This is a genomic window from Olivibacter sp. 47 (assembly GCF_030372825.1).
GTDB classification, from domain to species: domain Bacteria; phylum Bacteroidota; class Bacteroidia; order Sphingobacteriales; family Sphingobacteriaceae; genus Olivibacter; species Olivibacter oleidegradans.
Genome location: NZ_JAUCNR010000001.1, coordinates 2800510 through 2915852 on the forward strand (window position 1 = coordinate 2800510; position 115343 = coordinate 2915852).

General features: G+C 40.6%; 104 protein-coding genes and 1 pseudogene (1 of these 105 running past the window's edge). 52 read left to right on the forward strand and 53 right to left on the reverse strand.

All coding sequences use genetic code 11. The features are described 5' to 3' along the window. Positions 1-468 precede the first annotated feature (468 nt). From QT327_RS12095 to QT327_RS12105, 3 genes are all read left to right on the forward strand, one after another. Positions 469-1521 (forward strand): BamA/TamA family outer membrane protein, encoded by a 1053-nt coding sequence (locus QT327_RS12095; RefSeq protein WP_242627372.1) that lies wholly within the window; start codon positions 469-471, stop codon positions 1519-1521. Between the two features lie 73 nt (positions 1522-1594). Beyond that, the gene (locus tag QT327_RS12100; protein ID WP_130857871.1) at positions 1595-1891 is read left to right on the forward strand and encodes a hypothetical protein; all 297 of its coding nucleotides are present in this window, start codon (positions 1595-1597) and stop codon (positions 1889-1891) included. Positions 1892-2100: 209 nt separating this feature from the next. After that, positions 2101-2850, forward strand: coding sequence for a rhomboid family intramembrane serine protease (locus QT327_RS12105; RefSeq protein WP_130857870.1), 750 nt, complete (start codon positions 2101-2103; stop codon positions 2848-2850). Here the strand turns inward: QT327_RS12105 and QT327_RS12110 are convergent. The 4 genes from QT327_RS12110 to QT327_RS12125 all read right to left on the reverse strand — a co-directional run bounded on the left by QT327_RS12110 (position 2834) and on the right by QT327_RS12125 (position 6761). After that, a complete protein-coding gene (locus tag QT327_RS12110; protein WP_289552988.1) occupies positions 2834-3136 on the reverse strand; it encodes a hypothetical protein in 303 nt (100 codons plus the stop codon). The two genes, QT327_RS12105 and QT327_RS12110, sit on opposite strands and share 17 nt — an antisense overlap. Beyond that, positions 3112-5193, reverse strand: coding sequence for a poly(ethylene terephthalate) hydrolase family protein (locus QT327_RS12115; RefSeq protein WP_289552989.1), 2082 nt, complete (start codon positions 5191-5193; stop codon positions 3112-3114). The genes QT327_RS12110 and QT327_RS12115 overlap by 25 nt, the downstream gene beginning before the upstream one ends. A gap of 108 nt (positions 5194-5301) precedes the next feature. Further along, positions 5302-6108, reverse strand: coding sequence for a helix-turn-helix domain-containing protein (locus QT327_RS12120; protein ID WP_130857868.1), 807 nt, complete (start codon positions 6106-6108; stop codon positions 5302-5304). 185 nt (positions 6109-6293) lie between these two features. Beyond that, a complete protein-coding gene (locus tag QT327_RS12125; protein ID WP_013666496.1) occupies positions 6294-6761 on the reverse strand; it encodes a hypothetical protein in 468 nt (155 codons plus the stop codon). 209 nt (positions 6762-6970) lie between these two features. Between QT327_RS12125 and QT327_RS12130 the strand changes: the two genes are divergently transcribed. The 4 genes and pseudogenes from QT327_RS12130 to QT327_RS12145 all read left to right on the forward strand — a co-directional run bounded on the left by QT327_RS12130 (position 6971) and on the right by QT327_RS12145 (position 10499). Continuing rightward, entirely contained in the window at positions 6971-7657 is a 687-nt protein-coding gene (locus QT327_RS12130) for a Crp/Fnr family transcriptional regulator (protein ID WP_168204563.1), read from the forward strand. A gap of 407 nt (positions 7658-8064) precedes the next feature. Beyond that, positions 8065-9008: pseudogene (locus QT327_RS12135) on the forward strand (chloride channel protein); the annotation flags it as partial. A 171-nt stretch (positions 9009-9179) separates the two neighbouring features. Beyond that, positions 9180-9626: a CBS domain-containing protein gene (locus QT327_RS28225; RefSeq protein WP_354004816.1), complete on the forward strand. Its 447-nt coding sequence runs from the start codon at positions 9180-9182 to the stop codon at positions 9624-9626. 96 nt (positions 9627-9722) lie between these two features. Further along, on the forward strand, positions 9723-10499 hold the full coding sequence (locus QT327_RS12145; RefSeq protein ID WP_130857865.1) for an Fpg/Nei family DNA glycosylase: 777 nt from the start codon (positions 9723-9725) through the stop codon (positions 10497-10499). Positions 10500-10603: 104 nt separating this feature from the next. Here the strand turns inward: QT327_RS12145 and QT327_RS12150 are convergent, their stop codons facing one another. From QT327_RS12150 to QT327_RS12170, 5 genes are all read right to left on the reverse strand, one after another. Next, positions 10604-11086, reverse strand: a complete 483-nt coding sequence (locus QT327_RS12150; protein WP_013666500.1) for a nucleoside deaminase — start codon at positions 11084-11086, stop codon at positions 10604-10606. Between the two features lie 73 nt (positions 11087-11159). Then, on the reverse strand, positions 11160-12260 hold the full coding sequence (locus QT327_RS12155; protein ID WP_502910549.1) for an amylo-alpha-1,6-glucosidase: 1101 nt from the start codon (positions 12258-12260) through the stop codon (positions 11160-11162). After that, on the reverse strand, positions 12203-13294 hold the full coding sequence (locus QT327_RS12160; RefSeq protein WP_289552992.1) for a glycogen debranching N-terminal domain-containing protein: 1092 nt from the start codon (positions 13292-13294) through the stop codon (positions 12203-12205). Before QT327_RS12160 ends, QT327_RS12155 begins: the two co-directional genes overlap by 58 nt. Before the next feature lie 10 nt (positions 13295-13304). Next, entirely contained in the window at positions 13305-14393 is a 1089-nt protein-coding gene (locus QT327_RS12165) for a glycosyltransferase family 4 protein (RefSeq protein ID WP_149105650.1), read from the reverse strand. Positions 14394-14488: 95 nt separating this feature from the next. Further along, entirely contained in the window at positions 14489-14938 is a 450-nt protein-coding gene (locus QT327_RS12170) for an Hsp20/alpha crystallin family protein (protein ID WP_013666503.1), read from the reverse strand. A gap of 228 nt (positions 14939-15166) precedes the next feature. On the opposite strand from QT327_RS12170, the gene QT327_RS12175 reads away from it, so the two are divergent. After that, positions 15167-15616, forward strand: a complete 450-nt coding sequence (locus QT327_RS12175; protein ID WP_130857862.1) for a hypothetical protein — start codon at positions 15167-15169, stop codon at positions 15614-15616. 86 nt (positions 15617-15702) lie between these two features. On the opposite strand, the gene QT327_RS12180 is transcribed toward QT327_RS12175, so the two are convergent. Beyond that, positions 15703-15897: a hypothetical protein gene (locus QT327_RS12180; protein ID WP_149105651.1), complete on the reverse strand. Its 195-nt coding sequence runs from the start codon at positions 15895-15897 to the stop codon at positions 15703-15705. Between the two features lie 290 nt (positions 15898-16187). Between QT327_RS12180 and bla the strand changes: the two genes are divergently transcribed. The 9 genes from bla (at position 16188) to QT327_RS12225 (ending at position 26050) form a co-directional block, all read left to right on the forward strand. After that, positions 16188-16919, forward strand: a complete 732-nt coding sequence (gene bla / locus QT327_RS12185) for a subclass B1 metallo-beta-lactamase (protein ID WP_149105652.1) — start codon at positions 16188-16190, stop codon at positions 16917-16919. A gap of 150 nt (positions 16920-17069) precedes the next feature. Beyond that, entirely contained in the window at positions 17070-17810 is a 741-nt protein-coding gene (locus QT327_RS12190) for an ImuA family protein (RefSeq protein ID WP_246860285.1), read from the forward strand. Between the two features lies 1 nt (position 17811). After that, positions 17812-19314, forward strand: coding sequence for a Y-family DNA polymerase (locus QT327_RS12195; protein WP_289552993.1), 1503 nt, complete (start codon positions 17812-17814; stop codon positions 19312-19314). 12 nt (positions 19315-19326) lie between these two features. Next, positions 19327-20079, forward strand: a complete 753-nt coding sequence (locus QT327_RS12200; RefSeq protein WP_289552994.1) for a PHP domain-containing protein — start codon at positions 19327-19329, stop codon at positions 20077-20079. Next, a complete protein-coding gene (locus tag QT327_RS12205) occupies positions 20076-22526 on the forward strand; it encodes an error-prone DNA polymerase (RefSeq protein ID WP_289554428.1) in 2451 nt (816 codons plus the stop codon). The genes QT327_RS12200 and QT327_RS12205 overlap by 4 nt, the downstream gene beginning before the upstream one ends. 366 nt (positions 22527-22892) lie before the next feature. Next, on the forward strand, positions 22893-23132 hold the full coding sequence (locus QT327_RS12210; RefSeq protein ID WP_149105656.1) for a hypothetical protein: 240 nt from the start codon (positions 22893-22895) through the stop codon (positions 23130-23132). 28 nt (positions 23133-23160) lie between these two features. Next, a complete protein-coding gene (locus tag QT327_RS12215; protein ID WP_013666510.1) occupies positions 23161-23385 on the forward strand; it encodes a dodecin family protein in 225 nt (74 codons plus the stop codon). Between the two features lie 189 nt (positions 23386-23574). Continuing rightward, complete coding sequence (locus QT327_RS12220; protein WP_149105657.1) at positions 23575-25170, forward strand: BCCT family transporter; 1596 nt, start codon at positions 23575-23577, stop codon at positions 25168-25170. 172 nt (positions 25171-25342) lie between these two features. Continuing rightward, positions 25343-26050: a universal stress protein gene (locus tag QT327_RS12225; RefSeq protein ID WP_289552995.1), complete on the forward strand. Its 708-nt coding sequence runs from the start codon at positions 25343-25345 to the stop codon at positions 26048-26050. Between the two features lie 34 nt (positions 26051-26084). Here QT327_RS12225 and QT327_RS12230 read toward each other — a convergent pair whose 3' ends face one another. Together QT327_RS12230 and QT327_RS12235 are read right to left on the reverse strand one after the other, a co-directional pair. After that, complete coding sequence (locus tag QT327_RS12230; protein WP_149105659.1) at positions 26085-27353, reverse strand: DUF819 family protein; 1269 nt, start codon at positions 27351-27353, stop codon at positions 26085-26087. A gap of 18 nt (positions 27354-27371) precedes the next feature. After that, the gene (locus QT327_RS12235) at positions 27372-28382 is read right to left on the reverse strand and encodes a dipeptide epimerase (protein ID WP_198140270.1); all 1011 of its coding nucleotides are present in this window, start codon (positions 28380-28382) and stop codon (positions 27372-27374) included. A gap of 470 nt (positions 28383-28852) precedes the next feature. On the opposite strand from QT327_RS12235, the gene QT327_RS12240 reads away from it, so the two are divergent. Together QT327_RS12240 and htpG are read left to right on the forward strand one after the other, a co-directional pair. Further along, positions 28853-29410 (forward strand): hypothetical protein, encoded by a 558-nt coding sequence (locus QT327_RS12240; protein ID WP_013666515.1) that lies wholly within the window; start codon positions 28853-28855, stop codon positions 29408-29410. 161 nt (positions 29411-29571) lie between these two features. After that, positions 29572-31458 carry a molecular chaperone HtpG gene (gene htpG / locus QT327_RS12245; protein WP_013666516.1) on the forward strand — a complete coding sequence of 629 codons (1887 nt, stop codon included), beginning with the start codon at positions 29572-29574 and terminating at the stop codon, positions 31456-31458. Positions 31459-31522: 64 nt separating this feature from the next. Here the strand turns inward: htpG and QT327_RS12250 are convergent, their stop codons facing one another. Both QT327_RS12250 and QT327_RS12255 read right to left on the reverse strand, forming a co-directional pair. Next, positions 31523-32971, reverse strand: coding sequence for a glyceraldehyde-3-phosphate dehydrogenase (locus QT327_RS12250; RefSeq protein WP_149105660.1), 1449 nt, complete (start codon positions 32969-32971; stop codon positions 31523-31525). A 211-nt stretch (positions 32972-33182) separates the two neighbouring features. Next, entirely contained in the window at positions 33183-34043 is an 861-nt protein-coding gene (locus tag QT327_RS12255; protein ID WP_013666518.1) for a sigma-70 family RNA polymerase sigma factor, read from the reverse strand. Positions 34044-34491: 448 nt separating this feature from the next. Between QT327_RS12255 and QT327_RS12260 the strand changes: the two genes are divergently transcribed. After that, entirely contained in the window at positions 34492-35649 is a 1158-nt protein-coding gene (locus QT327_RS12260; RefSeq protein WP_289552996.1) for an acyltransferase family protein, read from the forward strand. Positions 35650-35705: 56 nt separating this feature from the next. On the opposite strand, the gene QT327_RS12265 is transcribed toward QT327_RS12260, so the two are convergent. From QT327_RS12265 to QT327_RS12325, 13 genes are all read right to left on the reverse strand, one after another. Continuing rightward, complete coding sequence (locus tag QT327_RS12265) at positions 35706-37172, reverse strand: sodium:solute symporter (protein WP_130857849.1); 1467 nt, start codon at positions 37170-37172, stop codon at positions 35706-35708. Between the two features lie 57 nt (positions 37173-37229). Beyond that, the gene (gene murQ / locus QT327_RS12270) at positions 37230-38039 is read right to left on the reverse strand and encodes an N-acetylmuramic acid 6-phosphate etherase (protein ID WP_149105662.1); all 810 of its coding nucleotides are present in this window, start codon (positions 38037-38039) and stop codon (positions 37230-37232) included. Positions 38040-38134: 95 nt separating this feature from the next. Then, entirely contained in the window at positions 38135-38833 is a 699-nt protein-coding gene (locus QT327_RS12275; protein ID WP_242627369.1) for a polysaccharide deacetylase family protein, read from the reverse strand. Between the two features lie 2 nt (positions 38834-38835). Continuing rightward, positions 38836-39822 carry a glycoside hydrolase family 9 protein gene (locus tag QT327_RS12280; protein ID WP_289554430.1) on the reverse strand — a complete coding sequence of 329 codons (987 nt, stop codon included), beginning with the start codon at positions 39820-39822 and terminating at the stop codon, positions 38836-38838. After that, entirely contained in the window at positions 39786-40646 is an 861-nt protein-coding gene (locus tag QT327_RS12285; protein WP_289552997.1) for a glycoside hydrolase family 9 protein, read from the reverse strand. The genes QT327_RS12280 and QT327_RS12285 overlap by 37 nt, the downstream gene beginning before the upstream one ends. Then, complete coding sequence (locus QT327_RS12290) at positions 40643-42484, reverse strand: outer membrane protein assembly factor BamB family protein (RefSeq protein ID WP_149105663.1); 1842 nt, start codon at positions 42482-42484, stop codon at positions 40643-40645. Before QT327_RS12290 ends, QT327_RS12285 begins: the two co-directional genes overlap by 4 nt. Positions 42485-42547: 63 nt before the next feature. Next, positions 42548-43795 carry an exo-beta-N-acetylmuramidase NamZ family protein gene (locus QT327_RS12295; RefSeq protein ID WP_149105664.1) on the reverse strand — a complete coding sequence of 416 codons (1248 nt, stop codon included), beginning with the start codon at positions 43793-43795 and terminating at the stop codon, positions 42548-42550. Between the two features lie 105 nt (positions 43796-43900). Continuing rightward, the gene (locus QT327_RS12300; protein WP_149105665.1) at positions 43901-45619 is read right to left on the reverse strand and encodes a RagB/SusD family nutrient uptake outer membrane protein; all 1719 of its coding nucleotides are present in this window, start codon (positions 45617-45619) and stop codon (positions 43901-43903) included. Positions 45620-45630: 11 nt separating this feature from the next. Then, complete coding sequence (locus QT327_RS12305; protein WP_149105666.1) at positions 45631-48930, reverse strand: SusC/RagA family TonB-linked outer membrane protein; 3300 nt, start codon at positions 48928-48930, stop codon at positions 45631-45633. A gap of 432 nt (positions 48931-49362) precedes the next feature. Further along, on the reverse strand, positions 49363-50997 hold the full coding sequence (locus QT327_RS12310; RefSeq protein WP_149105667.1) for a SusD/RagB family nutrient-binding outer membrane lipoprotein: 1635 nt from the start codon (positions 50995-50997) through the stop codon (positions 49363-49365). Between the two features lie 11 nt (positions 50998-51008). Further along, positions 51009-54092 (reverse strand): SusC/RagA family TonB-linked outer membrane protein, encoded by a 3084-nt coding sequence (locus QT327_RS12315; RefSeq protein ID WP_289553000.1) that lies wholly within the window; start codon positions 54090-54092, stop codon positions 51009-51011. 370 nt (positions 54093-54462) lie between these two features. Continuing rightward, on the reverse strand, positions 54463-55752 hold the full coding sequence (locus QT327_RS12320; protein WP_289553001.1) for a RagB/SusD family nutrient uptake outer membrane protein: 1290 nt from the start codon (positions 55750-55752) through the stop codon (positions 54463-54465). Between the two features lie 65 nt (positions 55753-55817). Then, positions 55818-58805: a SusC/RagA family TonB-linked outer membrane protein gene (locus tag QT327_RS12325; RefSeq protein WP_289553002.1), complete on the reverse strand. Its 2988-nt coding sequence runs from the start codon at positions 58803-58805 to the stop codon at positions 55818-55820. A gap of 647 nt (positions 58806-59452) precedes the next feature. Between QT327_RS12325 and QT327_RS12330 the strand changes: the two genes are divergently transcribed. The 3 genes from QT327_RS12330 to QT327_RS12340 all read left to right on the forward strand — a co-directional run bounded on the left by QT327_RS12330 (position 59453) and on the right by QT327_RS12340 (position 62447). Further along, positions 59453-60196, forward strand: a complete 744-nt coding sequence (locus tag QT327_RS12330) for a DeoR/GlpR family DNA-binding transcription regulator (protein WP_130857841.1) — start codon at positions 59453-59455, stop codon at positions 60194-60196. Between the two features lie 152 nt (positions 60197-60348). Next, positions 60349-60624: a hypothetical protein gene (locus QT327_RS12335; protein WP_013666531.1), complete on the forward strand. Its 276-nt coding sequence runs from the start codon at positions 60349-60351 to the stop codon at positions 60622-60624. A 203-nt stretch (positions 60625-60827) separates the two neighbouring features. Beyond that, complete coding sequence (locus QT327_RS12340; RefSeq protein ID WP_130857840.1) at positions 60828-62447, forward strand: S41 family peptidase; 1620 nt, start codon at positions 60828-60830, stop codon at positions 62445-62447. Positions 62448-62484: 37 nt separating this feature from the next. Here QT327_RS12340 and QT327_RS12345 read toward each other — a convergent pair whose 3' ends face one another. Both QT327_RS12345 and smc read right to left on the reverse strand, forming a co-directional pair. After that, complete coding sequence (locus QT327_RS12345) at positions 62485-63435, reverse strand: M20/M25/M40 family metallo-hydrolase (RefSeq protein WP_130857839.1); 951 nt, start codon at positions 63433-63435, stop codon at positions 62485-62487. Positions 63436-63622: 187 nt separating this feature from the next. Continuing rightward, positions 63623-67168 carry a chromosome segregation protein SMC gene (gene smc, locus QT327_RS12350; protein ID WP_130857838.1) on the reverse strand — a complete coding sequence of 1182 codons (3546 nt, stop codon included), beginning with the start codon at positions 67166-67168 and terminating at the stop codon, positions 63623-63625. Positions 67169-67297: 129 nt separating this feature from the next. Here smc and QT327_RS12355 point away from each other — a divergent pair, with 129 nt between their 5' ends. Further along, positions 67298-67753, forward strand: a complete 456-nt coding sequence (locus tag QT327_RS12355) for a hypothetical protein (RefSeq protein ID WP_289553004.1) — start codon at positions 67298-67300, stop codon at positions 67751-67753. A 112-nt stretch (positions 67754-67865) separates the two neighbouring features. Here the strand turns inward: QT327_RS12355 and QT327_RS12360 are convergent, their stop codons facing one another. Then, positions 67866-68648, reverse strand: coding sequence for an amidohydrolase (locus QT327_RS12360; protein WP_013666537.1), 783 nt, complete (start codon positions 68646-68648; stop codon positions 67866-67868). Between the two features lie 205 nt (positions 68649-68853). After that, on the reverse strand, positions 68854-70002 hold the full coding sequence (locus QT327_RS12365; RefSeq protein WP_013666538.1) for a methionine aminotransferase: 1149 nt from the start codon (positions 70000-70002) through the stop codon (positions 68854-68856). Positions 70003-70326: 324 nt separating this feature from the next. Here QT327_RS12365 and QT327_RS12370 point away from each other — a divergent pair, with 324 nt between their 5' ends. From QT327_RS12370 to trxB, 10 genes are all read left to right on the forward strand, one after another. Then, on the forward strand, positions 70327-70821 hold the full coding sequence (locus QT327_RS12370) for an ABC transporter substrate binding protein (RefSeq protein ID WP_289553005.1): 495 nt from the start codon (positions 70327-70329) through the stop codon (positions 70819-70821). 13 nt (positions 70822-70834) lie between these two features. Next, the gene (locus tag QT327_RS12375) at positions 70835-71299 is read left to right on the forward strand and encodes an ABC transporter substrate-binding protein (protein ID WP_289553006.1); all 465 of its coding nucleotides are present in this window, start codon (positions 70835-70837) and stop codon (positions 71297-71299) included. A 15-nt stretch (positions 71300-71314) separates the two neighbouring features. Next, a complete protein-coding gene (locus QT327_RS12380; protein ID WP_130857835.1) occupies positions 71315-72190 on the forward strand; it encodes an ABC transporter permease in 876 nt (291 codons plus the stop codon). A gap of 2 nt (positions 72191-72192) precedes the next feature. Continuing rightward, entirely contained in the window at positions 72193-72948 is a 756-nt protein-coding gene (locus QT327_RS12385) for an ABC transporter ATP-binding protein (protein ID WP_013666541.1), read from the forward strand. A 22-nt stretch (positions 72949-72970) separates the two neighbouring features. Further along, positions 72971-73621: an ABC transporter ATP-binding protein gene (locus QT327_RS12390; protein WP_013666542.1), complete on the forward strand. Its 651-nt coding sequence runs from the start codon at positions 72971-72973 to the stop codon at positions 73619-73621. A gap of 49 nt (positions 73622-73670) precedes the next feature. Further along, positions 73671-74150, forward strand: coding sequence for an ATP-grasp domain-containing protein (locus QT327_RS12395; protein ID WP_130857834.1), 480 nt, complete (start codon positions 73671-73673; stop codon positions 74148-74150). Between the two features lie 29 nt (positions 74151-74179). Then, positions 74180-74809 (forward strand): HAD family hydrolase, encoded by a 630-nt coding sequence (locus QT327_RS12400; protein WP_130857833.1) that lies wholly within the window; start codon positions 74180-74182, stop codon positions 74807-74809. Between the two features lie 94 nt (positions 74810-74903). Continuing rightward, positions 74904-75941, forward strand: a complete 1038-nt coding sequence (locus QT327_RS12405) for a LacI family DNA-binding transcriptional regulator (RefSeq protein WP_149105671.1) — start codon at positions 74904-74906, stop codon at positions 75939-75941. 112 nt (positions 75942-76053) lie between these two features. Beyond that, entirely contained in the window at positions 76054-77682 is a 1629-nt protein-coding gene (locus tag QT327_RS12410; protein WP_149105672.1) for an acyl-CoA carboxylase subunit beta, read from the forward strand. Between the two features lie 163 nt (positions 77683-77845). Next, positions 77846-78811, forward strand: a complete 966-nt coding sequence (gene trxB / locus QT327_RS12415) for a thioredoxin-disulfide reductase (RefSeq protein WP_013666547.1) — start codon at positions 77846-77848, stop codon at positions 78809-78811. A gap of 65 nt (positions 78812-78876) precedes the next feature. Here the strand turns inward: trxB and QT327_RS12420 are convergent, their stop codons facing one another. From QT327_RS12420 to QT327_RS12445, 6 genes are all read right to left on the reverse strand, one after another. Further along, positions 78877-79194 carry a DMT family transporter gene (locus QT327_RS12420; protein ID WP_013666548.1) on the reverse strand — a complete coding sequence of 106 codons (318 nt, stop codon included), beginning with the start codon at positions 79192-79194 and terminating at the stop codon, positions 78877-78879. A gap of 85 nt (positions 79195-79279) precedes the next feature. Next, the gene (locus tag QT327_RS12425; RefSeq protein WP_149105673.1) at positions 79280-79855 is read right to left on the reverse strand and encodes a Crp/Fnr family transcriptional regulator; all 576 of its coding nucleotides are present in this window, start codon (positions 79853-79855) and stop codon (positions 79280-79282) included. Next, positions 79845-81053 (reverse strand): OmpA family protein, encoded by a 1209-nt coding sequence (locus QT327_RS12430; protein WP_289553010.1) that lies wholly within the window; start codon positions 81051-81053, stop codon positions 79845-79847. The genes QT327_RS12425 and QT327_RS12430 overlap by 11 nt, the downstream gene beginning before the upstream one ends. A 91-nt stretch (positions 81054-81144) precedes the next feature. After that, a complete protein-coding gene (locus tag QT327_RS12435) occupies positions 81145-81645 on the reverse strand; it encodes a tetratricopeptide repeat protein (RefSeq protein WP_289553012.1) in 501 nt (166 codons plus the stop codon). Positions 81646-81849: 204 nt separating this feature from the next. Next, positions 81850-82473, reverse strand: coding sequence for a 7-carboxy-7-deazaguanine synthase QueE (locus QT327_RS12440; protein ID WP_041387475.1), 624 nt, complete (start codon positions 82471-82473; stop codon positions 81850-81852). Positions 82474-82750: 277 nt separating this feature from the next. Further along, complete coding sequence (locus QT327_RS12445; protein WP_013666552.1) at positions 82751-84100, reverse strand: Gfo/Idh/MocA family protein; 1350 nt, start codon at positions 84098-84100, stop codon at positions 82751-82753. Between the two features lie 265 nt (positions 84101-84365). Between QT327_RS12445 and QT327_RS12450 the strand changes: the two genes are divergently transcribed. The 3 genes from QT327_RS12450 to QT327_RS12460 are packed head-to-tail and all read left to right on the forward strand — an operon-like array spanning position 84366 to position 86135. Continuing rightward, positions 84366-84983, forward strand: a complete 618-nt coding sequence (locus tag QT327_RS12450; protein WP_289553013.1) for a hypothetical protein — start codon at positions 84366-84368, stop codon at positions 84981-84983. A gap of 2 nt (positions 84984-84985) precedes the next feature. Beyond that, positions 84986-85486 (forward strand): phosphotransferase, encoded by a 501-nt coding sequence (locus tag QT327_RS12455; protein ID WP_289553014.1) that lies wholly within the window; start codon positions 84986-84988, stop codon positions 85484-85486. 13 nt (positions 85487-85499) lie between these two features. Beyond that, on the forward strand, positions 85500-86135 hold the full coding sequence (locus QT327_RS12460; RefSeq protein ID WP_130857827.1) for a carbohydrate-binding family 9-like protein: 636 nt from the start codon (positions 85500-85502) through the stop codon (positions 86133-86135). A 12-nt stretch (positions 86136-86147) separates the two neighbouring features. On the opposite strand, the gene rnhA is transcribed toward QT327_RS12460, so the two are convergent. The 4 genes from rnhA to QT327_RS12480 form a co-directional block, all read right to left on the reverse strand. Then, entirely contained in the window at positions 86148-86612 is a 465-nt protein-coding gene (gene rnhA, locus QT327_RS12465) for a ribonuclease HI (RefSeq protein WP_130857826.1), read from the reverse strand. A gap of 31 nt (positions 86613-86643) precedes the next feature. After that, the gene (locus tag QT327_RS12470; protein WP_013666556.1) at positions 86644-87087 is read right to left on the reverse strand and encodes a MarR family winged helix-turn-helix transcriptional regulator; all 444 of its coding nucleotides are present in this window, start codon (positions 87085-87087) and stop codon (positions 86644-86646) included. A gap of 101 nt (positions 87088-87188) precedes the next feature. Then, positions 87189-87785: a hypothetical protein gene (locus tag QT327_RS12475; RefSeq protein WP_130857825.1), complete on the reverse strand. Its 597-nt coding sequence runs from the start codon at positions 87783-87785 to the stop codon at positions 87189-87191. Continuing rightward, entirely contained in the window at positions 87772-88269 is a 498-nt protein-coding gene (locus QT327_RS12480) for an RNA polymerase sigma factor (protein ID WP_013666558.1), read from the reverse strand. Before QT327_RS12480 ends, QT327_RS12475 begins: the two co-directional genes overlap by 14 nt. Positions 88270-88445: 176 nt before the next feature. Between QT327_RS12480 and QT327_RS12485 the strand changes: the two genes are divergently transcribed. Both QT327_RS12485 and QT327_RS12490 read left to right on the forward strand, forming a co-directional pair. Beyond that, positions 88446-89852, forward strand: coding sequence for a dicarboxylate/amino acid:cation symporter (locus QT327_RS12485; RefSeq protein WP_149105675.1), 1407 nt, complete (start codon positions 88446-88448; stop codon positions 89850-89852). 49 nt (positions 89853-89901) lie between these two features. Further along, positions 89902-90405, forward strand: coding sequence for a hypothetical protein (locus QT327_RS12490; protein WP_013666560.1), 504 nt, complete (start codon positions 89902-89904; stop codon positions 90403-90405). Here the strand turns inward: QT327_RS12490 and hutG are convergent. The 5 genes from hutG to QT327_RS12515 are packed head-to-tail and all read right to left on the reverse strand — an operon-like array spanning position 90402 to position 96338. Then, positions 90402-91400 (reverse strand): formimidoylglutamase, encoded by a 999-nt coding sequence (gene hutG, locus QT327_RS12495; protein ID WP_149105676.1) that lies wholly within the window; start codon positions 91398-91400, stop codon positions 90402-90404. The two genes, QT327_RS12490 and hutG, sit on opposite strands and share 4 nt — an antisense overlap. Beyond that, positions 91378-92607, reverse strand: coding sequence for an imidazolonepropionase (gene hutI, locus QT327_RS12500; RefSeq protein WP_130857823.1), 1230 nt, complete (start codon positions 92605-92607; stop codon positions 91378-91380). The genes hutG and hutI overlap by 23 nt, the downstream gene beginning before the upstream one ends. A gap of 14 nt (positions 92608-92621) precedes the next feature. Next, entirely contained in the window at positions 92622-94295 is a 1674-nt protein-coding gene (gene hutU / locus QT327_RS12505) for a urocanate hydratase (protein ID WP_168204564.1), read from the reverse strand. Then, positions 94273-95835, reverse strand: a complete 1563-nt coding sequence (gene hutH / locus QT327_RS12510) for a histidine ammonia-lyase (RefSeq protein WP_013666564.1) — start codon at positions 95833-95835, stop codon at positions 94273-94275. Before hutH ends, hutU begins: the two co-directional genes overlap by 23 nt. Positions 95836-95846: 11 nt before the next feature. After that, positions 95847-96338, reverse strand: a complete 492-nt coding sequence (locus tag QT327_RS12515) for a MarR family winged helix-turn-helix transcriptional regulator (RefSeq protein WP_130857821.1) — start codon at positions 96336-96338, stop codon at positions 95847-95849. 402 nt (positions 96339-96740) lie between these two features. On the opposite strand from QT327_RS12515, the gene rplU reads away from it, so the two are divergent. The 3 genes from rplU to asnB all read left to right on the forward strand — a co-directional run bounded on the left by rplU (position 96741) and on the right by asnB (position 99462). Continuing rightward, positions 96741-97052 carry a 50S ribosomal protein L21 gene (gene rplU, locus QT327_RS12520; protein ID WP_013666566.1) on the forward strand — a complete coding sequence of 104 codons (312 nt, stop codon included), beginning with the start codon at positions 96741-96743 and terminating at the stop codon, positions 97050-97052. 46 nt (positions 97053-97098) lie between these two features. Beyond that, on the forward strand, positions 97099-97371 hold the full coding sequence (gene rpmA, locus QT327_RS12525; protein ID WP_013666567.1) for a 50S ribosomal protein L27: 273 nt from the start codon (positions 97099-97101) through the stop codon (positions 97369-97371). A 405-nt stretch (positions 97372-97776) separates the two neighbouring features. Beyond that, positions 97777-99462 (forward strand): asparagine synthase B, encoded by a 1686-nt coding sequence (gene asnB / locus QT327_RS12530; RefSeq protein ID WP_013666568.1) that lies wholly within the window; start codon positions 97777-97779, stop codon positions 99460-99462. Positions 99463-99582: 120 nt separating this feature from the next. On the opposite strand, the gene QT327_RS12535 is transcribed toward asnB, so the two are convergent. After that, positions 99583-101484, reverse strand: coding sequence for an AMP-dependent synthetase/ligase (locus QT327_RS12535; protein WP_149105678.1), 1902 nt, complete (start codon positions 101482-101484; stop codon positions 99583-99585). Positions 101485-101611: 127 nt separating this feature from the next. After that, on the reverse strand, positions 101612-102118 hold the full coding sequence (locus tag QT327_RS12540; protein WP_013666570.1) for a hypothetical protein: 507 nt from the start codon (positions 102116-102118) through the stop codon (positions 101612-101614). Between the two features lie 135 nt (positions 102119-102253). Between QT327_RS12540 and QT327_RS12545 the strand changes: the two genes are divergently transcribed. Further along, the gene (locus QT327_RS12545) at positions 102254-103120 is read left to right on the forward strand and encodes an alpha/beta fold hydrolase (protein ID WP_149105679.1); all 867 of its coding nucleotides are present in this window, start codon (positions 102254-102256) and stop codon (positions 103118-103120) included. Here QT327_RS12545 and QT327_RS12550 read toward each other — a convergent pair. Then, positions 103115-104563, reverse strand: coding sequence for an aminotransferase-like domain-containing protein (locus QT327_RS12550; RefSeq protein WP_246860288.1), 1449 nt, complete (start codon positions 104561-104563; stop codon positions 103115-103117). The two genes, QT327_RS12545 and QT327_RS12550, sit on opposite strands and share 6 nt — an antisense overlap. A 104-nt stretch (positions 104564-104667) precedes the next feature. Here QT327_RS12550 and QT327_RS12555 point away from each other — a divergent pair, with 104 nt between their 5' ends. From QT327_RS12555 to QT327_RS12580, 6 genes are all read left to right on the forward strand, one after another. After that, entirely contained in the window at positions 104668-105291 is a 624-nt protein-coding gene (locus QT327_RS12555) for a hypothetical protein (protein WP_149105681.1), read from the forward strand. Continuing rightward, a complete protein-coding gene (locus QT327_RS12560) occupies positions 105263-106384 on the forward strand; it encodes an aminotransferase class I/II-fold pyridoxal phosphate-dependent enzyme (protein WP_149105682.1) in 1122 nt (373 codons plus the stop codon). The genes QT327_RS12555 and QT327_RS12560 overlap by 29 nt, the downstream gene beginning before the upstream one ends. A gap of 22 nt (positions 106385-106406) precedes the next feature. Next, positions 106407-107087 (forward strand): dethiobiotin synthase, encoded by a 681-nt coding sequence (gene bioD / locus QT327_RS12565; RefSeq protein WP_149105683.1) that lies wholly within the window; start codon positions 106407-106409, stop codon positions 107085-107087. After that, the gene (gene bioB, locus QT327_RS12570; RefSeq protein WP_149105684.1) at positions 107071-108066 is read left to right on the forward strand and encodes a biotin synthase BioB; all 996 of its coding nucleotides are present in this window, start codon (positions 107071-107073) and stop codon (positions 108064-108066) included. Before bioD ends, bioB begins: the two co-directional genes overlap by 17 nt. Before the next feature lie 3 nt (positions 108067-108069). Further along, positions 108070-109350, forward strand: a complete 1281-nt coding sequence (gene bioA / locus QT327_RS12575) for an adenosylmethionine--8-amino-7-oxononanoate transaminase (RefSeq protein ID WP_149105685.1) — start codon at positions 108070-108072, stop codon at positions 109348-109350. 69 nt (positions 109351-109419) lie between these two features. Further along, positions 109420-110016 carry a helix-turn-helix domain-containing protein gene (locus tag QT327_RS12580; RefSeq protein WP_341273594.1) on the forward strand — a complete coding sequence of 199 codons (597 nt, stop codon included), beginning with the start codon at positions 109420-109422 and terminating at the stop codon, positions 110014-110016. Positions 110017-110108: 92 nt separating this feature from the next. Here the strand turns inward: QT327_RS12580 and QT327_RS12585 are convergent, their stop codons facing one another. Further along, positions 110109-110372 carry a hypothetical protein gene (locus QT327_RS12585; RefSeq protein ID WP_013666579.1) on the reverse strand — a complete coding sequence of 88 codons (264 nt, stop codon included), beginning with the start codon at positions 110370-110372 and terminating at the stop codon, positions 110109-110111. Between the two features lie 143 nt (positions 110373-110515). Here QT327_RS12585 and QT327_RS12590 point away from each other — a divergent pair, with 143 nt between their 5' ends. Next, the gene (locus QT327_RS12590) at positions 110516-111262 is read left to right on the forward strand and encodes an EcsC family protein (RefSeq protein ID WP_130857812.1); all 747 of its coding nucleotides are present in this window, start codon (positions 110516-110518) and stop codon (positions 111260-111262) included. A gap of 263 nt (positions 111263-111525) precedes the next feature. Here QT327_RS12590 and surE read toward each other — a convergent pair whose 3' ends face one another. Beyond that, positions 111526-112278, reverse strand: a complete 753-nt coding sequence (surE, locus tag QT327_RS12595) for a 5'/3'-nucleotidase SurE (protein WP_013666582.1) — start codon at positions 112276-112278, stop codon at positions 111526-111528. 83 nt (positions 112279-112361) lie between these two features. On the opposite strand from surE, the gene QT327_RS12600 reads away from it, so the two are divergent. After that, positions 112362-113129, forward strand: a complete 768-nt coding sequence (locus QT327_RS12600) for a diacylglycerol/lipid kinase family protein (RefSeq protein WP_289553015.1) — start codon at positions 112362-112364, stop codon at positions 113127-113129. A 137-nt stretch (positions 113130-113266) separates the two neighbouring features. Here the strand turns inward: QT327_RS12600 and QT327_RS12605 are convergent, their stop codons facing one another. Beyond that, the gene (locus QT327_RS12605; protein ID WP_013666584.1) at positions 113267-113545 is read right to left on the reverse strand and encodes a hypothetical protein; all 279 of its coding nucleotides are present in this window, start codon (positions 113543-113545) and stop codon (positions 113267-113269) included. A gap of 287 nt (positions 113546-113832) precedes the next feature. Here QT327_RS12605 and QT327_RS12610 point away from each other — a divergent pair, with 287 nt between their 5' ends. Then, positions 113833-114750, forward strand: coding sequence for a helix-turn-helix transcriptional regulator (locus QT327_RS12610; protein WP_130857810.1), 918 nt, complete (start codon positions 113833-113835; stop codon positions 114748-114750). Between the two features lie 8 nt (positions 114751-114758). Here QT327_RS12610 and QT327_RS12615 read toward each other — a convergent pair whose 3' ends face one another. Next, positions 114759-115343: the 3' portion of a lipid II:glycine glycyltransferase FemX gene (locus QT327_RS12615; RefSeq protein ID WP_130857809.1), read on the reverse strand. It continues 543 nt past the right edge of the window; the window shows 585 of its 1128 coding nt (coding positions 544-1128); the start codon falls outside the window, past its right edge; the stop codon is at positions 114759-114761.

A 115343-nucleotide genomic window follows, 5' to 3' on the forward strand; every position in this document is an offset into this window, starting at 1 on the left:
GTCGGTGATTTGTTGTTGGTTAATTCCAAAAAAATGACTTTTTGATAAAAAATAATATGATGATGTTTTTATTGGTTTATGGCGGTTTTGTGAGGTATTTTATTCTTTAAATGTAATTGTATGGAAATATTTTTTTACTTCTTTTTGATTTTTGTTGCTTTTGTGCTGAAGTGTTCGTTGTTTTTTAATGTTTTTTGCTTATTTGCCTTTTTTTTTAAGATTAGATTGTTTGTTTTGGATAAATCTAGCAAGAAAGCCGAATTCACTATTGACTTGCATCTGTTGCCATTTATCCTTGCTCCGAAGTTTATAATGGCATTCTAATACTTGTAGCGTATCCTTGCTTTTAATCGCATGTGCTGCGATCGATCTACTATGAAAGCTGGTGCAAAAATTTTTGGGTCTCCTATAATCATATGCTTATTGCTAAATCCTAACCTACGGGCACAAGGTCTAAAAGATAGCTGGGTGGGACGCCAGGTCCACCGGATTTTTAATGACACAGCTTCTGCCGCGGAAAAAAGCTTTACGGTTTATCCCACTTTTGGCTATGCGCCCGAAACGGGGATAGAGCTGGGGGCTTCGGCCCTTCAGCTATTTCGTGCTAAGAACGATTCATTGAACAGGTTGAGCGAGCTGCAGGCGTTCGCTTTCTTTACTTTTAAGGCTCAGTATGGCTTATGGCTTGATAATGCGATATACGGCGACAAAGACAAGTGGTTTTTGCTGGGAAGAACGCGTATCCAGCGTTTTCCTCTGTTTTATTATGGTATCGGGCCTCGTACCGGAGAATCTAATCATGCGGTGGTGGACGCTTTTAGCATTGCCTTTAAGCAACGTGTTTTAAGGAAAATCAGTAAGGATTTTTTTGTTGGCCCTGAGGTTGATTTTCAACAACTCACCGATGTGTCTTTTAATCGACCTGCTTCAGGGGGGCCGATGCTTCCCTTGGGAGCGGATGGTTCGTTAAACCTCGGACTGGGTGCGGCTTTGGTTTATGACAATAGGCATAATGTGTTAAATGTAAGGAAAGGGTTCTTTGGGGAGCTTTCTTTTTTGAACTACAGCCCCTCGTTGGCCAGTGATTACCGCTTTAATAGTGTTAATTTAGATATACGGTCTTTTCATGTGCTAAACAAGCGCAATACCCTTGCTTGGCAGCTTTTTGGCAACTTTGTCCGTGGAGATGTACCCTTCAACCTGTTAGCCCTGATGGGGGGCGATATGCTGATGCGTGGCTATTACCAAGGTCGGTATCGAGATAAGAATATGTTAGCCTCACAGGTTGAGTTTAGAATGTTGCCGTTAGCGTTCAGTAAAAGGGTAGGAGCGGTTGTATTTGGATCAATGGCAACGGTAGGTCCGAGCATTGACGCGCTTAGCTTTTCCAATCTAAAATGGTCAGGTGGTTTTGGCCTTCGTTATTTACTCTTTCCAAAAAAGGATATTTATATCCGCTTGGACATCGGTTTCACACAAGAAGGCGCCGGTTTCTATATTTTCAATGGAGAGGCTTTTTAGGATTTTTTTTCATGCGGGTAAACAAAACGAATTTCCGGGCTGTTTTCTTTATACATCCGATAATAAACTGTATATGGAGCAAATGAGGATCCCTGAGGAAATGCTAGTTCATTTCAATTATGAAGCGAAAGATGTACCGCAAACGGTGCGGGAACTACGTCCCATCATATTCCAGGACGGAAATGATTTTTGTTGTGTGTTGGGACCTGATATGAAAAAAGGCATTTTTGCATGTGGTTTATCGCCGCAGGAGGCGTTGAAGAATTGGCAACGTAACTTAGACGAACGGATAAAGAACCATTCCGACAATGATGAAGTAGCTAATTATGTTGTAGATGCATTAAAGGCTTCAAACAAAAAGATTTGGTGACGATCTTTTTGAATGGCGGTAATACATAATGAACGCGTTTATAATAATAATAAAGGACATAACTACATGCTATTAATGTTGTATGTAAGATCGGATCTGCAGGCGATATGCACGGAACAATGCAAACAATTATAATAATAGCGGGTTTTTTCTTTGATTTGCAATGTCTTTAAAAAGATTCTCTTAAAGACGGCTAAAAAAAGAAAAAAATGCTTCTTCCAATTGGAGATGATAATCGGGATCGGAAGACGATCCCCTTTGTAAATTATACACTTATCGCTATTAATATATTCGTGTTCGTTTTTTGGCAACATTTCGGTAATAATATTTATTTCACTTTTGCTTATGCAACGATCCCCGCGGAAATATTAACAGGTAGGGATATTATCACTGAGAGTCAGCTGATTGCTGACCCCTTTACTGGAGATGTTTTCGAGCTGCCGGGATTACAAAAAACACCTGTACCGGTTTTTTTAACATTGATAACTTCCATGTTTATGCATGGCGGCTGGGCCCACTTGGGAGGGAATATGCTGTATCTCGGTATTTTCGGCGATAACCTGGAAGACCGTATGGGACATATCAACTATTTGCTCTTTTATCTGCTAACAGGAGCATTAGCCGGTTTGAGTCATGTGTTCAGTACTTTTATTCTTGGACAAGATCTACTGATTCCCAGTTTAGGTGCGTCGGGCGCCATTTCCGCTGTATTAGCAGGATATATGGTTTTGTTCCCGCGAAGAAGCGTTTACGTATGGATTTTATTCGTTGTGATCTCCGTGCCGGCTTTTCTGGCGGTGGGACTATGGTTTCTTTTCCAAGTATCAAATGGTCTTGGCGCGCTAGGTGGGCAGCAAGCGGGCGGCGTTGCCTATGCCGCCCATATTGGTGGTTTCCTTTTTGGCTTATTGTTGATAATGCGATTTGTAAAGAAAAAGAAATTTAGAAAGAGGGTATAAAACCAATATCATCCAAAGCAATCACACCGGAGGGCGACTGATCAAAAATAAAGGAGATGCTTTGCAGATTATTTAAATCGAATGAAGCGCTGTTTTTTTTCAACCTGCTTAGATCAAAGTAGAAGAAGTCGGGTATCGCTTCGGCATCTTCGTTTGCATTGAGAAAAGCATATTTTGTCAATTTTTTCTGTATCTGCGGTTGTAAAGGGAAACAGTTGCTCAACAAAAAATGAAGCCGATTTCCTGAACGGTCTACCAATTCTATTGTGAAATCAATGGGCGGCATTTCTTCGATATTTTGCTTTTGTTTTTTCTCTTTCCTACTTGCATCCTTTTCTTGTCTTTTCTCTCGGTTACTCTTTTTCCCTTTGTTAGGTGAAGCGAACTTTCGTCGCTTGTTGTAAGGTTGAAGACAAGCGCCTTATCTTCTGTTGCCAAATGGATGCTGTCATTAAAGTTAAATGTATATCTACCAATTAGCTTCTTGTCATCTTCCAAATTCCACCCTATATAGGCTACACGTGAGAGATGATCTCCCCACATTAGCTTATGTTGTGCTTCTCTCCACACACTTAAATTCGTTGCATTTATATTTACACCAGGTATGGTAGCTGTCGTCAGATTCAAGTCTTCTTCATAGCGTGCCAGGAATATGGACTTGCTTGATTCATACTGGTTAAAATAGATTTGTTCGGGAAGCCAATCACGACCAGATCGGTAGTCCATAAATAAAGGTGTATAGGCTGTCATACCTCTTAGATGTACGTCAAGGAAGGCGCTAATATAAACCTTGGCTATTTGTTCCTGATCTTTTGCCTCCATGACGTTGGTCATGTTAAACTGGTTGATGAAAGGTCGACTAGCGTCATATTTACCCCAGCTTGTATTGAACTGCCCATGGTTGGCATGATGAACATACAGGCCTGCCTTAAAACCTTGATAAGAGGGATTGTATTGAATACGCTTATATGTACTTAGTCCTCCATACGACTGCATATCCATATCGTGTGTTCCCTGTATTACAAGATAGTTGATGTCTTGAAGGGGGGCTAAGATGGATGCAGGTTTGTATTGACCATCTACGGGCGCTATCGCTACATAAGCTTTGATGGAGAAGTTAAAGTCGAACTTCTCATTTGCATTATCTGGAAAGCTGGGTAGACTATTGAACAAGGCGGCATGAGACATCGCTTCACCGCCACGTGAGTGGCCCACTAAGGCGATGTTATTCATATCAACGCGCCGATAAAATGGATTTGATGGATCTTCATTCCATTTTTTCCACAGTTCCAAGTGTTTTAACATTAACCATCCGCGTGTGCCATTTTCTTTTTCCAAACCACCTCGGGGCATATCAGTAAAACTCCCATTCAGAAAATTCTCGTCAACGGATGCAACGATATAGCCTTTGCTGGCAAGTAGTTCGCCTAAGTAATCATAGCCACTTTCTGACCAGTCTTGCGCCAGATGATTTCCATGTACAATCAAAACAAGGGGAGCAGGCCCTTGTAAGTTGTTTGGATACCAGACCATCGCGTTTAATGGAAGTGCCGTTTCATTAAAACCGAAATACCAAGTACGCAATTTACCTGAAATACCGGTCCAAGATTTTAACAAAAAGGATGCGTCTACAGTAGGGGATTTTATGGTAGCATCTTTGCCATATATTGTACGATGTTTATCGTTCCCCGATCCATAGCTTAAAAAGGAAACCTGCCATTTACCTCTCTGCGCTGGATTGGCTGCCTTTATGGTTGGGGGAAGTTTTGCCAGTAACTTGTAATTTTTGATGGACTCGACCCTTCTTCCGGGATATAGAAAAAGAAATAAACCAAGTCCCAAACCAACAAGTCCCAGACCAAAGACCATAATAGCCGGTAATTGCCTTTTTCTTGTATGTTGGCTTTCTTTATGTTGCCTCCAATAAGATAAGGCACCAAAAATCAAGGCAGGGAAAATAATAACGAAGCCGATAACGATCCAATTGTATGGCCAACTCAGTCGATCAAAAAATAAAATAAAGAAAATAACAAAGGCGATGGATTGTCGAAAATAGCGTGGGGTTTTTGCGGCAAGACCTATGGCAAAACTGATGATAACAGCAATGACATAAGATGCGATAACGTAACAAAATAGAGTGAGCAGATAATAACCGAATCCGACAGCCGATAGGAAACCATCAATTGTATTGAAAGCAAAAAAGAGCAATGAGACAAGGAAAATTCCTATCCCGCTGGCTTTGAGCGTTCGATTATTTGGCGTGAAAAATGCAATTGCTTTTTGGAACCAATTGCGGGTTCGTTTCCACCAACTATTAGGATGCTGTTGTATGTTTTGTTCCATTGTTTAAACCAACAAGTAAAAAATTACAAATCGCTTGATATTAAGGTGTAAACGAAGGTACAAAGCTTTTCCAATATAAAATTGTATGAAATTAGCCTCCCGTATTGCTTATAATTTTCTGTATTGATTGGGAGTGAATCCTGTTAGCTTTTTAAAAATTTTCGTGAAATGGGCTTGATCCGAAAAGCCGCAGCGGTAAGCAACTTCAGTAAGTGTGGCGTGCTGCGATTTCAGTAGGATAAGCGCTTTTTCGACTTTGATCTGGCGCAGATATTCACCGGCTGTACAGCCAAAATAACGAGCGAAATACCGAGAAATTGTTACCGGATGTACTTGTAGATAGTGAGCCAATGTATGAAGGGATAATGGCTTATCCCATTCGTCATACAGGATCGATTTAATTTTTTTTGTCCATTCAGGAAAAAGATGTTCCCTTTTGTTGGATTTACCGTTTAGTGTTAAACAAAGCTGTTGAAGCGACAGGGGAGTATCCGCATCATTTAAGTAAATTTCACGCATAATCTGCATGAGGCAAGCGGTATTGATTGATGGCTGCGCTTCGAACATAAATGATTCATCCGGTATCAAGATATCATAATTCTTGAAAAAGTCAGCGGTTAGTTCCATATTAAATATCCGCGTTCCCTGCACATAGTTCAGGTTTTGATGTGGTATTCCGGGATAATAGTACAGACTAGTACCAGCCATTTGTATTTGTGTCCCCTTTTCTCTCAATTCCCTGCTGCCTCCAGACAAAATATGTGAGAAATGTGGGTTACTATGGTAATGCCATTCGGATGACATGCCTGGCTTAAACGTTGTTTCACTTGCTATAATGCCGTCAAATATCAATTGTTTCACTTTTTCACCGACATAAGTGCCTATTTCAAATCGGACGGGAGGACAAGCCAGCATGTGGAATCGGAATTAATGTTTATTATAGTATAGACGGTGAAAGTGCTGTGTTGTTACGCCTAATTAACTTCATTTTATGAATCCTTTCATCTCTGTGCGATTGCAAATATTCATCATCACAACAGATATTCAATGCTTCTTATAAACCTTGAATCTCAGATGGCTAAGTGATAAAATCGTTAATTTTAATTATTCCGGCCAACTACATGATCGTTCTTCATATCCAACAGCTTAATAGCTGATGCTGCAACGATTCCACCTAGGGTGTACCAAGCTACCGTGAGAATTTTACTAACCATACTTTTATTGATTGGTGCGTCGTTTAATCCCAAAGGTTTTGTAAGACCGATTGCTCCAAGTCCGGCGGTTAATCCGTAACCTGCGCCTCTCCAGAACAAGCCCTGTGAATCGCCTTTCCCAATAGCACTGTAATACATGGTATTACTGGCAAGATCGCTTAAAAGCGTAGTTGCATACAATTTTTTTCCGGTTGGAGGTGTTATGCCAACAGTCCGACTGGTTTTCTTGATAGCTTCCTGACCGACCTTGTCGATTTCCGGCGCTTCTTTAAACAGTTTTTTAGCACTTTCGTGAATGATATTTAAAATAAGGGCTCCTGCTAACCCCCCTAACATGTTAATTGCGAACTTCATATCGTTTTCTCTTTTATCTTCGATGCATTATGACCAGCTACCGTCAACCGATCGCTTATCCCTAAAAGAACAAATGACGATAGATAATGTTGTAAATGCCTTAAATTTCATGCGTGAGAATGATGCTAGCCAAGCAAAATTCATCAATAGCTGCCTATTGGTTGAGTCGACTATTTCTTTATAGGCTTATTCCCTTTACATTTGCAAATATGGATTCAATTAAACGACTATGCGGTGCGTCAACCTGTTTTCTCTGTAATCAAGTTAGCGATGAAATATTTAGAGCGATTAAGGCCAAAGGCACCCAAGGTCAAATAGCTAAAGGCCAAATACTTTTTAAAGAAGGCGATAAAGCTGATACCATTTATTTTATTACAGAAGGTTGTATCAAGACCCATATGAAATGGAGCGAAGATCGGGAATTTATACTCCATTTTAATCGGCCAGGCGAAGTTCTGGGATATCGGGGAATGGGAGGCGACTTGAAATACCCAATTTCCGCAACTGCCCTCCAAAAAAGCTACGTATGTTCGCTTAGCCTCGATTCCTTTGACCGCTTGTTAGATGCTGACCCGGCTTTCGCCAGAAAATTTTTGAACTTTCATATTAATGAATTACGCGACGCCGAAAAAAGAATGCGTGATTTAGCATTAATGGAAGTGAAGGGAAGGGTAGCGAATACGGTTATTACCCTGGAAGCACAATTTGGCTGCGATAGCCTTGGATTTATTGCAATTGAACTAAAGAGGCAAGATTTGGCTTATTATGCAGGAACGGTCTATGAAACCTTCTTCAGAATGCTCAAACAGCTGGAGGAAGAGAATACGCTCGAATTAAATGGAAAGAAAATTAAGATTTTAGATAGGAAGCTATTACAAGCCTATTGTACCAATTAAACACTATCAGATTGATTCAAAGGTGATTCGGACTGTGATGTAACAAAAATTGATGGAAAGATTTTTTAAAATATGATATAAGTCATATTTTGCATCAAATTTATAACATGTCAACTAAGAAGTCCGGAATTCCTATTTCCGTTTCCTTGTCATCCACTTTGGAGTCGGAGGCCATTTATCCTCAGCAAGTAAGGAACAAGAAAAGATTAATCATGATATCTTGTTATGCCGTAGCTGTAGGAGCAGCCATCAGTTTAATTGCTCGTTTTTTAGTCTATTTAATCAGTCTAATAACCAACTTATCGTTCTATCAAAACTTATCATTTCATGAGGTTTCTCCTGCCCATAATCAATTGGGAATGATCGTCATCGCTATACCTGCGTTGGGCGGCATTATTGTAGGATTAATGGCTAAATATGGGTCAAAGGCAATTCGAGGTCATGGTATTCCCGAAGCCATGGAGCAAATTCTGACGAATGAGAGCAAGATACGTCCTACTATCACTTACCTAAAGCCAATTTCCTCAGCAATAGCGATAGGAACCGGTGGGCCTTTTGGTGCTGAAGGGCCGATTATTGCTACCGGTGGGGCTTTAGGTTCGACTTTAGGTCAGTTATTACGCATCACGCATACAGAACGGAAAATTTTGCTTTCAGCAGGAGCCGTGGCAGGAATGACAGCCATATTCGGGACACCGATAGCGGCCATTTTTCTAGCGATTGAGTTACTCCTTTTCGAATTTACACCTCGTTCCATTATTCCTGTAGCACTGGCCTGTATAACGGGTGCGGCAGGACATCACTTATTATTCAGCGCCGTTCCTGTGTTTTTCAGCGGTGCCAGCATCGATGTGGTTTCGAACGTATCGATTTTCTTTTATAGTTTAATGGGATTGCTGATCGGTTTTTGGCAATTTTAGTGACCAAGTCGGTTTATGCGGTTGAAGATTTGTTTGAAAAATTGCCAATACATTGGGTATGGTGGCCTGCAATTGGTGGAATTGCTGTAGGACTGATTGGTTATTTTTTTCCTCGCACACTGGGCGTTGGTTATGAAAATATTACGGATCTCCTTTCGGGTAAGATGCCGCTGTATTTTGTTCTGACGTTGTGTGTTTTTAAATATCTTTCCTGGGTTTTAGCCTTAGGTAGCGGTACGTCAGGCGGGACATTAGCTCCGTTGTTAACGATTGGAGCTGCTTTAGGCGTGCTAATTGCCATGGTCTTTAAACATTTAATGCCCGATTTGGATATTAACCTGGCCCTGGCTGCTCTGATTGGCATGTCAGCCATGTTTGCAGGTGCATCAAGAGCCTTGCTTACTTCTATCTTATTCGCATTGGAAACGACCGGTCATTTTAACGCCCTTATTCCCTTGCTTGCTGCCTGTGTTGCTTCTTATACGGTATCCTATCTATTTATGCGCAATACAATCATGACTGAAAAAATTAGTCGACGCGGTGTTTTAACCCCTGATGAATATGAACCGAATTTATTGGAAATGGTTAATGTTGGCCAAATCATGCAGCAGGTAGCTGTGACCGTGTTGGAGACAGTAAGTATCCTGGAAGCACAAGATTGGTTCAATAAATCGACGGAAAGACCCGATTATTTGATCATTGTTAATGAGGAACAACAATATGTGGGGCTTATCTCTACAAAAGAGCTATATAAATTTACCGGCAATGACAAAACACAAGTAAGTACGCTAATTGAAAAATCGGTTAAGCCCCTTTATACAGATAACAGCCTACGAGCTGCATTGAACGTTATGTTAACAGAAAATAAGCACTGCCTTCCGGTCATCGATAGAAAGCGTGAAATAGCTGGGCTTATTACCTATGATCGATTGCTCAACTCTTTTCAAGAAATATCGGCTAAAAGTGAACGACGGACAATTAACATTTCACTCCGAAGAAGAGGGCTTAAATTTATCGCTAATCGTAGACGACCAAATCATGTTCGATAAGTTGCTTTTCCGATTAAGATTGTAAAAAAATACAACTTTTTGTATTTATAACTGTTCCTAGATACAGTTATCGTTGATTTATAGTAGGGAGGAGTTATGCCGGAATTACCCGATTTAGAGGTTTTTAGTAGAAACCTTACGAGAATCCTTAAGGGGAAAAAACTGGAACGGATACATGTTCATGAGCATAAAAAAGTCAGTGTTCCGGAAAAAGAGCTCAAAGAAGCTTTGGAAAAACGTGAATTAAAGAAAGTATATCGCTTAGGAAAACAACTTTATTTCGATTTCGGAAAAAATACGTTATTATCTCTTCATTTAATGCTTCACGGTAAACTGGTATATACCAACGAAGAAAACCCTAAGTATGCCCTATTATCCTTGAAATTCGAAAAGGCTCAAACGCTCTTCATAACAGACTTTCAAAAGATGGCCCATATTCAGCTAAATCCGAAGCGGACAGCGTCGGTAGATGCTTTGTCGGATGATCTGCATGCGGAACGACTGTATATGATCCTTCAAAACAGCAAGGCAACTATAAAAACACTTCTAATGGATCAACATATAATCGGTGGTATTGGAAATGCCTATGCGGATGAAATTCTTTGGGAGGCAAAGATTGCACCGCAATCTATCGCCAATAAAATACCAAAAGAAAAAGTAAGCGAATTAGTGGAAAGTATTAAAGAAGTTTTATTGCAGGCGGAAAAAATGATATTAAAAGAACACCCCGATATCATAAGCGGTGAAATTCGCGATTTTATGAAGGTTCATCGTGTGAAGGCCAAAGAAGATCCACAAGGTAATCCGATCCGAACGGAAAAGATAGGCGGCAGAACTACTTATTTCACAGATCGCCAACATGTCTACGCTTAACTCAAGTGCATCGATTGATATTGTATAGAGCGGGCAACGCTTACTTAATTAATGACGCTTTTAATATTTTAACACAGTGAACTAGCTGAGGATTAACGAGTAGATTAATAAAGGTCTTTCGTTTCTTTTTGCTCCCAGCTTAAGAAAGGCGCCTGTGATTCGTTAATTTGTCGAAATTCGAAGGGAATTCTTCTTTCTGTTCCTGTTAAATTTATTTCTTCATAAATAAAAGCATCATCAAAGCCAGCTTGTGCTGCTACAAATCTTGTCGCCGCATAGACTACACGCGATGGCCGCGCCCAATAGATCGCGCCTAGGCACATAGGGCATGGTTCACAAGAAGCATAGAGTGTGCAGTCATCCAATTGATATTCACCAAGGTGTTTGCAGGCATCTCGTATAGCTACAATCTCCGCGTGTGCGGTAGGATCTATAGTAGATGTCACTGAATTGCATCCTTTGCCGATTATTTTGCCGTCCTTTACAATGATACACCCAAAAGGCCCTCCTTTGTTCTGTTTAACGCCTGTTACCGCTAAATCAATTGCCTTCTTTAAAAATATTATATCGTCTTTTGAAGCCATCATTAATCATTACCTCAGCTAATTTACAATTTTTTGTACGTCTTTCGATTATACCCTACGAATGATATATTGATCATTATTCCATGCTTACTTCCATTTTCCAATCTTTGGGTTGGTTGTTCCAGTATATGCTTACGTGCTCGTTGCTTTTATGCCTTAGAACCTCCAAGTTGATTCGTAAACTGTCTACTTGGATACCACTTAGTTTTATCCAGCTTAGAAAGCTTGGCAGGTAAGGTTTATTAAAACGAATAACTTTTTTGTCAGGAATAATTTCTAAACCAAGCAATGATTGTAGCAACAAGAATACCGAAGATACGGACCACGCCTGCGGGGAGCAGGCTACCGGATAAGCCGTTGGCCCTTCACCCTGACGTCTTTCAAAACCACAAAAAAGTTCAGGTAATCGTTGAAGAGGAATAAAGAGCGAAGCGTCAAACAACGCAGTTGTTAATCGGGCTACTTCAACGACAAAACCATATTTTGCAAATCCACTGGCTATCAGCGCTACATCGTGAGGCCAAATAGAGCCATTATGGTAAGACATCGGATTGTATCTCGCTTCATTTGCTGCTAATGTGCGGATACCCCAACCAGCAAATAGATCGGGATGGAGTAAGGTTTTTACAAGTTTTGATGCCAAATGTTCATAGGCAATCCCCGTAAACAGCGCATGCCCCGCATTCGAAGTGTTTATCATACATGGTTTTTTGTCGCCATCCAGCGCTAAAGCAAAGCACTGCTTCTCTTCGATCCAAAACTGTTCGTTGAATTTTTTTCTCAAGTCAAGGGCACTCTTTTTCAGTTTTTGTGCAACGGCTGTTTTACCTAAGTCGTAGGCTATATAGGATGCGGATTTCTTGGCAGCATATACATACCCCTGAACTTCACATAAGGCAATAGGGCTTTTGGCCAGTGTACCATCAGCATGTGATATGGCATCAAAGCTATCCTTCCATCCTTGATTAGTCAATCCTTTTTCCGCTTTATGTTGATACTCTACAAAACCATCACCGTCAAAATCACCATAGTTGTCGATCCAATTTAAAGCAGCTTCAATGTGGGGCCATAATTGCTGCATTGTAGAAAGATCGCCTGTGCGTTGATAGTAAGCGCCAGCTAACATAATGAAAAGTGGGGTAGCATCAATTGTTCCGTAATATTTTTTAAAGGTAATTCGTTTAACGCAACCATTTCGCCATTTCTCATCTCATGCAGTATTTTTCCTGGTTCAGCATCTGAAGCTTTGTCTTCTTGTTCGGCCTGATGTGCGGCAAGAAAGAGCAATACCTCTTTAGACAATTGTGGGGCGAGCCACAATGTCTGCCAAGCGGTGATGATGCCATCCCGTCCGAAAGCTGTATTGTACCAAGGGACACCGGCGTAAGGATATTTACCGTAAGGTGTTTCTGCCATTAAGGAGACTAAATCAGCCTGTGAACGATTCAGCCAATGTGTAAATTGCTCGTTGCTCGTTTCAATAATAGGGAAGTATGCATTTTTATGCTTTAACCTAGGTATCAGTTCGTCTTTTGCCATTTCATAGGCAATTTTCGGTTGCGATGCTCGTCCTGTTTGCTCAAAATGAATGGCGTATTCCAGTTGACCGAGACCTTTGGCTGCTAAGTCGAGTGGAAAATGAAGCAATTGATGCGCTAAATCTGCTTCAAATGGCTGCGAAAAGTATATAATCGCCTTCCGCCTAATATGGTCCAGTCCCTCATAGCTGATCACCAGCTGCCCATCCTCACTTTTGGTTAAGGGCATAAGTCGTCCTCTTGCTTTGCGTTTTACACCCCGTACTTCAAAAATATCGGCAAAATCGCCCTTAATAACTAAAGACAACTTAACAGAACAGGGATGATCCAGATAGTTTTGAATATCCAGTTTTTCATGAAAAACCTCATCTTTTAAAAATTGGCTTCGATGAATATGTAGCGAAGCAGCGGCGACCTTGATACCATTTAAAGATGTAAACCCGGGATTGCTCAAGTCGGTAGACAGTGTCTCGTTCTCTTCGGTAATGCTTGAGCTGAGTAAATCAAGGGGCATTCCGTTAAGTAACAGATGTAAGTGGTTAATGAAGCGTGTATCCCGATTATATATTCCTTGAATTTGGTTGCCGCCGGAATCTATATTGCCCCAACGGTTAAGTATAGCAAAGGTATCGCAATGATTTAAAACGTTAAACTTCTCCTCGTAACTTTCCATAGTTCCAATATTACGCTGTTAATTTGCTGTCTATTGAATCGAATTTTTTTGAATGATGACTTACAGATATACGATGTCTATTACATAATAGTTCGTAATTACGGACATAATCCTGGGCCATTCTATCTGAACTAAAGCGTTCTTCAAACAAACGTCTAATGATTCGTGGATCTAAAGCAGACGCTTTTCCAATGGCATGTGCAGCCTCTTCGACCGAGGAAACAAGATAGCCATTTTTTCCATGCTCAATAATTTCAGGAACAGACCCATGGGCATACGCTATGACCGGAGTGCCGCAAGCCATTGCCTCAATCATAACCATTCCGAAAGGTTCCGGCCAGTCGATCGGGAATAATAACGCTTTGGCTTTTCCAAGGAAATCATTCTTCTCAGATTCCCCGATCTCGCCGATATATTCTACAAAAGGCTTTTGGATCAAATGCTTTATATGATCATGAAAATAGGATAGATCCGCTTTATCGATTTTTGCTGCTATTTTTATTTTGCAGCCCGCTTTTTCTGCAATTTCGATAGCTCTATCAGGCCTTTTCTCCGGCGATATTCTGCCAATGAATGCCACGTAGTCGTCTTTTGTTTCAATTGCTTGATACAAATCTTTGGGAAGACCGTGATACACAGTATCCATCCATGCTGCCTGCGGTAAAGGGTTCCGCTGACTGTTTGAAATGGAGATGATAGCTTGCGTGTCGAATTTATCGTATAGTGGTTTTAACTCAGGTATATCTAAGCGGCCATGTAGTGTCGTAATACAGGGCCTTTGTAAAAGTTGTGAAGCGGGAAAGTGAAGATAATCTGTGTGAAAATGTATAATATCAAATTCATGTGCGCGTTCAATCACTTCTTGTAGCTGTAAGATATGAAAGGCTAAGGGATCGATTACTTTCGGGTTTAAACGCAGTGCTTCTTGCGTATGACTGACAAGTTTCGCACGAGTTACCGAATCACCGGATGCAAATAAAGTGACCTCATGGCCATGATCTACCAGGGCTTCTGTAAGATAGGAGACAACCCGTTCCGTACCGCCATATAGTTTAGGAGGCACAGACTCAAACAATGGGGATACTTGTGCAATCTTCATAGAACATATGAAATTAATAATGACAAGAATGCGTGTGTTTACTCTTTGTAAGAAGTGCAGATATAAGAAAGGCTTGTATTTACAAGCCTTTCTTACTAAGAAATTTCAATAAGGCGAGGTGCTTTTTTCTTTGCTTCCTCTTTTTTTGGAATGGTTAAACGTAACAAACCATTTTCGTATTGAGCACCTATTTTATCTTCATCAACGACGTCTTTGGGTAAAGTAAAACTGCGTTGGAATGACTGATAACTGAACTCCCTTCGGCTGTAGCCGTCCTGCTTATCTTCTTGCTCATGCTTTTTACTTGAAGAAATGGTCAGGGTATTGCCATCAAGCTCTACCTTAAAGTCATCCTTGCTCATGCCGGGAGCTGCCATTTCAACTTCAAAATTGTCATGGGTTTCCCGGATGTTTACCGATGGGATTGTTGTTTGCGTGGATGAATAATTGCTATTGTTCCAGTCAAAGAGATTGCTGGCAAAAAGATCATCAAAAAATGCCGGAAATGATGGAAAATTACTTCCGTTTCTTTTAATCAGTGACATAAATAACCTCCTTTTTTAAATTTAATTATTTATTTACCAAGAAAATGAAACTATTTCTACCTAAAGCTATCAAGTAATATACCAAATCGTTGTATAGGCGATCTTAGGTCAATTTGGCGGCTTTAGGTAGTAAGGCAATTACGTTGAAGGACAATTTGACATGTGGAACGGCTAATATCTGATAATGTTTATGTTGCGTTCATCCGTTCTTATTTATAATTTTATCAAATGGAAAAACTAAACTGGCCAATTATAACGCTTTTTGTAGGAATTTGCTCCTGCACAGGATCTGATCATTCGCTCGTACCTATAAAGGGTACGTGGAAATTGCTGTCTGCCACCGTCGTTACAGGCAAAGACAGCGTTACGACCGATTATAGCAAAGGGACAAGTATGATAAAAATTATTAACGATTCTCACTTCGCCTTTTTAAGACATGATGAAAATACACCTAAAGATTCGTCCCATCATTTTGACGCCGGCGGTGGTAGATATACGCTGAAAGGAAATGCTTATACCGAATATTTAGACTTTTATGCTAATCGAAATTGGGAAGGGAATACCTTTAATTTTCAAGTTACTATTCTTAATGATACACTCGTGCAGAAAGGAACGGAAAAGGTGGAAAGCGAAGGCATTAATCGTGAGATTATCGAGCGATATGTGCGTGTTCAGTAGAATCTTCCAAACAATTGCAATCACACAGTTAGGAACATTTTAGGCTAATTTGATTCGTATGTCTACACCGTTCTTATCGATCCAACTTATGGTGTTGTTGGTTGTTTCTGCTTAAGTTTAGTGATCAATGTAAGGGATAAATTAGTCTCCTTTGCGATTTCAGCATCGGAAAAGCCGTCTTTTTTCATTCCTCTGGCAATAGCTATTAGTGTTTTGATGAAAGGATGAGCGGGATGTACACTGTTGTTGGTTATAACAGATCCTATTGTTGAACTTACCATAACAAAATCTATTTGGTACGTTTCAAAGGTAAAGCTTTAGGATGAGAAACCTAAAATGGCATTTTGTATTTGTGTTTTTTTTGCGTAAAAATGTATATGTATGTGAAGATGAGTGAAATAACTGTGGAAAAGCAGTCCCTGAATCAATCATTACAATCAACACTTACGGTGATTTTTTAAAGGCTTATCGAATAGATTTGGAGCATAATAATCTATCTTTGTTCTCCTGGGCAATACGCTACATGGGGAATTACAGGTGATATTTAACCATTTTACTAATATAAAGCTGCATGAAACACTGTTTTTTTTACGGATTAGCCTTTCTTTTACTTAGCTGCAAATTGAGCGCGCAAACTGACAAAAGTTACGTCTCCGACGACTTTACCATTAAAAAGATAAAAGATAATGTTTATGAGCACACCAGTTATTTGTTAACAGACGATTTTGGGAAAGTGCCCTGCAATGGTATGATTGTTTATGATGGAGGAGAGGCCATTGTTTTTGATACACCAACCAATGATTCTATAGCCGACATTTTGATTGATTGGGTTAAAGATAGTTTGGATTGCACAATAGTAGCAGTTATTCCAACCCATTTTCATGATGATTGCTTAGGCGGTCTGGCGGCCTTTCATAAGAATCGAATTCCTTCTTATGCTAGCAATAAAACAATAGCTTTTGCCAAAGCAAAAAACCTGATCATGCCTCAACATGGTTTTCATAAAAAACTCGAACTAAAAGTAGGTGAAAGAAAAATTATTGCTGAATTCAATGGTGAAGGACATACGAAGGATAATATAATAGGTTATTTCCCAAGTCGAAGAGTTATGTTTGGAGGTTGTTTGATTAAAGAAATGAATGCTTCAAAGGGATATCTGGGAGATTCAAACGTGGAGAGCTGGTCTGAAACGGTTATGAAGATTAAACAAAAATATCCTGAAGCAGAGCTAATCATTCCGGGGCACGGAAAATCGGGAGGTCAGGAATTGCTCGATTATACCATAAATTTATTTAAGCAATAGGACGCATTCATCTATTTAAGAATCTTTCAACTTTTAGAACAGCCTTTTAGCTGTTGCAATGGACTCGGATTCCAAATAAAATCAAATTTGGTTTTACTAATAATATTAGTAACTTTGCTAAAGTTTTTGGTTTTATGGTTTAGAATCCTGATGCGTACATTATCAAATAGAGCAGCTATTATTGCCCAATTGCAAAAGGATATCCTTCTTTTAGAAGGGTTCAAGCCGGCATTAGACGATTCAGGTTTTCATGCCGGGCTTGAACCCATAAAAGAGGCCTTTCCCAACGCTCGTTTTCCCACGGGAGCGATACATGAGTTCATCAGTATGTCCGATGAGCAGGCTGCCGCAACCAGTGGATTTATATGTGGGATTTTAGGAAAACTTATGCAGCAAAGAGGCCTTTGTGTTTGGATTAGCTCTTCACCAACACTTTTCCCTCCGGCATGTAAACTATTCGACATCCTACCTCATCATCTTATATTTATTCACCTGAAGCGAGAACGTGACATTTTATGGGCGATGGAGGAAGCTTTAAAATGTAACCGACTAATTGCTGTTGTAGCAGAACTACAAGAGATTAATTTGGTGACCTCCAGGCGTTTGCAACTTGCTGTAGAACAAAGTCAGGTCACAGGGTTTGTTTTTCGTCATAAGCCTAAAAATTTAAATAATACAAGTTGCATTTCCCGATGGAGTATTTCTCCGCTGGCTAGTGGGATGGAGGAGGACGGTATACCGGGAATTGGATTTCCCCGTTGGAAGGTCGAGCTGCTTAAAATACGGAACGGACGACCGGGAAGTTGGCAGATGGAATGGAGCGCTAATTCCTTTAAATTAATAACAAAACCGAAATATTCTGTGCATGAGCGATTATTGAAAAGGGGGTGATATGCAACAACGTTTTGTTTTCATATGGCTTAAGTATTTAAAAACAGATTGGTTTAGCATTCACAAACCGGAATTGAGTGGAAAAGCATTTGTGCTAGCAACGCCTCAACGGGGACGTATGGCTATCACAGCTGTTAATCGTGAAGCGATGACACAGGGAATCAAAGTAGGGATGGTAGTGGCAGGCGCAAGAGCTATCTGCCCCACTTTACAAGTGTTGGACGACCGGCCTGATTTATCTGAAAAGTTATTGAAAAGCTTGGGTGAATGGTGCCTTCGTTACACGCCTGTAGTTGCTATTGATTCACCTGATGGTTTAGTTTTGGATATTAGTGGTTGTGCACATCTATGGGGAGGTGAGAGTACCTATCTCAAAGCCATTAAGATGAGCTTTAAAAAACAGGGTTATCACACACGGATGGCTATGGCAGACACAATAGGTGCGGCATGGGCCATAGCTCATTTTGGTTGGGAAAATGCAATTATACCTCCGGGGGAGCAGAATACAGCTTTGCTTAGGTTACCTCTTTCAGCCCTTCGTTTATCTTCAGATTTGCTTATTCTCCTTCAAAAACTTGGACTACATAAAATTGCCGATATTATCCATTTCCCCTCTGCTTCTTTAAGAAGACGCTTTGGAAATGAAATAGGCATTCGTCTTGACCAAGCGTTGGGTCATGCATTAGAAAATGTGCAGGCAATACAGTCTATTCAACCTTATCAGGAGCGTTTACCTTGCTTAGAACCCATTATAAACGTTAGAGGGATTGAGATAGCCTTGAAAAAGCTATTGGATGGATTATGTGATCGCTTGGAGCGAGAGGAAAAAGGATTACGTACCGCATGTTTTATGGGATATCGTGTCGATGGTAAAATCGAAAAAATTGAGATAGAAACTAGTGCAGCCTCTCGTCATAGTCAGCATCTTTTTAAGTTGTTTGAACTTAAAATAGCTACAATGGAGCCTGCGCTTGGCATTGAGTTGTTTACTTTGGAAGCTAAAAAAGTAGAACATCTAGTAGCCGAGCAAGAAGTGTTATGGATAGAACGGGCCGGGGTTGGGCATGTAGAAGTGGCAGAGTTACTTGATAAAATAAAGACTAAGTGGGGTGATCATTGCGTAAAGCGTTATATACCGGAAGCGCATTATTGGCCGGAGCGTTCGTTCAAAACAACAAGTTCCTTACAGGAAATGCCAGGGATGGAATGGAGTCTAATACGGCCACGCCCCATCAGAATACTCACTAAACCGGAAAAGATTGAAGTGACTGCCCCCGTTCCTGATTATCCGCCCATGCTTTTTCGCTATCGAGGAAAAGTACATACTGTTAAAAAGGCTGATGGCCCTGAACGTATCGCTCATGAATGGTGGCTGGAAGACAACGAACATCGGGATTATTATTGTGTTGAAGACGCAGAGGGGCAACGTTATTGGCTCTTTAGGGTTGGACATTATAATGAAGGTAAATTGAACATCTGGTACCTTCATGGTTTCTTCGCTTAAGTGCATAAGCAAATGGCTGATTATACAGAATTACAGGTTACTACAAATTTCAGCTTTTTACGTGGCGCATCGCATCCGGAAGAGCTGATTGAGCAGGCAGCCCTTTATGGTTATAAGACCTTAGCAATTACAGACAGAAATAGTTTGGCAGGTATTGTGCGAGGGCATGTGGCAGCAAAGGCAAAAGGTATACGGATCATTCCGGCTTGTCGGTTGGATTTATTGGATGGTCCGAGCTTATTGGCCTATCCCACCGATATGGCTGCTTACGGCCGTTTGTCAACATTGCTCAGTACAGGCAATTTAAGAGCAGAAAAGGGAGCGTGTCATTTGTGTAAAATGGACGTATATGCATTTAAAGAAGGTATAAAATTCGTCATTGTACCGCCTGATACGTTAAATGATGATCTGAATTTTGAACGGCTATTTATACAAAACGTGGAAGAGTACCGTATAAAATTAGGCAAGGATCTTTATTTGGCCATAACCAGATCTTATACAGGTGATGATATGAAAAAAATATATCGCCTTTCTCAACTTGCAAACCGATATGACATTCCCCTGATTGCAACTAATGACGTGTATTATCATAGCCCCGATCGCCGTGAGCTGCAAGATATTTTGACTTGCATACGGGAGAAATGTACTATTTATAACGCAGGATTTCGTTTACACCAGAATGCGGAGCGTCATCTCAAATCCTCGGAAGAAATGGAACGTATTTTAGGCAATACCCAGATGCTATTTTACGGACTCAGGAAATAGTTGAGGCTTGCCAATTTTCATTGGATACATTAAAATATGTTTATCCGGAAGAAATTACAGAGGAAGGACGTAGCCCACTGGAAGAATTAACCCATCTTGCATGGCTAGGCGCTAAAAAGCGCTATGGTGAAACAATTCCTGACAAGATTAAAAGAAATATAGCGCATGAATTGGGGTTTATTGAAGAGATGAATTATGCTGCTTATTTTTTAACTGTATATGATTTAGTCCGTTATGCGAATGAGCAAGGAATTTTGTGTCAAGGACGTGGTTCAGCTGCTAATTCTACCATTTGTTATTGTTTGGGAATTACGGCAATTAATCCTGAAAAATTCGATTTATTATTCGAACGCTTTATTTCTTCGGCTCGAAATGAGCCTCCGGATATCGATGTCGATTTTGAACATGAACGCAGAGAAGAAATTATACAATATATTTATCGCAAATATGGAAGAGATCGTGCGGCCATTGTGGCTACAGTCACCCAAGTACATGAAAAAGGTGCAATCAGAGACGTTGGTAAGGCCATGGGGCTGTCAGTTGATACCATTAACCGTCTCGCGAAGTCGATTTGGGAATTTACACCTGAATGGTTTGATGAAAGACATATAACCGAATACGGGTTTGATGCCAGGGATCCCCATCTTCGAAAAGTTTTACAGCTTACGCAACAATACGTTGGTTTTCCTCGTCAACTTGGGCAGCATACGGGCGGCTTTGTCATTACCCAGGGAAAACTTTCCCACTTATGTCCAATCTTGAATGCCCGTATGGAAGATCGTACTTGCATCGAATGGAATAAGGACGATATAGAAGCGTTGGGTTTTCTTAAGATCGATGTTCTGGCCTTAGGAATGCTTACCTGTATCCGGAAGGCTTTTAATTTAGTTAAGCAGCACAAAGGTATCGATCTTTCATTGGCGAATATTTCAATTGACGAGAAAAATCCTAAAGTCTATGCGATGATCAGTCGTGCGGATACAATTGGTGTATTTCAGATAGAAAGCCGTGCACAACAATCCATGTTGCCACGTCTCAGACCTGAAAATTTCTATGATTTAGTAATAGAGGTGGCGATTGTACGACCGGGGCCTATCCAGGGAGATATGGTACATCCCTTTTTGCGGCGCCGTAGAGAAGAAGAAGCGGTGGAGTATCCTTCTCCGGCGCTTGAAGAAATTTTAAAAAGAACGTTAGGTGTCCCGCTCTTTCAGGAGCAAGCCATGAAAATAGCCATGGTGGCAGCGGGTTTTACGGCGGCAGAGGCCGATGAATTACGTCGCAGTATGGCTACATTCAAGGCTAAGGGAACTGTCACAAATTTTGAAGAAAAGCTGATCCAAGGTATGGTAAGAAACGGATATACCTTGGATTTTGCTAAGCGGATTTTTAAACAATTGGAAGGCTTTGGAAGCTATGGTTTTCCTGAGAGCCATGCCGCCAGTTTTGCCCTGCTTGTCTATGTTTCTGCCTGGATAAAATGTTACCATCCGGAAGTTTTTGCTTGTGCACTGCTTAATAGCATGCCTATGGGGTTTTATCAACCCGCTCAAATTGTAATAGACGCAGAAAAGCATGGCGTTACTGTATTACCGGTTGATGTGAACTATTCTTATTGGGATAATAGCTTAGAGGAAAAAATAGGCGAGTTTCATGCAATGCGGCTCGGTTTCCGTCAGGTGAAAGGTTTGCGGGAGGATGAAGTCGCTGTTCTAATTGACGCTCGGAAAAAAACGACTTATACTTGTATTCACTCTATATGGAAAATTGGTGTGTTGCAGGTAACTTTGGAGAAACTGGCGGATGCTGATGCCTTTCAGTCGCTTGGCTTGGACCGTCGGCAAGCTTTGTGGCAGATATCGCTGCTGCGTCAAAGGCCAAAGGGATTGTTTATAGATCAAGGTCTTGAATACGAATCTAAAGTACAGATTGAATTGCCAAAAATGACCGCAGGCGAGCATGTATTACAAGACTATGCTTCCATGTCTTTGTCTTTAAAAGCGCATCCTGTAAGTTTTGTGAGGGAAAAACTACGCCTGCTTCATGTGTTGCCGGCTCAAGATTTAGCTGAGAGGAATGATGGTGTTACGGTAAAGGTTGCGGGTTTGGTGTTAGTACGGCAACGCCCGGGAACAGCAAGTGGGATCTGCTTTATAACATTGGAAGACGAGACTGGATGCAGCAACCTAGTGGTCTTTCAAAAATTATTTGAGAAATATAGAAAGGAAATCCTCAGAGCTAAATTACTGATGGTAGAAGGAAAGCTTCAACGCGAGGGCGAGGTGGTACACGTTATTGTAAGACGTTGTTTTGATCTTTCAAGATTTTTGGGTCTACTAACAGCTCATGAAACTAATAAAGAATTGGGCCCCATCCATGATAAAGAAAGTCAAATTCAGAATATTTCACAGAAAAAGATCTTTCCTGAAGGAAGGAATTTTAAATAGAAAAGCCCGGCTTTTGGGGATACCGGACTTTTCATTTTTTAATCAACCTAAACCTACTCTTTTAGAAACAAAGGCTATGCCAAAATTCTTATAGAAAGTCATATGTGAACCATCTTGGTAGCCAGCCCCGTCTACTCTAATATCTTACGGTTTATTTTCCAAGGCGATTACAATAGTAAACATTTTATGCTATTTTTAGGACACCTGCAAAATTTGCCAAATTATAACGTTTTTTACTTGTTGTCCATAATAGCGCGATACCCTTATCCTCAAATTCAGAACATAATAAAAATCCCTAAATCGGTTAAAAGGAAACATATTTGCTCTAATCAATAGTGATGTATTAATGTGTTAATATATAACCGTATGAAACTGCATAGATTTGATCGATATGCCCTAAAGGAGTGGAGAGATACAGGATATAAGCATGTGCATTTAACTCGGTCAGAAAATGTCGGTTTAACAGAGGGCTCCGAGAAACCTTTTATCTTATTGGAACCTTACTTAGACGACCGCGAAGCAAAGAAGTATGGAAGTGTAGTAGCCCTTACCTCAGCGGAAATAGAACAAATTATCCAAGATGATTCAGGAAAATATTATAAATAGATGTTTAACTATATAAATGGAGTAAGTTATGGCTTTAGTAAAAGTAATAGAAGTGATTGCTTCATCAGAAGTGAGTTTTGATGATGCTATAAAAAATGCAGTGAAAGAAGTCACAAAAACAATAAAAAATGTTGACTCTGTATATGTAAAGGATTTCAAGGTGCATGTGAAGGATGATCAGATAACAACATATGGCGCCGTTTGTAAAGTCTCCTTCAGAATTGACGAGGATAAGAGAAATCAGTCGCAATAAGCATTCATAAAATGGAGGTGTTATGCCAACTATTTGGAAAACTATGTGCAGAAGGGAAACGTCTTCCTTAAAAAATTGTTTACTTCGGTGGACGATTTTTGTATATAGGAGCAATATGTTCTGATTAGTAACCTTTTTTCTTTGATAAGTTCTTGTTTTTAGTTATACTTCCTGCTGAAGGAATGTACTATGGTGAAAAAAAGCATATTGAATTTTAAGATCAATCCGCCGGTTTTTTACTGCACCATCGGGTTCGTGTTCTTAAGCATCTTACTTTGTCTTATTTTTAAAGATTCGGTGGACGAATGGTTCACTAGAACGCAGTATATTATAACGGACAACCTCGGATGGTTTTTTATTATCACGGTGAATACTGTTTTAGGTTTCTGTTTATACTTGGCCTTCAGTAAGTTTGGAAATATAAGACTTGGTGGTGAAGAGGCAGAGCCTGAATTTAGCACGGTTTCATGGTTTGCCATGCTTTTCAGCGCAGGTATGGGAATCGGAATTATGTTCTTTAGTGTTGCTGAACCGGTCTCTCATTTTGCAAACCCTCCCAGGGAAGTATTAGACAGTTCTAGAAAGGCTATACAAGCGATGGAATACACAAGCTTGCACTGGGGTTTACATGCATGGGCAATCTATTCAATTGTTGGTTTGGCCCTCGCTTTTTTTTCATTCAATCACGGGTTGCCGTTAACGTTTAGATCCTTATTTTATCCCTTTTTAGGCGAAAAAATTCACGGTTGGTGGGGACATGCAATCGATATCTTTTCTGCCATTGCAACTTTGTTCGGCCTTTCTACTTCACTGGGTTTGGGCGTTCAACAAATGAATGCCGGCTTGCATTATTTATTTGATTGGAATATGGCGATATCCACGCAAGGGATACTAATTTTTGTCGTGACATCAATTGCTACATTATCGGTTGTTTCGGGCCTTGACAAAGGGGTTAAGCTCTTGAGTAATGGAAATATGGTTCTCGCTTTTTTACTTATGTTGCTCATTTTTTGTTTAGGACCAACTTTATCTATACTGAAGAGCTTTGTTCAAAATGTAGGTACTTATTTGGCAAATCTCGTGGAGATAAGTACTTGGAATGACGCTTATCAGGAAAGTGGATGGCAAAATAAATGGACAGTTTTCTACTGGGCGTGGTGGATTGCCTGGTCACCATTCGTCGGAAGTTTTATAGCGCGTATATCAAAAGGACGTACGATTAAGGAGTTCGTTTTAGGTGTTTTACTAATCCCCGCGTTATTAACACTTTTATGGATGACTATCTTTGGAGGTACCGCACTTCATATGATCTTGCATGGAGACCTATCCATGATAACGGCCGTAAATGATAATATTTCAACAGCCCTATTTGTTTTCCTGCAAAAAATACCGCTAACGGCTATTTTGTCAACTATTGCTGTTTGTTTAGTTGCTTTTTTCTTTATTACTTCCTCAGACTCGGGGTCCTTAGTTGTAGATAATATAACATCTGGAGGAAAGGAGCATACACCAGCTTTGCAAAGAGTGTTTTGGGCCTTCTTGCAAGGAGGTATCGCTATTGTACTACTCTGGGGTGGAGGATTGAATGCCTTACAAACTGCGGTAATCATAGCAGGGTTGCCTTTCGCTATGATTATTTTGTTGATGTGTTATAGTTTACTTAAAGGCTTAAGTGAAGCGCATAGAAAACAGTTGAAAAAACAAAGATTGCATCAAGAAAAAAGCTATAAGGAAATTGTACAGGGATTGTTGGACAGCAACGATCCAATTCATGATAGAGAATAATGATAACAAAAGACAAAAACAATGTGTTGATCGCAATGGATATGTCCGGGATGGACCAAGTGCTCGTCAATTATCTCTCCGGCCTTTTGGATGTGTTATCTATAAATAAGTTATTTTTTTACATAATATCCGTCTTCGTGAATTACCGAGCGAATTTAAACACCCATCTACTTTGTCCAAAATAAAGGAGCGCGTAAAGGAGCGAATAATGCGTCAGTTGAAAGATGTAAGGCTAGCTTCAATTAGCCATGAGATACGTGTAGAAACTGCGGAGTTCAGTGAAAATGCTTTTGACCAAATAGCTAAACATGAGCGGATCGATTTGGTGATTTTAGGAAACAAGCAACATTTAGAGGGAAGTGGGGCACTTTCACAAAAACTCACACGGTTATTATCTAGCGATATTCTTTTAGTTCCAGAGACCGTATTTATTCAACCAAAGCGTATTTTAGGTACAATCGATTTCTCGAAATATAGTAATAGAGTTTATACCTTAGGAGAGGCATTTAGTAAAGGAATACCGGACGGTCGGTTTTCCTGTATTCACGTAGCAAAAGCGCCCGTTCACTTTTTCCTTGGATTGAATCAATCCGAAATTAATAGGCTCTTGCAAGAAGAAACCGAAGCGAAAAAGTCAAAATGGTTAAGGCAGTATCAGATAGAAGGCAAGATAGAGACTGTGCGGGCAGATGGCAAACACATAGCTTCAGCCATCCTTGTCCACGCTCAAAACTACAAGATGGATATGATAATTATGGGTGTAAAAGGAAGTTCAAGCCTGACCAATCTTTTTGTTGGCGGCGTTACAAATGAAATCTTTCATCATGAAACAAATGCCGCTATTTTAATCTTAAAAGATTATAAAGTGGAACAGAACTAACATTGGTTTATTTCAGAACGCATGCCACGTTTGGTTAGGATATTGAATTTGAGATCGCCTGGAGTATAATTCCGCATATATAGGCTCCATAAGTTCCGACCGCATAGCCTAAAACCGCTAATAAAACACCTACCGGAGTCAAATAGCGACTAAAAGCCGCAGCGACAATGGGGGCGGATGCGGCACCACCAATATTGGCCTGGCTTCCTACGGCTACAAAAAAGAAAGGAGCACGGATAAGACGAGCAACCAGCAACATAATGGTGATATGACTCAAAATCCAGATAATTCCAACTAGAAAAAACTTTGGGTTATCAAGCAGTGCTTTTAAGTCCATGCTCATTCCGATAGTAGCAACTAGAATATATAGAAATAGCGAAGCGATGTTGGAAGCACCATCGTGTTCTAATTTACGTGCTTTTGTAAAAGATAAACCCATACCGAAGGTAGTAGCGATAATTACGAGCCAAAAAAAGCTGCTGGTTAGCGAATATTGAGCAGTTTGTGGGTAATGGACTTCAAACCATGGAGCAATATAATCGGCAAATAAATGGGAAAGGCCGGTGGCACCGAAGGCTACTCCTAATACGATGATCCAACTTGATATCCCCGAAGATGAGTTTGGTTGGCTAGCGTGTAACTCTTCCATTTTTTCTTCTAAATCGGTGATGGCTGAGTTATCGGCCCGTAGCCAGCGATCGATCTTTTCTTTCTTTTGAGCACCATATAACAATAGCCCCATCCAAATATTGGCCACCAGTACATCTACAGCGATCATTTGTGCAAAAAGAGTCTTGCTGGCCCCGAAAACTTCAAGCATAGCTGCTTGATTGGCACCGCCACCTATCCAGCTGCCGGCAATAGTAGCTAAACCGCGCCAGGTTTCTTCTTCTCCGAAATGTAATATGTCCGGAAAAATAAATCCCACTACCATGAAGGCTAATGGGCCGCCTAGCATAACGCCCAAAGTGCCGGCAAAAAACATAATAACCGCTTTGGAGCCTAAGCGTTTGAGACCTTTTATGTCGATGCCAATGGTAAATAAAACTAAACTGGCTGGCAGTAAATAACGAGATGCAACACTATATAAAGCAGACTTTTCTCCTGAAATTAAATTAAATGTATTGAATAAAGCAGGAACAAAGTAGCATAGTAGCACTGTGGGTATAATACTATAAAAGCGTTTCCAAAAAGGTGCTTGTAGTTTTGAAGTGTAAAAAACCAAAGCCAATACAGTCATTAATAGACCAAATACGACGGCATCGTTTGTTATTAAGGGGCTTGTACTCTGTGTTGTTTCCATCAATGGGAATAAGCTTTACTAGTTTTCAATATATGGTTCTATGGTGTCCCATGCCGGACTTTTTAATCCTAAACCTGGACTATTATCAACCTGGATTTCTCCATTAATGCATGGAAAAGCAACAAATGGATCGTTCGTGACACCTAAATTTCCGTCAAGATCAATAAATTCAGCCAAACTTCCTAATTGTGCGCCGGCAGCGGTTGCACATGATGTTTCAGACATGCAGCCAATCATCGTACGAAGCCCTTTTTTCCTAGCGGTTGTTAACATGGTATACGCCTCCCGGATTCCGGCCGATTTCATGAGTTTTACATTTACACCATGGTAAAATAACTCGGCATTGTCTATGTCCTTTAAGCGCTGAATCCCCTCGTCTCCAATAATTGGTAGGGCGCTTCGTCCTTTTAGCCATTCCATTGCGTCAAAGTTATTTTTAGGCATGGGTTGCTCCACAAAGATGACGCCCTGCGTACTCAACCAGTCAATTAATTTGGCCGCTTCTTCTTTATTTGCCCATCCCTGATTTGCGTCAATATATAAAGGTTTATCGGTTACATTTCGTATGGCTCGGATAATTGCTTGGTCGTCAGTTGTGCCTAGTTTGATTTTTAAATAATGAAAATCTTCCGCCTCGGTAACTCGCCTCGCCATAATTTCAGGGGTTTCAATACTAATTGTCTTTGCCGTATGGAGCTTACTGTTGGATAACCCGTATAATTCATGAATGGACTTACCTGTTATTTTTCCCCACAAGTCATGCAACGCCATATCCAATGCTGCCTTAACGGCAGGATTGCCTGTTTGCCTATTGTCTATATAGGATAAAATCGGGTCGATTGGTAAGGGAGAGCGAAATTGCGTCAATTCCAGCCGTTCTATGAAAGAAGTGGCGGTGTCTAAATTTTCACCGTAACGGGGAGGCATGGATGCTTCTCCGAAACCATCTATGCCATTATAGGAAATTTTGACAAGCATAATCGGAGTTCCTGTCCGGATGTTATCCGCAATTCGGAAAGGATATTCCATTTTTAAAAAATAAGGTTTGTAAGCTAGTTGGAGCATTTTTACAGTGAAAATACAGAGTTTAGTGAGTGTCTTTTGTGTTTTTTTAAGTCAAGATTGCTTGATTTGTTTTTTATTTAGGATTGCGTATAAATATCGATATTTTTTTTGGAAAAAAACAGCTTATGTTATCAAGAGAAATTTCGCTTTATTTTAAGTTTTCTTCGATTTGTGCGCTTGCGGCTCGTTTCGTGAGTAATCATTATGAAATACGCATTTGTTTTGAACGGAAATTCAAAACAAATGAGGTGTTTTCTTATAAATTACTTGAAGTGAAAAATTTAACAAACAGAACATAATTTCGATTCTAATTGGATTTTAATGTTTTAAATAGGTTTTTGGTGTAAAAATTGCTATATTTGATAAGTAGTGGCAGGGTGGGAGCTGCCCTATGTAAGATACAGAAACATTTGATAACGCTAAATTAAATTGAGATGGTAAATTTTGTTATGCTCTTATTTGCAGGGCTTTTTGCCGATGTGAAAGGACAAGAAAATACCGGGGGATTCATAACCGATCAAAATGGAAAGTACGTCGTTTATCATCAAGAGAAAGCAATAAAACTTGACGATAAGCAGGATTTTCAATCGTATGTTAGTGAATTTTTTGACAAGAAAGCAGTAAAGTTGAACGCAGAGGGTCAGGAACGTGTAACGGTGGAAGGCAAAACGGCTTTAAAGAGACATGCTACAATTGGAAACTATGTGGCAGGAGCGGTAAATTATAAGCTGGTTTTTGAGAAAACAGGGGATGGCTATCGGTATTGGTTTACCGATTTATCTTACCAACCCTATATCAAAGATCGTTATGGCAAAGTGGTTCCTGCCAAAGTGAAACCAATTCCGTTAGAGAAAGATATGACAGACATTAATCAGGGAAGCTGGAACAAACAACGTGAATATGCTTATCAAACCATAAGCACATTAGCTGAGAATTTTAATAAACATTTAAATCGGATTGATCAGCCTACCGTTGTGAATATTCCGCAGTAGCAGCAAGTATTATATTTTCAAATAATTGAAAAGCCAGATTCAGCGTACGAATCTGGCTTTTTGTCAGTATAGACTGTCATACTGACCGTGTATGCTTTTTGGAACATTGCTTGTTGATGACTTTTCGTTCACCATTCAGAAATTATTAATTCAGATATATTATGCAAGAAAAAGGAAACATCTCAATTCATACCGAGAATATATTTCCGGTGATTAAGAAGTTTTTATACTCCGATAATGAAATATTTTTGCGGGAGCTGGTGTCAAATGCTGTTGATGCTACACAAAAATTGAAAAGATTGGCTTCTTTGGGCCAATATGCCGGCGAAGTAGGCGATACGACGATCGAAATTTCATTTGACGAAACGGCGAAAACGATTACGATTTCTGATAAGGGAATCGGTATGACAGCCGAAGAGGTGAAGAAATATATTAATCAGATCGCCTTCTCCGGTGCTACCGAATTCATGGAAAAGTTCAAGGAGGCTAAGGATGCTAATGAAATTATAGGTCGCTTTGGTCTTGGCTTTTATTCAGCCTTTATGGTGGCTGATAAAGTAGAAATTCAGACCCTTTCATATCAGGATGGCGCACAGGCTGCTAAATGGGTCTGTGATGGTAGTACTTCTTATGAAATTAGCGAGGGCGAAAGAACGACCCGCGGCACTGACGTAATCTTATATATTAATAAGGAATCTGAAGAGTTTTTAAACAAGGCGAAGCTAGACGGCATTTTAAATAAGTATTGTAGATTTTTACCGGTTGCCATCAAGTTCGGAACAAAAACAACGTCGGAACCGGACGGTGAGGACGAAGAGGGCAAACCGAAATATAAATCTGTTGAAGTTGATAATATTATCAATAACACAAATCCGGCGTGGACTAAAGCCCCTTCTGAGTTAAAGGATGAAGATTACCTAAATTTCTATCGCGAACTATACCCATTCTCCGAAGAGCCTTTATTTTGGATTCATCTTAATGTAGACTATCCTTTTAATCTTACCGGAATCTTGTATTTTCCAAAGATTAAGAACGATTTCGACTTACAGCGAAATAAAATCAAATTATTTTCGCGTCAAGTCTTTATCACGGATGAGGTGAAAGATATCGTTCCTGAATTTTTAATGCTTTTGCACGGTGTTATTGATTCGCCTGATATCCCACTGAATGTTTCGCGAAGTTTCTTACAGGCTGATAGTAATGTAAAGCGTATCAGTAATTACATCACCAAGAAGGTTGCTGATAAACTGAGCGAATTATTTAAGACTGATCGCAAGGGCTTTGAGGAAAAATGGAAAGATATTGGCCTTTTCGTAAAATATGGTATGGTTAGCGAAGATAAATTTGCGGAGAAGGCTAATGATTTTGCATTGGTTCAAAATGTAGACAAGGAATTCTATACCTTAAAGGAATATGCCGAAAAGGTAAAGGATATTCAAAAGGATAAAAATGATCAGGTAATTTACTTGTATGCAAATGATGCCGCTAAACAAGATAGTTTTATTTCAGGAGCTAAAACGAAAGGCTATGACGTATTACTATTGGATTCTCCGATCGATGGACACTTTGTAAGTTATTTGGAGCAAAAAACAGAAAAAACACAGTTAAAACGCGTCGACTCAGATGTATTGGATAAACTAATCCAGAAGGATGAAACAAAAGAACTCGCCTTAAGTGAAGAAGAAAGCACAACGGTCAAAAGTCTTTTTGAAAAAGCAATTAAGAAAGATAACATGCAGGTTGAGGTTACTGCCCTAAGCGCCGATGAGATGCCTGTAACGGTTACGATGGATGAATTTATGCGAAGAATGAAGGATATGGCACAGAATGGCGGCGGTATGAGCTTCTATGGCAATTTACCTGACAACTATAAGGTTTCGGTTAACGGTAATCATCCGCTAATCAAGCGCATTTTAACGTCTTCAAACGACGAAGAGAAGGAGAATTTGGCAAAACAAGCTTTTGATTTAGCACTATTATCTAATGGCTTGTTGACAGGGCCTGAATTGACAAATTTTGTGAAAAGAAGCGTGAGTTTAATTGATTAGCTTGACAGTCTTATTTAAATACTAGGAAGGGCGCCGGTAAAATGGCGCCTTTTTTATGTTGGAATTAATAATAAGTTAAACGAACTACCTCTGCAATTTTTTTTGCTAATCGGATAACTTGTCTGCAATATCCATATTCGTTGTCGTACCAAACATAGATGACCAACGTTTTGCCATCGTCCGAAACGATAGTAGCCGGACCATCAATAACAGAGGTGTGGTTATTTCCTATGACATCACTACTTACCTGCTCTCTCGATATGGAATAATCAACTTGCTCCGATAAAGGACCAAATAAAGCTTCCGTTTTTAAGATGCTTTCAATCGTTTCTTTTACCACACTTTTTGATAACTGTAAATGTAAGATGGCCAAAGAGCCGCTTGGTACAGGTACGCGAACCGCATTGCCGGTCAGCTTTCCGTTCAGCGTTGGAATTACTTTGGAAATCGCTTTCGCAGATCCTGTTTCTGTAATTACCAGGTTGCTAGCTGCAGCTCGTCCGCGTCGTTCTTTCTTATGGAAATTGTCCAAGAGGTTTTGATCGTTTGTGTAGGCATGAATCGTTTCAATATGTGCCTTTTTGATCATGAAATGCTTGTTTATCATGAGCAGGACCGGCGCAACAGCATTTGTGGTGCAGGAAGCGCATGAAAAAACGCTTTCTTTTTTAAAGTCAATTTGGTGCTCATTGATGCCGGCAACGATATTCGGTATGTCGTCTTTCCCCGGCGCTGTCAAGAGCACTTTGGAAACCCCTTTGGCACGGAGATGTTTTTCAAGCCCTTCCCGGTCCCGAAAAGCGCCTGTATTATCGATTAATAATGCATTATCGATTCCATATTGCGTGTAATCAATGGTTTCCGGTTCGGTGCCGGTAATCAGTTGAATAAATTGGCCGTTGATGATTAGGGCTTTTTTTTCGCGATTAATACTGACAGTTCCTTTAAAATCTTTATAAATGGAGTCGTATTTAAACAAATCAGCCCTTTTCTGCAAATGGCCATCTTGAAGGCCGCGTATAACGATTGCGCGAAGACGTAGTTGTTCGCCCTTCCCGGTTTGTGATATGATCTCTCTGGCTAACACCCGACCTATCCGTCCGAAGCCAAATAAAATCACGTCTTTTGGTGTTAGTTTTACTTTATTTGAACCTATGTGCTTTGCCAGTTCCTTGGTAATGAAATCGTGTATGGAAGTGTATCGTTGATGTTGTTCGATCCACTTAAGCGTCAATATACCCAAATCGATTCGACTAGGAGCCAAATTGCTCGTTTTAATGGCCTTTGCGAGCTCTAATGTCTCATAAACGGAAATGTCTTTTTCTGTTATGTCGCGCGCGTATTGATGAATCGCAAGCGCTTCACTGCTTCCAATGTCGAATAATGGCCTTCTAAAAAGCATGAGTTCAATAGAACGTTCAAACGAAAGTTGTCCTACAGTAGTGATTAGCTGTAAAGCTGCTTTTTCTTTTTCAATCCAATTTTGAAATTCCGTTTGGTTTTGATTTGTCATTTTGAAATTTAATAAGGTTTATTTTTGACAAATCTATAAATTATTGTGATTTAAACCGATTGTTTTTGTCAGTTTGATAAATACTGTCGGGTAGGCGGAATTAATTTTCCGTAAGACCGGAGGTATGATATTTGACCATCTTTCAATTGTAAACAAAAAAAGCAGCCAAAACGGCTGCTTTTCATATTTTTTACGAATTAAATTGAAGTATTTATCCTAGATAAGACTTCAATATTTTACTCCGTGAGGTATGGCGTAAACGTTGTAAGGCTTTATCTTTGATTTGTCTTACGCGTTCTCTTGTAAGGTTAAAGGTCTCACCAATTTCCTCAAGAGAAAGTGGATGATTGGATCCTAAGCCAAAGAATAACACGATGATTTCGCGCTCACGTTCCGTTAAGGTTGCTAATGAGCGTTTGATTTCCTCAGAAAGTGATTCGTCTATCAAATTGCTGTCTGTATTTGGATCATGATTCTCCAATACATCCAATAAAGTGTTTTCTTCTCCCTGAACAAAAGGTGCGTCCATGGAAACATGGCGACCGGAATTGCTTAAGGTATCAGAGATTTTGTCCACCGTAGTTTCTAAAATATCCGCTAACTCTTCAGGTGAAGGCTCGCGTTCATATTCTTGTTCGAGGCGCGAAAAGGCCTTGCTGATTTTACTTAATGAACCTACCTGATTTAACGGTAAACGAACGATACGTGATTGCTCTGCAATTGCTTGTAAGATAGACTGACGGATCCACCAAACAGCGTAAGAAATAAATTTAAAACCTTTGGTTTCATCAAAGCGTTTAGCTGCCTTAATCAATCCTAAGTTTCCTTCGTTGATAAGATCTCCAAGTGTTAGTCCCTGATTTTGGTATTGTTTAGCTACCGAAACCACGAAACGTAAATTGGTCTTAGTTAAACGCTCTAAAGCAGCTTGATCGCCCTCCCTGATTTTTTGGGCAAGTATTACTTCTTCTTCTGCTGTAATTAGGTCAACTTTACCAATTTCATGCAAATACTTATCTAACGATTGCGATTCACGGTTAGTAATCGACTGGGTTATTTTGAGCTGTCTCATTAATTATTTATATGCCCCTTTCTTTAATAAAGTGTGCAAAAGTACAAAAATTATTTTTCTTATTAACGAATGAAAAGCAAAAAAGTTGTCTGATTTTTAGGGTTTTATCCAGTTTTTTTTGCAGTATTTCTATAGCAAAAAACGAGCCAAATCAAACGTCTGGCAGTCTTTGTCACGAGGGTTAAGAGCGCTGCTTAGATATTATGAATCAGCTGTGACAAAATAGCTTTTAATTAACTAAGTCGTTACATAAATCATAGCGCTCATGCCGTCGAAGGCGAAAAATTATTATATGCATCTGCTCGATCGTAAATAGCAAGTAGCGTTGTTTTTGCCTGCGTTTTTATGCTTGTTTTTATAATAATATTGCATATTCGATTACTTATCTGTATTTTTATTTCGCATGTAATTGTCGCCATATTGTATAGCCTGAACAAACTCAAATTAAATGAACCAACGCTACTATTCGCTGGATGTTTTTAGAGGAGCAACGGTCGCCCTCATGATTCTTGTTAATAACCCCGGAAGTTGGAGCTACGCTTTTTCGCCCTTAAAACACGCACCTTGGCATGGTTGTACACCAACAGACCTGGTATTTCCTTTTTTTTTATTCGCAGTAGGTAATGCGATGTCTTTTGTGATCCCAAGGTTACGAACGCAGGCAGGCAAGGTGTTTTGGAAAAAGGTATTAAAGCGAACCATTCTTATTTTTCTAATAGGTCTTTTACTTAATTGGTATCCTTTTGTACAGTGGAGTAACGACACTCTTTTGTTTAAATATTGGATAAACCCGATTAAATCCGATAGTGGTATACGAATACTAGGTGTATTGCAGCGAATAGCACTTTGCTATTGCTTCGCATCTATCTTAGTGTATTTCTTTAAAACTAAAACAGTCGTTCTCATAAGTATTTTTATACTGCTTTCTTATTGGTTGATATGTATACTTTTGGGCGATTCCGACCCTTATAGTTTGCAGGGCTGGTTTGGTACAAAAATCGATGTGTCTATATTGCAGATTGCCCATATGTACAAAGGGGAGGGCGTTCCATTTGAGCCCGAAGGTATTGCCAGCACGTTTACAGCGGTTATCCAGGTTGTTATCGGATTTTTAGTGGGACAATATATACAAACCGGCACGAAAGCCATTGAAGGACCAATGCCTATCTATCGTACAGTCAGCACCTTGATGGTTACGGCTGCCTTGTTAACACTTGGAGGAATGACATGGGGATTGGCTTTCCCTATTAATAAAAAAATATGGACGAGTTCCTATGTTCTTTATAGTAGCGGATTGGCGATTACAGCTTTGGGCGTATTAATCTGGTTTGTAGAAATTAAAGGGCATAAAAATTTCGTTACGAAATTCTTTGATGTGTTTGGCAAAAATCCATTGTTCATTTTTGTAATGAGTGCGCTAATACCTAAAACACTGTCGTTAATGCGAATTGAAAATGGGTTTGACGAAACAGGTAATCCCATTTATACCTCGCCATTACGGTGGTTTTATACAGAAATCTGCGCGAAATTTCCCGGGCCTCCGGAGATTGGATCTTTTGTGTATGCTATTTGTTTTTTTCCTTACTATGGGCTGTTTGTTACGTGATGGACAAGAAAGGAATTTATGTGAAGGTATAGCGTATTAGTCTCACACCCTCTGCCTTATGCCTTTCTTTTTTTGCTGGTAATTAACAGCATCAGTGCGGTTAGGCATCCATTTAGTAAAATCAGCTCAAATCCAACGGTATAACCAAGTGATTTTTTTAGCCAAGACTCAATGAGGTAGGAAAATACAGGGGAGATGAGGCAGATATAGGGAACTAATTTATCTTGTACCGATCGTTTAGATAGCATGCCAAAAGCAAAAAGTCCTAACAAAGGACCATAGGTATATCCTGCTGCAATGAAAATTGCGTTTACAACGGAGTCATTGTTGATTAGTCGAAAGAAGAGAATCACCACGAGCATGAGAAAAGAAAACACAAAGTGAACGATGTTCCTTGTTTTAACCAGTTTATGGTCGTTGGGATCTTCTTTTTTATTAAAGTTTAAAAAATCGACACAAAAGGACGTAGTAAGCGCTGTAAGGGCCGAGTCGGTTGTAGCAAAGGTAGCTGCTGTTAGTCCGAGCATAAAGATAATACCAGGTACAATAGCGAGGTGATTAAGGGCTATTTCCGGATATAGATGGTCCGGTGTTCTCAATTGGGCGATATCAATGTTGTTTTTGGCTGCATAGATGTATAGTAACGCACCGACAGACAAAAAAAACAGGTTAATAAATATGAAAATTGTTGTGAAGGTGAGCATATTCTTTTGCGCTTCGCCTATGGTTTTCATACTTAAGTTCTTCTGCATTAAATCCTGATCTAGACCGGTCATAGCGATGGTAACAAAAACACCGCCCAAAAATTGCTTCCAAAAATTCGCTTTACTTTCCATAAAGTCTTCCCAAAAGAAAATCTTTGAATAACTGCTATTCTTTACTGTTTCGATCGTTTCGAAAAAATTCAGATTTAAACTGTCGGCAATAAAATAAATCGATAAAACTACGGAAAGCAGTAAAAAGAAGGTTTGCAATAAATCTGTGATGATAATGGTTTTTAGCCCCCCCTTATGGGTGTACAGCCAGATGAGCAGTAGGCATATGATTATGGTAAGGGCGAAAGGAACATGCCAAGCGTCAAAAATAAAGCGTTGTAATACGATTGCTACGAGATAAAGCCTAAAAGCCGAACTGATCGTTCTCGAAATCAAAAAAATCATGGCGCCCGTTTTATAGCTATAAAATCCAAGTCGGTGTTCCAAGTATGAATAAATCGAAACGAGGTGCATTTTATAATAAAGAGGCAAAAGCACGAACGCTATCATGATAAAGCCGACCGCATTGCCCAATACAAATTGGAAATAACCGAAACTACCGTTTCCAACAGCTCCCGGGACCGATATGAATGTAACACCTGACAAAGCTGTACCTATCATTCCGAAAGCTACTACATACCATTTAGAGCTCTTGTTGGCGATAAAAAAGGTGGCATTGTCCGATGACTTTCTGGAAGTTAAATAAGCAATTAAGATTAAAACCCCAAAATAAATCAGAAGAAAACTAAGTAAGGTAATAGGCGACATAATTCGAAAGACGTTTTTGCATTTACATTATGTGATTTTAAATCGCTAGGACTGGTTTTATAGGTGCAGCATGTATTCTATAGCTTTCCTTACACTACCGTATTTTTCCAGTAATTCATTCGCTTTTTCCTGGTTAACGCCTGTTTCTTCCATTATAATACGAGTGCCTCTATTGAATAGTTTGGTGTTGGTTAGCTGCATATCCACCATTTTGTTTCCCTTTACTCTGCCCAGCTTAATCATCACCGAAGTACTTAACATGTTTAGCACGAGCTTCTGTGCCGTTCCGGCTTTCATGCGCGTTGAGCCCGTAACAAATTCAGGGCCTGTTATTACTTCAATCGGAAATTTGGCAATTTCTGCCATTGGTGTATTTGCGTTGCAGACTAGGCAACCGGTCGTAACTCCAGCTTCATTTGCAGCCTCTAACCCTCCAATTACGTAAGGTGTCGAACCGGATGCTGCGATGCCAAGCACTACATCTTTATTATTAATGCCATGTTCGCTCAAATCTTTCCATGCCTGTCGTTTGTCATCTTCTGCAAATTCTACCGCCTTTCTGATAGCGGTATCACCGCCAGCTATTAATCCTACAATCCAATCAAAAGGAACACCGAAAGTAGGCGGGCATTCAGATGCGTCTAATATACCTAAACGTCCACTGGTGCCTGCACCGATGTAAAAAAGACGGCCACCTTCTTCCATTCTTTCAACCGTAATTTTTACGAGTGCTTCGATCTGAGGGATCGATTTTTTTACCGCTTCCGGTACGGTTTGATCCTCTTGATTAATATTGGTTAATAACTCGTTAACCGACATCTTTTCCAGGTCGTTGTAGTAAGATTCTTTTTCAGTTGTATTCTCCATCGTTATTATTAACTATTACAGTCAAAAATCCACACAGCTAATATATGCATTTTTATGCGTTTTTATGTGTACAAAACTAAAAAACGTGCATACAGCTATTTCAACAGTTCATCTATTCTTTCGAAACGATATCCGTTATCTAATAATGTGTTTATTAAGCTAGGTAATCTATTGTAAAATTTGTCCTTCCTATGTGGCCCTACGCCTAAATGAATTAACATAATAAATCCCTTCAGTTCATGTATGTCTTGTTTCATAAAAGAAAGAACGGACTCATATATGACTTCTGACGAGCGATATCTTTTACCCATATCGGGCGTTGTATAGTCAGCTGTTGTCAGCGTTCCGGGCGTAAAGTTAATTAATTGTAATCCATGATTACTAGTCCATTCACTTATTTCTTTATTGTACCATTCGTATGGGGGTAAGAATAGGGGGGCTTTGGTTTTATCGATGCCAAATCTTTTTAATTTGTAATAAACCTTAGAAAGATCTTGATCGAAAGTGCGCCGATCGATTAATAAGCTGTCTCTGTTTGTCCAGTCGCAATAAAGCAAATGTTGGTCTGAATGGGCACCGATATAATGTTGATCTTCCAGCATTTTCAAAATCAATGGCTCGTTTATTGGATTGTCCAAAAATCTGCCCGTTAAAAAAAAAGAAGCTTTAATGTTCTGCTGTTGCAATTGGCGAAGGATAGTTGTTGCCCCTTCTGAGAATTCGTCGGCCGAGAATATTAAAGCTATCTCTTTGCGACTACAATCACCTCTGACTATAGCACCATAGCGATCCAAAACTACTTTTTTCCCGGAGTTCCTCCCTGTAACTCATGTTCTTTGGCTGCCAATAAATAAATGAGTGACGCACTTCCGTCCATGGTGGGCTCATTTGTACTATAATCACCATAATCGTCGTGGTAGACTGCTAAGTCGGATTGGAACGCTTCGTATTCATCCGGGTCTACCAATTCAATACCGATTAGGTTATTGAATATGTTGCTATATACCGGGCCATCTACCAGTCCGCCATCGATAGGGAAATTTTTTAAGTGAGTAAATGCCGAGTGTGGATCTGTTGGACTATCGCCATTGCGGGGTAAACCATATACCATACTTGTTCCCCAGGGATTGCATCCGAATAGCCAGTCGATATTTGACTGTTCAAGTTCTGTATAAGATTCGTCATCTGTCAAGTTTCGATACCATAAACATTGGATAGCAAAAGAAACCGTTAAGTTATTACTACACCATATAAAAGGGACTCCTCGAAAAAAAGCGTTTTGTTTTGCTCTCGTCCAAACTTTCTCGATACCTTGCCGATAATAGGAAATTAGCTCTTCCCGATCTTTTCCATTCAATTGTTTTGCCAGTTCATAATGGCCTAGATTGATAAATGGATACCATTGGTAATGTGAAGCTGTGTCGGTTTCAAGCCATGGCGTTATTTTCTCTTGCCTCGCGTATTGTAGCGCTTCGTTCTTAGATTTAATATCACCTGTTACTTGTAAATTACTTGCCGCAGCTAATTCCATATCATCTACCCAATTGTCTTCGGCATAAATATAGGGTGATTTTACAGAAACGGTCTGTGTTACTCCCGGCTTTATTTTTGCGAAATCATATGCGCTTTCGGCTTTATTTCTTAATTTATAAGCGTAGCTTTCATCTACATGTGTAAATAATAAACTGCCGAGATTGAAAGCACTCGTAAATTTAGCAGCCGTCGAGCTGGTGCCGGTTGTATTGTTTAGAAATTTTCCTCTTTGTTGGGCTTGTCCATCAATGAAATAAACGGGTCGCTCATAGCCACGGCCGTAAAAGGATCTTCAGCCGGCATCCGCATACCGGCATGGTCGCGATCATCTGCAATTTGGTTGAACATGAGATGTGGTTCGGGATGCATTTTGAGCAACCAATCTAATCCCCATTTTGCTTCATCCAATACATCTGCAATGCCATTGGGACCGCTGAGCCCGTTCGCTCGTTTTTCATCGATAAAAACACCCGGAAAATCCCGATATGCAGCTAACAAGTGATAGATCGCATTAGCTGACGTAGTGGAGTATTGTAGGTAGTCTGACGCGTCGTGCCAGCCCCCTCCAACGTCAATCTTCGTGCTATCAGGTAGACCCGCTTTGGCGGCATATAAGGTAAAGCCGTCATGTGTGTGGCAACTGTCTTTTAGAAATGGATTGAATAGCGTCCGCTGCTGACGCATATAGCGAAGCACAAAATCAGCCGTTCCTTTATATACATCGGGCGCTACCCGAAAGACCGGTGACTTTCCTGAACCTGCTACAATGTAAAAGCTTCCCGTATCCGCAAAGTTAGAGAAGTTTAGCCGATAGCTCTGCTTAAATGGACCGTATGCGCCATAGTCTCTGCCTACATCGGATGTGAATACGCTTCGTTTACTGCGGGCGTCTATCAAACTAAAAGAATCAATACTTTCTTGATTTAAAGAGCCCCAAACGGCTACTTTTATACTTTCTGGACCATATCCCAATTGATTGATGCGAATCACGGTATGCTGATTTTGCCGTATTTTTTTTGATGCGCAAGCAAAGCAAAAGCTAAAGATGGCGCAATAAAAGATAAGCTTTTTCATCTTCTAACGCTTAATTTTACAATTTTTCCGTCCATTGTACTGACTACGATATGTTTTTTGTCTAACGGCAACAAAGGATTTATCAAACAATTGGAAATTTTATGCTGCCAAATAAGTTTTCCATCTTGGCGTTTAATGGCCGTTAACAATCCGGAGTTGCTTGGAACCCAGACGATATTACTCGACTCCTCAATAGCTGTAGGGGCCAACTCGTAAGGTAATTGAAGGGACGATTGCCAAACGATTCGCATATCATTAGCCTTTGTCGATACACCGATGAGCTGCCCGTCCATTGTCTTGGCATATACCATTGAACGATCTGCCGAAAGTCCAATGCTTTCACGGACACGGTAATTATCCATTTTCTTTCTCCAGATTACTGTTCCCTTGGCTGCGTCGAGCGCTGTCATATAACGATCGGGAGCGACAATAAAGATGCGGTTATTGGCTCCTACGGGATAGCAGGCAGCTGGCGACAGCATTCTGTTTGAGGCTCCATTGCTCCAATGCCAGCACGTTTTTCCCGTTTTTAGATCCAATGCATAAAACTCATTTCCCCAAGTGCCGAAATAAATTTTGTTTTGATAAATCAGCGGTTTAGCAGATATATAGCCTTTTAATCCTTCAAATGACCACTTTATTTTACCCGAGCGGATATTGATGGCTCTGAAAGTGCCGTCCGACCCACCGATATAAGCAATGCCTTTGTGGACCACGGGAGATCCTAGCACGGCTTTACCTGTTTTGATTTTCCATTTTTGCACCCCGTTTCGTAAGTCGATACCGTAAATATAACTGTCGGATGAGGCAGCAATTACCATGTCTTTCCAAATGGTCGGTGTGGCGTATATTTTTCCCTGCGTTTGAAAAGACCAGAGCTTCTTTCCACTGTTTACGTCTAAGGCATATATTTCGCCAGATGTATTCCCGGTAATCAGCTTTTTTTTAGCCAAGGCAAGCCCTGAGCCTATATCGCTCCGGTCTTGGAAACCCCATACTTCCTGTATCTGTTTAAATTTCTCATTCACAGCATAGGAAGGTCGAGGATATACATCAATGTCCCTTTCAAAGTGGTGGTTTTTCAAGAGGATAGTTAACCAGGGTGATTGAGTAAGACTGTCTGGATTTCGTTCTTGGTAAATAGCTTTGCCGGATGATATGCGTACTATATTATAACCACCGGTGCTTCTTTTTGCCCGTAGGTTCGAACGTCCCATTACACCTGGAATACCTTCGAAATCATAAGCTTTATTGACGTGGCCGTGCCCACAAAGAAAAAGTTGTACATTATGTTTTTTGATACGGTCTATCGCCTCGTACCAGTTATTGAGGGAAGAATCCTGTGGATAATGATTGACGTAGATCAGTGGTAAATCGTCATTCAGTTTTAATACGGAATCTAGCCAGACTAGGTTTTCTCTAGGTATCTGCCCGGGTCCCATGCGCATATTTGGTCCCGAATTGGTGCCGGCAAATCGATAACCTCCATGGGTGAAATAAAAGGTTTCTGAACCGAAAACCTGCCTGAAGCTATTGCCGCCACTTTCTGACCAGTTCGCATCGTGATTGCCGGGAACAACGTAATAAGGAATATCTATGCTGTCCAGTATCTGTTTGGCAAGCTTAAGTTCATGATCCGCTCCGAATTCGGTAATATCACCCGAAACAATTACAAATTTTAAGTCTTTATTTTTATTGATATCTGCAACAGTTTTTCTTAAATCTTCCGCACCGGTTTCGCTCCCAACATGTGTGTCGGTAACATGTGCAAAATGAAAATCCTGTGCATAGGTCTTTTCAACAAAAAGGAGTAAAAGAAGGATGAGTATTTTTTTCATCACTTATAGTTGTTTTTGCACCCGGATGACGTCATCGGGTATGATGAGCGATTAATACAGGGGCTATTCGAAATCCGGATATAGCAGATATTTCTTTCTCATTTTTTTATAGATTTCAAGCTCCGGTTTCCAGCTTTCCTTGATCTCATCTTCCGTCATACCGGCCTTAATTTGTTGTATGAGTTTATCATTGCCTGCCAGTTTATTGAAGAATTCGGGGCGAGCGAAAAATTGGTCAGCAATACCTGCTTTTTTAAATAGCTTGTAAAAATCCAATACGTATTTAAGCGTAAAAGTTGAACTTTTGGGGTCTATATCGCGCAAATCAAGTCCATAGCATGTTTTATCCTGCTGTTCAACGTGGGCACTCATACCAGGCTTGGAGCCCGGAGTGAAAGTGAATTTGCCGAAGGAAGGATCCGGGTAACCCAATACCTGAAAGGGCCAATCTGTGCCTCTTCCTACACTCACGTCTGTAGCCTCAAAGAGGCAAAGAGACATATACAAACGAACCGAGACATCGTTCGGTAGACTGGGGGAGGGGATTATGGGTAATGAGTAAGGTGTTTTATGATCCCAGTTTTTCAAGGATATAACGGTCAAATCGCATTTTTTTCCTTTGTCCAACCATCCTTCGCCATTGATCATTTGAGCCAATTCACCGATCGTCAAGCCATGAATCATTGCTATTTTGTGAAAACTGATATTAGACTTAAATTTATCATCCTTTCTTACCGGGCCGTCTACTTGATCTCCATTTGGATTTGGACGATCCAAAATGATTATTTTCTTTCCATGGTTTGCACACAATTGCATAACCTGATGCATAGATGCAATATAGGTATAGAACCGAGCCCCCACATCTTGTAGATCGAATAACATGATATCGATGGAGTTAACGATGGAGTCAGCTTTTTTGTTTTTTCCGTATAAACTGTATAATGGCAAACCTGTTTTTTCGTCTACCTCATTGGAGACCTTCTCACCACGTTCAATACTGCCCCTAAAACCATGTTCCGGTGCAAATGCAAATCGAAGGTCGATCTTGTTTTCTAATAGCACATCTACCAGATGTTTTTTATCCGGCCCAACCACTGAGGTTTGATTGCCCATTAGTCCGACTTTTTTTCCTTTTAGCAATGGTAAATAAGCTCCAAGCTGATCAGCGCCGGTAAGAATTTTATCCTTCGTAATGGCTTGGCGACTTTCTTTTTGTCTAGTATCCCGCTTGCCTTGCGAACCTTGCGTGCAAGATGCATGTAAAAGAGCGAGGAAGGAGAATATAAAGGGGAGAAGTTGTATGCGTTTCATAGACGTTTTTCTTAATTAAGGACTGTTTATGGTATTTCGGCAAAAGATATAAATATTTTATCTTTTGCCGAAATGGTGCCTATATAAATGGAATCGGCTTAACGATTACCAGCCGGGATTTTGTTTAAGCTCCGATCCGTTTTCACGATATAAGGTAATTTGATCAATCGGTAAGGGCCATAAATAAACCCGCTCATTGTCAAATACTCGCTGAGATTCAGCTCTAAAGGCAGGTATAATGTATCCGATATCGCCACCGCCTTCCAGTACCAAATTCGCTACACGACTTTTTCCGTCATCATCTAAATAGTCATTTTTATTAATCCAAGCACCACGATTGATACTCATGTTGTTTCTCGTATCTGTATAGGCGAGTTTCTTCCAACGCCTCAGGTCGTTAAGCCGAAAGCCCTCCATCATTAGCTCAGCTCGACGTTCCCTTCTTATTTCCCATACAATAGAGGATACGTCCGGATCTTTTGTCGGATCGGAGTAGGTAACATTATTAACCATAGCTGAAGAACCGGAAACTTGCAAATCAGGTAGTCTATTGGCAAGCCCTCCTCTTTTGCGGAGTGCGTTAATAGACTTGTCCAGATCCTCTTGGCTAATGGTACCGAGTTCTGCGCAGGCTTCTGCATAATTGATTAGTACCTCACCGTATCTAATAATAGGAGCGTCAGTAGGATTTCCACTTAAGTTCCCTTCGGGAAGATCTTTAATAGATTCATTAAGGAACTTATGCACAGAATATCCTGAAGTCGAATAGTTCGTTACAATTCCTTGAAGCCTCAACTCGGGTATAACCGTGCCTGCCATTCGTGGATCCCTGTTAGCAAGTACGTCACCAATTGAGTGATCTCCTTTGTATACTTTGGATAAGGTTATAGGAAACCCATCGGTGCATAGGTAGTTTTCAATCGCATTTTTAGAGATACCCGCTTGAGATTCTTTGTTATTATTGCTATGCAACGCATGTGTTAAAATTCCTATTGCATATTTTCTATACATAATCATTTCCGGGTTCGAGCTTAAATCCAGTGAGTTGAAGAGGGATCGGTAGTCTTGACCAAGACTATACCGTCCTGAAATAATAAGCTCATTGGCTGCCCATTTCGCTGCTTCCAAATACGTTTTTGCTTTTTCCTGATCAATGTCATGATATTTAAGCCATGTTCCCTGAAATAAAAATACACGTGACATAAAAGCCAAAACAACATCTTTGTTAACAGTCAATCCTTTTTCACCATTCTGAAGACGTACATGTTCTGCTGCGAATTGAAAATCCTCGAGCATTTTGTCTGTAACAAATTGTCTTGGATCTCTTTTTTTATAAAGTAGCTCGGTATCTTGATCGTCAATAACCTGATCGTACCATGGCATATCGCCAAAACGACTCACGAGACGATGATATTCCATGGCTCTAAAAAAACGGGCAATACCTGTCCAATGATTTTTTGCCTCCTCATCCATCGGCACCTGAGGTATACCGGCAAGCATCACATTGGCTCGTCTAACCCATTCAAATGTCCAAAGAGCATCTGCGGCTGAGGAAGGGACAATCTGAACGAATTGAGCTGGGGCTGTATTAGCGAAATCATCGTTCAAACTCTCACCCGAAAAATAGTCTCCCCATGTATTACCTCTTCCATATCCGCGGAAATAACGCTCATAAAAACCATATGAAAAGGTTCTAACATTGTTTTCACTAGTCCAATAATCGTTGTTAGTAAGTTCGTCCAACGGGTCTCGTTCGAGAAAATCTTTTTTACAACCTGCTAGTAGGAGGACGGTTAGTACATATATTAAAGCTGTGCGTTTCATAAGAATATTTTTTATAGGGTTAGTTGAACACCTAATGAATAAGTTCTCCGATACGGATAAACTCTTCCGAAAGAGTTAGGATCATTTAATCCCAATGAGGTATAATCTGTTTCGGGGTCGATTGGGATGTCGACATTATCTATCAATTCGAATAAGTTTTCACCGCTGAAAAAGATTCGGAGATTTTGAATTTTTGCTTTGCTAATTAATTTTTGAGGCAATGAATATCCAAAAGTTAGATTTTTAACTCTTAAATAAGACATGTCGAGAAGATACTTCGTTTGAACAAGGAAGTTTTTATTGCTTCTATTCTGCTCATGATCCGTTGGACGCGGATAAAATGCATTCGGGTTTTCAGGTGTCCAATAATCTAGTTGATGCTGGTACCATCCTTCGGCTGCCCTAAAACCAGGGATTCCCATTGTGCCAGCGGCCCAAAGATCCCTTTTTCCTACGCCTTGTAAGAAAAATCCAAAATCAAAGCCTTTGTAACTAAAGTCCATTCGATATCCATATTGCCACCTCGGGGTGGAATTTCCTATGACTTTCTGATCGCCTGGATTGCCTACTGTGTTTTCGCCATCAGTGATAACTCCATCACCATTTAGATCTTTGTATTTGATGTCGCCCGGACCATAGAAGAACCAAGGACTGGTTCCTTCGAATCTCCTTTGAGAGGGGATGCCATCAATTAGTATATAGCGGCCCCGTTCATCTGTTAATAAATTGCCATTTGCATCTTGCTGAAAATCGTTTCTCGTGAAGAAACGGTCAGTAACATAACCCCAGATTTCACCACTTACTTGTCCTTTATAAACCGGTGAGGAGGCAATTGTCTGTGTGAAAATTTTGGTTGAGTTGCCTGGAAATTCGGTAACTTTTTCTGTAAAATCGCTCAGTTGACCCGTAGCACTTATATTCAGTCCATTACTGAAAGTATGGTTATAGCCGATTGTGAGTTCCCAACCTTTGGTTTGCATTTTTCCCGCGTTTAGCACCGGTGCCGTCGCTCCAAAAGAAGAAGGAAGGGTAAGGCCTGCGCTTAACATGTCGCTAACCGTACGGTTATACCAATCAAAGCTTAAATTAACTTTATCATTGAAAAAATTGGCATCAAGCCCAAAATCCGTTGTAGTAACTCGTTCCCAAGTTAAGGTTTCAGAGACGGCTCTTGGATTCTGAAAAGTTGGCATAAATGCATCACCTATTAGCCACTGGCCGGCAAGATCGCCGGTTGAATAAGCGGGCATAACCGGTAAAAAGACATTTTCTCCTACATTTTGGTTTCCAACACTTCCATAAGATCCTCTTATCTTTAAGAAACTTAAATAAGGTTTGGCAAATTCCATGAATTTCTCCTGAGATAGAATATATCCGGCAGATAACGAAGAGAAGAAAGCCCATTTGTCGTTTACCGGAAATCTGGAAGAACCGTCATATCTACCATTTAGTTCTAATAAGAATTTGTTTTGAAAAGAATAATTGATGCGTCCGAAATAACCTAATGTTGACCAATGTCTAACCCTTCCGCCTACGGTTTGCGCACCGGTAGCCAATCCGAATTCTCCTTTCGACGGATCCATTAAACCCATTTGCTGGGAGAAATGGTTTCCGTTTTGAAATACTTCCAAGTTTGTCCCCAGCAAGGCCTTAAATGCATGATCCCCATACTCTTTAGCGTAGTTTCCATACGCATTAAAAACATGTCGATCTTCCCAGCTTGAGTTCTTTCTAACCCGGTCATGGGCTGGAGTCGTATAAGTTTCGAGAGTCATGGGATTTCCGTTCCAATAGTTCCATCCCTTTGCCGAGCCACCGACAATATGTTCTAAATCATTTAATTTAGTGTAGGTGTAATCTGCATCCATTGTTAATCCGGGAAGGATTTTTGCGGTACCACCGATCGTCAATCGTGTCATATTTGACTTGGTACTTGTCATATTTGCCTGCTCTACATCGGTTATGGCATTCCGAAATGGCTGCCCCTGATAGGTGCCATACGGAAATGTTTTAGGCCATCGATAGAGATAGAACCATGGATCGTAGGTGTCTCCATTATAGGAATAAGGCTTTGTTAACGTAGAGTTTGAATAAAGTACTTTTGTACGAACGTCAAGCCACTTGTTCACAGAGGCATTTACTGCTAAATTCAAATTGTATCGGTCGTATTGATCCGGATTGACTTTAAGTATTCCATCCTGGTTTAAATACCCGAATCCCATGTTATAGTTAATTTTGTCGCTCCCACCATTGATACTTAAATTATGGTTTTGTTGGGGCGTAAAATCTTTCATATACATACCGGGGGCATCCCAGGGTCTATAAAAAAATAAGGCACCGTCCCTCACCTCAAAATCGCGACCTTCAACCATTTCAGGCCCTAAATCTTGTCCGCCATATTGATTTTCCCATTCTTGCATTTTTTGAATCGCCAACTCATCGAAGCGTACTCCCAAACTTGAATAGAAGGGTTGCGAAGGATTTCTACGTAGTGCCGCATCAAGAGCCATTCGAGCGCCAGCTGCTGCGTCGGCAATTTTCGGAGTTTTTGTCGGTTTCTGCAAGGCAATATTGTTGGTATAGGTGATACGGCTAGGTGTATCTCTACTTCCTGATTTGGTTGTGATTAATATCACTCCCCATGCCGCTCTAGTTCCATAAATCGATGTTGAGGCTGCGTCTTTAAGAACAGATACACTTGCAATATCGTTTGGATTAATCATCTGAAGAGAGGGCACTTCTACGTTATCTACAAGTATAAGCGGTTGCGCTCCGGTTGATCCGGTATTAATTGATCCCCGGGCTCCTCGTAAACGAATGGTTGGATTAGTCCCTAAATCTCCACTCGGAGTTGTGATCGTTAATCCCGGGACAGTGCCTTGTAAAGCTCTAACGGGATCTGTTATAGGACGCGTCTCAAAAGTTTTTTGCACATCTACAGTCGAAACCGCTCCTGTTAGATTCGCCCTCTTTTGTTTTCCGAAACCAACTACTACTACCTCATTCAAGGTGGTCTCGTTTAATTCCAGCTGAACATTGATAACGTTTTCTTGCCCAACAATCAACTCTTTCGTATTCGACCCAATATAAGAGAAAACGAGTGTTTGTCCTATTTGCGCGCTAATGGAGTAGGAGCCGATATCATTTGTAGTCACTCCTTGGTTCGTTTCTTTGATCTTGACGGATACTCCCGGCAGAGGCGACTTGTCGGTCTCCGCTGTAACTCGACCCGTGATGGTTTTTTCCTGTGCCAAGAGGAGGGCTGGCACAAAGAATAGCCCTACGAAAAATAAAAGTAGTTTTCGTTTCATTTTGGTTGTTTTTAATGGTCAATTATGTTGATTATTTGAGTTTTTTCAAGCTATACTGGTTTGGTTTACACATTATTTCAATCTTCCGATTCAGCTTAATTGGTTCTGCTAAGGAGTAATAGGTTCGTCCTCCCTTTTGGTTAACATTACAAGATTACAAAATAAAAATAACATATGCAACATTATGCGTATTCTTTAATAATTTGTACATAAAAGTGCATTTATATACGTGTTTCATGCAATGATGAGCTTTTTTTATTTTGTTTATGTGTCTTTAAGGTTATTGAAGTGTTAACATTTGCGGATTTGTGCATTATTTTGGAATTGGCAGAATAGAGAGGTTCCAAAAAGCTTTTCAATAATAGAAAGACAGGAAGCATATCAACAAAAAAGGCATGCTATTGCATGCCCTTTATCATTATTTGAAACAACCTATGGTTGATCCCACCAAACCGGTTCGTTTAGATAAGTGGGGCTTTCCGCATTTGGATTTGCTTTTCTTACTTGCTCAATGTTAAAGTTGATCTCATAACTTGGCACGGCAAATCGTCGCGGCCAGTCGGTAGGACTAGGGTAGGCTTCTATAAATACATGGGAAGGTCTTTTGAAGCCTTTATAGATACCAACTGTTTCGTTATAACTTCCTGATGCATCTGTACAATAATTCATTCGTCTCAAATCACACCATACCTCCGGAGAGTAAGATAAGGCAATATATTTTTGAATCATAATGTGGCTCATGGTAAGGTCGCCGGCATTTTGGATAACTGATGAACTACTTAAAAATTGTTCAATAACTGTTGGCGTAATTCCCATGATTGACATGTGGGAACGAATACCTGCTTTGTAAGCCGTAAGGGCTTCCGTCGATTGGCCTAGCCGAAGTCGTACTTCGGCTTCAATGAAACGCATTTCAGCATTAGTCAAAAGAAGCCCTTTACCTCCTCGTTGGGTATACCATGAACCAGTTGACAGTATACGTTGTCCCGCTTGCGGCTTAGTAGGATCCATCCGAAGTTGAACGTATACTGAATCTTTGTTGGAAAACCTGTCACTTGATGCGGAGTAATTATAGCTCGAAGGACCGGCTTTTGGCAGATCAGATGACATGTCGACGAATTGAGTACGTACTAATTGGCCTTCTCGGTTTTCCATTCGAGGGATGAGCAGATCCATTCGCGGATCCTCCATGTTATTGTTGCCTGTAGGCGCTCCTGTATAGTTGTTTGAAAGATAGTCATAGTAAAGCTTTGTTATGCGGCCGGTAGAACCAATATTTACATATTGTAAAGCTGCTTTGCTATTGTCTGCAACACCCTCTTCGTCTACATACTGCATAATAGAACTCTGCTCATCCGACTGGGGAGCGGAGGCTAAAGCATCTAGAACTGCTTGCGGATTGTAGTCCGCTTTTTTTGTGAGATGGTTTAAAAAGCGAGCTTTCAAGCCATAAGCTAAGCGAATCCAATTCTCCACTTTGCCGCCATTTAATATATCTCCTTCAGCTAAATCAGGAGCCGTAATTTCCTGTGATTTTTGAAGATCTGCTATCGCTTCGTCTAGCAGAGCGATTACTTTCCCTTGCACATAGGCACCATCATCAAACCTCGGGGTTAAATTGCCTGGTATGTCGAATTCATCATAGGGTAACATGCCGTAAAAATCGGCTAAGTATCCAAAGCCCCAAGCTTTCATGATTTTGGCGGCACCTATATAATGATAAGCGCCTACTTTCTCTGATGCTTCAATGAGCGGTTGTATATTCACCGCTGTGTTTACGTACCACGATTGCCAAGGCCAATTAGCACTGGAGACGTTCGAGTACCATCTCGTCAGATTCCAGTTATTGTTGTTTGCGTAGGTAACAGCCAGCTGCTGTGCTAAAAATGCAACCCGTGTACCGGCGCTCTCGTAACCATCAGCGAATTGTGCAATGATGGGTGGTAACCGTTGTTCCGGAGCGGGTACGGTGGAATTAGGGCTACTTGGATTTTCATTTATATCCAACCATTTCTTACAGGAGGTAAAAACGATTGACAAAAGCAGAATATATACAGACTTTTTCATTTTTTTTGATTTTAAAATCTTACGTTCAAACCGAGTGCAAATCCCGCGGTGGCAGGAACTCCGGCATAATCAATTCCTACCGAGCCCGAGCCTACCACTCCTGCGCCTGCAGCGCTTGTTTCCGGGTCCATACCTGAATAATTGGTAAATAATAAGAGATTCGTTCCCGTAGCTGTAATTGTTGCACCTTTTATCCATGATGCTTTTTTCAAAAGGGTTGCAGGTAAAGAATATGCCAGCGCAATAGAGCGGAGACGAAGCCAGTTCACGTTTTCTATGAAAAAGGGTACGTTATTGGCATAAATGTCCCGGTAATATTTTTCGTTTGCAACAACTTCTCGCGTTACGGCTTCATATTGCCCGGTTTCCGGATTTAGCGATTGACCGGTAAAAGTGACCGTATTACCACGATTTTCGGTCAGTTTGCTCATGCCGTTTACTGTTAATAAGTACTCGGTAGCATTGTAAATATCTCCACCTTTACGGAAATCAAATAGGAAAGAGAAACTCCAGTTTCTGAAGGTAAAACTATTATTAAAACCTCCAATAAAATCGGGTTCACGATTGCCGATATACGTAGTGGTAGAATTACTAGTTAGTGGATATCCTGTGTTCCAGTCGAGTAATAGGTTGCCGTTAGCGTCTGTTTGCCATTTAGAACCACTTATCCCCATGAAATCACCATTTCCGAAAGAAGCCGCTTTGCCGTTTCCTACCTGTACATCAGTTACATATAAAATAGGTAGCGAACCGGGCAGTTCTTTTACAACACCATTGTTGTGTGAGAAGTTAATGGTAGCATCCCATTTGAAGTTTTCTCGCTTTATTGGTGTAGCGTTTAACATGATTTCGATCCCCTTATTTTCTAAAATACCGGTATTCACTGAACTTAAGATATACCCGGTTGCATTACTCACACGCGGCGTTAAGATCTGATCAACACTTTTGTTTTTATAATACGTGAAGTCGAAGCCGAGTCGATCGCCCAGAAATCGTAAATCCGTCCCAAATTCGACTGACTTGGTTGTTTCTGGTTTTAACAAATCGTTTCCTCGAGACCAATAATTTCTATAACCACCTCCTATTGTTAATTCAGGTCCGAAGAGATACGTTGCGGTTTGATAAGCAGCAGCGTCTTTGCCCACTTGTGCATAAGAAGCACGTACTTTTCCAAAAGATAAAAAACGATTTTGTGGGAGTAACTCTGTGAAAACAAAGCTTCCACTTATAGCAGGATAAAAGAATGATCTGTTTTGTAAAGGAAGAGTTGATGACCAATCGTTCCTGCCTGTGAAGCCCAAATAAACCATATTCTTATAAGACAGCCTGAAATCACCATAAACACCAACCAATCGCTTTCGATTGATACTTTGAGTATAATATTTGTTTTCGTTGGAAGCGTTATTGATATCCACGAAGCTTGGAATTTCGAATTGTTCCGCTCTCCTTGAATTGGAGGTAAGCTTGGTGTCTTCTGTAGTCGTTCCTAAAACCAAACTCGCGTCCCAGTTTTCAAAGAAGGTCTTATGAAAGTTCAACATCAAATTCGAGTTGATATAATTATAGGCTCGATCTGTTTCCGACAGCATCCCGTCTTGCCAAGCAAGTTTTACACTAGATCCGGGAGCAATAAGGCTTCTAAAGTTAGTAGTGTAATTGTCAATCCCCAATCGATAAGTTGCGTCGAACCAGTCAGTGATTTTAACCTGTGTATAGGCAGTGGCAATAAGACGGTTGTTGCGGTCATTTTGTGGATTCTTATTGATAATCCAATATGGGTTGTCCGTGTTATCTTCAAGCTTCACGTCAGGAAGAAGCAATTTATTAGAGCCATCCGGATTTATCCAGTCTTTCATGTTGGCATTTAATGGCCATGATAGCACACTTTCCATATACCCACCACCACTGGATCCCCAAAGACCACTCCCCGTAAGCGTTTTCTGTGACTTACTTACGGCGTAAGAGGCGTTAATACCAAAAGTGAAAATGCCTAACTTTTGTTCGCCATTAAAACGTACGGTAGAACGCTTGAAGTTGGTAGTTGGAACAACCCCTGATTGGTCTAAATTAGAAGCGGAAAGAAAGAAATTTCCTTTAGCGCTGCCTCCGGAAACATTAAAGCTGTTATCATACGCTCTAGCCGTTTCGAAGAAATTGCCAAGGTTGTCATAACTTGTTTCACCGGATATAAATTTATCCCCCCAAGATAAAGCGGTTTGGTCTGAAAATTCACCACTATAATATGAGCCCTGCTTGTACAGGTGTTGCTGCTCGGGTAAACGATTAACCCAGTTCGTCATAAATCGTGAAGTGACGGAAGCGGTAGTAGAACCTTCTTGTCCTTTTTTTGTCGTGATGATGATGGCGCCTGCCGCAGCTCTTAATCCATACAGTGCCGCTGCGGCCGGACCTTTTAATACAGAGATAGATTCAATATCTTCCGGATTGATGTCCATTGCCCGATTACTATTTGTAGTTGAGATATTTACAGATCCATCAAATGCACTATTGTCTCCCTGTCCTGTCGAATTGTCCATAGGCATTCCATCAATAACAAATAATGGCTGATTATCCCGTTCTAGCGAAGTTCCGCCTCTTAATACAATGGATGAGGAAGCTCCGGGTGCTCCGCTTGAATTGGTGATATTTACACCGGCAATTTTACCGTTGAGTGAGTTTATGATGTTGGGATCTTTATTTTTAAGCAACTCTTCGGATTTGATGTCTTGTGCGGCATAACCTAAACTTCGGACTTCACGTTTGATTCCCATAGCCGTCACAACCACTTCATTAAGATCAGAACTGGTTGATTGTAGCGATACACTGATTACATTGCTTGTGCCTACTGCTGTCTCCTGTGCTTGGAAACCGATATAAGTGAAATGCAAAATTTGACCCAAACTTGTTTCAATACTATATAATCCTTCGCTACTCGTTTGAGTTCTCGTGCTCGTACCTTTTACGCTCACAGTAACCCCTGGAAGTGGTTGTCCTTGAGAGTCCGTTACCTTTCCGGTAATGGTTTTTTGCTGCGCCAGTAGGTGGGCAGAAACAAAAAACAATCCCAGCATAAAGAGGAGTAGTTTTCTTTTCATGTTTTGATAATTAGTGGTCGATATATGGATTAATAATAATCTAGTTACCGGTAAATAGTGCACTTACGAGGCAAGTCCCAGCTTGCACGCTATATCTCTATTATTCCCTTACAGTTTATTGGTTTTATAAATGTTGTGGATGAAAGCCGTTTTCAGTACAAGAATATTGAGAATTTCTATGTAATGCAAATTTATGCGTTATTTTTTTATTAGTTATAGAAAAGCGCAAAAAAAGAGCATGTATGATCCGGTTGTTTGCAAATAGTTACTACTTTATAAGTACTTTGTAAAGTAAAGCGGTATTTAGTGCATTGGGATGTATGGAATAGGTGACAAAAAATAAGGTGCCCATTACCATGGGCACCTTATTCTAAAATGTTGGGTCTGCGGGGGTATTAGCGTTGTTGTCCCGTTCAACAAACGGATAGGGAAAGAAGTTTCTTTTCATTTCTGTTTGTGGACGGTTAAACCTTCTCATATCTTCCAATTTTAAACCTGACATAAAAAGCTCGATACATCGATGCTTATAGATTAGTGTCAAGAGCTCTTCTTCACTATAAGGGACTGTTAAGCCAGGCATCGCGGCGCCAAGTCCATAAACATCATCGTTTGGCTTTTTTGTGATCACCTTGTTTAGCTCTATCAAAGCTAAATCAAGCCTAGAAGTCCGGGCATAGGCTTCGGCCTTAATCAAAAGCATTTCGCCCGGTAAATAGACCGGTATTGGTGATTCATTGGTGAACCAAAATCCTTTAATGCGTACAGCCGGCGGTGCGGGATTGGCGTTTTCAATATAAAATAATACACGCTGATCGTTGGGATCTGGATAGAGAGCCTCCGGTAGCCCTAAATGTTCGTCCTTTGGTTGAAAGACATTATTTGTGGACGTAGCAAATGTGTAAATCGGGTTCGGGGAAACATTGTCATAGGCAAATACCGACACCTTTTTTAGGTCCACCTGACTGGCCGCGCTCAATGCTTCTTCATAATCACCTATATACAATGAATAACGAGCTTTTAGTGCATAAAGTGTATTTTTTATATCGATACTCGCTGCGGGAATGTCCTGCAAAAATGCATTACTGATCGAGTCCGTCTCTGTGAAAAGCAAGGCACTATCAATACTGCTAATTGCCATTCTATAACCTTCCATTCGGTCGACAAACGAAGCGTTGCGTCCCACAGTTGCCGGTACCTGTTCCCAATTCATCGCCAAGTCCCCCAATGAGAGGGCCTTCAAAACCGTTGTGTAAGCGATGATGCCACTAGCTCGATTTTTATCAGCTAGCTTTCTCGCGTTTTGTATGACGAGATTGGCATCATATATGATTTTATTACTGCTTGTCCATAGACCTGCAAGCACGGTGTTCGTTCCATCTACTGTAGAACCCCCGGTGCTTAACTGCAATTCGGGAATGTTTCCTTCATTTCTAAGTAAAAGTTCGTTTGTAACGAAGCCGTTAGCTGTTACTTTATTATAGATATTGCTTGTCCTTAGGTAACTGTAAGTACGTTGCAAGCCGATACTGATATCTGTTAAAGCTTGGGATGACGATAGGGCTTCTTCGTTTAATGCTCTCGAGGGATCGATATAATCTTTGGTACACGATGAGAGTGTGAAAATTAGCGCTAATCCATATCCATAATAGAAAAGACGCATGCATATGCTGTTGTTTTTTTTTCATGTCGATATTCATACTGATTAAATACTGCTATTGATGGAGTTTATAATTTTACCTGTACACCTAACGTAAACGTTCGGGGGATCGGAATAGCTCCGAAGTCGATGCCACGTAATATGGTGGATTGCCCACCGGCATTGACCTCTGGATCATAACCTTTGTATTTGTCAATAGAGAACAAGTTTCTACCGCTCGCACTAATAGTAAAATCCTTAAAAAACTTTACTTTACCCAAATTGTAGCTTAGTGAAATTTCTCTCAATTTGATGTAATTACCGTTGTCAATTCTCCATTCTTCGACTGCATAAACACCGGCTATATAACCTCTTGGTATCTCACCCATTTGTTCCTGTTCTGCTATTTCGCCGCTGCCTACACCTTGTCTGGTTCGCCAATCAGCATTCCAGACATCTACACCCTGTACGGCATCAAATTGCATATGTAAGGATAACTTCTTGTAGGTGAAATCGTTTACGAAAGTAAGTGTATAATCCGGGTTCGGATCACCTATAACTCTACGTAAAGGAGTGCCCATGGGTAAGCCGTTCGCGTCGCGTTGGGGCGTGTATTCTGTTCCATTTTGGATGCCTCGTTCAATTAGCGGAATCCCTTTGTCGTTCAATAATAGACTGCCATCAGGATTTCTAGCGAAAAAGGTGCCGTAAAAGACACCGATAGGTTGACCGTCAATAATGGCTACAGGTGCTCCGGGGTTAGTGCTGAATAACCGTAGGCCACCTACATCCAGTGCTTTGTTTCGGTTCCGGTTGTAAATGACAGAAGTATTCCATTCAAAGTTGGTGTTTTTAATGGGCGCGCCATTCAGTACCAATTCGATTCCTCGATTTTGTAAGGAACCAACATTATCGAGAAAACTTGAAAATCCGGTGGTCGGAGCTTCCACTCGGGATATTAATAAATCCGTCACCTTTTTGTTGTACCAGTTAAAGCTAGCACCCAATCGATTGTTAAAGAAGGATAGATCGGCACCTAATTCCAATTCAGCCTGACGCTCGGGTTTAATGTTCTCATTTGCGAGAGTGGCGCTCGAAAAGAGGGAAACCCTGCTTAAAAAAGTTTGAGAGGAATAGGCATTGTATCGGTCGTAGGCCCCAATGCCGGTTAGATTTCCTGATTGGCCGTAAGCCGCACGCAACTTGAATAAATTCCACCAATTGCTTAGCGATGTGTTTTTCCAATAATCTGCAGACGATAACACATAGCTGCCACTACCTTTTATGTATACCTGCCTGCGATTGTCCTCACCAAACACGGAAGATTCATCTACCCGGACGGCACCGGTTAAAAATAGATGATCTTTATATTTGAAATTTTGTTGAAAGTAAGCCCCGCTTACGGAGTATTCGCTTCTAATATCCATGCCGGGCAAAATTGTGCTGGCGGCGTTAACCGTTTCGATAAACGGTGCTAAACCTCGCCCATTAAGCATGTTATAGTTGGATTTTTCATATTGATAAGAAAAGCCCAATTGAGAAGTTGATGTTAGTACATCAGAAAGCGTGGCGTTGTAAGTCGCATTAAGTTCTTGATTGATCAAAAGAGCTGAATTGCTAGCGACACTGGCATAGCCGTTCTGAGTTGGGTTCAAGTTGCTTCCACCTCCCCAATAATCGGGATTAACGTTGTATGTATACGGTGGTATATATGTTTTTCCATTTTGTCCGGTGTGGTCCACGCCTAGGGTATAGTCGATCGAAAGACCTTCGACGGGCGTAAGTTTTAGGTTTAAATTGCCTAAAATGCGGTTCACTTCCTGACGTTGCTTAATGTCCTCAATAACTGAAACGGGATTTACTCGACCTCTTTCTCCAACCGACTTTAAGTTTCCATCAACATCTCTTGTGAATAGATCGTGGTAATTGGCAATAATATTGATAGAGTTCAAAGGGGAGTAAAACGAATTTCCATCTGGTTTTTCGTCCGCTCCACTATTTATATAGTTTAATCCTGCACTAAAGGAAATCCAATCGGCTAACTTTTGATCGATGTTAGTTCGCAGACTGAACCGTCTAAAGTTTGTGTTCTTAACAATGCCTTGGTTATTAAAGTAGGAGGCTGATACATAATATTTCGTGTCGTCTTTCCCACCGGCTACAGAAAGGTTGTTGTCGGTACCGCTTGCATTTCTGAAAATGTAGTCCTGATAATCATAACGGTTAACCGGAGAAGTGGTTATAAGTGCGGTATTCAGAACGTCCTGAGTTTCTGTATCGACGGATCCGCCAAATTTGACAGGTGACTGATTTACAGGGACTTTTTTTCGTAAGTTACTGTTGGAATAGCTGGAAGAAAAAGTCACCACGGGCTTACCTAGCGAACCTCTTTTGGTGAAGATTTGTACAACGCCTGCATTCGCTCTCGAACCATAGATTGCTGCAGCCGCAGCACCGTTCAATACCTCGATTCGCTCAATATCGGCTGGGTTAATATCTACTAGTCGATTTTGACCGATCGTTCCGACAAAATTGCCGCCATCGTAACCGGTTTGCGTATTGGTTACACGGGTCGTATTATTATTGACAATAATACCATCAACAATATAAAGTGGTTCAGATGAGGAATTGACAGAGCTGATTCCTCTTAGTCGTACCGAGATTCCGCCTGCCGGGTCGCCGGAGTTCTGAGAAATCTGAGCGCCTGCCGTTTTTCCCTGCAGCGACGATAAGACATTTCCGCTTCTGCCCTTCGTAAGATCATCGCCTTTTACGGAACTGATGTAACTTCCCAATTGTTTTCGTGTCGTTCCCGCTGAGGTACCGGTGATAATGACTTCGTCTAGCCCAACAAGATCAGAAGATAAGCCGCAATTTAACAGGTTTTTGCCGGTTTTTAACGCTATTGTCTTCGTTTCACTCTTGTATCCTGTATAACTAAAAACAATAGATTGTTGACCGTTCAGATTGTCAACGTTCAAAGAATACTTACCTTCCGCATCCGTTGAAGTTCCTACAGTTGAATTTCTGATTTTGACAGAAACCCCTGCTAACGGTTGCTGGCTTGCTTCATCCACTACACGCCCAACTATAACGGATTGCTGTGCATAAATGGCTTGGATGAAAAAAGGTAGATAAAAAACAGTAATTTGATTGATTTGGTCATAAAATGAATCATTAAATGTTTGTGAATCGGTTGATTGGGATTGTTGCTTGCATAGTTATGTTCTTGAATTTATCCCGCAGTTTATTAGGTGTTACTTGCTGTATTTAAGCTTATTGGATACACAAGTATAAGAAAAAAAATAGTTATGCAATATTTTGCGTTTTTTTTAATATTTATATGTATAAACATGCACTTAGGCTATAGATGTACCCGATTGCCATGATTGAAATTGAAGTGTTATTGGCATTCTATCTCAATGAAATGTGGAGGCTTTTTTTTTCGTATTTTGGGAATAAGGTGTCTGTCGACTGATAAGGATGCAAAATGGATACACTAAATGGAAAAAGATATCCCGCTCTCAGAAAATTAGCCTTCGGAGATCGAACTTTTTGACCGCTGAAACAGGAACGAAACCGATAGCTTGCTGCCGATAGCTGAATCTTACCACAAAATAGTTGGTTACTGTTTTAAATTGAAACCCTGCTGATTAACATCATCGCATTATTATTTTGTGATAAAAATATATATTTACAAGTCTTAAGGAAAAAATTAACCAACATGCTAAAAGAAGAAAGACAGGCTTTTATAATGCGCGAAGTAAACCTGCACAATAAGGTTCTATCATCCGACCTCAGCGTTCAACTGAATGTATCAGAGGATACCATAAGAAGAGACTTAAATGAATTGGCTGAAAATGGGAAAGTACTAAAAGTATATGGCGGAGCCCTATCTAAGTCCTTTCAGTATCCGTTTCAGGATAACGAGGTTTATGCGCGGGAGTCAAAAAAGACAATTGCTCAAAAAGCAATAACCCTTATTCAGGATGGCATGGCCGTACTGCTGGGAGGGGGGACTACGATGTTGGAACTAGCGAGAACTTTACCCGAAAAAATGCAATGCACCTTTTTTACGATCAGCCCCCTCGTCGCTTTGGAGCTGGCAGAACGGTCAGGCGATGATGTGATATTAATAGGAGGTAAACTAGCCAGAAGCACCAATGTAACGATTGGTTCTCAAGTGATTAATCAGCTATCGGAAATCAGGGTTGATCTTTGTTTATTGGGAACTAACAGCCTATCGGTTGAAGATGGTGTTACGGATTCGGATTGGGAAGTTGTTCAAATTAAGAAAGCGATGCTCCGCTGTTCACAAAAAACAGGTATTCTAAGCATTGCTGAAAAATTGAATTCAGTACAGAAAATGAAAGTCTGCAATGTGAATGCCATCGATTACTTAGTGACCGATTTGGATCCTAAACATGAAAGCTTAAGTCGATTTTCGCAAATAGTAAAGGTAATTTAGCTATTCTAATGTTACTTTAATCCATTTTTAATCCGTTTTAGGTAGTTTAGTGTAACAAAAGTCAATGTAACGTCTTTATTTCTCACATTTTTTGAACTTGTGCAGCCATTTGACTAATATTGTTATACCAAACCAAACTAAAACAAATTGCTATGAGTACCGTTATTGCAGAGTTAATCAATAAGGAGGATATTCGGAACTATAAAATAATCGATGCACCCGAGAGCCACGTAAGTGAATTGCGTTATAAATTGCAAAGTGCTGTAAGATTAGGAAATGAATTTAAATCGAAATCGGTCATTACTTTTAATACTACCAGTGGGCCAAAAAGAGTAGAAACTACCGTATGGATGTTAACTGATAGTTATTTGCAATTGAAAAACGGAATCATGATCCCACTCAGTAGCTTATTAGACCTCGATTATTAGTACGGTTATTATATATATAAGAAGCAAATGGTCTTTCCGGTTTGTTTCTTATATATCGCTACACTAGCTAACCTGTGTTTTTTATATTCCTACCTTTATCACATAGTTTCTCAGTAAGATTGTCAATTAGTGTTAAAATTTTCTTCTTCGAAAAAAAAGAGAGAGACTTGTCGTATATTGCGACCAAATATTGGCGGTAGAAGATGGACACACACGTACTTCACAGATTTTTAGGGCTTTTTATCGGATTGTCATTATTTATAAGTGCCTGCAAAAAGGATAATCCGGACACAAATCAAGGTAATTCTACACAGACACCCACAGATGATCGCGTCGCGCTAACCAACGACTCTATTTTTCTGTATGCGAAGGAAATTTATTATTGGAATCAAAATTTGCCAACCTATGATGTTTTTAACCCAAGGCAATATACTTCCAATGCTGATAAATTAAAAAATTACGAAGCTAATTTGTTGTCAATAGCTCAATATTCCACGTCAAAATACGACATACTTACGGTCAACAATACAGACTATACAAAATTCTCTTATATCGAAGATGTATCAGGTAACAGTGGCGTCACCGCTGGCGTGAGAAACTTAACCAATAGTGTTAATTTAACAGGGCAAGGAAACGATGTCGGTATTTATGATATTGCAGCCTATGGGAGTGATACGGATTTTAAAGTGTTCATCCGCGCTGTTTATCCCGGATCTCCTGCCGCCAGAAGTGGCTTGACTAGAGGCGCTTCTATCACTAAAATTGATGGAGAAACAATCGGGGATGATTGGGATCGTGATTATAGTTACATATCGCGGTTACTGGGTGATCCTTTTTCTATTCGCTTAGAGGGACAAAAACTGAGCGGTAGCTCTTATTCCATTTCATTGAGTAAGCAGACTTATAATAGTAGCCCCGTCTATAAAGACACGGTACTCACTATCAACAATAAAAACATAGGCTATGTTGCTTATGCTCGCTTTTCGGATGAGGAAAATTCCTTTGATGTTCTTGATAATATCTTTTCGGATTTTGCAACAAAGAATGTTGAAGACTTAGTCATCGACTTACGTTACAACGGAGGCGGTTATGTTGCTACTGCCGAACATTTGGCTAATCTAATAGCCCCTAGCGGTACAACGGGGGTTATGTTTGTTGAGTATTATAATCAATTGATGCAAGAAGGGAAAGCGACTATACTCAAAAATCAACGCGTACGTAATTCTAATGGAGAAATAATAGGGACAGATACCTATGCTAGTTACAGTTATAAGCCGGAAGCAACGGGCAACACTGTTAATTTTAAAAAAGCGGGAAATCTTAGTAACGTGAAAAATATTGTTTTTCTTGTTACTAACAATACTGCTTCCGCCAGTGAGTTATTGATTAATTCGCTGCGTGGTTTAAGCTCTTTAAATATAAAGCTGGTTGGAACAACAACTTATGGAAAGCCTGTAGGATTCTTCCCGGTCCGGCTAGAGAGTGTGTATGATCTATATCTGCCAAGTTTTTCTTCAAAGAATGCAAAGGGGGAAGGGGATTATTATAATGGCTTCAAACCAGGAACCGATATACCCGGAAAGGAAATGCTTGATAATCTTGGACAGGATTTAGATAGCTTTAGTGAGTATGATTTTGGGGATCCTAAAGAGCTTTACCTGGCAGAGGCTCTGAATCAATTGGGAGTAACTGCAAGCACGACTAGTAGTGGTCCTTTAATGAATATTCGCTCCAAACAATCGAATAATACCACTCAGAACCTGATGAAAAATAAACGTTCTAGTAAAGAATTTAAAGGTATGATAGAGACGCGTGTGAGATAAAATTGTAGGAGCTCTTTGTTCTAAATAAAATAGGTGTTTACATAACTTTATTTTTATCTATCTGAATCTGGCTTGAGAACTTATTGTCAATATTTCGTATCACATTCAATATAGCATCTACCGCCTCTACATAAAATTTCGGATTAATGTTTTCATACGTATCGCTCGGTTGATGATAATCTTTATGATCTTCTACACCGAAATATAAGAAAGGGATATCTTTGGCGTTAAAAGCCCCTTGATCGCTTTGGTTAGTCCAATCGTCGTGCCCTGTGTTAGGATCGTCATGTCCTAGCAGAAGCTTTACTTTTACTTCATCCTTTATATCTTCTACATATCTCCTTAATTGAGGATATTTGTATGTACCACAGACATATAGCTCGTTTTTATCATTATGCGAAATCATATCCATGTTGATATTGAGCTTTATTTGATCTAACCGAATAGGTGGGTTTTCAACAAAAGCCTTGGCCCCGCGTAAGCCCATTTCCTCTGCATCAAAGGCTGCAAACACAATCGTAAAATTGGGTTTATTTTCACTGAAATAAGCAGCGAACTGTAATAAGGCGGCTATACCCGATGCATTGTCGTCTGCGCCATTATAAATGGAATCACCTACTTTACCCAAATGGTCGTAATGTGCTGATATGACAAGAACCTCTTTCAGTTTGCCTGGAATATAACCTATTATATTTTTCCCGCTATAAGACGTCCCCTCTTTATCATCAAATTGAAAAGTTTGTATATAATCTTCACCTTGTGGGAAATGTTCCAAACCTAGGCTTTTAAATCGGTCGGCAATAAAAGCCGCCGCCTTTTCCGCACCTGCTGTCCCCGTTTTTCTGCCCTCATATTCGTCGGACGACAATACTTTTAGGTCTTTCAATACTTGTGCATCTTGTCGTTCTGCATTTTCTTTAACACTTGCACAGCAGCTAACACAAAAAAATAGTATCAAAAAGGAAAATCGATGAAGAATAGTAAGCATATTGATGCATGTTTTATTACAAACATACGAAATAGTTCTTAAGGGACACCCAAAGTATAAAAGGAGGGTTTATTTTAACTCTTTCTCCGCGAAAGAAAAAGAAGCAAAGAGCCGACCGTAGGGATTCATGAACACCTTTGAAAATAATGAAGTAGTGAATAAAATCGCCGCTTAAACTTAGTGCTTATCACACTTCTCGCATGTCCACTGCTACCACACGGGATACGCCTTGTTCCACCATGGTTACTCCATATATAATATCCGTACTGGCAATAGTCCGCTTGTTATGTGATACAATAATAAACTGCGACTGATTGGAGAATTTCCGGATAATATTATTGAACTTATCGATGTTCGTGTCATCCAAAGGAGCATCTACCTCGTCGAAAATGCAAAAAGGAGCTGGCTTGAGCAGATATAAGGAAAATAGAAGGGCCGTCGAGGTAAGCGTTTTTTCACCACCTGAAAGCTGGTTGATGGATAAAGGACGTTTCCCTTTTGGACGTGCCATAATTTCTATATCGGATTCAAGGGGTAAATCAGGATTACTCAACACTAAATCACAGGAATCTTCTTCATTAAATAAGGAGCGGAAGACGGTAATAAAATGTTCACGCACCTGAGTGAAAGACTCCATAAATTTATCACGAGCGGTATCATCTATTTCCTTAATGGTATCCAATAAAGATGTTTTAGCATCGAAGAGATCTTTACGCTCTTTTTGAATAAACGTATACCGCTCGTTCATCTCTTGATAGGCTTCCATAGCCATCGAGTTAATGGCGCCAAATTCTTCCAGCTGTTTTTTCAGTTTTTCGGTCCGATTCCTCAACTCTTCTTCGCTTTCAATATGATCGGGCAGCTCGTTATCCAGTAACTCGTTGATATCGATTTCAAATTCAACGGCCAATCGTTCCTTTAGTGCGTTCAAATCGAGCTTTAGACTGTTCTTCTTGTCTTTTAATTCGTTGGTTAGCAGCTCTATTTGATCTTTCCGTTTACGGAACCCCCCGATTTCTTCTTCTTTTTTATTGATATTGGCGCGCATGGTATAGTACTGCTGTTCCGCTTCTTGTAAGCCCTTTTCCAAAGCCTCTTTCTGCGCATACATGGCGATTAGATCCTCATCAGAATGATCCACATGCTGTAAAGTATCTTTAATGGCCTCCTTTACCGCTTCGTATTCCGTACTATATTGGGTAATACGCTTTTCTAGATTTTCATGCTGGCTCTCTCGGTATTCTAAATCTTTATTGATACCGGCAACTTTATTTTGTTGTTGATGGTAGCGTATATTTTCTTGATTATAGGCTGACGATATGGTGGTAAGTCGTTCTGAAATTTCATTAAAATTTTCCTGAAATGCAGTTAGCTCGTTTGCCTTATCTATTTTGCTCGCTGTTAAGGATGCCAAAGCCGGCTCTGCTTGTGCAAGTTCAGCTTGGATCGTGCGGATTTTTTCTTCGATATCCTGTTTTCTATTCTGGCTATTTTGTATGAAAGAGAGGTACTGCTCTTGCTTCGTTTTTACAGAGATTAATTCATTGCTCAGGCGGTTGAGTTGTAGCTTGGTCTCTTCAAGCTGACTTTTTTTGGTGTTTGCCTTCAGATCGTTCAATAAAGCCGTCTCATTAACAATATCCAATTGGATTTTTTCGAGATGCGTCGTGAGCTGCTTGATTTCCTTACTTAAGTTATCGAGGTTCTTCGCTCTACCGATACGCTTGCCCTCAAACAACCCTACCGATCCACCACTCATCCCCAGTCGAAATTTTGCAAACTTACCGGTTTTGTGCAGGATGGTTAATTGCGTATCGGGTAACGGTGTCTCTAAATCGCTTTCATCTTCCGTTTTTAGAATATATACATCGTGTAATAGTAACTTGATCAGTGGAAGATAGCGCTCTTCTGTATCAACAACAGATAAAGCAGGGATAAACCGTTCATCTGATAGGAGGTCTAATCCATTGCGAATGTCCGGCTGTGTAATAGCTTCCAAAACGAAAAAGCCGGCACGACCGCGTGATGCGCTCCCTAATAATTTAATAGCTTTAACGGCCTCTTGACGTTCATTAACCACATAATGGTTCATTACAGGTTCGAGAAAGTTTTCAATAGCCACTCGATATTCTTCTTTACAGAAGAGCACATCAGATAGGAGTGGGTAAGGTTTTGCCCAGCCCGCATTCTTTCTTAAGAATCGGATAGACTCCGGAAAACCTTCCAAATTATCGACTAGTGATTTGGTTAGGTTGTACTCATTTTGTTTCGCATCTAATGTGCGGTTATCCTTTATTACGGCCTCTTTATAGGATTGGATAAGGACTTCTTTATTAGCTATTTGCTGTTGCAGCTCTTCTTCATAGGCTAATGTACCATCATATTCCTCCTGCAAAGCGTCAACACGTCCCTCTAGTTCATCAACTACCTTAGAAAATTCGTTTAGCTCACTTTCTTTAGCTTCTGTATCAACGATATTTCGTTCGCTTTCCTGGCTTAGCGCGTCTTTTTGGATGTGCAGAACGGCAATTTCTTTTTCTAATTTATAGATGTTGTTCTGAAGTTGATTGTTTTCATGTACAAAAGCATCTAGTTTAGTCTTGGCGGTTTGCTGTTGCCCCCTCAGCTCGTCCACTTCCTGTTTCTGTTCATCAAGTGAAATCTTGATTTCATCTAATTTTTGTTGCTCAAGTAGCTGCTCTTCGTTTAAACGCTTAATATTATAAAGAACGTGATTGATTTGCTGTCTGTCGTTGGCCAGCTCTTTACTCAAACGTTGCTCCTTATCGTTTAAGTTCTTTAGCTGTTCATTTTTGACCTTCTTTTCGCTTTCATAAGCTCTTATCTTGGAGGTGTACTCATTGGCCGCTTTTTGTTGAACCGAAAGATTTTTCTCTTCCACTAAGCTTTCCTGTTTGAGTTTTTGGAGTTCGGCCTCAAGTGTGTCCAATTGCGTGACAATAAGGTTCCGTTCGTCTTCTTGAGCACTGTGTTGTTCATCTAGGCGCTCAAGTGCTTCGCGAAAGTTACTGATCCTAAATGATGCCAACGATACGCTCAGTTCTTTATATTGGTCTTTGAGTTTATAATAGCGTTCTGCTTTTTTTGCCTGATTTTCTAAGGTTTTTAAGTTTTTTTCAATCTCAAAAAGGAGATCTTCTACACGACTTAGATCTGCTTCGGTGTCCTTTAGTTTATTAAGTGTTTGTTTTTTCCTAACCTTATATTTCGATATACCGGAAGCCTCTTCAAAAAGTGCCCTTCTGGAATTCTCTTTGTTGTTAATAATCTCATCGATCATTTTCAGTTCAATGATGGAGTAAGAGTCGTTTCCAATTCCGGTATCCAAAAACAAGTCAGTGATATCTTTTAATCGGCATTGTACATCATTTAAACGATATTCACTCTCGCCTGTCCGATATAATTTACGGGTAATGGTAACCTGAGAGAACTCTGTTGGAAGGATGTTTTTGGTATTGTCAAAAGAAAGTGAAACTTCAGCTAAATTAGCCGCTTTGCGCGTTTTAGTGCCATTGAAGATGATGTTTTCCATTTTTTCAGAACGGAGGTTCTTGGTGCGTTGTTCGCCCAGTACCCAACGAATCGCATCAACCACATTGGATTTTCCACAGCCGTTCGGACCGACAATTGCCGTAACACCTTCATTGAAATTGATAGTGATTTTATCGCCAAAGCTTTTAAATCCTTTAATCTCTAAACGCGTAAGTTGCATGTATTTTGTCCAAAATTTGAGGCTGCGAATTTAATGAATTGAACCAATTTATCTAATTTTCTGCTATCTTTTCTATTCGCTTTCGATTTTTTCTATCTATTTAAGTGTTTTCGTCTACTTTCTTTCAAAGTGAAGAAAGTAGACGAAAATTATTTTCTATCTTTAATCCATGGAAACCATTCTACCCTTATCATCGCTGCAATTGTTTTTGGCTATCAAATATATGCTAATTTCAAAAAAGAGCAGGAGAAGGCCAAAAAACGAAAACCGTCGCATCGTCCACAAGTAGATGAAACACCGTATAAACCATTGCAGCGTGAAATACTTCAACGTGAGCCACTGTCGGAGCCGGAGCTGATCCATCCCAAATCTGAAAAACACATCACTTTTGAGGATTACTCCGGGGTTTTAGAGGTAGAAGAAGTGAAAAGGGCGAAAGAAATTCATAAGAAACACGAACATGCATACAAGCGTTTGGAACCTTATAAAATAGATGCCGGCAGCGAGGAAACCAATCCCTATGGGGATTTCGATTTAAGGGATGCCGTTATTAAATCCGCTATTTTGAATAGACCGAGGTATTAGTGACATACTAAAGGCACACGAATAAATCTTCGTGCGCCAGCAATAAGTTTTTGTTCTAATGAAGATAGTTAAAAACTTAAAACTTAGTTCTTAGAACTTACAACTCAAAAACCTATGGATCCACTAAAACAAACTGATCAGCGTCTTGTAAAAAAGGTAGTTTCTCTCTAATCCGTTTTAAATCGTCCGGATAAAGCGTGAAGGTATAGAGGTCCTCGTCCTCCGGTTTATAATAAACAACCCCACCGTCAGGTGCAACACAGGTAGAGGCTCCTGAATGATAAACCTGATTTCCATCGTAACCTACACGATTTACGCCAATTACGTAGCATTGGTTTTCAATCGCACGAGCAGGAATAAGGGCTCTCCAATGTCCTATCCGCATGTCCGGCCAACTTGCTATATATAGTAGGATATCATATACGTTGTTAAGATTTCTGCTAAATGCCGGAAAACGGAGATCATAACAGGTTTGCAAACATACACGCCAACCATTTATTTCTACAATGACGCGCTTTTTGCCCGCTGTGAAAACCTTTTCTTCACCAGCCATCGAAAATAAATGTCTTTTATCATATTTATGGAATGAACCATCGGGCTTCATCCAAATAAAACGATTGTAATATTTGCCGCCGTCTTCTATAATGAGGCTACCTGCTACAACGCAATTGTACTTTTTTGCCTGTTCTAACATCCAATAGATTGTTTGGCCGTCCATTCTTTCCGCACATTTCTCAACATTCATGGTGAATCCGGTATTGAACATCTCCGGCAAAATAATCAAGTCGGTTTTTTCCTTCAATGAGGAAAGACGTAATGCCAAATTGGATAGGTTTTTCTCTGTGTTCTCCCAAAAAAGATAGGCCTGAAATATTGTTATTTTTAATGGTTTCATTTAAAGTAATTATTCATTTTTCGTTAAGGATATCCTTTATCGTCTAATGAATAGGTTAGTGATAGTCGGATGTCTTTAGTACTAACGATGCACCGTAATATACTAAATTAACGAAAGTTTGTAAATATCTTAATTTCTCAATTAATCTTTTTGTTCACTATTTAGTGTATGATACTGAAACGCCATCAAAGCCAAAAAAAGCGTGTTATTTAATTCGTGCTAAATTTTCAACGGCTTTTTCCAAGGTTTCGTGTTTTTTTGCAAAACAAAATCTTATATAGTGTCTGTCCAATCGGTTTTTGTAAAACACGGATAATGGAATAGTTGCGACGCCATAGTTGACCGTCAGTTCCTTTGTAAAGTCAAGATCACCTTTGTCGCTTATTTTATCGTAATTGGCTAACAAAAAGTAAGATCCCGATGCAGGAAGTATCTCAAAAGGCGTTGAACGGAGCGCATTGACGAAAAAGTCCCTCTTCTCCTGGAAGAATTTGCTAAGTAAGAGGTATTCACTTTCGTCCATCAAGAAATCGGCCAAGGCATATTGAACGGGGGTATTTACGCTGAATACCAAATATTGGTGAACCTTCCGAAATTCAACGGTCAGTTTTTCAGGAGCAAGACAATACCCAATTTTCCAGCCGGTTATGTGAAACATTTTTCCAAAAGAAGAGATTACGAAGCTGCGTTCCCGTAGTTCGGGATAACTTGCTACACTAATATGTTTCTTGCCATCAAATACAACCTTGTCATAAACTTCATCGCTAATGATAAATATATCCGTTCCCTGTGTAAGTTTTATCAATTGTTTCATATCGGCGTCAGTTAGCGTAGCCGAGGTAGGATTATGCGGTGTATTGATAATAATAAGCTTTGTCTTATGTGAAAAGACCTTCTTGACATCGTCCCAATTGATATTAAAGCTGTTAGGCAATAAAGAAACAGTTTTTACCATTCCTCCACATAAATCGATTGCAGGCGCGTAACTATCGTAACAGGGATCAAAACAAATCACCTCGTCATCCGGTCGAATAATACTGGCAATAGCGGTAAATATGGCTTGCGTTGCACCTGCTGTAATGGTGATTTCCTTGTCTGGATGATAAATCGCATGCTGTTGCTTTTCCACCATCTCGGCTATTTTTTCACGTAGCTGCAAAACCCCTGGCATAGGAGCGTATTGATTCAGTCCCTTTTTCATATAAGTTTGGGTTAAATCAATAAGCTTAGGGGAGCAGTCAAAATCAGGAAAACCCTGCGAGAGATTGATTGCTCCATGCTCATTGGCTAAGGCAGTCATCGTGCTGAAAATAGAATTGCTTACGTTAGGAAGTTTAGATAGAACGTTGATCATAAGGATGTGATTCAAGTTTGTTTGTTTTGTTTAACTTTTTTTTAAATTAGTTGTTACTGGTTAAAGATGACATTGTTTATCCGAGAACGCTATTTTCTCAACAAAATAAGTCAAGTGTACAGTATATTCTTGTAAATTGCAACGTCCTAAGTATGCCATGTAACGTTTATGGCAGAAACTGTGTAAGCTCATTGTTGTAGTAACACAAAGGAACAAATTTTATATACGAATAAAATATCCATGTATTACAGGCTATTCAAACACGGATGCAGATAAAAATAAAGTGGATATTCCATATGGCCATAAAAAACAGATTATTTACATATGAAATATAACAGATTTTTGATCTTATTATTGTTTGCCATCGGGTTCATTTCTTGTAATAATCCAAAAAAGCAAGGAGGTGTTCCCCGAGTTGGATTTATCGAAGCCTTCGAAGATGCTACTATTGGCGATGCCCGCAAAGGTTTTATAGAAGCCCTGGCAGCAAGTGGTTTTAGCGAACAAAATAAGACAGTAGAAATCATCGCAAAGAACGCGCAGGGCGATATGGGAGCCATGAACCAAATAGTAAGTTATATGCAGTCGGAAGAGGTGGATTGTATTGGAACCAGTACAACCATGTCAACCTTGGCTACTGTGCAGCGAATAAAAAACATCCCGATATTCATGTGCGTTACCGCTATGCCGCAAATATTGGGACTGATAAATGAAAAGAAAAAAGGGCCTGATAATCTTTTTGGTGTCGGCGAAGATCTGAATTATATCGACACATCCTTTGCTATTATTCAACAAGTCGTCAAACCAAAAAAAGGATAATCTACGCATTGGTATGATCTATAACCAAGCTGAACAGCAGTCAGTTGACGCCTTTAACCGACTGGATAAGTTGGCGAAGCAAAAGCAGGTTGAACTAATCGCCTTACCGCTAAACACTTCCGCTGATGCTCAGCTAGTCGTGCGTGCACTCTTGAAAAGAAAAATAGATGCTTTTTTCGCTAACCCCGACAATACTGTTTTCGCAGCTTTCGAAACTATCTTAAATAATTGTAATGAGCGTGGAATTCCGGTTTTTACAAGTGAAGTCGGACTGGTAAAAAGAGGGGCTGTAGCTGCTTATGGTGCCGATATCTATCAATGGGGATACCAGGCAGGGCAAGAAGCCGCTAAATTTCTGAAGTCAAAGAAAACAGATAAGTTAACGGTTGTAAAAGTCAAGATAAGAAGAAGGGTATATAATGGAGCCGCAGCGACTCGATTCGGACTAACATTCTCGGAAAATTTCGAAAAGCTATAAATTTTCTTCAACTGCATGGATTTTTATTTCGCTGCTATACTACAAGGTCTATGTTTTGTACCCATGGGGTTGGGGATCTATCTAACGATGAAGATTTTCAATTTTCCTGATATCACTACCGATGGGAGTTATACGCTGGGCGCAGTAATATGCGCGTTGGGTATAAGCCATCAGCTATCCCTTTTTATACTAGTCCCGCTTATTCTACTGGCAGGTGCCATTGCGGGTAGTTGCACGGCACTTATTCATACGAAGCTAAAAATTAATGCCTTATTGGCGGGTATTTTGGTAATGACCGCTTTATATTCTGTTAATCTTACCCTGTTGGGACGTTCCAACATTCCGCTCTTAAGCTACAAGAATCTTTTTTCCATCACACTGGTGCAAGATGCTAATTCCAATACGTTCCTGATTGCCGGTACGGTGGTTGTCATACTAGTCGTTATACTCAACTATTTATTGCGGACTGACTTCGGCATTGCGATGCGAGCCACAGGGAATAATGAAATCATGGTGAGATCGCTGGGGGTAAACACCTTCAAAATAAAATGGATTGGCTTGGCGATTACGAATGCATTGGTTGCTTTTAGCGGTTCGTTGATTGCCCAGTTTCAGGGTTTTACTGACATCAACATGGGCATTGGGATTGTTATCAGTGGTTTAGGTTCCGTAATGATTGCGGAAACTATTATCAAATTGCTGCCCACAGATAAAGTATGGATTAATCTCGGCATGGTCATCATTGGTGTGGTTATTTTTCAGTTAGTACTAGCCTTTACATTAAGTCTGGGTATAGATTCTTCTCTTCTCAAACTGTTTACCTCTTGTTTTGTGTTACTAATTGTTGCTTTGCCTCAAGGTAATTTTCTGAAAGGTTCGCTAAAACGTTGATTATGCTGGTTCTCAATAATGTAAGTAAAACTTTTTTCCCTAATCGGCCGAATGAGATCCGTGCGCTGGACCGTTTGTCTTTTACCGTGTCCTCGGGGGAATTTGTGTCCGTAGTAGGCGCAAATGGATCTGGTAAAAGTACGCTGCAAAATCTAATTGCCGGTACGATCTGGGCTGACAATGGCGAAATTAGATTAAATGATGAATTGCTAAATCAAATGGCAGATTACCGGCGGAGCCGATGGATAGCACGGGTTTTTCAGAACCCATTGCAAGGTACTGCTCCGGAATTGAGCATCTTGGACAATTTTAGATTGGCTTCCCTGCGTGGAAAAGCGAAAAAACTTACTATTGGCGTCAATACCGCTTTTAAGGAGCGGGTGAGGGAGCAGGTGCGGTTACTCGATATGGGCTTGGAAAACAAAATACATCAACCAATGGGTTTACTAAGTGGTGGGCAGCGGCAGGCTTTAACTTTGCTGATGACAGTTATGAGCGATGTTAAATTGCTGCTTTTGGATGAACCCACCGCTGCGCTCGACCCACGATCTGCCGCTCGCGTTATGGAGTTGGCGAGCAAGCTAATCGCAGATTATCAACTTGCAGTACTATTTATAACCCATAACATGAGAGAAGCTCTTAGCTATGGCAATCGCTTGGTACAGCTATCGCATGGTCGAATCAAGCGAGATTTGTCGAACGAGGAGAAACACCGGTTAAAGCCGCAAGATTTATATGAATGGTTTAATGAGGATTGAATAAAACTTGTATATTCGCCCTATGTTGAGCGCTCGAGGTATAAAAAAGGCATACGGTAACCTCCAAATTTTAAAAGGCGTTGACCTGGAGGTCAGAAAGGGTGAGATTGTTAGCATCGTAGGAGCCTCCGGAGCGGGCAAGAGTACTTTCCTGCATATTCTTGGATCATTAGATATGCCGGATGGGGGTGAGGTGGTGCTGAATGGAACTGAGTTGCCCAAACTTTCTCCCAATAAATTAAGCGCCTTTCGGAATAAACATATAGGTTTTATTTTTCAATTTCATCATTTGCTTCCTGAGTTTACTGCCTTGGAGAACATTTGCATACCTGCATTCATTGCCGGGAAAGGAAAATCTGAGAGTGAAAAAAGAGCAAAACAATTGTTAGATATCCTTCAGGTAGGAGCCCGAGCAGACCATAAACCCAATGCTTTATCCGGTGGCGAACAACAGCGAGTATCCGTAGCACGCGCCCTGATGAATAATCCATCCATTATTTTAGCCGATGAGCCGTCGGGCAATTTGGATTCGGAAAATGCCGAGGCCTTGCACCATCTTTTCGTACAATTGAGGAATGAATTGCAACAAACTTTCGTTATAGTAACGCATAATGAACACCTGGCTGATATTTCGGATCGTACTGTGCACATGAAGGATGGTTTGATTGTTTAAAGTTATAGACGGACGAAGGTATCCTTAAATTTATGCTAAACTGATTTTGATGAATATTTTGATTACTGGAGGGATGAGTGCGCTCGCACAGAAACTTGCACGTGTATTTTCTGCGGAGGATAAGGTGATATTCGGTGATAATGTAGCTATCCCTGATTTGTTAATTGCAGGAGGAAGGTATGTAGTAATACCATCCGGCAGCAGCGCATCGTTTAATCACGAACTATTAAAGGTGGGTATCAGCAACGAATCAGACCTTATAATTCCTTTGAGAAAGGACGAAATCGTACAGCTTGCTGCATGTAAAGATTTGTTTGCAGAATACGGAATACAATTGGCAGTACCGTCGCACCGACTTTTAGAGATCGTTGAATTTATTGTCAACCCGGGCAAAGATCTGAACACAACGGTTTTACTCAAAGGCAAAATAGCAGGTCAAGGAGAACCGATTGAAAGCTTGGAAAACGAGTCGGGCGTATGCGTAGTCTCAGACGGTGGGGAGGAACTCTTTTTTTGTTGTTTGGCATAGCCAGGGATGGCTTATTCTGTAACTGAAAAATGCTTACGTATAAAGATCTAGATCAGAACAAAAAGGCCTTTATTTTCGAGGTAGATGATGTGCTCTATCCGGAAAAGGATTATCTCTTGCAGGTATATTATCTGTTCGCTCATTTATTGGAATATACGGAAACAGTGCCACCGGCGAACGATTTAACTGCTTTCATGAAAAAAGTATATGAGCATCACGGGAAAGAAGAAATTTTTCAACGGGCAGCAGCTGTGTTTGGAATCGACGCAAAGTATCTTGAAAATTTTAAAAGAATCCACGTAAATGCTCAATTGCCGCTAAAATTATTACTCTTCGAAGAGGTAAAACATTTACTATTGGAAATCACGAAGGACGAAAAGAGAATTTTTGTTTTAACGAAGGGAAATCCGTTGATGCAACTGAATAAATTAAAGCAAATTGATTGGGGCCCCTTAAGTAGCTATATAAAGATGTACTTTTATGATGAGCTTGCCTTACAGGGAGTTACCGATCCGCTTGAGTATCTTCTTCGTGATAATCATCTTCGTTTGGAGGACGTGCTTATCATTAGTCGGAACCGGGAGCCTACTGAAGAGATTCTTAAAGCAGGAATTGATTATCTTCCGGTCGAGTCATTGTTGAAGACCGACCGGCACTAATGATCAAAAGATTTTGTACATTGCAGCTAATTTCAGGTAATCGTCTAAACGATTACTGATCCGCCTACAAGAAGGCTTTTAATTCTGGTATTTTATGAATAAAGGCAAACAACCAACGATTAAGGAAATCGCCAAACGGTTAAAGATATCCACCTCAACTGTTTCCCGTGCGCTTAATGATCATCCCAGCATCGGGTTAATTACCACGATGCGAGTAAAGAAATTAGCTGAGGAATTGAACTACGAGCCGAACAGAACCGCAATATTTTTCAAACAGCGAAAAACATTCACTATAGGCGTTATTTTGCCAAGTTTATCCGAAGCTTTCTTTTCTGCGGCCATAAGTGAAATTGAGAATTTTGCGAATAGCCGCAATTACACAGTCATTCTTGGCCAATCATTGGATGATCCCGAAAGAGAGCTGAAAATTATCAATACCATGAAAGTGCATCGTGTAGACGGAATTATCCTTTCTTCCGCCAAAAACACACGCGAATTTGAGTATATTGAAATATTGAGAAATGCAGGCATTCCGGTTGTTTTTTTCGATTGCGTGCCCGATTTGGCGCAGATTAACGCTATTGTTAGTAATCTGAAAACAGGAATGAAGGAGGCCATTGATACATTTGCCTCCTGTGGGCATCGGGGAATCGCCTTTATCAATGGACCGGCCCATTTACCCGCAAGCAAAGAAAGAGAGGAGGCATTTATTGAAGCGTTAGTTAATAACGGTATTCCCTTAAATCGCGATTATATTGTTTATACCGATTTGTCGGAAAAGGGAAATATCGATGCAACACTGCAATTGATTAACTTAAGCGAGAGACCCTCCGCTGTCGTTTCGTTTAATGACTATGTTACCTTGGATGCGATGAATGCGGTGCGTAGCAAAGGATTGACGGTTAACCAAGATATATTTTTTATCAGTTATGCGAACTACCCCATATGGAAATATATGGAAAACCCACCCATGGCTTCCATTGAGCAATTACCGGGAAAACAGGGAGCACTTGCAGCTGAAATGTTATTCGAATTGATAGACAGAGATACCGAAGAGAACGCCGATGATTCAGGCATTAAACAGGGTCGGAAAATAGTATTGGAATCAAAGCTGGTAAACCAGCATGTATAGCGCTACGTTCCGGGTTATTGTATAATCAGAGCCAAAACGTTGATATTCGAGAATGAATTATCTTCGAATGAAAGAAAGCTATAGCTAATTGCTAACCATAAACGCTAAACTTATGAACCTCGATTTTAATATAAACGAAGATGTTAACAAGCAGGCTGTTTACGAACTGAAAAGTCGATTAAAAAAAGTTTTTTTAGGTGGCGGAGAGACGGCAAGCAAAAAGCAGCATGAAAAGGGTAAAATGTTGGCTAGAGAGCGGATTGAATATTTGCTCGATAAGGATCGGCCTTCGTTGGAAATAGGGGCGCTGGCGGCAGACAACCTCTATGAGGAACAGGGAGGCTGCCCCTCAGCCGGTGTAGTGGTAGTGGTGGGTTATATTGCCAATAGGCAGTGTGTCGTGGTAGCAAACGATGCTACCGTCAAGGCTGGTGCCTGGTTCCCTTTAACTGCCAAGAAAAATCTTCGCGCACAGGAGATTGCTATGGAAAATCGATTGCCCATTATTTACCTGGTAGACTCGGCGGGCGTTTACTTACCCATGCAGGATGAAATATTTCCCGATAAAGAACACTTTGGACGCATTTTTCGAAACAACGCGCGCATGAGTAGCGAGGGTATTGTACAAATAGCGGCTATTATGGGATCTTGCGTAGCCGGTGGAGCTTATTTGCCGGTGATGAGCGACGAAGCGATGATTGTAGATGGTACCGGCTCCGTTTTTCTTGCGGGATCCTATTTGGTAAAATCGGCTATCGGTGAAGAGGTGGACAACGAAACACTTGGCGGTGCAACGACACACTGTGAAATATCCGGGGTGACGGACTATAAGCATCCGGACGATAAAAGCTGTTTGGACAGTATCAGACGTATTATTGAAAAACTAAGCGCTCCTTTAAATAGCGGATTTAACCGGATAAAGCCCGTGCTTCCTGCACTTGATTCAAAAGAAATTTATGGTTTACTTCCGAACTTGCGAGAAAAACCTTATGACATGGCCGAAATCATACAGCGCTTGGTAGACAACTCGGAATTTGATGAATATAAGGCTTTATATGGAAAAAGTATTTTATGTGGTTTGGCTAGGATTGACGGCTGGGCAGTAGGGATTGTGGCCAATCAACGGAAAGTAATAAAAAATAAGAAGGGTGAAATGCAGATAGGAGGGGTTATTTATTCAGACGCGGCTGATAAAGCGGCACGATTTATTATGAATTGTAATCAGAAGAAAATACCACTTGTTTTTTTACAGGATGTAACCGGATTTATGGTTGGCAGTAAATCCGAACAAGGTGGAATCATTAAGGATGGAGCAAAAATGGTGAATGCAGTCGCAAATTCAGTCGTGCCAAAATTTACCGTTGTGATTGGAAATTCCTATGGGGCCGGAAATTACGCCATGTGTGGTAAAGCTTACGATCCCCGCTTAATATACGCCTGGCCATCGGCAAAAATTGCTGTGATGGGAGGTGAGCAGGCAGCAAAAACCTTGTTGCAAATTCAAAAAGCAACACTGAAAGCAAAAGGGCAAAATTTAAGTGACCAAGCGGAGGCTGATCTCCTAGGTGAAATTACGGCTAGATATAATCGACAGACTACTCCCTACTACGCAGCCGCGCGTCTATGGATAGATGGGATTATTGATCCGCTAGACACAAGAAAAGTTATATCGATGGGGATCGAGGCCGCTAATCAGAGCCCAATTACGAAAGCTTTTAACGTGGGGGTTATGCAGGTGTGAGGTATCGGGTTTAGGTGGGAGATGGAAGGTTGAGGTTTGAGGTGTAGGGTGTAAGCAATGACGCTTAAAGTCTACGGATAACAGCAGATAAGAAATTTACAAAAGGAAAACGGATTGCTTTGATGTAATCAGTATCTTTGTGTCGAGAAAAAATAGAATTTACATGACTGAAGAAATAGAACACGTTAAGTGCTTAATTATAGGTTCGGGACCAGCAGGATATACGGCCGCTATTTATGCAGCGCGCGCTGACTTAAAACCCGTTATGTATACCGGTATTGTTCCGGGTGGACAGCTAACGCAAACTACGGATGTTGAAAATTTTCCAGGTTATCCGGCGGGTATCATGGGTCCGGAAATGATGGAAGATTTTAGAAAGCAAGCGGAACGTTTTGGTACCGATATACGGTTTGGTTATGCTACCGGTGTAGATTTTTCAGGGCCGGTTCATAAAGTTGTCATTGATGAAATCAAAACAATAACGGCCGATACGGTAATTATAGCAACTGGTGCTACAGCAAAATGGTTAGGTTTAGATAGCGAGCAAAAGTACAACGGATTTGGTGTTTCAGCTTGTGCGGTATGTGACGGATTTTTCTTCAAAGGTCAAGATGTGGCTATTGTCGGAGCAGGAGATACGGCAGCAGAAGAGGCTACTTACCTTGCTAAATTGTGTAGAAAAGTACATATGTTGGTTAGAAGAGACGAGTTTCGGGCTTCTAAAGCAATGCAACATCGCGTTTTCAATACGCCAAATATAGAGATACATTATAATACAGAGGCAGAAGAGATTTTGGGAGACGGTAAAACTGTTAATGGATTGCGAATCATCAATAATCAAACAAAGGAACATCAAGTATTGGATATAACAGGTTTCTTCGTAGCAATAGGCCACAAACCGAACACTGATATTTTCAAAGGATGGCTGGATATGGATGAATCGGGTTATTTAATTACAAAAGCTGATAGTACCCAAACGAATGTTGAGGGAGTTTTTGCCGCAGGTGATGTTCAAGACCATATCTATCGGCAAGCGGTAACGGCTGCAGGTAGTGGCTGTATGGCTGCGTTGGAAGCCGAGCGATATTTAGCAGCTAAAGAGCATGCCATTATAGAAACTGCTGATTAATAAAGTTTATTTTGCTATAGACAAAAGGCGCTTAGGCGCCTTTTGTCATATATCTATATTTTGTTCTATTTCGACACCATTTTTAAACCGATAATTGAAGCGATTAGGGTGAAAATAAAAAATAGACGCCAAAAATCAGAGGGTTCTTTATATAGGATGATCCCCATAATAACCGTTCCTACAGCTCCAATACCCGTCCATACAGCATAACCCGTGCCAATCGGAATATCCTGAATCGCTTTGTTAAGAAGAAGAAAGCTCAGCGTGATACAAATGAAAAAACCGATGGACCATTTAATGTTGGTAAAGTTATTTGATAACTTTAAACAGGAAGTAAAGCCTACTTCAAATAGACCCGCAATAATTAGATAAAACCAAGCCATAGTATTTTGTTTTTTGTGTTGGCAAATATCCGTAATAGGATACAGCGCTTTTTTTACATATGTTAAAAAATAATTCAATCGAAAGTTACCGATTCATTTTACGCCTGATTCTGCTCAATGTAACCTGACTGACGCCTAAGTAAGACGCAATATAGCCCAATTGTACCCGTTGAACAATAGAAGGAGATAACGTAATCAGTTCATTATAGCGCTCGGTTGCGGTTTTCGATTGGGTGCCTATCAGCCGCTCTTCCGTTTTTACCAGTTCTGAGCCAATCAGCCGATTAAAAAAATTGGCGATATCTAAATTATTTTCGCAAAGTGTTTTTACTTTACGATGGCTTATTCTTAATAGTGTGCTGTTTTCTAATAGCTCGATGGTTTCGTATCCCGGACTTTCATTAAAAAAGCTGTTATAAGACAACAGCACATCGGTTTCTAAGCAAAAGCAGAACACGGTTTCTTTCTCTTCGGTTTGTATATATACACGTGCTATCCCTTGCAAAATAAAATATAGATACGGTGCTGTGCGGCCGGCTTTTATGATGCTCGAACCTTTCTCATAATCTACTTCTTCCAACTCGTTGCAAAATAAGCTTAAAGAGGGTTCAAGCAATCCTAAATGCATCATCTTTTCTCTTAATGCTTGATCATTTGCCATAATCTGTTGCGATAATCTTAAATTCTGTTCTTCTGTTTTGCTGTTTACCCTTTTCCGTCGTGTTGTCGGCAATCGGATTATTCTGTCCGTAGCCTTTATACGCCAACCGGGTTTTGTCTATACCTTTACTCAGTAAATAAGCGTAAACAGCAAGCGCCCGTTTTTCCGAAAGTACCTGATTGGCTTGTGCGGAGCCTGTATTATCGGTATGACCTGTTATCTCTATCCGGATATGTTTGTTATGTTGTAGTAACTGAAATAACTCCATTAGGTCGCTTTCTGATGTAGGAAGAAGCTCATAACCGTTGGTAGGAAAGAAAATATTATTTAAAATGGCGGATCGTCCTGAACTAATTCGTTCTAGACCGACTTTGACAGCATAAATGTCTTTTTCTGTGAGCGTGTCTGCTAAAGCGAAATGTTGACTGTAAAATAGATATTCAGGATGCAATACGTGCAACGCATATTCACTTCCTACCGGGAGCGGTACTAGAAAAGTACCATCGAGGTAATCCACTTCTGAATAGAATGTTCGCTTCTTGTTCTTTAAATCGGTCAGCTTGACCGCTGCTTTTACGGCATTACCGGTTGTTTTATCAAATACGCGTCCTTTAACATAGGCAACAGCAGTAGGTCTTAGATGCTCAGTCAGGAGGCATGTATATATGTCAAGTCCGCCTTTGCCACCCGGTCTTTCAGCTGCGAAGTAAGCGGTTGAGCCATCTAAACTAACAGTGAGCGCACGTTGCTCCAGGTGATCATTAATAGGTGTACCCATATTGACAGGAGATAGTCTATTCCCTTCATGATCAAGCTTACTGATAAAAAGGTCTTTATTACCGAAGCCCGGCCATCCGTTAGAGGCAAAATAAAGTGTTTCGTTATCAGCATGGATAAAGGGTGTGCTTTCGTCAAACGATGTATTGACCTTGTCACCCATGTTTTGCGGTACTCCCCAAGAGCCATCTTGCTGAAGGGTGCTATACCAGATATCGTTTCCTCCAAATCCTCCTTTGCGGTTGCTAACGAAATACAGTGTGTTTCCGTCCGGACTAATTGCTGGCTGTGCCTCCCAAGAACCGGTATTAATTGGTGAACCTAAATTATGAGGGATGCCCCAGGCACTGCCTTCCCAATGGGATATGTAAATGTCACAACTTCCCTTACCGTCGGGTTTATTGCAGCCCGTAAAAAACAAATACCGTCCGTCGGGAGAAATACAATGCGCTCCTTCACTGTATGACTCGGTATTAACTTTTCCCGGAATGGGAAGGGCCTGTTTCCATGCGCTATCTTGATATTGACTGACATAAATATATTCTAAACCGCCCTTTTTTGACGCGTAAAATAATAGAAGAGCGGTCGGCCGTCAGCATAGGAAAATATTCATCATCCGCTGAATTAATTGAAGCACCCATGTTGTGAATATTTAGCAGCTGAGTGTTTTTGCGCTCGCTTAAACTGAAATTGCAATCCGCTAAATATTTTTGCGCAATAGCCTTCCGTTGATTAGTCTGTGTTGATACCTTGCTGAGGTAAGTTGTCAAAGCTTGTTTGGATGCCGCATAAGCGCCTAAGTTCAGCAAACTTTCGCCTAGTCCAAACCAAGTGGAGGGTGTTAAATCCGAAGCTAGTTTGGAAACCATCTCATAATGTTTGGCAGCTTGTTCAAACTCTTTTTGACGCAGATATATATCCGCTAATTGCTGGCGTGCAGTAATGAAAAGACTATCGTCGTTCAGAAGCTGTTCCAAACGTATAGTGGCATTGGTAAAATCATTTCTGCTCAAAAATCTCGCGGCTTCTTCAAAAAGTTTTTTTGACTTGCTTGTTGAAGGATTCAGCTGCTGGGCACCCAGTTTGGAGCAAAAAAAGGATAAGCTGTTATAAAATAGGCAAAATAAAAAAAATAGGCGCATACAGTGAAGATATCTTAGCATAGGCTCCAAATCTTACACTAAGATATAATATTTTATGCCTTTTTTGTTTTTTTGCTAGGGGATATTAAGATACTTATGGGTTTGCAAAGAAATTTCCCACTTGGGGTTTTCCTTTACATAGTCAATAATAAGGGGCGTCATCTGAGCCGCTTTAGACCACTCAGGCTGTAGGTATAACTTCCTGCCGACGGGAATTTGGGCAGCATATCGTTCAGCCCATTCAAAATCACTTTTGTTAAAAACGATTACTTTTAGCTCGCCGGCAGCCTCAATAACGTCGGGGAGTGGTGCCTTAAATTTCTTGGGAGATAAACAAACCCAGTCCCAATGACCACTTAATGGGTAAGCACCGGAGGTTTCAATGAAGGTTTTAATGCCCGCATCTTGTAATCCCCTGGTTAAGTAGTCCAAATTGTAAATCAACGGTTCGCCCCCGGTAATCACCACGGTTTTGGCAGGATATCGCGCTGCGTTTCTTATGATATCATCTGCTTTTGTTAAAGGATGTAGTTCAGCATCCCAGCTTTCTTTGACATCGCACCAATGACAACCCACATCACAGCCCCCTAAACGTATAAAATAAGCTGCCTTTCCTGTGTGATAACCCTCGCCCTGAATCGTATAAAATTCTTCCATGAGCGGAAGAAGCGTACCGTCTGCTGGAACCTGTTTTGACATAATGGTGCAAAGGTAACTATTTTTTTCATGTTGCTTGTCAACCCCTAGTAATCTATACGGAAAGCACATTGTAAGGACGTTTTTTGCCACTATGTTCTTTGGTTTGCTAAATTTTATCAAGAAATCTTCCCCTAGGGAATTTTGAATGCCATTAAGAATTAACAAGTGATGAAAAAGGTTGAATAAGAAAAACGTTCCTTAATATAAACGCCCAACTGTAAATAAAAAAGCTGTGGAGTCCCCTCCACAGCTCAACCAATTATCCAAACACGATGGCTTAAAAGCCACTATCATCAAGAGCGAACACCACTTTGCGTTCTTTCCATTTTCCATTCGTAAAATCAGGTATTTCGACTGATTTGTTCCCTTCGGCTAAGGATAATGTCGATAATGGTGTAATAACACTCATGCTAACAGAATCGTAGACATCAATTGGTGTTTGTCTGTTTTGTTTTACCGACTCAATAAAAGCATTAAAAACAAACCAGTCCATTCCACCATGCCCCGCGCCGGCAGCATCATTTGCATATTTAGCCCATAAAGGGTGATCATATTTCTTTAACCACTCGTCGGCTGCATCCCACGCATGTCCCTTTGCCGATTTACCTTCGATGTATATGCCATTATTTAAATCCATCCACAAACCTTCCGTACCCTGAACCCTAAAACCAATTGAATAGGGGCGAGGTAAATGAACATCGTGGGATAATAACAGCGTCTCGCCATTGGCACAATTGATCAACGTTGTCGTTACATCCCCATTTTTATATTGAATTTTTGCATTAGGATGTCCGGGAGATGTTTTTTGTACGTAATTTGCTAATCCTCTTGCCTTGCTCGAAAAGGAAACCATATTGGTCATTCGATTTCCGTGGTTAATGTTGGCGTAGTGCATCAGAGGACCCAAGCCATGTGTTGGATAGAGATCCCCATCTTGATCAATGTTGAATTGTGTACGCCATTGCGCCTCACTCATTGCCTTGGCCCCATATTCCACACCTCCACCATAGGGTTGCTTGCCATTGTTAAAAAGGACCTCCCTTAAGTCATGCTGATAACCACCTTCTAAATGAATCAATTCACCAAAAAGGTTTTGCCTTACCATATTAAGAACCGCCATGACATCTCGTCGATAACAAACATTTTCCAAGGTCATATAAGGCTTTCCGGTCTGTTCCGACGTTTTTACAACTTCCCAATGGTCGTCAACAGTTAGGCCGGCAATAACCTCACAACCTACATAAAGCCCAGCTTTCATCGAGTCCACTGCCTGATCTTTATGAAATTGCCAAGGGGTGGCTATCACAACGGCATCTAATTTCTCTTTTTCAAGCAATTTTTTATAAGCATCCACGCCACCGGTATATTCTTTCGGCAATTTTTTATTTGCCTTTTGGAATTGCTTTCTGCAACTTGCCAGTGATTCTTCTTGAATGTCACAGATGGCAACTACATCGATATCCTCCCTTCTTAAGGCCAGGGCCACATGGTTTCTTCCTCGTAATCCAACGCCAATAAAGGCCAGGCGTATTTTTTTATTATTTTGAGCAAAAAGCGGAGTATCAGGTAGTATACTTGTTGCAGCCGCTGCAATGGAGCCTGACTTTATGAAATTTCTTCTATCCATTAGGTGTTCTTTTGATTATTAGGATATTGTTCGGCGTCTTCATAAATTAGAATGCGCTCTCTTGAACAAACATAGAAAAACATTTTTAATAAAATCCTATTGCAACCGATTGCATCTATTTTCAAAAAAATTGCGCAATCGGTTGTGTTTTTAATTATGTATGAAGTTGTTTTTCATTTTCGCATATTGCATCAAATTATAGAGAAACTAGTTTTAAGACGATATTAATTTTCAACTTCAAGTTTTTATACACTTAATGATAGACATGCCAAACAACAAGGCCGCTGAATTTTTGCCTATTGTGAATTTTTTTGCGATTAAAGGTAAAGCCGTTGATATAGAACCTTTTGGTTCGGGCCATATTAACGATACTTATAGAATATGCACAGACTTGGAAGAGGGACCTAATTATATGCTACAGCGTATTAATAATCATGTTTTTAAAAACGTTGAACACCTGATGCAGAACATAGCGTTGGTATGTAATCATATCAAACATAAATTGATCGGACAAAACGAGAAAGATGCCGAGGGAAAAGTACTTACCCCTGTTCCTACAAAAAATGGCGATCTTTTTTTTAAAGATGAAAGGAATAACTACTGGCGTATATTTATTCTTATAGAAAACACGAAATCGTATGATATTGTAGAAACGATACAGCAAGCGAGAGAAGGCGGACGTGCATTTGGGAACTTTCAAGCAATGTTGTCTGATTTGAATCCGCTTGATGTTCATGAGGTTATACCGAATTTTCTAAATATAGCCAGCAGGTTAAGAGATTTTAGAGACGCTATTAACAAGAATATGGCTAGTAGGGTAGATGAAGTTCGATCAGAAATCGATTTTATACAGGAGCGGGAAAATAAGATGAATACCATTTAAATATGGCAGCAAAATCCCAAATTCCGCTTAGAATTACCCATAATGATACTAAATTTAACAATGTGCTTTTGAATAAAGAGGACAAAGCACAATGCGTAATCGATTTGGACACCGTTATGCCCGGTTATGTAGCGTATGACTTTGGTGACGCGATCCGAACGATTATTAATTCAGCCGCGGAAGATGAGGCTGATCTTGATAGGATAAAACTGAACATTCCTTTGTTTGAAGCTTATACGAAGGGATACCTGGAAACAGCGCACCACTTTTTATATCCAATGGAAATTAAGTCTTTGGTGGATGGTGTGTTATTGCTTCCTTATATGCAGATGATCCGGTTTTTAACGGATTACCTTAACGGAGATACCTATTATAAAATAAGCCATCCTACACATAATTTGCAACGGACAAAGGCTCAGATGAGATTGGTAATTGAGATCGAAAAGCATGAAGAATTGTTGCGAGATCTTGTGAAAAGAGAGGCAAACGTTTACCTTAGCTAAATTAAAAACTGCCATGAGTCTAGAAGTTCCCTATATACCTTCATTGGATAGCACCGCTACAGGAAACGCCATTCGTTCCGTATTTTCAATGATAGAAGCACATGCCATTGCATCCCTAAACTGGAAAGAATATTACTATGTACCAAAGGTAAGCTTCAAAATCGCCTATACGGATGAAAGCATTTTATTATATTATGAAGTGTTCGAAAAACATATCCGTGCAGCCTACCTCCATAATAACGAACCGGTATATCGGGATAGCTGTGTCGAATTCTTTATTTCTTTTGATGGCAGTAATTATTATAATTTCGAATTCAATTGTATTGGCACGATGTTGTCGGCATACGGTAGTCAAATCATGGAAAAAAGACAACTGGCTTCTCAAGATCGCATTGGTAGTATTTATCGAGACACCAATATCCATGCAACACCTAATGGCGTGCAATGGGATCTAGTGGCGAATATTCCTTTTAGTGTTTTTAAGGAAGATAGCATTAACTCATTAAAGGCACGCGAATGCCTAGCGAATTTCTATAAATGTGGAGATGATCTGCCTATTCCGCATTTCTTGTCTTGGGCGCCCATTGATCATCCTAAGCCAAACTTTCATCTACCGGCCTTTTTTGGCAAGCTTCATTTCGCATCCTAATCGATTAGAACATTAATCCGGCCCGTTTTCCATTTCGAAAACGCGGTCAATCTTAAGATTTTGTTTGTCTTTTCCTGCCTGCACCGCCAATTGATCACAGCGTTCGTTTTCGGGATGGCCGGCATGTCCTTTTACCCATACGAATTTGATTTGATGAAGTTTGTACACCTGTAGAAACCGTAACCACAAATCCATATTTTTTTTCCCCGCAAAGCCTTTTTTCAACCAGCCAAACACCCATTTTTTTTCAACAGCATCAATAACGTATTTTGAATCTGAATAAATGGTGACATGATGCCCCGGCTTCTTTAGTGCTTCTAGTCCAACAATAACCGCCAGCAATTCCATTCGGTTGTTCGTGGTCTTTCTAAATCCTTCAGATAATTCTTTATAGTATTGTCCGGCCCTGAGAATTACCCCATAACCTCCCGGTCCCGGATTTCCACTGGAAGCCCCATCCGTAAATATTTCAATCATTGAGGCAAAGATAAGGATAGAATCGGGGATATCATTCAGCTAAGTTCTTAAAAATAGTCGTTAATACTTGATTGCACAGGGCAAGTTGGTCAGGCGTAATATTCACCAGTGCCTCGTCCATGGTTTTTTCCGCTTGTTGCTTCGTTTTATTTTGAAGTATTTGTCCTTTGTGAGTAAGAAAAATACGGTTAACCCTCTTGTCAAATTTATCAGGAATACGAACTACTAGGTTGAGCTTCTCTAAATTGTCAATCAGTCGTGTTATACTTGGTTTATCCCGGAAAGATTGAGAAGCTAGTTCTTGTTGCGTTAAGCCATCAGCACGCCAAAGTACATCTAAAATGGCCCATTGCTCTATGGTAATTTGGAGACCGGCCTTTTTAAAGTTCTTTAGCAGGCGACGTGCTAAAGCAGTATAAGTAACGCCGGTTAGTAATTTTACGAGTTCGTCTTCGTTTAACGCTGTCTTATACATGTGCGTCTTTGTTTATCGCAATAAGCTTATCAAGATACGCAATTTACCGCTGTTTTGTTTGGCCGTCGGAAGAAATGGCGTTCAAACAAAAAAACAAAGAATTAATCCCTGAACTGCTCCTCTAGTTTTTTAAGCTTGTTGATCAGCTCTTCCAGCCGCTCACTTTCCTTTTTTATGTAAACTTTCATTAGCACAAAATAACATATCAAAAACCAGATAATGGTACCAATAACAAATAAGACGAGGGCAAAGGTTGATACGTAAAAAGACATTTCGATTAAGTATAGAGCCAATGCAATGGATAAACTAATGGTATAAATCGTGTAATTTCGGGTGTTCAATCGGTAACGGTGCTGTTTATACGCTTGCAAATAAGCGATATAGGCTTCCGGCTTGTTCAGTAAACTCTCGCTGCTGCTGATAGATCGATAATCCTTTATTTGGATTAACATATAGTATACTAAACAGGTAATGACAATGAACATTGATAGTAAAGTCGTCCACGTGTGGAACCGGAAAGAAATAAAAATATAGATTGTTATCAGAACGATGACCGCAATGCTAATAACATGGCTTAAAAGTTTAGCAGTATACTTGTTTTTCGTCTGTTTAACTGTATTTAGGATAGCATCGTAGCTAACACCATCATGTTCCTGCTGCACGTGCCAAAGCTGTTTTAATTCATTAAAATCTTTCATGGCGATTATATATTTCTGTTAGCTTGCTCTTAATCCGATGTATTTTTACCCGCAGATTTCCCTCCGAGATACCTGATATTTCGGCGATTTCCTGATAAGGCATTTCATCTAAAACCATTGTGATAATAATTCTCTCATTTTCTTCTAGTTGTGATATACACTTGTATAGTTGATTTACCTGCTCTTGCTTATCGGAAACATCATCGGCTTTGGTTTCGATAATCCGTTCGTTAATTTCGTCGGTGGCTTTTCGCTTTTCAACACGCAGATAGGATAAGCAGGTGTTTACGGCAATTCGATAAATCCAGGTTGATATTTGAGATTGGTTTCTAAATCTATCAAGATTTTGCCAAACCTTGATAAAGGTTTCTTGCATAAGATCATTTGCAGCCTCGCTATCTCCGGTATAACCATAACAGAGGTGATACACCTTTCTGTTATTTTTGTCAAAAATATCCTTAAATAGGGCCTCTTTTCGCGTCATTTTCTTAGCAACTAAGGTTTAGACTAATGGAATTAGTCCGTGTTACAATTTTTTGTCTTTTTTACCTTGGATTTTTTAGGCAATCATTTTTTATCGTTGGTAAAATTACATCTATTTATTGGAAGCTTAAGCTAAATGGTTATTTTTGTGGAATTGCGAACTGCTTAATGTATTATATGAAGTCAAAATCAGCCGTATTTTTTACCCTAATCACTGTAAGTATTGCCGCTTTATTATATGCTGTCGATTTTATTTTTAACGTAATTCCCCCTCAGGTATTGTTTTTTTTTAGATGGCTTGCTATAATCGGTTTAATACTATACGGATTTAGGAAGAGAACGCTAACGACATGGATTTTGATTTCATTGGTCATTGGCGCAAGTATCGGACATGATTGGCCGCAGATAGGGATGGCTTTACAAGTGGCAAGTAAAGCATTTCTTAAGTTAATTAAAACCATTGTGTCGCCTTTGATCTTCGCAACTTTGGTTTATGGTATCGCAGGACACTCTGACATAAAGCAAGTTGGTCGGATGGGTTGGAAGTCCTTGTTGTATTTTGAGTTGGTTACCACCATCGCTTTGTTTATCGGCTTGGCTGCTATTAATATCAGTAAAGCGGGTATGGGAATTATTCCTCCCGCAAATCAGCATGAGGAGTTGCCGGATGTCAAGCCACAAACCGTAAACGATATTATTCTTCATATTTTTCCCGAAAATATTGCAAAATCAGTAGCGGAAGGTGAAGTATTGCAAGTGGTAATTTTCAGTGTGATTTTTGGTTTAGCCTTAATTATGGTACCCGAAAAAAAGAGGATGCCTATGGTAAATTTTACCGAAAGTTTATCAGAAGTCATGTTCAAATTCACCAATATTGTCATGTATTTTGCTCCCATCGGCGTGGGGGCGGCTATGGCCTATACGGTGGGGCACATGGGGCTTGGCGTTCTGGTCAACCTTTTTCAATTACTAGCCACGCTCTATGTTTCGCTTATCGCATTCATTTTGTTGGTATTATTGCCTATTGGTTTAATAATCGGTTTACCAATTAAACGTTTTATCAAAGCCGTTGGCGAACCGGTATCTATTGCCTTTGCTACTACCAGTTCAGAGGCGGCCTTGCCAAGGGCCATGGAAGCTATGGAAAGCATCGGTGTACCGCGTAAGATAGTGGCCTTTGTAATGCCTACGGGGTATAGTTTTAATCTAGATGGTACTACGTTATACCTTTCCTTGGCTAGCGTCTTCGTCGCCCAGGCTGCCGGGATTCATTTATCCTTTGGAGAACAATTGCTGATGGTTTTTACTTTGATGATCACCAGCAAAGGTGTTGCGGGTATTCCTCGCGCGTCTTTAGTGATTTTGATGGGAACGGCCGCCTCTTTTGGTTTACCTGTTTGGCCCATTTTTATTATTCTGGGCATCGATGAATTAATGGATATGGCCCGAACTTCAGTTAACGTGCTCGGAAATTGTTTAGCAGCTGTGGTAGTAGCTAAATGGGAAAACGAATTTAATCCGAATGCCGTAAATGAAGATATCATGGATACCAAAATCTCACCACACGACGAAATAAAGCCCTAGTCAATTTTATACATCAGGAACAAAACAATACTTTTAAAAACTATATACCATGAGTGAACGCTCTAAAAAAATCTTCCTTTATATCTGTATTATTGTGCCTTTTTTAGGTTATTGTATTTTCTATTATAGTAATATGATAAAAAACGCCCCGTTCCGATTTTCCGATTTTGAGTCTGTTGAATTCAATTATGGGACACCCGATCATATGCTAAACAAGTACAACTCCAAAACCCAAGAATATCAATATATGAATCGGAGGGATTCTTTAGTTAAGAGTACGCTGAAACTACGAAAAGATGATTTACTTTATTTACATCGAAAGGCAACGGAATATGGCTTTTGGAACTTTCCGGACGACATGACCAATAAAGCTGCAGGTGTGGATACCACCAAAAATGTGGTGCGATTTTTTCTGAAATTCAATTACAAAGAGAAAAGTAAGCAAATGCTTTTTGATTCTAATTTTGATGGGGACCCTAAACTTACTGAGGCCGCCAAAACTATGGTCAGCGAAGTGCGGCGTATCCTAACGGATGCAGAAGACAGAAATTAAATGTTGCTCAGTGTTTCTGTAGCTTGCATGAGAATCGAGGCTGCCAGCTTGGCTGTGCGATCATCTATATCGTATAGCGGATTTGTCTCTGCTATACCTATGCTTAATACTTTTTTGCTATTTACTATCTGTTGTATACAGGATGAAAAGACGAAGTCGGGGTATATCCCATTATAGGAAGTCGCACTCACCCCTGGAGCAAATGCAGAAGCAAACACATCCATGTCTATACTTAAATACAGGAAGTCGTTTTCCGCTATAAACGTGTTCAGCATTTCTTGTAGAAAACCATAATTCATATAATGAAAATCGGAAGCTTCTATATACCGGACTCCCAACCGCTCCGCTATATTGAATAGATGCACAGTATTACTCGTCTTCTGAATGCCTAATGCCAAGTAGTGGAATGGTTGGTTTTCGATCCGGTTGGTTTGTGCGATCTCCCAAAATCCGGTACCGGAGCTTACACCATTTTCGTCCGGTTCTCGGAGATCAAAATGTGCGTCGAAATTGATAATTCCGATAGATTTGGAAGGGGTGTTCACGAATTTTTTGATACCACGATAGTGTGGTTGCGCCAGCTCATGCCCCCCACCTAGAAGAATCGGAAAATTTCCGGATGCGAGAAGGGAGGTGACAGCGTGTGCTAAAAGATCTTGCGTAGTCTCCAGTGCCCCATTCGGGCATTTTATGACACCAAAATCATATAAAGTGCGCATCGATGGTTGCAAAGGCAGGTTGCTAAGCGCCCTTCTTATATGCTCCGGGCCTTTAGCGGCACCTTGTCGGCCTCGGTTCCTCCTTACCCCTTCGTCGCAAGCAAAACCTAACAGGGCGATACCATTTGGTGTCAAGGGTATTTCCTGCTTTAGCGATTGAAGTCTCACACATTGGTGCCATCTTAAATGATTAGGACCGAGACCATCTACGCGTCCATGCCACCAGTTGTGTTGCGGTTCGTCATACATTGTGTTATTGTAATATAAGTTTTCCATTTTTCCAAACTTTTGACGATTTCATACTTCCTTGATAATACAATATCTCCCGATAATCTGAGGTAGAATAAGCTTGCATATCGGCAAGCTGTTGATCAGCAATCCTGCCCCGGTTTAGTAAGTTCAGCGCATAAGCAGCGCGATAGGTAAGCCCCGCTAGGGTTTCTGCCATGGTCAGCTTTTCAAAGGTTCCTAAAATGGAGGCCTGCGTCAGCAATTGTCCCATCGGAGCTGAACCGGGATTCCAGTCGCTTGCGATCGCTAAACCTGCCCCCTCATCCAAAAGTTTGCGGGCAGGGCTAAAAGGAATCCCAAGTCCTAACGAGGCTCCCGGTAAACAGACGGCAACAGTGTTCGACTGAGCAAGCAAACTTATTTCCTTTTCACCACTGTGCTCCAAGTGATCAGCTGATCGAGCCCCGAGCATAACGGCTATCGGTACCCCCCCGGGGGTGAATTGGTCCGCATGAATCGTAATCTCAAAACCTTTAGCTTTTACTTTCTTTAAGAACTCTTTTGCTTCCAAAGGGGAAAAGGCAGATTGCTCAATAAAAATATCGAAGCGCGCACTAAGTTTCTCTTGCTCAATGATTGGAAGGAGTTGCGTTACTATATTGTTGAGATATTCGTCCCGACTGCCATCAAAATCAAGGGGGAGGGTATGTGCTGCCAAACAGGTTGGTATTAAATCTACCGGAATAAGTTTATCTGCTTGCTTGATGGCCCTCAACATCTTCAGTTCGTTTTCATTATTCAGGCCGTATCCGCTTTTGACTTCCATGGTTGTTGTTCCACGGCTTAAAGCTTCCGTCGATCGCCGTACTATACCGTCAACCAGCACCTGCTCGGTAGATGATCGACAATGTTGGACGCTTTCCCATATACCACCTCCTGCCTGCGCTATCTCAAGGTAGCTTTTCCCTGCAACGCGCATGGCATAGTCGCGAGCCCTGTTGCCTGCATAGCAGATATGGGTGTGACAATCGACGAACCCCGGTATAAGCGTTAGCACTGAATCCGTTTCTTCTATCACTACATCGGGATAAGCGCGGCGAAGGTTGTTGAAGGTGTCAACAGCAACGATGTATTCGCCTTTAATTAGAACGCCTCCTTGTTCCAGAATTTGCAGTTGTTCATCCTTTAAGCTACCCTTAATTGGAAGACCTGCCATTGTTACGATTTGTGCGAAAGGACCTATGATTTTCATGAATATATTTTGTCTCACCAATTTTTCAAGTTAAACTTCCTATTGCACAATTCAGCTCGCTCATAGCCTGCGTCTACGTGCCTGAATATGCCCATTGCCGGATCGTTGAACAATACCCGTCTTAAACAAGCGTCAGCCCGATCCGTACCGTCCGCCAAAACAACCATACCGGCGTGCTGTGAGTAGCCCATTCCCACACCTCCTCCATGATGAAAGGAAACCCAGGTAGCCCCACTGGCGGTGTTGCTCATAAGGTTTAATAAAGGCCAATCAGACACGGCGTCCGATCCGTCGAGCATTGCCTCTGTCTCACGATTTGGCGACGCCACTGAACCACAGTCTAAATGGTCCCGGCCAATAACAATCGGCCCCTTTACTTTACCACTACGTACCAAGTCGTTAAACAGCAAGCCCGCTTTCTCGCGTTCACCCATTCCCAGCCAACAAATACGAGCAGGCAGACCTTGAAACTTTACTTTTTCACGGGCTTTCAACAACCAATTACGTAAACCTTTATTTGCAGGAAACGTTTTTATCAGGGCTTCGTCTGTGGTATAAATATCCTCCGGATCTCCCGATAGGGCAACCCACCTGAAAGGGCCTTTGCCTTCACAGAATAAAGGACGTATAAAAGCAGGTGTGAAGCCCGGGAGGTCGAACGCATTGGTGAGCCCGCCTTGTCTAGCAAATTCACGTAAATTATTTCCATAATCGAACGTGATTGCCCCCTTTGCCTTCAAGGCCAGCATAAGTCTTACATGTCTGACCATACTTTTAATTGACAACTCCTTGTAATGTGATGGGTTAGCCGTTCTTAATTTAAGTGCTTCTGAAAGTGAAAGGTTGTGAGGAATATAGCCATTGATGGGATCGTGGGCAGAGGTTTGATCGGTTAATATGTCCGGTATTATTCCGTGATCCAATAGTTGTTGGAGTAGATCTCCCGCGTCACTCACTAAGCCTACAGATAACGGTGTTTTGGATGATTGAGCCGCTCGGGTCCAATGAACCGCCTCCTCAAAAGAATCCGTCATTCGGTCTATATACCCGGTCTCGATCCTTTTCTTAATCCGAGAAGGATCTACATCAGCTCCTAGGAAAACAGCCCCCGCCATGGTGGCTGCTAAAGGTTGGGCTCCACCCATACCGCCAAGTCCTGCGCTTACTAATAATTTTCCCGATAGGTTGGCATTGAAATATTGCGCAGCACAGGAAACAAAGGTTTCGTAAGTGCCCTGTAGAATGCCCTGTGTACCTATATAAATCCAACTACCCGCCGTCATTTGACCATACATCATTAGTCCCCGGCTCCGAAGTTCATTGAAATGGTCCCAGGTCGCCCAAGCAGGAACTAAATTGCTATTAGCAATTAAAACTCTTGGTGCTTCGGGATGTGTACGTACGACCCCAACAGGTTTGCCTGATTGAATAAGCAGCGAGTGATGTTCATCCAGCTCTAATAGAAGGGTAATTATTTGGCGAAGTGATTCTTTATTTCTGGCAGCTTGTCCAATGCCTCCATATACCACGAGTTCTTCAGGGTTTTCGGCTACTTCCGCGTCTAGATTATTTAACAACATGCGTAAGGCCGCCTCGGCTTGCCAATTTTTGGCATGCAGCTGATTTCCAACAGGGGCCTTGTAAAAGGGATGTTGTGCATATTTTTCAAGAAAGCTGGAACTGTTCATAATCTTTATCATTTAGGTTTATTTGGTATTTTAATGCCACTTCGTTCGCTCGAGCAACAAACTTGCCACTGGCAATTAAGTTTTTTAAGTGTTGTATATCCGTTGAGAAGATCCGGTCTTCCTCCGCATAAGCAACCTGCGATCGCACGAAGCTATGACATGCTTCCAACACGGAGGTTGAGCGAATAGGATGCCTAAAATCCAAAGCTTGGGTAGCATATAACAGTTCGATGGCCAAGATGTATTCTAAATTCTCGATAACCTTATTTAGTTTTCTACCGCTAATGGATCCCATTGAAACATGGTCTTCCTGTCCTAAAGAAGTGGGAATACTGTCGGCACTGGCGGGAAAGCACAAGCCTTTATTTTCGGAAACCAGGGCTGCGGTTGTGTACTGTGGAATCATGAAGCCTGAGTTCAGCCCGGCATCCTTTATCAATAACTTCGGCAGTCCATAACGGCCTTCGATAATCAGGTAACTTCTCCTATCCGAGATGTTCCCCAATTCCGCTGCTGCTACAGTAGCATAATCTAAGGGAATTGCTAAAGGCTGTCCGTGAAAATTTCCACCACTTATTGTATCCAACGAACCTAAAATTACCGGATTGTCTGTAACTGAATTTAATTCGATTTCTGTTAATTGTTTTAAGTGAAGCCAAGCAGTACGCGATGCCCCATGCACTTGAGGGATACAACGGAGTGAATAAGGATCCTGTATTCGGTCACAATTGACATGTGATTGAATAATTTCCGACTCCGCTAATAAAGCCCATATTCTACTTGCGACAAAACGGTTGCCCGGAAAGGGCCTGAGCTCATGAAGACGCGGATCAAATGGTTTCGAAGAACCCATCAACCCTTCTAAAGACATAGCACCGATAAGATCAGCGGCATCTAAGGCATTGTGAAAACGCGCTAAGGCATGAACCGCATGGGCTGCAATAAATTGAGTGCCATTGATAAGTGCCAAACCTTCCTTTGGGCCCAACTGGAGGGGTTCGATGTTTTCTTGCCTTAATACATCGCCTGTATCGCTCATGCGTCCCTTGTAGTAAACGTTACCTAAACCAATAAGTGGTAAGAATAGATGAGAAAGTGGCGCCAGATCACCGGAAGCGCCAACAGAACCCTGAGCGGGTACGCAAGGGAGTATATCTTTTTCGATGAACCAATGTATCCGTTCGATGGTCGACAACCTGATACCGGAATAGCCTAAACAAAGCGCATGTAATTTAATGATAAGCATGATCTTTGAAATTTCGGTAGATACGAACTCGCCAACACCTACAGCGTGGCTCATCAATAGATTGTGTTGCAGTTTGGCCGTGTCTGAGGCTGATATTAACGTGTCGCACAAAGGACCGAAACCGGTGTTAATGCCATACACTACTTTATTCTTATCTACGATTTCGTCTACATAGGAGCAGCTTTGCGTAATATTGGATATAGCCTCGTTTGTAAGAATACCTTTCAGATTACCATTAGCCAGTGCTAACGCTTTTGCAACGGTTAGTCGATCAATTCCATACTTAAATACCATAAACATAAGATTTAATGTGCAAGTTGCATGTCAGCCAGTATGCATTCACCAAGCGGTTTCGCTTTCAACGCGTTTTCCAATTTGCTTAGGCGTTCAAGAAAGCCGGTAAGACTTTCCTCTTCGGCTTCAAATGCCGACATAATAGATTCGATGCTTTTCCAGACCGGTTTTATGTCGTCTAACATTTTCCGGCCGAGTTTGGTTAAAGTGACAACCTGTTTCCGCCCATCCTGTTTGTCACGTACGCTTTTTACCAACTTTTTCCGGCGAAGATTGTGGATCATCTGACTAACGGATGAATGCGAAATCTGTAGACGATTGGAGAGGTCAACCAACGAAATGTCTTCCGTTTTCGAAAGAATATAAAAGAAAGAAAACCAGCTTGTGTCAAAAGGAATTCCCAGCTGCTGATAAACGCTGTTTAATTCGCTGATATAATATTCACTCAATCTTCGTAAGCGGCTGCCAAATATGAGATAGCCAGGGGTTCGGTAAAAGTCCATAATTGATTTGTATAAGTACTTATACAATTATACAATATTGTATGATAAAAAGCAAGAGGAGAGGGGATAGGTAGTCGGGTTGTTGAATAGAGTTTTAGTGATGAATGTTGCCTGCCCGCCGATAGGCAGGAGTGATGAGCGATGAATAATTTTTTTTGTGCGTGGAAAGTTGACAGGAAGCTTAAAGTGTTGAACATAGGATATAAGACATAGGATAGAGGTCTTGATACTATTCGCAACCCACAACCAATAACCAATAACCAACAACTAATAACCAACAACTAATAACGAATAACCAACAACTAACAACTAATAACCAACAATCTCTTGCGAGTTTGAAATATAAAGCATATCTTTGCGCTTCAAAATTTAAAACAAATATTAATATCTAAACAATTAACAATGTACGCAATAGTAAATATAGCCGGACAGCAATTCAAGGTTGCAAAAGACCAGCATCTTTTTGTAAACCGTTTACAAGGGGATGAAGGCGCTAGTATTGAATTTGACAATGTATTGTTAGCAGAAGACGGTGGCAAGTTTACAATTGGAACTCCAAGTGTAGCTGGTGCTAAAGTTTCGGCTAAGATTTTGTCGCATTTAAAAGGAGATAAAGTGATTGTCTTCAAAAAGAAACGCCGTAAAGGATACAAGAAGAAAAACGGACACCGTCAGCAATTTACGAAAATCCAGATAACAGATATTACTCTTTAATTGATTTTTAAATAGACGGCTTGGCCGTCATAAATAAAGATAAGATATGGCTCATAAAAAAGGTGCGGGTAGTTCGAAGAACGGTCGCGAATCACATAGCAAAAGATTAGGTGTAAAGATTTTTGGCGGTCAAGCTGCGATCGCAGGAAATATTATTGTTCGTCAAAGAGGAACCAAACACCATCCGGATAAGAACGTAGGAATGGGTAAAGATCACACTTTATTTGCTTTAGTAGATGGTAAAGTTGTTTTTACCAAAAAAGCAAATAACAAATCTTACGTATCGGTAATTCCAGCTGAAGTTAAAGCAGAAGCTTAAGCCATTGCGCTTTTAGCTTTAAAATATACAAAGCCGCAGGTAAATATACTTGCGGCTTTTTTTTGATCTGTCTGTTAAAGTGAAGCCTTCAAAAGGAGTCTTCCACTTTTGTAAAACTTTTGTTATTAACCGAAAAGACCGCAGGCCTAACCGCTTTTATACCTGCAAAATCTTAACTTATCCGTATTAAATGTACTTAAAACGATTTATTAGTTGCTGAGCGACAGGTGTTTGTATCTTTTGTTTTTGGATTTTTTCAGCTTGGTTTGTGTGTTTTTTCAATGAAATGTAATATATGTTGATAAAATTATCGAAAAAAGTATAAAATGTTGCAAATATTGAATAATTTTTCTTTAATTTGTAAACATTTATAATTGTTAATTTTAGCTATTAAAAAATAAATTTATGTGTGGAATTATTGGTGCATTTGACCTAAAAGTAAAGTCTCAGGACTTGCGTGCCCAAGTGTTGGAGATGTCGAAGAAGATTCGCCATCGGGGGCCTGATTGGTCAGGCATATTCAGCTCAGACAAAGCGATATTAGCCCATGAGCGATTAGCCATCGTAGATCCAAAATCAGGAACGCAGCCTTTGTATAGTGAAGACGGAACAGTTGTTCTTGCCGTTAATGGTGAAATCTATAATCACCGTTTACTTCGCGATCAGCTTCCAAATTACAATTTTTCCACAAATTCTGACTGTGAAGTTATCTTAGCGCTTTATAAAGAAAAGGGTGTTGATTTCTTAGAAGATCTAAATGGTATTTTTGCCTTTGCTTTGTATGATACAGAGAAAGACGTCTATTTGATAGCACGAGATCATATCGGTATCATCCCGTTTTATATGGGTTGGGATAAAAGCGGCAATTTCTACGTGTCTTCCGAGCTGAAGGCCTTAGAAGGTATTTGTAACCGCATACAGGAGTTTAAACCTGGTCATTATATTTACAGTGCGCAGGGACAAGAATTACAACGTTGGTATAGAAGGGATTGGGAAAGTTATGAAAGCGTTGCAAATAATGAATCGGATATCGCCGCGTTGCGAAAAGGATTGGAAGATGCCGTTCATCGGCAGATGATGTCCGACGTACCTTATGGCGTCTTATTGTCTGGCGGTTTAGATTCATCCATTATAGCGGCTATCACTAAAAAATTTGCGTCCAAGCGAATTGAGTCGGACGACAAGGAGAATGCCTGGTATCCTTCGTTGCATTCCTTTGCGGTGGGATTAAAAGGTTCTCCGGATCTAGCGGCTGCACAAAAAGCGGCTGAGCATATCGGTACAATTCATCACGAAATTCATTTTACTATACAAGAAGGCTTGGATGCCATAAGAGATGTTATCTATCATCTGGAAACTTATGATGTAACCACGATCAGGGCGTCTACTCCCATGTACTTATTGGCACGGGTGATCAAGTCAATGGGCATTAAAATGGTGTTAAGTGGAGAGGGATCTGACGAGCTTTTTGGAGGTTATTTGTATTTTCATAAAGCACCGAATGCAAAAGAATTTCACGAGGAAACAGTCCGTAAGTTAGGTAAACTTCATTTATACGATTGCCTTCGCGCCAATAAATCACTAGCGGCATGGGGAATTGAAGGACGTGTACCTTTCCTTGACAAAGAGTTTATGGACATTGCTATGCGCCTAAATCCAGCGGATAAAATGGCAGGAAATGGCAAGATGGAGAAATGGATATTGCGAAAAGCTTTCGAGGATTATTTGCCGGAAAGTATTGCATGGCGCCAAAAAGAGCAATTCTCTGATGGGGTGGGATATAGCTGGATTGATACGTTGAAAGAACAAGCAATGAATGCGGTGTCTGACGAAGAATTAGCGAATGCTAAATATCGTTTTCCAATAAACCCACCGATGTCTAAAGAAGAATATTTTTATAGAAGTATTTTCAGTGAGCATTTTCCTTCCGATTCGGCGGCCGCATGCGTGCCATCGGTGAAGTCGGTAGCTTGTAGTACGCCGGAGGCGTTGGCTTGGGATGCCTCATTCCAAAACTTGAACGATCCATCGGGTAGGGCGGTGTCAAGCGTACATAACGAAAGTTATGACAAAGAAAAGGCGGCTGTTTAACAGCTTATCGTAAGATTCATTTAAAAAAAAGTAGTAATAGGTGCCTATTACTACTTTTTTTTAAATGAAAAGCCAATACTAACAAAAAATGGGGTGAAAATTTTCGTATCGATTAATAACTTAGCTCGTCTGATACAGCTCATTAATACTTTTTGCGTATATTTTTTCAATGACCTTTCGCTTAGCTTTCAGTGTTGGTGTAAGCTCACCGGCATCAATACTAAAAGGCTTTCTCTTTACTTTAAATGACCGAATACGCTCAAATTTGGCCAGTTCATTGGATAGTCTTTTGATATCCTGTTCTATCCAATCGATAATAGCAATATCTTCAATGAATGGATCCTCTTGATTAAAAAAACTTTCGCGAAGATTAAAGGTCTCTTTCAATAACTCTTGATTGGGAACAATGAGTGCGGTTAAATATTCCCTGTTGTCACCAATAAGAAAGATTTGCTCGATTCGTTTACTTTTCAGGTACGTATTCTCTACCGGGGTGGGATATACATTTTTTCCGTAGGCATTAACAATCATATTCTTGAGCCTATCAGTGATTTTTAAATTTCCTTTATAGAATTTTCCAATATCACCTGTATGGAACCATCCGTCGCTATCGATAACATGTTTGGTTTCTTCCGGTTTATTCCAATAACCTTTCATAATGCAATGACCACGAATAATGATTTCGCCTTCTTCGGTCTCAAGATTCGGATCAAAGCTAGCGTGACTTTGTACGGTATGTATCTTTAGGCTTTCAATGTCCTGAATGGCGATTTCTATTCCGGGCAGTACCCGTCCAACTGTTCCGTAAACTTGCCTGTGGAATTCCGTGACGGCTACCACCGGCGAGGTTTCGGTAAGACCATATCCCTCTAGAATCTTAATTCCTATGTTTCCGAAGAACTCGCCCACATTCTGGGGCAATGCACCTCCGCCGGAAATCATGAATTTTAGCCTTCCGCCTGTTTTTTCTTTTATTTTGTTAAAGACAAGCCGCTCGGCCAAATTATATTGTGTGGTTAAAATCGGTCCGGGTTTTTTGCCTAACTCTTTTTTTTCTCGATATTGCTTACCTGTACCCAATGCCCATTTAAAGATGGCTGCTTTAGCACCTCCGCTTTGGGTGCCATTTTTCATCGCTTTGTCATGTATTTTTTCCAAGAGCCTCGGTACGGCGCATATTACTGTCGGCTTTACTTCATACATGTTTTTGGCCAACAGATCAATGCTTTGGGCATACGCTATTTTTGCTCCAAGTGCTAGACACACGTGATAGGTAGCTGTACGTTCAAAGACATGAGATAAAGGAAGAAAAGAAAGAAATGTATCATGTTGGTCTACTTCCAAAATTTGATCCAAACAAGCCCTCACGTTATTAGTTAGGTTTGAGTGGGTGAGCATCACACCTTTAGGTGTGCCCGTGGTGCCGCTGGTATAAATCAAGGTGGAGATGTCCGACATTAAAATACCTTCTCTTGCACTCGCAATATCTTTTTCATAAGCTGTACGTAAAAGTGCTCCGTCGTGAAGGATCTTGGCGAAAGGCACTACGCCTGCTTGGAGCGTCAGGTTTTCGGTATACTTTTCGTAGCCATCGAATGTGGGTATAATACGAATTAATGCCTCACAGTTGTTCGCAATCTTAAGTATCTTTCTCAGTAGAAAGGGTGTATTTACGATAATCGTACGCGCGCCGGAGTCATTCAAAATATATTCTGTGTCCGATTCGGGAAGCGTGGGGTATATCGATACGTTGACAACACCAATTTGTTGTAATCCTTGATCAAAATAGACATAGTCAGGACCATTTTCAAGTAAGAGAGCCGCCCGATCGCCCTTTTTAAGACCGATAGAGAGTAAGTATGCTGATACCGCCTGAATATGATCAAGAGCTGTTCGATACGAGATTTCTTTCCACTGATTGTCTTCATGATGAATTAGAAAAGTCTGTGTGTCGGGATGAATATGCTCCACTACATTTCTGAGCAAGCCCGGAACCGTCATATCTTTAGTGATAGGATTCATTCTTCGGAATAATTGTGTCTAAATGTAACTTATCTAAGTTTATAACAAAACGCAAACATAGATAAAATGCTTGTCATTCATGCATAGGCAATGAAAAATTTGCTCAAAAGGGTAATATCGGGACCATTTATCGTTGCAGGGAGCAATCGGTTTTCTGATAAGAAATTGAAAAAGCAGACTTGTCGTCGGTGAATTGCCTTCCTGTTTGCTGGTTTACACTAAATGGCTTCTGTTTAAGTTGTTCACCCTGCAAAAGAAATACCGTACGCAGCGTGTCCTTTATTCCTTCTTGTGCAAAGTGCCAGACCACATCTACGGTGTCTCCACGTTTTATACCGGTGAGGGTGCCCGTTCTACTGTCTTTTTCAAAAGGAATCCAACTGTATTTTCCGGTTACCCTATTACCTAAAATGGACAGATTGATAAACGTTGAGTCTTTTGAGGATGTCCCTTCTAACCGGAAGAAACATAGTTCTGTCGGTCTATGACTTGTATCTACAACCGTTGTATCGCTCCGAAAACTGCTGTCGGCCCAATTAGCATGTTTTTTTCCTTCAGGTGCCTGGTTACATGCGGTTAAAAAGATGCTTACTGAAATGATGCCTAAGCCCAGTTGCGTAATTAATGTTTTCATATATTGATTTTACTGAATTCTGAAAATAAAGATATAAAATGCCTTTGATATCTTACTGCTGTAATGCGCCTTTTGTTTGACACAGATATTACATACGCTAACCGTTAAAGTTTATCTTTGTTTAATAAACACACTATGAGGAAGGTTAAACAGATGACCTCGGAAATACAAGCATTGGTGAAAGAGCAAGTATTTGATGCAGTTTGTCAATATATGTTTGATTACTTGTTTTACTCTCCGAAATTTCCCTTACGTTCAAGTCAGCAGGAGCTATTGGCACGTTCCAGACAAATCGAGTTTTCGGTTTTCGATTCCTATTTTGATCATCAGGAGCTTTTGGTTAATGCATTTGCTTGGGGAAATGGTGATCAACTTGTACTACTAACGCATGGTTGGGCTTCTAAAGCAGCTGATTTCTATTATCTAATTGAACGTCTTTTGTCCAGTTCACGCTGTACAGTAATCGCATTTGATGCTCCTGGTAATGGTTCTTCGCAAGGAAGGTTGACTAATCTCTTATTATATGTTGAAAGTATTCGAAAAATAACCAGGCATTTTGGTATCCCAAGCGTTTTAATTGGTCACTCTCTAGGTGCAATGGCCAATATCATCGCTTACAAAGATTTCGTCGTAAAACCAACATTGTTGGTCAGCCTAGCTCCGTTAATTGATCTCGAAAGCTACTTTATCACCCAAATGACAACAGCTAATGTGCCAATTGATGTGCAGCGACAATTTTTCCGCGATTTTAAAAAGTCGTTTGATATTGAGGTTAGTTATTTCAACCTGAATAACCTTTACAATTACGCCTGTGAAAACCACTTGCTTTTTTACGATCGTCTTGACGAAATCTCACCATTTAGCTTTATGCAGGGATTTCTGCAAAAACATGGCGATATCAAACATAAAGCCTATGATGGGACCGGTCACCATCATATGGTTAAGAGCGAAGCCCTAATTAACGAACTGCTTGAACAAATGAACAGACTTTTGTTATCATAGCGATTCCGTCACCGACTGCTTTAGTATGTGAACTGCTTCTGTGAGCTCATTCGTGTTGAGGTCTCCAAAGCCTAATCGCATAGCCGTTGTCAATTCATTTTGGTAAAGTAAGGTTTGCGGCAAATGAAGGCCGTATTTTGCACAGTTTTTGCTAATTCGCATCAGATTCAATTCTTTTTTCCACAAAGACCATAATGCTAATCCCCCCGGTGGAGATTTGAAGGAGGTGTAATCACTCAGTTCATTCTTTAATAAGGTAGACAGATGGGTACAACGCTGTTCGTAAACTTTAATCGCTTTTTTTAGGTGTCTATGAATTTCTCCTTCCGTTAATAACTCGCCCAGTGCTTGTTCCATTAACATATCGCTTTGTCTGTCAACGATTCGTCTGAAACGTCCGATTTCTTCTATCAGGTTTTGCGGGGCAATGATGTAACCGGTTCGCAAACCCGGTGCGAGCGTTTTGCAAAACGAGCCGATATATACAACCATGCCTTGACTGTCTGCACTGGCGAGGGGTAATACCGGACTGCTCGTATAATGAAAATCGTAATCGTAATCGTCTTCAAGAATGATAAAGCCATATTTACTCGCCAAATTGAGCAATTCGATTCGTCGTTCAGCACTTAACGTAACCGTAGTCGGATAATGATGGTGTGGTGTTATATATACCATCCGTATAGTTTCTTTTTCACAAAGCGCTCGGATGGCTTCTACAGAGATACCCTCCTTGTCTACCGGCACAGCATGTAGTTTTGCACCAGCCTGTTGAAAAATCATATTGGCGATATAATAGCTGAGGTTTCCTACAACAACCCGCTCACCGGTATTAATGAGGACGCTGGATGCCAAATAAATGCCCATGTGTATACCGCGTGTCGTCAATATATTCTCTTTTTTTATGGGAAGGCCGCGTGAATTGTTCAGATAGTATGCCAAACTATCGCGATAATATTCGTTGCCTTCCAAATGAGAATACCCTAAATGTCTTACACTCGTTTTTCTTCTTAGTACACCTCCGTAAATTTTCGCCAAACGATCTAAAGGAGCTATTCGCGTATCAGGTAGACCATCGCTGAAGGCTAAGTGGCAAGTCGATAATGCGATCGGTCGATCCAACAGGATGCGCTGTTTAAACGAGAAGCCGGTTTTTTTTGGATAGCTGGCTAAATAATCACTGTCATATTTTATAGGATCAGGCAAGTCGTTGTTAAGACGGTTTCGAATAAAGGTGCCTTTATTCGGAATGCTCTGCGTCCAACCTTGCGTATACAGTTCGTCATAAGCTGCAATAACCGTTTTTCTATGCACACCAAGATCTTCGCTAAGCGCCCGACTTCCAGGTAGTCGTGTGTCGGTAATTAAAACGCCGCGTTGAATAGCATTGATAAGTTGCCGTGCAATCTGTAGGTATATGGGTGTATTGCCTTGCTTGCTCAACACAATAAGACTTTTAAAAGGAATTTTAACCGGACTACTCATGAAGTTAAAACTGGACTATATGTATCGTCCGGCAAGATACTACTTTTGGCTAAAATTCAATAGCAATGAAAGATTTATTATACGATATCGTAGCAGACGATTACGCTCATGCCAAATTTCTAAACACGTTATCGCTAATGGAAAACAGTGGCGCCTGCAAAATATCAGCAATTAAGGACAACGCGTTACTCAATTTAACCCTACTCAAACATGCAGCCGAAGAGCATAGGCACGCTTATCATCTAAAAAGGCAGAGTCGTAAGTTAGGGACTTATTGCAATACTTATCAGACACATGAACTGTTGGCGCCCATAGTGAGCAAACAATATCTTGACAGGCTAAATTTAGACGTATATCGATACTTTAAGGACGTCTTAGCCGTTTCTCCTGATCGTTTACGCTTTTATGCCTACCTAATGGTGACTTACATCATTGAGTTACGGGCGGATGAGTTGTACCCACTCTATCAGGAAGTGCTCCTGCGTCATGGAAGCAAAGTTAATGTCAAGGCGATTATACAGGAAGAAAAGGGGCATTTAGAAGAAATGGTCAACCAGCTTACCGAATACGATGGAGAATGGCGACAACATGCATCTTACCTCATCATAAAGGAGCGGCGTATTTTTTCAGATTGGATCAACCGGATAAAGCAAGATTTGTATGAAAGCGATGGATCTGTACATGCTTAAAGCTTTATCGAAAAGGAAGGACGAAGGTTGTCTCCGGCAATTAAGGGTTCCCAATGGTTTGGTTGACTTTTGCTCCAATGATTATTTTGGTTGGTCGAGATCGCTGGCCAATAGAGCGTTTGTCGACTGCTTACAATGCGATGGATCATTTATTATAGGATCCACCGGCTCACGCCTAATCTCCGGTAATAGTTTGTTGGCAGAAGAGGTAGAGGGCCAGATTGCCCGGTTTCATCAAGCAGAATCGGCTCTTCTCTTAAGCACAGGCTACTTGGCTAATCTAGGACTTATATCAGCGCTCGCTAAACGAGGCGACTTCATTGTTAGAGATGAATGTGTACATGCATCTGCTGTTGATGGTTGTCGTCTCAGTTTGGCAACCACCCTTCATTTCAAGCACAACCAGATAACCGATCTACGCAGGAAGTTGGAAAAATATCGCAGTGGAAAGTGTTTTGTGTTAGTGGAGAGCCTTTACTCCATGAACGGCGACTTTGCACCTCTTAGCGATTTAATTGACGTATGTGATCGGTACAATGCGTTGCTGATCGTTGACGAAGCGCATGCAATTGGTGTATTTGGAGGCGGATTGATACAATTGCTGGGATTGGAAAAACGGGTTTTTGTACGCGTCGTTACGTTCGGGAAAGCACTGGGAGTACAGGGAGCTGCTATTTTGGGAAGCAAGATATTGCAGGACTATCTTATTAATTACTGCCGTCCCTTCATTTATAGTACGGCCGCATCCTATTGGCAATTATTAGCCGTGCGACTAGCTTATCAGCGTTTGGCGAGGGCAGAATGCGATCAAGCTTTACTTCAAGCAAAATGCTTGCTTTTTAACCAAGCATTGGGAAGGGAAGTGCGAGGCCCTTTTCTCAGTCCAATACAAATTATCTATGGTAAAAGTAACCAGGAAGTAGAGCAATGGAGCGAAATACTGCAGCATCATGGTTTCGATGTTTCTGCAATAAAAAGCCCTACCGTGAAACCAGGCCGCGAATGCTTACGGGTTTGCCTCCACAGTTATAATAAAGATGAGGATATCATACGCCTTGTCTTCCGTCTGAAACAGCTAATTAAAAATGAATAACGGCATTTAATGCGGTTAAAGTATGGTATACACAATAACCTATTTTAAGAAAATGAATGAAAAAAATATCTTCATCACGGGAATCGGCACCGGGGTGGGAAAAACGATTGTCTCAGCGGTATTGGCATCTTATTGGAAAGCCGACTATTGGAAGCCAATTCAGTGCGGAGACTTAGACAATACAGACAGTGAACGAGTCAAGCATTTGGTAAATGCGGAATCGACACACATTCATCAAGAGCGATTTCGGCTGCAATTGGCGGCTTCGCCACATGAGGCGGCTGCTGCGGAGAACATTGCTATTCACCCAGATGATTTTCAACCACCTTTTACTGCCAATCGGTTGATTATTGAAGGGGCAGGTGGCTTGCTCGTGCCTTTATCAGGTGATTTCTTTATGATTGATTTAATAAAGCAACTTGGTGCAACAGCCATATTGGTGATAAGAGACTACTTGGGCTGCATTAACCACAGTCTTCTTTCCTATGAAGTTTTACGTAGAAAAGAAGTTCGTATAAGGGCGCTGGTATTTAATGGCAATATGAATAAAGCTTCCGAAGAGGCGATAGAGAGTCACGTTTCCGAGGAGATTCCTATCATCCATGTTCCTGAATTGAGTTCAATAAATAACGAAGCGATCCGTTACAGTAGCTTACACTTATCGATAAATAGTAAAATAAAAAAAAATGAATCAGCAAAATAAAATTCGCAACGATTGGTCGATCGAAGAAGTACGCCGTATCTACCATATGAGTTTGTTGACTTTAACTTACGAGGCGGCACACATTCATCGCCAGTGGCATGATCCGTCTACAGTTAAGGTTTGCACCTTACTATCAATAAAAACAGGAGGGTGCCCGGAAGATTGTGCATATTGCGGACAGGCCGCCAGGTACCACACCAATATTAAGGTTAAACCATTAATGGACGTAGGAGAAGTGATAGCTTGTGCAAAAAGGGCAAAAGAGTCTGGATCAACACGCTTCTGTATGGCGGCGGCATGGCGTGAAGTACGGGATAACCGTGATTTTGATAACGTATTGGAAATGGTTAAAGGTGTGTACGCCTTAGGGCTGGAAGTCTGCTGTACCTTGGGGATGCTAACGGCTGATCAAGCAAAACGCTTGCGGGAAGCTGGCTTGTCGGCTTATAATCACAACCTCGATTCTTCAGAAAATTATTATCAGGAGATCATAAGCACGCGTAATTTTAACGACCGATTGAATACCTTGGAGTATGTCAGGCGAGCTGGCATATCGGTCTGTTGTGGTGGAATTATTGGTCTAGGAGAATCAGCAGAGGATCGGATCGCCATGCTTCACAAACTGGCCACTATGCCGAGCCATCCAGAATCGGTGCCGATTAATGCCTTAGCTCGCGTCAGTGGTACGCCATTGGCAGATTTGCCAAAGGTGCAGATATGGGAAATGGTACGAATGATTGGAACAGCTCGTATTTTAATGCCAAAAGCGATGGTACGGCTCAGTGCAGGTCGATCCGAAATGTCTACAATCGAACAAGCCTGGTGCTTTCTGGCAGGTGCTAATTCTATTTTTACAAGTGAAAGCGAGGAATTGTTAGTAACACCGAACCCGAAGCTGACGGAGGATAGAGCAATGTTTGAGTTGCTGGGGCTTCATCCATTCTCCTTAAAAGAAAATCAAAAATTAGATTTAGGTTAACTTATGAATCACGAGACAACACTCTCACAGCGTGATGTAGCGGCTGTTTGGCATCCCTATTCACAGCTGCCGATAGATGGGCCTCCCATCGCTATTGTTGAAGGAAAGGGCGTCTACCTTTATGCAGAAGATGGGCGTTCCTATATCGATGCGATATCTTCTTGGTGGGTTAATTTACATGGACATGCGCATCCTTATATTGCGGAGCAACTTTATAAGCAATTGCACAAGTTGGAGCATGTGATATTCGCCGGTTTTACGCATTCGCCTGCTATCGAGCTAGCCGAGCGCTTATTGAGCATTTTACCGGACAACCAGCGTAAGATATTTTATTCCGATAATGGGTCTACTGCGGTTGAAATAGCATTAAAAATGTGCTTGCAGTATTGGCATAACACTGGACAATGTAAAAAGAAAATTATTGCGCTGAAAGACGCTTACCACGGTGATACCTTTGGCACCATGTCGGTGAGTGCAAGAAGTAATTGGACAAAACCCTTTGAAAATTATCTCTTTGAAGTTATCTTCCTGGAAGTACCAAACGAACTCAGTCTAAAAACAATTAAAGAAAAATTGTATGCTATTCGGCAGGAGGTTGCTTGTTTTATTTATGAACCGCTTGTGCAAGGATCGGCAGGCATGAAAATGTATGAAGCTAGTCACTTGAGTGAGCTGTTGTGTTTCTGCAAAGAACTCGGTATTTTACTTATACAAGATGAAGTATTTACGGGCTTCGGACGAACCGGAAAGCTCTTTGCTGCTGATTATTTGCACACACAACCGGATATCATGTGTTTATCGAAAGGCTTAACCGGCGGTACACTTCCCTTAGGTGTCACATCGTGCACGGAACCGATTTATCACGCTTTTTTATCAAATGATCGAACGAAAACGTTGTTCCATGGTCATTCTTATACAGCGAACCCACTAGCATGTGTTGCTGCATTGGCAAGTTTAGACCTGCTGCTTAAAGAGGAAACCCGGCTTTGTATACAAAGGATAACAACACGCCATATCGATTTTGCGCGATCCATTAGAGGGCATCGCAACGTACAGACAATCCGCTTTTTAGGAACAATTCTGGCTATTGAATGGCGTTCGGACGATGTAACGAACTATTTTAACCCCTTAAGAGATCAACTCTACGATTACTTTTTGCAAAAAGGGATCTTAATGCGACCATTGGGCAATGTGATTTATCTATTACCCCCATATTGCATAAAGGATGAAGAACTTGATTATATTTATGCTACGATTCGCTTGGCGCTGGAAGAGGTAGGGTAGAGGCGTGGAACTTGTAAAAAATTTAAGAAATTATATAATGTCTTCTTCATTTTCTTTACCGAACTTTGTGTGAAATCGCTAATAACAATGGATATCGCTGACATGAGATTATTCGTTAAAAATATGGTATGCAATCGCTGTGTGATGGTGGTCAGACAAATTTTGGACACGATGGGCATTCAACCCGTATCGGTAAGTTTAGGCGAGATCGCATTAAAGGAGGCCCTACCTAAAGAACGGTATCACATGTTGAGAGAGGAATTGACTGCGGTTGGATTCGAACTTCTTGATGATAAGAGGCAAAAATTGGTTGAAAAGGTGAAGACCTTGTTGATCGAACGGATACACAACGTTGACGAAATTAACATGAAAGTGAACTTCTCCGTTTTTCTCCAGCAACAGCTAACGATTGACTATAACTATCTTAGTACTTTATTCTCGCAGACAGAAGGGCTTACGATTGAGCAATTTATTATTTTGCAACGTATTGAAAGAGCTAAAGAACTACTTGTATATAATGAGCTGACATTGAGTGAGATCGCGTATAAACTGGGTTATAGTAGCGTTCAACATCTATCTACGCAGTTTAAAAAAATCACCGGGTTAACACCCTCTCATTTTAAGCAAATTAAGGACCGGAAAAGAAAACCTTTAGATCAGGTATAGGGTTCGGCATATGAAAGTGAAGGGGCTTAAGTTTTGATTACTCAAACCGTCCGCTTGTTTGATGCAAATTAAGTATGCTATCCTGATTCCTTTTATAAAGCGGAGGATAAGTCTTCATCCGGTAATACAACAATTCCCTCAAGTGTTAATTCATCTTCGTGCAGTAGCAAATCTTCAATTGCCAATACGTTATCTTCATGCAAAGGAGCTTCTTTTGCATTACTTTTTAGTTCTTCAACAGGATAGTTTGAAATAGCAAAAACCTGGGTGTTATTCCTCTTAGCTTTTGGTATCAATGCGGTATACCCGTTGAGCTTCAGCCTTCTGAGTAAATCTATGCTAAGTAACTGTTCCATAATCGGTTTTTTTTGAAAATATGTATATTCATCTTCAATAACCTTCACGAATCTCTATATTGCTGTTCCTAAGTGTAGGATTCATGAGGTTTTTTTATATTAACCTTTGAAAAGATAAAATGTTTGATTAAACACGCGATGCAATGTTAAACAGCTATGAAGAAAAAGCCTATCGGGAAATGCAGGATTGGAAGCAGCGTATGTTAAAAGCCCCTTCGGTTAGCAGCAAACTGACAAAAGGGATTCAGACAAAAATGAATGCGCTCATTCCCGAAAAGATCCATCAAGTTATCACGGTAACAATCGAGAAAATGGTGAAAGCGGTATTGTTCGGCTCACAGTATACAAGCTCTACCATAAAAAAGGGAAGGTCATTGCAGTTGCAGGAAGCATATGTAAAACGGGTAGGTAGACATTATAAAAATGCGGCGACCATCGAAGGTGCCGTGACGGGAGCAGGGGGGATTTTAATGGGACTTGCAGATTTTCCCGCTTTTCTGGCAATTAAAATAAAGCTGTTGTTTGAGATCGCATCTATTTACGGATTCAATGTAAAAGACTACAAGGAGCGCTTATTTATCTTATATGTTTTCAAAATTACTTTCTGCAGCCAGCAGAAACGAAAAGAGATCTTATCAAGAATGGAGAATTGGACAACATTTATACAAACACTTCCATCCGATGTGGATCATTTCGACTGGCGGGATTTTCAGCAGGAATATAGAGATTATCTTGATTTGGCAAAATTAGCACAGCTAATTCCTATTATAGGGGCTGTTGTAGGAGCTGTTGCTAACAATAAATTAACCGAGCAACTGATGACAGTGGCTATGAACAGTTATCGACTGCGTTACTTTAAGCAAATAGATCGACTGGAAGCGGGGACTTAACTAGCGCTTACTACTCATTAAATAAGTAATGACACCAATTATTACAACCCCTAATGCCGACTCTGTCGAATGGAAAAACATGAGATACAATAGGAGCGTAATTAATAAGAGAAACCCAATAAAAAGAGCGCCTCGTTTTATGCCCATACTTACTGATACAATAAGTGCTAATATGTAAATCGGTGCAGCAATCCAAAAAATGATCATGTATCAAAAATACAGTAATGCTGTAAATTTTATGTTAATTGAATATTAAGAAATATTCAGGAAGAAGCCGATACTTGCCATGGACAAGTCTCTTCGAGTTGCCGTAACTTTATTTCGTCTGTTAAGTCGAGCCTCAGCGGAGTGACAGAGGTATAATTATTTTCGACAGCCCAGCGATCCGTTCCTTTTTCCGCAGGTTCTAAGGGGGTAACGGTAAACCAGTAGTGTTTTCTTCCCAAAGGATCCGTCCCGGGTATAATCGTTCCGTCGTAAAGCCGCACTGATTGTTTTGTCCAGGCGATCCCCTGGGGATTACTCGGAAAGTTAACATTATAAAGGCTTAAGGTTGTACGTTGTAACAACTGCTCAAGCACTTGGTGTACATGAGGAGCTAATAAATCAAAATCAGGTTCTGATTTGCCTACCGGTGTACTTAAGGCAATTCCTTTAATGCCTAATAAGACAGCTTGCTTAGCCGCTGCAAGGGTCCCTGAATGCCACATCGCATTTCCCAAATTGGTCCCCATATTAATGCCTGATAAAACAACATCAATGTGGTGATATAAATGTGTTCCAAGTGCAACACAGTCTGCCGGTGTTCCATTGACGCGATAGGCGTTAATCCCAGGGAATTCAACAGGTGATTTTTTGTAAGATAAGGGTCTTGAGTGAGTTACTGCATGTCCCATGGAGGATTGTTCCACATCAGGGGCTACTACGGTTACTTCTCCAAAGTTGGCTGCAATTTTCGCTAGGGCCGCAATGCCCGGACTGTATATCCCATCGTCGTTCGTTACCAATATTCTCATAGCTAATTCCTCTTATTCTTAATTAGCAAACATCTAAGGCTCTTTAATGTTTTTAAAATGTGCCATTGATGCACTAATACTATATGAAGGAAACCATATTGATTTTGCATAACCCTAAAGCGGGTGATAAAGACCACCAAAAAAATGAATTGGTAAATGCAATAAAAGAAGCGGGATATAATGCGATTTATAGCTCGATACGACAAAAAAAATGGCAGAAAATCGATAAGGCTATTGATATCATCCTAATCGTGGGGGGTGATGGAACGGTGCGGAAAGTGGCTAGTGTTTTACTTAAACGAACATGGTTGGATAAGAAGCTATTATTAAGTCTTTTGCCAATGGGTACAGCTAATAATGTCGCCTTAACATTAGGTAGTCCGGATAACATAAAAAAATTACTAAACCGTCTGGCAAAAAAGAATATCAAAAAAGTAGATGTGGGCGCGGTTGATTTAGGCGTTGAGCAAAATTTCTTTTTGGAAAGCTTCGGTGTTGGTTTGCTACCTAAACTCATGCGAGAAATGGAAAAGATAAAAACTGATAATCTGGAAAGCAAAGAAGATGAAATTAGTCTGGCATTACATACGCTGTTGACGATTAGTTTAAGTTACGAAGCAAGACAAGCTCATATCACTATTGACGGAAAAAAAATAACAGGGAAATACTTACTTATAGAAGTGCTCAACATTTGTTCAATAGGCCCCAATTTGAAGCTGGCACCTGAGGCGGATATGACCGACGGCCTGTTTGAAGTCGTCTTACTGGAGGAGGGCCAACGAGACGTTTTTATCGAATATGTAAAAAATGTGGCATTGGGAAAGACAAAAAAGGGCCCTGGAAAATTATAAGGGGGCGAGATATTCAAATACAATGGGATGGAACGTGGATACACGTAGATGATGAATATGTTCAATTAAAAGACAAAACAGACCTCCTCGTGGAGGCCCGTCCGCAAATATTGGATTTTCTGAGCTAATCCCGCTATTTAGATGAGCGTTTCGCAGGTGAATCGTTTTATTCTGAACATTCTTATGACGTCAACAATAATATCACGTTTATATTCAATCCGGAACACCTTATCGCTGTCTTCGAGATCAAAATTAAATCTGCCATCAGGGTATTGCTTTTTAAGAAGCTTAATAATATGGTCAGCATCTTTTTTATTGGTTACATCCGTTCTAAATACAGAAATTAAGTTGTGAGGCGTTGCCGATGAAGGAAGATTAATGACGGGTTTAAATTTTCCTAGTGTAAATGCTTTCATTATAAAATGTTGTTAAATGGAATGCCTTAGCTTTTCTGTTATAAGGTCGAGACCCGATTTTAACAATTGAATCCCACCTATTTCATTTAATTTCAAAATTGCTTGAAATAATCCTGGACAACCCTTCCTAAACGGATTTTTATCCCTTCAAAACGGATTTATTAGTCAGGGTAGCAATAACGTTTTCCTTGCTAAATAGGTTGGATTTCAAATTTAAATTTTCTAAGTTTGATGGTATCTTGTGGTAATGGTATTACCCTTTTCAAGTCTTTCGAGACGCGTTTTTTATGGAAGAAATAGTAGCACCATCCTCCTTTTCACTAAAAGACAATTACCTCATAAGCGCGGATGAATTGTCGGAAAATATTCTATTTAAGTCAGCGGGCATTGAGATTTTTTCGCTGAAGGGATTGAAAGAATTGGAGCTTACTATCAGCGACTGCCAAGAGGAACCTAGCCTTAATATGTATTTTTCGCTGCAAGGAATCTCTTCTGCCAAACCCATATCTTCCGGACAGGAATATCACGTCGAGCCGAATCGGCATATATTGGGTTATATGCCTAACTTTGAGGGGGATTATTCGTTACGCGGAAATCGGGTGGAAACATTTGGGATTTGTATGCAAGAACCTTATTTCGAGCGTTTGATAGCAACGGACTTGCCATGCCTTGAGCGTTTTTGGAACGAGGTGCACGCAGGGAGGGAAGCGGATATCTCCCGTGGGCCCATGCCAATAACCCATCAACAACACACGGTCATTAACGAGATTCTAGCATGTCCTTATGTCGGTCAAATGCGTAGACTGTACTTGGAATCCAAAGTGACGGAGCTATTTTTTTTACAGGCACAGCAAGCCGAGTCAATGCCTGAACAGCCTTTTTTGTTTATAAAGCCTGCTGATATAGAACGCCTGCATGCAGCCAAGCTATTCGTTCAGCAACATATATTTGATCCGCTGACATTAAAACAAATAGCTCGGGAAATAGGCTTGAACGATTTCAAACTAAAAAAGGGATTCAAGCAGCTTTTCGGATGTACCGTTTTTGATTATTTAATGCAATGCAGAATGGAATATGCAAGGCAAATCCTATTAGACACCCATAGCACCATTGCAGAAGTTGCTTACACCTTAGGATACGCCGATCCTTATAACTTTACAAAAGCGTTTAAGCGATATTTTGGTTACCTACCGAGCCAATTATAAGGTACAGCTTAAAGGTGGTATCCCTGGCTCTTCATTTCGGATGCTTTAAACAGTATATACCTATCTTGATCCAGTGGATAATCCCAGCACCCCATTCGGTGATGTAGGTTACCTCCAAAACCCGATTTGAACTTGAAGAGGCCATACATCGGATGCGCGGGATCGGGTCGTGGTGATACACCGAAAAAGTCATATTCTTCACAACCCCTGCTTTTGGCAATTTGCATAGCCCTCCATTGTAGTGCATAGGTGGCCATATAGTTCCGTTTGATAGACGATGACGCACCATACAGATAAGTTCCGCGCTTGTTACTAAGAACTAAAAACATGGCCGCTAGGGGTATCCCATCTACTTCTGCTACCAAAAGTTGCACTTCGGCAGGGGATGCACTATTTTCGGCCCTAGCCTTCAACACAGAACGAAAATATTCAATACTGTTCAGATGAATATTATTTCTGATTGCAGTTTCCCGATATAAAGCATACCATACATCAAGTTTATCTAAACCTACTTCTCGAATATGCACACCCTTTCTACCAGACAGATTAATATTGTAACGGGTTTTTGGCTTCATGGCCGCCAGCAGCGCCTT

Bases quoted from the DNA above. Each gene is read 5' to 3' on its own strand.
- QT327_RS12100 (WP_130857871.1), top strand. From the start codon at position 1,595: ATGGAGCAAATGAGGATCCCTGAGGAAATGCTAGTTCATTTCAATTAT.
- QT327_RS12105 (WP_130857870.1), top strand. From the start codon at position 2,101: ATGCTTCTTCCAATTGGAGATGATAATCGGGATCGGAAGACGATCCCC.
- QT327_RS12110 (WP_289552988.1), bottom strand. From the start codon at position 3,136: ATGCCGCCCATTGATTTCACAATAGAATTGGTAGACCGTTCAGGAAAT.
- QT327_RS12115 (WP_289552989.1), bottom strand. From the start codon at position 5,193: ATGGAACAAAACATACAACAGCATCCTAATAGTTGGTGGAAACGAACC.
- QT327_RS12120 (WP_130857868.1), bottom strand. From the start codon at position 6,108: ATGCTGGCTTGTCCTCCCGTCCGATTTGAAATAGGCACTTATGTCGGT.
- QT327_RS12125 (WP_013666496.1), bottom strand. From the start codon at position 6,761: ATGAAGTTCGCAATTAACATGTTAGGGGGGTTAGCAGGAGCCCTTATT.
- QT327_RS12130 (WP_168204563.1), top strand. From the start codon at position 6,971: ATGGATTCAATTAAACGACTATGCGGTGCGTCAACCTGTTTTCTCTGT.
- QT327_RS28225 (WP_354004816.1), top strand. From the start codon at position 9,180: ATGCAGCAGGTAGCTGTGACCGTGTTGGAGACAGTAAGTATCCTGGAA.
- QT327_RS12145 (WP_130857865.1), top strand. From the start codon at position 9,723: ATGCCGGAATTACCCGATTTAGAGGTTTTTAGTAGAAACCTTACGAGA.
- QT327_RS12150 (WP_013666500.1), bottom strand. From the start codon at position 11,086: ATGATGGCTTCAAAAGACGATATAATATTTTTAAAGAAGGCAATTGAT.
- QT327_RS12160 (WP_289552992.1), bottom strand. From the start codon at position 13,294: ATGGAAAGTTACGAGGAGAAGTTTAACGTTTTAAATCATTGCGATACC.
- QT327_RS12165 (WP_149105650.1), bottom strand. From the start codon at position 14,393: ATGAAGATTGCACAAGTATCCCCATTGTTTGAGTCTGTGCCTCCTAAA.
- QT327_RS12170 (WP_013666503.1), bottom strand. From the start codon at position 14,938: ATGTCACTGATTAAAAGAAACGGAAGTAATTTTCCATCATTTCCGGCA.
- QT327_RS12175 (WP_130857862.1), top strand. From the start codon at position 15,167: ATGGAAAAACTAAACTGGCCAATTATAACGCTTTTTGTAGGAATTTGC.
- QT327_RS12180 (WP_149105651.1), bottom strand. From the start codon at position 15,897: ATGGTAAGTTCAACAATAGGATCTGTTATAACCAACAACAGTGTACAT.
- bla (WP_149105652.1), top strand. From the start codon at position 16,188: ATGAAACACTGTTTTTTTTACGGATTAGCCTTTCTTTTACTTAGCTGC.
- QT327_RS12190 (WP_246860285.1), top strand. From the start codon at position 17,070: ATGCGTACATTATCAAATAGAGCAGCTATTATTGCCCAATTGCAAAAG.
- QT327_RS12195 (WP_289552993.1), top strand. From the start codon at position 17,812: ATGCAACAACGTTTTGTTTTCATATGGCTTAAGTATTTAAAAACAGAT.
- QT327_RS12200 (WP_289552994.1), top strand. From the start codon at position 19,327: ATGGCTGATTATACAGAATTACAGGTTACTACAAATTTCAGCTTTTTA.
- QT327_RS12210 (WP_149105656.1), top strand. From the start codon at position 22,893: ATGAAACTGCATAGATTTGATCGATATGCCCTAAAGGAGTGGAGAGAT.
- QT327_RS12215 (WP_013666510.1), top strand. From the start codon at position 23,161: ATGGCTTTAGTAAAAGTAATAGAAGTGATTGCTTCATCAGAAGTGAGT.
- QT327_RS12220 (WP_149105657.1), top strand. From the start codon at position 23,575: ATGGTGAAAAAAAGCATATTGAATTTTAAGATCAATCCGCCGGTTTTT.
- QT327_RS12230 (WP_149105659.1), bottom strand. From the start codon at position 27,353: ATGGAAACAACACAGAGTACAAGCCCCTTAATAACAAACGATGCCGTC.
- QT327_RS12235 (WP_198140270.1), bottom strand. From the start codon at position 28,382: ATGGAATATCCTTTCCGAATTGCGGATAACATCCGGACAGGAACTCCG.
- QT327_RS12240 (WP_013666515.1), top strand. From the start codon at position 28,853: ATGGTAAATTTTGTTATGCTCTTATTTGCAGGGCTTTTTGCCGATGTG.
- htpG (WP_013666516.1), top strand. From the start codon at position 29,572: ATGCAAGAAAAAGGAAACATCTCAATTCATACCGAGAATATATTTCCG.
- QT327_RS12250 (WP_149105660.1), bottom strand. From the start codon at position 32,971: ATGACAAATCAAAACCAAACGGAATTTCAAAATTGGATTGAAAAAGAA.
- QT327_RS12255 (WP_013666518.1), bottom strand. From the start codon at position 34,043: ATGAGACAGCTCAAAATAACCCAGTCGATTACTAACCGTGAATCGCAA.
- QT327_RS12260 (WP_289552996.1), top strand. From the start codon at position 34,492: ATGAACCAACGCTACTATTCGCTGGATGTTTTTAGAGGAGCAACGGTC.
- QT327_RS12265 (WP_130857849.1), bottom strand. From the start codon at position 37,172: ATGTCGCCTATTACCTTACTTAGTTTTCTTCTGATTTATTTTGGGGTT.
- murQ (WP_149105662.1), bottom strand. From the start codon at position 38,039: ATGGAGAATACAACTGAAAAAGAATCTTACTACAACGACCTGGAAAAG.
- QT327_RS12285 (WP_289552997.1), bottom strand. From the start codon at position 40,646: ATGAAAAAGCTTATCTTTTATTGCGCCATCTTTAGCTTTTGCTTTGCT.
- QT327_RS12290 (WP_149105663.1), bottom strand. From the start codon at position 42,484: ATGAAAAAAATACTCATCCTTCTTTTACTCCTTTTTGTTGAAAAGACC.
- QT327_RS12295 (WP_149105664.1), bottom strand. From the start codon at position 43,795: ATGAAACGCATACAACTTCTCCCCTTTATATTCTCCTTCCTCGCTCTT.
- QT327_RS12300 (WP_149105665.1), bottom strand. From the start codon at position 45,619: ATGAAACGCACAGCTTTAATATATGTACTAACCGTCCTCCTACTAGCA.
- QT327_RS12305 (WP_149105666.1), bottom strand. From the start codon at position 48,930: ATGAAACGAAAACTACTTTTATTTTTCGTAGGGCTATTCTTTGTGCCA.
- QT327_RS12310 (WP_149105667.1), bottom strand. From the start codon at position 50,997: ATGAAAAAGTCTGTATATATTCTGCTTTTGTCAATCGTTTTTACCTCC.
- QT327_RS12315 (WP_289553000.1), bottom strand. From the start codon at position 54,092: ATGAAAAGAAAACTACTCCTCTTTATGCTGGGATTGTTTTTTGTTTCT.
- QT327_RS12320 (WP_289553001.1), bottom strand. From the start codon at position 55,752: ATGCGTCTTTTCTATTATGGATATGGATTAGCGCTAATTTTCACACTC.
- QT327_RS12330 (WP_130857841.1), top strand. From the start codon at position 59,453: ATGCTAAAAGAAGAAAGACAGGCTTTTATAATGCGCGAAGTAAACCTG.
- QT327_RS12335 (WP_013666531.1), top strand. From the start codon at position 60,349: ATGAGTACCGTTATTGCAGAGTTAATCAATAAGGAGGATATTCGGAAC.
- QT327_RS12340 (WP_130857840.1), top strand. From the start codon at position 60,828: ATGGACACACACGTACTTCACAGATTTTTAGGGCTTTTTATCGGATTG.
- QT327_RS12345 (WP_130857839.1), bottom strand. From the start codon at position 63,435: ATGCTTACTATTCTTCATCGATTTTCCTTTTTGATACTATTTTTTTGT.
- smc (WP_130857838.1), bottom strand. From the start codon at position 67,168: ATGCAACTTACGCGTTTAGAGATTAAAGGATTTAAAAGCTTTGGCGAT.
- QT327_RS12360 (WP_013666537.1), bottom strand. From the start codon at position 68,648: ATGAAACCATTAAAAATAACAATATTTCAGGCCTATCTTTTTTGGGAG.
- QT327_RS12365 (WP_013666538.1), bottom strand. From the start codon at position 70,002: ATGATCAACGTTCTATCTAAACTTCCTAACGTAAGCAATTCTATTTTC.
- QT327_RS12370 (WP_289553005.1), top strand. From the start codon at position 70,327: ATGAAATATAACAGATTTTTGATCTTATTATTGTTTGCCATCGGGTTC.
- QT327_RS12375 (WP_289553006.1), top strand. From the start codon at position 70,835: ATGATCTATAACCAAGCTGAACAGCAGTCAGTTGACGCCTTTAACCGA.
- QT327_RS12380 (WP_130857835.1), top strand. From the start codon at position 71,315: ATGGATTTTTATTTCGCTGCTATACTACAAGGTCTATGTTTTGTACCC.
- QT327_RS12385 (WP_013666541.1), top strand. From the start codon at position 72,193: ATGCTGGTTCTCAATAATGTAAGTAAAACTTTTTTCCCTAATCGGCCG.
- QT327_RS12390 (WP_013666542.1), top strand. From the start codon at position 72,971: ATGTTGAGCGCTCGAGGTATAAAAAAGGCATACGGTAACCTCCAAATT.
- QT327_RS12395 (WP_130857834.1), top strand. From the start codon at position 73,671: ATGAATATTTTGATTACTGGAGGGATGAGTGCGCTCGCACAGAAACTT.
- QT327_RS12400 (WP_130857833.1), top strand. From the start codon at position 74,180: ATGCTTACGTATAAAGATCTAGATCAGAACAAAAAGGCCTTTATTTTC.
- QT327_RS12405 (WP_149105671.1), top strand. From the start codon at position 74,904: ATGAATAAAGGCAAACAACCAACGATTAAGGAAATCGCCAAACGGTTA.
- QT327_RS12410 (WP_149105672.1), top strand. From the start codon at position 76,054: ATGAACCTCGATTTTAATATAAACGAAGATGTTAACAAGCAGGCTGTT.
- trxB (WP_013666547.1), top strand. From the start codon at position 77,846: ATGACTGAAGAAATAGAACACGTTAAGTGCTTAATTATAGGTTCGGGA.
- QT327_RS12420 (WP_013666548.1), bottom strand. From the start codon at position 79,194: ATGGCTTGGTTTTATCTAATTATTGCGGGTCTATTTGAAGTAGGCTTT.
- QT327_RS12425 (WP_149105673.1), bottom strand. From the start codon at position 79,855: ATGGCAAATGATCAAGCATTAAGAGAAAAGATGATGCATTTAGGATTG.
- QT327_RS12440 (WP_041387475.1), bottom strand. From the start codon at position 82,473: ATGTCAAAACAGGTTCCAGCAGACGGTACGCTTCTTCCGCTCATGGAA.
- QT327_RS12445 (WP_013666552.1), bottom strand. From the start codon at position 84,100: ATGGATAGAAGAAATTTCATAAAGTCAGGCTCCATTGCAGCGGCTGCA.
- QT327_RS12450 (WP_289553013.1), top strand. From the start codon at position 84,366: ATGCCAAACAACAAGGCCGCTGAATTTTTGCCTATTGTGAATTTTTTT.
- QT327_RS12455 (WP_289553014.1), top strand. From the start codon at position 84,986: ATGGCAGCAAAATCCCAAATTCCGCTTAGAATTACCCATAATGATACT.
- QT327_RS12460 (WP_130857827.1), top strand. From the start codon at position 85,500: ATGAGTCTAGAAGTTCCCTATATACCTTCATTGGATAGCACCGCTACA.
- rnhA (WP_130857826.1), bottom strand. From the start codon at position 86,612: ATGATTGAAATATTTACGGATGGGGCTTCCAGTGGAAATCCGGGACCG.
- QT327_RS12470 (WP_013666556.1), bottom strand. From the start codon at position 87,087: ATGTATAAGACAGCGTTAAACGAAGACGAACTCGTAAAATTACTAACC.
- QT327_RS12475 (WP_130857825.1), bottom strand. From the start codon at position 87,785: ATGAAAGATTTTAATGAATTAAAACAGCTTTGGCACGTGCAGCAGGAA.
- QT327_RS12480 (WP_013666558.1), bottom strand. From the start codon at position 88,269: ATGACGCGAAAAGAGGCCCTATTTAAGGATATTTTTGACAAAAATAAC.
- QT327_RS12485 (WP_149105675.1), top strand. From the start codon at position 88,446: ATGAAGTCAAAATCAGCCGTATTTTTTACCCTAATCACTGTAAGTATT.
- QT327_RS12490 (WP_013666560.1), top strand. From the start codon at position 89,902: ATGAGTGAACGCTCTAAAAAAATCTTCCTTTATATCTGTATTATTGTG.
- hutG (WP_149105676.1), bottom strand. From the start codon at position 91,400: ATGGAAAACTTATATTACAATAACACAATGTATGACGAACCGCAACAC.
- hutI (WP_130857823.1), bottom strand. From the start codon at position 92,607: ATGAAAATCATAGGTCCTTTCGCACAAATCGTAACAATGGCAGGTCTT.
- hutU (WP_168204564.1), bottom strand. From the start codon at position 94,295: ATGAACAGTTCCAGCTTTCTTGAAAAATATGCACAACATCCCTTTTAC.
- hutH (WP_013666564.1), bottom strand. From the start codon at position 95,835: ATGGTATTTAAGTATGGAATTGATCGACTAACCGTTGCAAAAGCGTTA.
- QT327_RS12515 (WP_130857821.1), bottom strand. From the start codon at position 96,338: ATGGACTTTTACCGAACCCCTGGCTATCTCATATTTGGCAGCCGCTTA.
- rplU (WP_013666566.1), top strand. From the start codon at position 96,741: ATGTACGCAATAGTAAATATAGCCGGACAGCAATTCAAGGTTGCAAAA.
- rpmA (WP_013666567.1), top strand. From the start codon at position 97,099: ATGGCTCATAAAAAAGGTGCGGGTAGTTCGAAGAACGGTCGCGAATCA.
- asnB (WP_013666568.1), top strand. From the start codon at position 97,777: ATGTGTGGAATTATTGGTGCATTTGACCTAAAAGTAAAGTCTCAGGAC.
- QT327_RS12535 (WP_149105678.1), bottom strand. From the start codon at position 101,484: ATGAATCCTATCACTAAAGATATGACGGTTCCGGGCTTGCTCAGAAAT.
- QT327_RS12540 (WP_013666570.1), bottom strand. From the start codon at position 102,118: ATGAAAACATTAATTACGCAACTGGGCTTAGGCATCATTTCAGTAAGC.
- QT327_RS12545 (WP_149105679.1), top strand. From the start codon at position 102,254: ATGAGGAAGGTTAAACAGATGACCTCGGAAATACAAGCATTGGTGAAA.
- QT327_RS12555 (WP_149105681.1), top strand. From the start codon at position 104,668: ATGAAAGATTTATTATACGATATCGTAGCAGACGATTACGCTCATGCC.
- QT327_RS12560 (WP_149105682.1), top strand. From the start codon at position 105,263: ATGAAAGCGATGGATCTGTACATGCTTAAAGCTTTATCGAAAAGGAAG.
- bioD (WP_149105683.1), top strand. From the start codon at position 106,407: ATGGTATACACAATAACCTATTTTAAGAAAATGAATGAAAAAAATATC.
- bioB (WP_149105684.1), top strand. From the start codon at position 107,071: ATGAATCAGCAAAATAAAATTCGCAACGATTGGTCGATCGAAGAAGTA.
- bioA (WP_149105685.1), top strand. From the start codon at position 108,070: ATGAATCACGAGACAACACTCTCACAGCGTGATGTAGCGGCTGTTTGG.
- QT327_RS12585 (WP_013666579.1), bottom strand. From the start codon at position 110,372: ATGGAACAGTTACTTAGCATAGATTTACTCAGAAGGCTGAAGCTCAAC.
- QT327_RS12590 (WP_130857812.1), top strand. From the start codon at position 110,516: ATGTTAAACAGCTATGAAGAAAAAGCCTATCGGGAAATGCAGGATTGG.
- surE (WP_013666582.1), bottom strand. From the start codon at position 112,278: ATGAGAATATTGGTAACGAACGACGATGGGATATACAGTCCGGGCATT.
- QT327_RS12600 (WP_289553015.1), top strand. From the start codon at position 112,362: ATGAAGGAAACCATATTGATTTTGCATAACCCTAAAGCGGGTGATAAA.
- QT327_RS12605 (WP_013666584.1), bottom strand. From the start codon at position 113,545: ATGAAAGCATTTACACTAGGAAAATTTAAACCCGTCATTAATCTTCCT.
- QT327_RS12610 (WP_130857810.1), top strand. From the start codon at position 113,833: ATGGAAGAAATAGTAGCACCATCCTCCTTTTCACTAAAAGACAATTAC.